At 60.5% G+C, this 109020-nt stretch carries 122 protein-coding genes, 5 tRNA genes and 1 pseudogene (1 of these 128 only partly in view); 90 read left to right on the forward strand and 38 right to left on the reverse strand.

The features are described 5' to 3' along the window. Positions 1–708: the 3' portion of a DUF502 domain-containing protein gene (locus C8J33_RS04125; protein WP_132447292.1), read on the forward strand. It extends 3 nt beyond the left edge of the window; only the last 708 of its 711 coding nucleotides appear in the window; the start codon falls outside the window, past its left edge; its stop codon occupies positions 706–708. Positions 709–711: 3 nt separating this feature from the next. Here C8J33_RS04125 and recG read toward each other — a convergent pair whose 3' ends face one another. Beyond that, positions 712–2817, reverse strand: a complete 2106-nt coding sequence (gene recG / locus C8J33_RS04130) for an ATP-dependent DNA helicase RecG (RefSeq protein WP_132663225.1) — start codon at positions 2815–2817, stop codon at positions 712–714. Between the two features lie 155 nt (positions 2818–2972). Between recG and C8J33_RS04135 the strand changes: the two genes are divergently transcribed. From C8J33_RS04135 to C8J33_RS04145, 3 genes are all read left to right on the forward strand, one after another. Next, on the forward strand, positions 2973–3293 hold the full coding sequence (locus tag C8J33_RS04135) for a succinate dehydrogenase assembly factor 2 (protein WP_110798914.1): 321 nt from the start codon (positions 2973–2975) through the stop codon (positions 3291–3293). Then, positions 3290–6793 (forward strand): transcription-repair coupling factor, encoded by a 3504-nt coding sequence (gene mfd / locus C8J33_RS04140; RefSeq protein ID WP_132663226.1) that lies wholly within the window; start codon positions 3290–3292, stop codon positions 6791–6793. The genes C8J33_RS04135 and mfd overlap by 4 nt, the downstream gene beginning before the upstream one ends. Before the next feature lie 89 nt (positions 6794–6882). Further along, on the forward strand, positions 6883–7518 hold the full coding sequence (locus tag C8J33_RS04145; RefSeq protein ID WP_132663227.1) for a hypothetical protein: 636 nt from the start codon (positions 6883–6885) through the stop codon (positions 7516–7518). 15 nt (positions 7519–7533) lie between these two features. On the opposite strand, the gene C8J33_RS04150 is transcribed toward C8J33_RS04145, so the two are convergent. Both C8J33_RS04150 and C8J33_RS04155 read right to left on the reverse strand, forming a co-directional pair. After that, on the reverse strand, positions 7534–8199 hold the full coding sequence (locus C8J33_RS04150; RefSeq protein WP_132663228.1) for a DsbA family oxidoreductase: 666 nt from the start codon (positions 8197–8199) through the stop codon (positions 7534–7536). Between the two features lie 74 nt (positions 8200–8273). Next, a pseudogene (locus tag C8J33_RS04155) lies at positions 8274–10073 on the reverse strand (extracellular solute-binding protein); the annotation flags it as partial. A gap of 448 nt (positions 10074–10521) precedes the next feature. Between C8J33_RS04155 and C8J33_RS04160 the strand changes: the two are divergent. Then, positions 10522–11151 carry an invasion associated locus B family protein gene (locus tag C8J33_RS04160; protein ID WP_092933764.1) on the forward strand — a complete coding sequence of 210 codons (630 nt, stop codon included), beginning with the start codon at positions 10522–10524 and terminating at the stop codon, positions 11149–11151. A gap of 84 nt (positions 11152–11235) precedes the next feature. Here C8J33_RS04160 and hspQ read toward each other — a convergent pair whose 3' ends face one another. The 3 genes from hspQ to C8J33_RS04175 all read right to left on the reverse strand — a co-directional run bounded on the left by hspQ (position 11236) and on the right by C8J33_RS04175 (position 13568). After that, positions 11236–11565 (reverse strand): heat shock protein HspQ, encoded by a 330-nt coding sequence (gene hspQ, locus C8J33_RS04165; RefSeq protein WP_062474500.1) that lies wholly within the window; start codon positions 11563–11565, stop codon positions 11236–11238. 196 nt (positions 11566–11761) lie between these two features. After that, positions 11762–13171 carry a type I glutamate--ammonia ligase gene (gene glnA / locus C8J33_RS04170; RefSeq protein ID WP_092983739.1) on the reverse strand — a complete coding sequence of 470 codons (1410 nt, stop codon included), beginning with the start codon at positions 13169–13171 and terminating at the stop codon, positions 11762–11764. A 58-nt stretch (positions 13172–13229) separates the two neighbouring features. Beyond that, a complete protein-coding gene (locus tag C8J33_RS04175; RefSeq protein ID WP_092933760.1) occupies positions 13230–13568 on the reverse strand; it encodes a P-II family nitrogen regulator in 339 nt (112 codons plus the stop codon). 367 nt (positions 13569–13935) lie between these two features. On the opposite strand from C8J33_RS04175, the gene C8J33_RS04180 reads away from it, so the two are divergent. Beyond that, positions 13936–15441 (forward strand): NAD(P)H-hydrate dehydratase, encoded by a 1506-nt coding sequence (locus C8J33_RS04180; RefSeq protein WP_245507050.1) that lies wholly within the window; start codon positions 13936–13938, stop codon positions 15439–15441. Between the two features lie 163 nt (positions 15442–15604). Here the strand turns inward: C8J33_RS04180 and C8J33_RS04185 are convergent, their stop codons facing one another. Together C8J33_RS04185 and uvrA are read right to left on the reverse strand one after the other, a co-directional pair. Further along, positions 15605–16402, reverse strand: a complete 798-nt coding sequence (locus C8J33_RS04185) for a DUF72 domain-containing protein (protein ID WP_132663230.1) — start codon at positions 16400–16402, stop codon at positions 15605–15607. Between the two features lie 38 nt (positions 16403–16440). Beyond that, positions 16441–19362, reverse strand: coding sequence for an excinuclease ABC subunit UvrA (gene uvrA, locus C8J33_RS04190; protein ID WP_132663231.1), 2922 nt, complete (start codon positions 19360–19362; stop codon positions 16441–16443). Positions 19363–19645: 283 nt separating this feature from the next. On the opposite strand from uvrA, the gene C8J33_RS04195 reads away from it, so the two are divergent. Together C8J33_RS04195 and lexA are read left to right on the forward strand one after the other, a co-directional pair. Next, positions 19646–20179, forward strand: coding sequence for a single-stranded DNA-binding protein (locus tag C8J33_RS04195; RefSeq protein WP_132663232.1), 534 nt, complete (start codon positions 19646–19648; stop codon positions 20177–20179). A 274-nt stretch (positions 20180–20453) separates the two neighbouring features. After that, the gene (gene lexA, locus C8J33_RS04200) at positions 20454–21170 is read left to right on the forward strand and encodes a transcriptional repressor LexA (protein WP_110798906.1); all 717 of its coding nucleotides are present in this window, start codon (positions 20454–20456) and stop codon (positions 21168–21170) included. Positions 21171–22209: 1039 nt separating this feature from the next. Here the strand turns inward: lexA and C8J33_RS04205 are convergent. From C8J33_RS04205 to C8J33_RS04215, 3 genes are all read right to left on the reverse strand, one after another. Then, positions 22210–22542, reverse strand: a complete 333-nt coding sequence (locus C8J33_RS04205) for a hypothetical protein (RefSeq protein ID WP_110798905.1) — start codon at positions 22540–22542, stop codon at positions 22210–22212. Between the two features lie 854 nt (positions 22543–23396). Beyond that, positions 23397–24560, reverse strand: a complete 1164-nt coding sequence (locus C8J33_RS04210) for a tyrosine-type recombinase/integrase (protein WP_132663233.1) — start codon at positions 24558–24560, stop codon at positions 23397–23399. A gap of 3 nt (positions 24561–24563) precedes the next feature. Beyond that, a complete protein-coding gene (locus C8J33_RS04215; RefSeq protein ID WP_132663234.1) occupies positions 24564–25370 on the reverse strand; it encodes an Arc family DNA-binding protein in 807 nt (268 codons plus the stop codon). 102 nt (positions 25371–25472) lie between these two features. Between C8J33_RS04215 and C8J33_RS04220 the strand changes: the two genes are divergently transcribed. The 15 genes from C8J33_RS04220 (at position 25473) to C8J33_RS26920 (ending at position 34923) form a co-directional block, all read left to right on the forward strand. Next, on the forward strand, positions 25473–25661 hold the full coding sequence (locus C8J33_RS04220; protein WP_132663235.1) for a DNA-binding protein: 189 nt from the start codon (positions 25473–25475) through the stop codon (positions 25659–25661). Beyond that, positions 25658–26326 carry a hypothetical protein gene (locus C8J33_RS04225; RefSeq protein ID WP_132663236.1) on the forward strand — a complete coding sequence of 223 codons (669 nt, stop codon included), beginning with the start codon at positions 25658–25660 and terminating at the stop codon, positions 26324–26326. The genes C8J33_RS04220 and C8J33_RS04225 overlap by 4 nt, the downstream gene beginning before the upstream one ends. Next, positions 26323–26532: a hypothetical protein gene (locus tag C8J33_RS04230; RefSeq protein WP_132663237.1), complete on the forward strand. Its 210-nt coding sequence runs from the start codon at positions 26323–26325 to the stop codon at positions 26530–26532. Before C8J33_RS04225 ends, C8J33_RS04230 begins: the two co-directional genes overlap by 4 nt. After that, on the forward strand, positions 26529–26738 hold the full coding sequence (locus C8J33_RS04235; RefSeq protein WP_132663238.1) for a hypothetical protein: 210 nt from the start codon (positions 26529–26531) through the stop codon (positions 26736–26738). Before C8J33_RS04230 ends, C8J33_RS04235 begins: the two co-directional genes overlap by 4 nt. Next, positions 26735–27007, forward strand: a complete 273-nt coding sequence (locus tag C8J33_RS04240; protein ID WP_132663239.1) for a hypothetical protein — start codon at positions 26735–26737, stop codon at positions 27005–27007. Before C8J33_RS04235 ends, C8J33_RS04240 begins: the two co-directional genes overlap by 4 nt. Beyond that, positions 27004–28614: a DEAD/DEAH box helicase gene (locus tag C8J33_RS04245; protein WP_132663240.1), complete on the forward strand. Its 1611-nt coding sequence runs from the start codon at positions 27004–27006 to the stop codon at positions 28612–28614. The genes C8J33_RS04240 and C8J33_RS04245 overlap by 4 nt, the downstream gene beginning before the upstream one ends. Further along, positions 28611–29930 carry an AAA family ATPase gene (locus tag C8J33_RS04250; RefSeq protein ID WP_132663241.1) on the forward strand — a complete coding sequence of 440 codons (1320 nt, stop codon included), beginning with the start codon at positions 28611–28613 and terminating at the stop codon, positions 29928–29930. Before C8J33_RS04245 ends, C8J33_RS04250 begins: the two co-directional genes overlap by 4 nt. Further along, positions 29927–30658, forward strand: coding sequence for a hypothetical protein (locus tag C8J33_RS04255; protein ID WP_132663242.1), 732 nt, complete (start codon positions 29927–29929; stop codon positions 30656–30658). Before C8J33_RS04250 ends, C8J33_RS04255 begins: the two co-directional genes overlap by 4 nt. 132 nt (positions 30659–30790) lie before the next feature. After that, positions 30791–31027: a helix-turn-helix domain-containing protein gene (locus C8J33_RS27875; RefSeq protein WP_132663243.1), complete on the forward strand. Its 237-nt coding sequence runs from the start codon at positions 30791–30793 to the stop codon at positions 31025–31027. After that, on the forward strand, positions 31024–31620 hold the full coding sequence (locus C8J33_RS04265) for a hypothetical protein (protein WP_132663244.1): 597 nt from the start codon (positions 31024–31026) through the stop codon (positions 31618–31620). Before C8J33_RS27875 ends, C8J33_RS04265 begins: the two co-directional genes overlap by 4 nt. Next, positions 31617–32657, forward strand: a complete 1041-nt coding sequence (locus C8J33_RS04270) for a hypothetical protein (RefSeq protein ID WP_132663245.1) — start codon at positions 31617–31619, stop codon at positions 32655–32657. The genes C8J33_RS04265 and C8J33_RS04270 overlap by 4 nt, the downstream gene beginning before the upstream one ends. A gap of 61 nt (positions 32658–32718) precedes the next feature. Beyond that, positions 32719–33609 carry a ribonuclease H family protein gene (locus tag C8J33_RS27480; protein ID WP_245507051.1) on the forward strand — a complete coding sequence of 297 codons (891 nt, stop codon included), beginning with the start codon at positions 32719–32721 and terminating at the stop codon, positions 33607–33609. Continuing rightward, positions 33606–34049 (forward strand): hypothetical protein, encoded by a 444-nt coding sequence (locus C8J33_RS04280; RefSeq protein WP_132663246.1) that lies wholly within the window; start codon positions 33606–33608, stop codon positions 34047–34049. Before C8J33_RS27480 ends, C8J33_RS04280 begins: the two co-directional genes overlap by 4 nt. Further along, the gene (locus C8J33_RS04285) at positions 34046–34627 is read left to right on the forward strand and encodes a DUF6362 family protein (protein ID WP_132663247.1); all 582 of its coding nucleotides are present in this window, start codon (positions 34046–34048) and stop codon (positions 34625–34627) included. The genes C8J33_RS04280 and C8J33_RS04285 overlap by 4 nt, the downstream gene beginning before the upstream one ends. Positions 34628–34868: 241 nt before the next feature. After that, positions 34869–34923: transfer RNA gene (locus tag C8J33_RS26920), tRNA-OTHER, on the forward strand. A gap of 172 nt (positions 34924–35095) precedes the next feature. Here the strand turns inward: C8J33_RS26920 and C8J33_RS04290 are convergent. Both C8J33_RS04290 and C8J33_RS04295 read right to left on the reverse strand, forming a co-directional pair. Next, positions 35096–35386 (reverse strand): helix-turn-helix domain-containing protein, encoded by a 291-nt coding sequence (locus tag C8J33_RS04290; protein ID WP_132663248.1) that lies wholly within the window; start codon positions 35384–35386, stop codon positions 35096–35098. Positions 35387–35694: 308 nt separating this feature from the next. Continuing rightward, on the reverse strand, positions 35695–35898 hold the full coding sequence (locus C8J33_RS04295) for a hypothetical protein (protein WP_132663249.1): 204 nt from the start codon (positions 35896–35898) through the stop codon (positions 35695–35697). A 264-nt stretch (positions 35899–36162) separates the two neighbouring features. Between C8J33_RS04295 and C8J33_RS27485 the strand changes: the two genes are divergently transcribed. From C8J33_RS27485 to C8J33_RS04410, 24 genes are all read left to right on the forward strand, one after another. After that, positions 36163–36531 (forward strand): HNH endonuclease, encoded by a 369-nt coding sequence (locus tag C8J33_RS27485; RefSeq protein ID WP_132663250.1) that lies wholly within the window; start codon positions 36163–36165, stop codon positions 36529–36531. A gap of 155 nt (positions 36532–36686) precedes the next feature. Then, a complete protein-coding gene (locus tag C8J33_RS04305; RefSeq protein WP_132663251.1) occupies positions 36687–36923 on the forward strand; it encodes a hypothetical protein in 237 nt (78 codons plus the stop codon). Between the two features lie 212 nt (positions 36924–37135). After that, positions 37136–37540: a hypothetical protein gene (locus C8J33_RS27300; RefSeq protein ID WP_207904005.1), complete on the forward strand. Its 405-nt coding sequence runs from the start codon at positions 37136–37138 to the stop codon at positions 37538–37540. A 41-nt stretch (positions 37541–37581) separates the two neighbouring features. Continuing rightward, positions 37582–39261 (forward strand): terminase large subunit, encoded by a 1680-nt coding sequence (locus C8J33_RS04315; protein ID WP_422037467.1) that lies wholly within the window; start codon positions 37582–37584, stop codon positions 39259–39261. Next, positions 39258–40577 carry a phage portal protein gene (locus tag C8J33_RS04320; protein ID WP_165929724.1) on the forward strand — a complete coding sequence of 440 codons (1320 nt, stop codon included), beginning with the start codon at positions 39258–39260 and terminating at the stop codon, positions 40575–40577. The genes C8J33_RS04315 and C8J33_RS04320 overlap by 4 nt, the downstream gene beginning before the upstream one ends. Next, entirely contained in the window at positions 40574–41419 is an 846-nt protein-coding gene (locus C8J33_RS04325; RefSeq protein WP_132663253.1) for a head maturation protease, ClpP-related, read from the forward strand. The genes C8J33_RS04320 and C8J33_RS04325 overlap by 4 nt, the downstream gene beginning before the upstream one ends. 15 nt (positions 41420–41434) lie before the next feature. Further along, positions 41435–42745: a phage major capsid protein gene (locus tag C8J33_RS04330; RefSeq protein ID WP_132663254.1), complete on the forward strand. Its 1311-nt coding sequence runs from the start codon at positions 41435–41437 to the stop codon at positions 42743–42745. A 51-nt stretch (positions 42746–42796) separates the two neighbouring features. After that, positions 42797–43009 (forward strand): hypothetical protein, encoded by a 213-nt coding sequence (locus C8J33_RS04335; RefSeq protein WP_132442984.1) that lies wholly within the window; start codon positions 42797–42799, stop codon positions 43007–43009. A gap of 11 nt (positions 43010–43020) precedes the next feature. Further along, on the forward strand, positions 43021–43392 hold the full coding sequence (locus C8J33_RS04340; protein ID WP_132663255.1) for a hypothetical protein: 372 nt from the start codon (positions 43021–43023) through the stop codon (positions 43390–43392). A 2-nt stretch (positions 43393–43394) separates the two neighbouring features. Beyond that, positions 43395–43925, forward strand: a complete 531-nt coding sequence (locus tag C8J33_RS04345; RefSeq protein ID WP_132663256.1) for a head-tail connector protein — start codon at positions 43395–43397, stop codon at positions 43923–43925. Beyond that, on the forward strand, positions 43922–44275 hold the full coding sequence (locus C8J33_RS04350) for a head-tail adaptor protein (RefSeq protein WP_132663257.1): 354 nt from the start codon (positions 43922–43924) through the stop codon (positions 44273–44275). Before C8J33_RS04345 ends, C8J33_RS04350 begins: the two co-directional genes overlap by 4 nt. After that, positions 44268–44720, forward strand: a complete 453-nt coding sequence (locus tag C8J33_RS04355) for an HK97 gp10 family phage protein (protein WP_132663258.1) — start codon at positions 44268–44270, stop codon at positions 44718–44720. Before C8J33_RS04350 ends, C8J33_RS04355 begins: the two co-directional genes overlap by 8 nt. Beyond that, positions 44720–45109 carry a tail completion protein gp17 gene (gene gp17, locus C8J33_RS04360; protein ID WP_132663259.1) on the forward strand — a complete coding sequence of 130 codons (390 nt, stop codon included), beginning with the start codon at positions 44720–44722 and terminating at the stop codon, positions 45107–45109. The genes C8J33_RS04355 and gp17 overlap by 1 nt, the downstream gene beginning before the upstream one ends. Beyond that, positions 45106–45534 (forward strand): phage tail tube protein, encoded by a 429-nt coding sequence (locus C8J33_RS04365; RefSeq protein ID WP_132663260.1) that lies wholly within the window; start codon positions 45106–45108, stop codon positions 45532–45534. The genes gp17 and C8J33_RS04365 overlap by 4 nt, the downstream gene beginning before the upstream one ends. Then, positions 45534–45881, forward strand: a complete 348-nt coding sequence (locus C8J33_RS04370; RefSeq protein ID WP_132663261.1) for a hypothetical protein — start codon at positions 45534–45536, stop codon at positions 45879–45881. The genes C8J33_RS04365 and C8J33_RS04370 overlap by 1 nt, the downstream gene beginning before the upstream one ends. Before the next feature lie 113 nt (positions 45882–45994). Next, entirely contained in the window at positions 45995–46213 is a 219-nt protein-coding gene (locus tag C8J33_RS04375; RefSeq protein ID WP_245507052.1) for a hypothetical protein, read from the forward strand. Positions 46214–46225: 12 nt separating this feature from the next. Further along, positions 46226–48775 (forward strand): phage tail tape measure protein, encoded by a 2550-nt coding sequence (locus C8J33_RS04380; RefSeq protein WP_132663263.1) that lies wholly within the window; start codon positions 46226–46228, stop codon positions 48773–48775. Beyond that, entirely contained in the window at positions 48775–49350 is a 576-nt protein-coding gene (locus tag C8J33_RS04385) for a hypothetical protein (protein WP_132663264.1), read from the forward strand. Before C8J33_RS04380 ends, C8J33_RS04385 begins: the two co-directional genes overlap by 1 nt. Before the next feature lie 32 nt (positions 49351–49382). Then, positions 49383–49742: a DUF6950 family protein gene (locus C8J33_RS27880; protein ID WP_422038047.1), complete on the forward strand. Its 360-nt coding sequence runs from the start codon at positions 49383–49385 to the stop codon at positions 49740–49742. Further along, positions 49691–51838 (forward strand): hypothetical protein, encoded by a 2148-nt coding sequence (locus C8J33_RS04390; protein WP_132663265.1) that lies wholly within the window; start codon positions 49691–49693, stop codon positions 51836–51838. The genes C8J33_RS27880 and C8J33_RS04390 overlap by 52 nt, the downstream gene beginning before the upstream one ends. After that, positions 51838–52296, forward strand: coding sequence for a hypothetical protein (locus tag C8J33_RS04395; RefSeq protein ID WP_132663266.1), 459 nt, complete (start codon positions 51838–51840; stop codon positions 52294–52296). The genes C8J33_RS04390 and C8J33_RS04395 overlap by 1 nt, the downstream gene beginning before the upstream one ends. Next, on the forward strand, positions 52293–52949 hold the full coding sequence (locus C8J33_RS04400; RefSeq protein ID WP_132663267.1) for a hypothetical protein: 657 nt from the start codon (positions 52293–52295) through the stop codon (positions 52947–52949). The genes C8J33_RS04395 and C8J33_RS04400 overlap by 4 nt, the downstream gene beginning before the upstream one ends. A 17-nt stretch (positions 52950–52966) precedes the next feature. Then, positions 52967–55783: an SGNH/GDSL hydrolase family protein gene (locus tag C8J33_RS04405; protein WP_132663268.1), complete on the forward strand. Its 2817-nt coding sequence runs from the start codon at positions 52967–52969 to the stop codon at positions 55781–55783. A 9-nt stretch (positions 55784–55792) separates the two neighbouring features. Continuing rightward, positions 55793–56500 carry a hypothetical protein gene (locus C8J33_RS04410; RefSeq protein WP_132663269.1) on the forward strand — a complete coding sequence of 236 codons (708 nt, stop codon included), beginning with the start codon at positions 55793–55795 and terminating at the stop codon, positions 56498–56500. 34 nt (positions 56501–56534) lie between these two features. On the opposite strand, the gene C8J33_RS04415 is transcribed toward C8J33_RS04410, so the two are convergent. Further along, positions 56535–57017, reverse strand: a complete 483-nt coding sequence (locus C8J33_RS04415; protein WP_132663270.1) for a hypothetical protein — start codon at positions 57015–57017, stop codon at positions 56535–56537. 381 nt (positions 57018–57398) lie between these two features. Between C8J33_RS04415 and C8J33_RS04420 the strand changes: the two genes are divergently transcribed. From C8J33_RS04420 to C8J33_RS04425, 3 genes are all read left to right on the forward strand, one after another. After that, on the forward strand, positions 57399–58055 hold the full coding sequence (locus C8J33_RS04420) for a glycoside hydrolase family protein (RefSeq protein ID WP_132663271.1): 657 nt from the start codon (positions 57399–57401) through the stop codon (positions 58053–58055). 12 nt (positions 58056–58067) lie between these two features. Further along, entirely contained in the window at positions 58068–58241 is a 174-nt protein-coding gene (locus C8J33_RS26925) for a hypothetical protein (protein WP_165929726.1), read from the forward strand. 71 nt (positions 58242–58312) lie between these two features. Continuing rightward, on the forward strand, positions 58313–58687 hold the full coding sequence (locus C8J33_RS04425; protein ID WP_132663272.1) for a hypothetical protein: 375 nt from the start codon (positions 58313–58315) through the stop codon (positions 58685–58687). 151 nt (positions 58688–58838) lie between these two features. Here C8J33_RS04425 and C8J33_RS04430 read toward each other — a convergent pair whose 3' ends face one another. After that, positions 58839–59510: a class I SAM-dependent methyltransferase gene (locus C8J33_RS04430; RefSeq protein WP_132663273.1), complete on the reverse strand. Its 672-nt coding sequence runs from the start codon at positions 59508–59510 to the stop codon at positions 58839–58841. A 786-nt stretch (positions 59511–60296) separates the two neighbouring features. Between C8J33_RS04430 and C8J33_RS04435 the strand changes: the two genes are divergently transcribed. Then, a complete protein-coding gene (locus tag C8J33_RS04435) occupies positions 60297–60572 on the forward strand; it encodes a hypothetical protein (RefSeq protein ID WP_132663274.1) in 276 nt (91 codons plus the stop codon). A gap of 58 nt (positions 60573–60630) precedes the next feature. Here the strand turns inward: C8J33_RS04435 and C8J33_RS26930 are convergent, their stop codons facing one another. The 5 genes from C8J33_RS26930 to C8J33_RS04450 form a co-directional block, all read right to left on the reverse strand. Continuing rightward, positions 60631–60777, reverse strand: coding sequence for a hypothetical protein (locus C8J33_RS26930; RefSeq protein WP_165929727.1), 147 nt, complete (start codon positions 60775–60777; stop codon positions 60631–60633). 209 nt (positions 60778–60986) lie between these two features. Beyond that, positions 60987–61109, reverse strand: coding sequence for a hypothetical protein (locus C8J33_RS27785; protein ID WP_281024594.1), 123 nt, complete (start codon positions 61107–61109; stop codon positions 60987–60989). 32 nt (positions 61110–61141) lie between these two features. Further along, positions 61142–61726: a hypothetical protein gene (locus C8J33_RS04440; protein WP_132663275.1), complete on the reverse strand. Its 585-nt coding sequence runs from the start codon at positions 61724–61726 to the stop codon at positions 61142–61144. Between the two features lie 218 nt (positions 61727–61944). Next, positions 61945–62202, reverse strand: coding sequence for a DUF6953 family protein (locus C8J33_RS27885; RefSeq protein WP_132663276.1), 258 nt, complete (start codon positions 62200–62202; stop codon positions 61945–61947). Next, complete coding sequence (locus C8J33_RS04450; protein ID WP_422037476.1) at positions 62195–62419, reverse strand: YodC family protein; 225 nt, start codon at positions 62417–62419, stop codon at positions 62195–62197. The genes C8J33_RS27885 and C8J33_RS04450 overlap by 8 nt, the downstream gene beginning before the upstream one ends. A gap of 513 nt (positions 62420–62932) precedes the next feature. Here C8J33_RS04450 and C8J33_RS04455 point away from each other — a divergent pair. Beyond that, on the forward strand, positions 62933–63952 hold the full coding sequence (locus C8J33_RS04455; RefSeq protein ID WP_132663278.1) for a P63C domain-containing protein: 1020 nt from the start codon (positions 62933–62935) through the stop codon (positions 63950–63952). A gap of 31 nt (positions 63953–63983) precedes the next feature. Here C8J33_RS04455 and C8J33_RS04460 read toward each other — a convergent pair whose 3' ends face one another. From C8J33_RS04460 to C8J33_RS04470, 3 genes are all read right to left on the reverse strand, one after another. After that, positions 63984–64181 (reverse strand): hypothetical protein, encoded by a 198-nt coding sequence (locus C8J33_RS04460; protein WP_165929728.1) that lies wholly within the window; start codon positions 64179–64181, stop codon positions 63984–63986. A 338-nt stretch (positions 64182–64519) separates the two neighbouring features. Further along, a tRNA-Cys gene (locus tag C8J33_RS04465) sits at positions 64520–64593 on the reverse strand. A 126-nt stretch (positions 64594–64719) separates the two neighbouring features. Continuing rightward, positions 64720–64809 (reverse strand) — tRNA-Ser (locus C8J33_RS04470). A 203-nt stretch (positions 64810–65012) separates the two neighbouring features. On the opposite strand from C8J33_RS04470, the gene C8J33_RS04475 reads away from it, so the two are divergent. The 9 genes from C8J33_RS04475 to C8J33_RS04515 all read left to right on the forward strand — a co-directional run bounded on the left by C8J33_RS04475 (position 65013) and on the right by C8J33_RS04515 (position 73342). Then, a complete protein-coding gene (locus tag C8J33_RS04475) occupies positions 65013–65282 on the forward strand; it encodes a hypothetical protein (protein ID WP_132663280.1) in 270 nt (89 codons plus the stop codon). A 199-nt stretch (positions 65283–65481) separates the two neighbouring features. After that, a complete protein-coding gene (locus C8J33_RS04480; protein ID WP_132663281.1) occupies positions 65482–66579 on the forward strand; it encodes a septal ring lytic transglycosylase RlpA family protein in 1098 nt (365 codons plus the stop codon). Between the two features lie 36 nt (positions 66580–66615). Further along, complete coding sequence (locus tag C8J33_RS04485; RefSeq protein ID WP_245507054.1) at positions 66616–67773, forward strand: D-alanyl-D-alanine carboxypeptidase family protein; 1158 nt, start codon at positions 66616–66618, stop codon at positions 67771–67773. A gap of 194 nt (positions 67774–67967) precedes the next feature. Then, positions 67968–68654, forward strand: a complete 687-nt coding sequence (gene tmk, locus C8J33_RS04490) for a dTMP kinase (protein WP_245507055.1) — start codon at positions 67968–67970, stop codon at positions 68652–68654. Continuing rightward, positions 68651–69691 carry a DNA polymerase III subunit delta' gene (locus C8J33_RS04495; protein WP_132663283.1) on the forward strand — a complete coding sequence of 347 codons (1041 nt, stop codon included), beginning with the start codon at positions 68651–68653 and terminating at the stop codon, positions 69689–69691. The genes tmk and C8J33_RS04495 overlap by 4 nt, the downstream gene beginning before the upstream one ends. 39 nt (positions 69692–69730) lie before the next feature. Continuing rightward, positions 69731–70054, forward strand: a complete 324-nt coding sequence (locus C8J33_RS27890) for a hypothetical protein (RefSeq protein ID WP_207904006.1) — start codon at positions 69731–69733, stop codon at positions 70052–70054. Between the two features lie 117 nt (positions 70055–70171). Continuing rightward, positions 70172–71722: a methionine--tRNA ligase gene (gene metG, locus C8J33_RS04505; RefSeq protein ID WP_132663284.1), complete on the forward strand. Its 1551-nt coding sequence runs from the start codon at positions 70172–70174 to the stop codon at positions 71720–71722. Between the two features lie 14 nt (positions 71723–71736). Continuing rightward, positions 71737–72516: a TatD family hydrolase gene (locus tag C8J33_RS04510; protein ID WP_132664449.1), complete on the forward strand. Its 780-nt coding sequence runs from the start codon at positions 71737–71739 to the stop codon at positions 72514–72516. A gap of 13 nt (positions 72517–72529) precedes the next feature. Next, positions 72530–73342: an MBL fold metallo-hydrolase gene (locus C8J33_RS04515; protein ID WP_132663285.1), complete on the forward strand. Its 813-nt coding sequence runs from the start codon at positions 72530–72532 to the stop codon at positions 73340–73342. A gap of 7 nt (positions 73343–73349) precedes the next feature. Here C8J33_RS04515 and C8J33_RS04520 read toward each other — a convergent pair whose 3' ends face one another. Then, positions 73350–74309 carry a phosphoribosylaminoimidazolesuccinocarboxamide synthase gene (locus C8J33_RS04520; RefSeq protein WP_422037481.1) on the reverse strand — a complete coding sequence of 320 codons (960 nt, stop codon included), beginning with the start codon at positions 74307–74309 and terminating at the stop codon, positions 73350–73352. Between the two features lie 267 nt (positions 74310–74576). Between C8J33_RS04520 and C8J33_RS04525 the strand changes: the two genes are divergently transcribed. From C8J33_RS04525 to C8J33_RS04535, 3 genes are all read left to right on the forward strand, one after another. Further along, entirely contained in the window at positions 74577–75950 is a 1374-nt protein-coding gene (locus tag C8J33_RS04525) for an ISNCY family transposase (RefSeq protein WP_132663287.1), read from the forward strand. A 384-nt stretch (positions 75951–76334) separates the two neighbouring features. Then, positions 76335–76754, forward strand: a complete 420-nt coding sequence (locus tag C8J33_RS04530) for a DUF4864 domain-containing protein (RefSeq protein WP_422038049.1) — start codon at positions 76335–76337, stop codon at positions 76752–76754. 66 nt (positions 76755–76820) lie between these two features. Further along, a complete protein-coding gene (locus tag C8J33_RS04535; protein ID WP_132663288.1) occupies positions 76821–78011 on the forward strand; it encodes a class I SAM-dependent methyltransferase in 1191 nt (396 codons plus the stop codon). A 97-nt stretch (positions 78012–78108) separates the two neighbouring features. Here C8J33_RS04535 and tgt read toward each other — a convergent pair whose 3' ends face one another. From tgt to coaD, 5 genes are all read right to left on the reverse strand, one after another. Beyond that, a complete protein-coding gene (gene tgt, locus C8J33_RS04540; protein WP_132663289.1) occupies positions 78109–79239 on the reverse strand; it encodes a tRNA guanosine(34) transglycosylase Tgt in 1131 nt (376 codons plus the stop codon). Beyond that, on the reverse strand, positions 79236–80315 hold the full coding sequence (queA, locus tag C8J33_RS04545) for a tRNA preQ1(34) S-adenosylmethionine ribosyltransferase-isomerase QueA (RefSeq protein ID WP_132663290.1): 1080 nt from the start codon (positions 80313–80315) through the stop codon (positions 79236–79238). Before queA ends, tgt begins: the two co-directional genes overlap by 4 nt. Positions 80316–80393: 78 nt before the next feature. Further along, a complete protein-coding gene (locus C8J33_RS04550; RefSeq protein ID WP_110730971.1) occupies positions 80394–80903 on the reverse strand; it encodes a peptidylprolyl isomerase in 510 nt (169 codons plus the stop codon). Between the two features lie 27 nt (positions 80904–80930). Continuing rightward, entirely contained in the window at positions 80931–81497 is a 567-nt protein-coding gene (locus tag C8J33_RS04555) for a peptidylprolyl isomerase (RefSeq protein ID WP_110730970.1), read from the reverse strand. A gap of 67 nt (positions 81498–81564) precedes the next feature. Then, positions 81565–82062, reverse strand: a complete 498-nt coding sequence (gene coaD / locus C8J33_RS04560) for a pantetheine-phosphate adenylyltransferase (RefSeq protein ID WP_110798892.1) — start codon at positions 82060–82062, stop codon at positions 81565–81567. Between the two features lie 314 nt (positions 82063–82376). Here coaD and C8J33_RS26935 point away from each other — a divergent pair, with 314 nt between their 5' ends. Continuing rightward, positions 82377–82517 (forward strand): hypothetical protein, encoded by a 141-nt coding sequence (locus C8J33_RS26935; protein ID WP_162743107.1) that lies wholly within the window; start codon positions 82377–82379, stop codon positions 82515–82517. A gap of 124 nt (positions 82518–82641) precedes the next feature. Here the strand turns inward: C8J33_RS26935 and gyrA are convergent, their stop codons facing one another. Continuing rightward, positions 82642–85467, reverse strand: coding sequence for a DNA gyrase subunit A (gene gyrA / locus C8J33_RS04565; protein WP_165929729.1), 2826 nt, complete (start codon positions 85465–85467; stop codon positions 82642–82644). A gap of 220 nt (positions 85468–85687) precedes the next feature. Between gyrA and C8J33_RS04570 the strand changes: the two genes are divergently transcribed. After that, complete coding sequence (locus C8J33_RS04570) at positions 85688–86323, forward strand: MarC family protein (protein WP_110798890.1); 636 nt, start codon at positions 85688–85690, stop codon at positions 86321–86323. Positions 86324–86359: 36 nt separating this feature from the next. Here the strand turns inward: C8J33_RS04570 and C8J33_RS04575 are convergent, their stop codons facing one another. Continuing rightward, the gene (locus tag C8J33_RS04575) at positions 86360–86578 is read right to left on the reverse strand and encodes a hypothetical protein (protein ID WP_110730967.1); all 219 of its coding nucleotides are present in this window, start codon (positions 86576–86578) and stop codon (positions 86360–86362) included. A 189-nt stretch (positions 86579–86767) separates the two neighbouring features. Between C8J33_RS04575 and C8J33_RS04580 the strand changes: the two genes are divergently transcribed. Further along, the gene (locus C8J33_RS04580; protein ID WP_132663291.1) at positions 86768–87121 is read left to right on the forward strand and encodes a hypothetical protein; all 354 of its coding nucleotides are present in this window, start codon (positions 86768–86770) and stop codon (positions 87119–87121) included. 54 nt (positions 87122–87175) lie between these two features. On the opposite strand, the gene C8J33_RS04585 is transcribed toward C8J33_RS04580, so the two are convergent. Beyond that, positions 87176–87526 (reverse strand): hypothetical protein, encoded by a 351-nt coding sequence (locus C8J33_RS04585; protein WP_245507056.1) that lies wholly within the window; start codon positions 87524–87526, stop codon positions 87176–87178. Positions 87527–87694: 168 nt separating this feature from the next. Between C8J33_RS04585 and C8J33_RS04590 the strand changes: the two genes are divergently transcribed. The 10 genes from C8J33_RS04590 (at position 87695) to C8J33_RS04635 (ending at position 95559) form a co-directional block, all read left to right on the forward strand. Continuing rightward, a tRNA-Asn gene (locus C8J33_RS04590) sits at positions 87695–87769 on the forward strand. 136 nt (positions 87770–87905) lie between these two features. Further along, entirely contained in the window at positions 87906–88088 is a 183-nt protein-coding gene (locus C8J33_RS04595) for a hypothetical protein (protein ID WP_132663292.1), read from the forward strand. A gap of 11 nt (positions 88089–88099) precedes the next feature. Continuing rightward, on the forward strand, positions 88100–88378 hold the full coding sequence (locus tag C8J33_RS04600) for a hypothetical protein (RefSeq protein WP_132663293.1): 279 nt from the start codon (positions 88100–88102) through the stop codon (positions 88376–88378). A 122-nt stretch (positions 88379–88500) separates the two neighbouring features. Then, entirely contained in the window at positions 88501–89952 is a 1452-nt protein-coding gene (locus C8J33_RS04605) for a cryptochrome/photolyase family protein (RefSeq protein ID WP_132663294.1), read from the forward strand. Further along, complete coding sequence (locus C8J33_RS04610; protein WP_132663295.1) at positions 89949–91289, forward strand: NAD(P)/FAD-dependent oxidoreductase; 1341 nt, start codon at positions 89949–89951, stop codon at positions 91287–91289. The genes C8J33_RS04605 and C8J33_RS04610 overlap by 4 nt, the downstream gene beginning before the upstream one ends. Further along, positions 91286–92185 carry a DUF1365 domain-containing protein gene (locus C8J33_RS04615; RefSeq protein ID WP_132663296.1) on the forward strand — a complete coding sequence of 300 codons (900 nt, stop codon included), beginning with the start codon at positions 91286–91288 and terminating at the stop codon, positions 92183–92185. The genes C8J33_RS04610 and C8J33_RS04615 overlap by 4 nt, the downstream gene beginning before the upstream one ends. A gap of 42 nt (positions 92186–92227) precedes the next feature. Continuing rightward, positions 92228–93481 carry an SAM-dependent methyltransferase gene (locus C8J33_RS04620; protein ID WP_132663297.1) on the forward strand — a complete coding sequence of 418 codons (1254 nt, stop codon included), beginning with the start codon at positions 92228–92230 and terminating at the stop codon, positions 93479–93481. Next, positions 93474–94835, forward strand: coding sequence for an MFS transporter (locus C8J33_RS04625; protein WP_132663298.1), 1362 nt, complete (start codon positions 93474–93476; stop codon positions 94833–94835). Before C8J33_RS04620 ends, C8J33_RS04625 begins: the two co-directional genes overlap by 8 nt. Before the next feature lie 6 nt (positions 94836–94841). Beyond that, positions 94842–95246, forward strand: coding sequence for an SMR family transporter (locus tag C8J33_RS04630; RefSeq protein ID WP_132663299.1), 405 nt, complete (start codon positions 94842–94844; stop codon positions 95244–95246). Next, on the forward strand, positions 95233–95559 hold the full coding sequence (locus C8J33_RS04635) for a DMT family transporter (protein ID WP_132663300.1): 327 nt from the start codon (positions 95233–95235) through the stop codon (positions 95557–95559). Before C8J33_RS04630 ends, C8J33_RS04635 begins: the two co-directional genes overlap by 14 nt. Here C8J33_RS04635 and C8J33_RS04640 read toward each other — a convergent pair. Both C8J33_RS04640 and C8J33_RS04645 read right to left on the reverse strand, forming a co-directional pair. Next, positions 95547–96386, reverse strand: coding sequence for an SDR family NAD(P)-dependent oxidoreductase (locus tag C8J33_RS04640; RefSeq protein WP_132663301.1), 840 nt, complete (start codon positions 96384–96386; stop codon positions 95547–95549). The two genes, C8J33_RS04635 and C8J33_RS04640, sit on opposite strands and share 13 nt — an antisense overlap. 99 nt (positions 96387–96485) lie before the next feature. Next, positions 96486–97136, reverse strand: a complete 651-nt coding sequence (locus C8J33_RS04645; RefSeq protein WP_132663302.1) for a ChrR family anti-sigma-E factor — start codon at positions 97134–97136, stop codon at positions 96486–96488. A 305-nt stretch (positions 97137–97441) separates the two neighbouring features. Here C8J33_RS04645 and C8J33_RS04650 point away from each other — a divergent pair, with 305 nt between their 5' ends. From C8J33_RS04650 to C8J33_RS04670, 5 genes are all read left to right on the forward strand, one after another. Beyond that, positions 97442–98485, forward strand: a complete 1044-nt coding sequence (locus C8J33_RS04650; RefSeq protein ID WP_132663303.1) for a cysteine synthase A — start codon at positions 97442–97444, stop codon at positions 98483–98485. 4 nt (positions 98486–98489) lie between these two features. Further along, complete coding sequence (locus C8J33_RS04655; protein WP_132663304.1) at positions 98490–99245, forward strand: alanyl-tRNA editing protein; 756 nt, start codon at positions 98490–98492, stop codon at positions 99243–99245. A 37-nt stretch (positions 99246–99282) separates the two neighbouring features. After that, entirely contained in the window at positions 99283–100137 is an 855-nt protein-coding gene (gene sseA, locus C8J33_RS04660) for a 3-mercaptopyruvate sulfurtransferase (protein WP_132663305.1), read from the forward strand. A gap of 134 nt (positions 100138–100271) precedes the next feature. Further along, entirely contained in the window at positions 100272–100784 is a 513-nt protein-coding gene (locus C8J33_RS04665; RefSeq protein ID WP_092936201.1) for a GNAT family N-acetyltransferase, read from the forward strand. Positions 100785–100860: 76 nt separating this feature from the next. Continuing rightward, on the forward strand, positions 100861–101334 hold the full coding sequence (locus tag C8J33_RS04670) for a DUF1203 domain-containing protein (RefSeq protein WP_132663306.1): 474 nt from the start codon (positions 100861–100863) through the stop codon (positions 101332–101334). A 4-nt stretch (positions 101335–101338) separates the two neighbouring features. Here the strand turns inward: C8J33_RS04670 and C8J33_RS04675 are convergent, their stop codons facing one another. Next, complete coding sequence (locus C8J33_RS04675) at positions 101339–101653, reverse strand: HlyU family transcriptional regulator (RefSeq protein WP_132663307.1); 315 nt, start codon at positions 101651–101653, stop codon at positions 101339–101341. Between the two features lie 48 nt (positions 101654–101701). Next, the gene (gene ilvA, locus C8J33_RS04680) at positions 101702–102955 is read right to left on the reverse strand and encodes a threonine ammonia-lyase (RefSeq protein ID WP_132447258.1); all 1254 of its coding nucleotides are present in this window, start codon (positions 102953–102955) and stop codon (positions 101702–101704) included. A 231-nt stretch (positions 102956–103186) separates the two neighbouring features. Between ilvA and C8J33_RS04685 the strand changes: the two genes are divergently transcribed. Beyond that, the gene (locus C8J33_RS04685; RefSeq protein ID WP_132663308.1) at positions 103187–103789 is read left to right on the forward strand and encodes a hypothetical protein; all 603 of its coding nucleotides are present in this window, start codon (positions 103187–103189) and stop codon (positions 103787–103789) included. Further along, a complete protein-coding gene (locus tag C8J33_RS04690; protein WP_245507057.1) occupies positions 103786–104514 on the forward strand; it encodes an HAD family hydrolase in 729 nt (242 codons plus the stop codon). The genes C8J33_RS04685 and C8J33_RS04690 overlap by 4 nt, the downstream gene beginning before the upstream one ends. Before the next feature lie 60 nt (positions 104515–104574). Here the strand turns inward: C8J33_RS04690 and C8J33_RS04695 are convergent, their stop codons facing one another. Continuing rightward, positions 104575–105327: a competence/damage-inducible protein A gene (locus tag C8J33_RS04695; protein ID WP_110730949.1), complete on the reverse strand. Its 753-nt coding sequence runs from the start codon at positions 105325–105327 to the stop codon at positions 104575–104577. Between the two features lie 153 nt (positions 105328–105480). On the opposite strand from C8J33_RS04695, the gene wrbA reads away from it, so the two are divergent. The 3 genes from wrbA (at position 105481) to C8J33_RS04710 (ending at position 107151) form a co-directional block, all read left to right on the forward strand. Further along, on the forward strand, positions 105481–106080 hold the full coding sequence (gene wrbA, locus C8J33_RS04700; RefSeq protein ID WP_062467978.1) for an NAD(P)H:quinone oxidoreductase: 600 nt from the start codon (positions 105481–105483) through the stop codon (positions 106078–106080). Between the two features lie 160 nt (positions 106081–106240). Beyond that, a complete protein-coding gene (locus C8J33_RS04705; protein WP_132664452.1) occupies positions 106241–106726 on the forward strand; it encodes a DMT family transporter in 486 nt (161 codons plus the stop codon). Beyond that, positions 106723–107151, forward strand: coding sequence for a DMT family transporter (locus C8J33_RS04710; protein WP_132663309.1), 429 nt, complete (start codon positions 106723–106725; stop codon positions 107149–107151). Before C8J33_RS04705 ends, C8J33_RS04710 begins: the two co-directional genes overlap by 4 nt. Positions 107152–107163: 12 nt before the next feature. On the opposite strand, the gene C8J33_RS04715 is transcribed toward C8J33_RS04710, so the two are convergent. Then, the gene (locus C8J33_RS04715; protein WP_245507132.1) at positions 107164–108219 is read right to left on the reverse strand and encodes a metallophosphoesterase; all 1056 of its coding nucleotides are present in this window, start codon (positions 108217–108219) and stop codon (positions 107164–107166) included. A gap of 228 nt (positions 108220–108447) precedes the next feature. Between C8J33_RS04715 and C8J33_RS04720 the strand changes: the two genes are divergently transcribed. From C8J33_RS04720 to C8J33_RS04725, 3 genes are all read left to right on the forward strand, one after another. Further along, positions 108448–108693: a DUF2188 domain-containing protein gene (locus C8J33_RS04720; RefSeq protein WP_132663311.1), complete on the forward strand. Its 246-nt coding sequence runs from the start codon at positions 108448–108450 to the stop codon at positions 108691–108693. Positions 108694–108748: 55 nt separating this feature from the next. Further along, on the forward strand, positions 108749–108898 hold the full coding sequence (locus C8J33_RS26940) for a hypothetical protein (protein WP_165929730.1): 150 nt from the start codon (positions 108749–108751) through the stop codon (positions 108896–108898). 5 nt (positions 108899–108903) lie between these two features. Continuing rightward, a tRNA-Leu gene (locus C8J33_RS04725) sits at positions 108904–108988 on the forward strand. The last annotated feature ends 32 nt before the right edge of the window (positions 108989–109020 follow it).

A 109020-nucleotide genomic window follows, 5' to 3' on the forward strand; every position in this document is an offset into this window, starting at 1 on the left:
ACCGAAGCTCCGACGCGCATCTCCCTTGCCACCCGTCTGCGAAACAACTTTCTCGCGGGGCTGGTGATTTGCGCGCCGATCGCCATTACGCTCTGGCTGACCTGGAGCTTCGTGCGCTGGGCCGACAGCTGGGTGAAACCCTATATTCCCGCGCGCTACAACCCGGACAGCTATTTGAATTTCGCCGTGCCGGGTTTCGGCCTCCTGATCGCGCTGATCGTCATCACCATCATCGGCTTTCTCGGCAAAAACCTCATCGGGCGATCCGTCGTCAACCTCGGCGAACAGGTGCTGAACCGCACGCCGCTCGTGCGCGGTCTCTACAAAAGCCTGAAGCAGATTTTCGAGACGGTGCTGAAAGAGCAGGGCACGCCGTTCAACAAGGCGGCGCTGATCGAGTATCCAAGTGTTGGGCTCTGGTCGCTGGTGTTCATTGCCACGGATGCCAAGGGCGAGATCGCCTCAAAGTTCGACGCGATGGGGCGCGACATGGTGGCCTGCTTCATGCCGCCGACGCCGGTGCCGACGGCGGGGTTCCTCGTCTTCGTCCAGCGCGAGAAGATCGTACCGCTCGACATGAGCGCCGAGGATGCCGCCAAGATCGTCATCTCGGTCGGGCTGGTCACGCCGCCCGAAGGCGGACCGGTGGCGACGACGCGCAAGGGCCGCAAGGCTGCCGAGCCCGTGCCGGTCGTCATCGAATCCTGACGCTCATCCGGCTCGCAGGAAGCGGATCGCTTCGTCGCGCCGATGAAGATAGAGCAGTGTTCTCAAGGCTTCGCCGCGCGGCGTCGTGAGATCGGGATCGCGCTCGATCACATAGGCTGCATCCTTGCGTGCAATCTCCAGAAGGTCGGCATGGGCCTCCAGGCTCGCGATGCGGAAGCCCGGCGTGCCGGACTGCCGCGTGCCCAGCAGCTCGCCTTCTCCCCGAAGCTTCAGGTCTTCCTCGGCGATCACGAAGCCGTCTTCCGTGTCCCGCAGGATGGACAGGCGGGCGTGGGCCGTCTGGCTGAGCGGCCCTTTGTAGAGCAGGATGCAGCTCGACGCCTGATCACCACGGCCGACGCGGCCGCGCAACTGGTGGAGTTGGGCGAGGCCGAATCGCTCGGCATGTTCGATGACCATGATCGTCGCATCCGGCACGTCCACGCCGACTTCCACGACGGTGGTGGCAACGAGAAGACGCGTTTCGCCATTCTTGAAGGCGAGCATAGCGGCGTCCTTATCCGGGCCGGCCATTCGCCCGTGAATGAGACCGGCGACGGGCCCGAGACGGGCGACGAGAATCTGGAAGCGTTCGTCGGCCGACATGAGGTCGGAGAGTTCCGACTCTTCCACCAGCGGGCAGATCCAGTAGATCTTCTTGCCTTCCTCGATCGCCCCGCGCAGCCGCTCAACGATGTCGTCCAGCCGCTCTGTCGGCAGCGTCACCGTCTGGATCGGCTTTCGGCCGGCGGGCTTTTCCGTGAGCTTGGAGACGTCCATGTCGCCGAAAGCGGCGAGCACGAGGGTGCGCGGGATCGGCGTTGCGGTCATCACCAGCATGTGCGGCGACACGCCCTTGGCCGTCAGCCGGAGGCGCTGGTGGACGCCGAAGCGGTGCTGCTCATCCACCACGGCCAGAAGCAGGCGATGGTAGGAGACCGTGTCCTGGAAAAGCGCGTGAGTGCCGATGACGATATCGGTTTCGCCCGAGGCCAGACGCTCGAGCACAGCGTCGCGCGCTCGGCTTTTCGTGCGACCGGTTAGCACGTCGATCTTCACGCCTGCGGGGCCGGCGAGCCGGCTGAGCGTCGTAAAGTGCTGGCGGGCAAGAATTTCCGTTGGCGCCATGAGCGCGGCTTGGCCGCCGGCCTCGACGGCGGCCAGCATCGCCATCAGCGCGACGGCCGTCTTGCCCGAGCCGACGTCACCCTGGAGAAGCCGAAGCATGCGCTCCTCGCGCGCCATGTCGGCGAGGATATCCGCGACCGCCACGGTCTGGCTTCCGGTCAGGGAGAAGGGCAGGGCGGAGATGACGGGGCCGCTCAGCGCGCCCGTCGCCTTGACCGGGGTTCCCGGCAGGATGCGCAGACGCTGGCGGACGAGCGAGAGGGACAGCTGCCCGGCCAGAAACTCGTCATAGGCAAGCCGCCGACGTGCCGGTGCGCGCGGATCGATATCCGCGGCGTCGCGCGGCTCGTGGAGGGCGATGAAGGCGTCGCGGACGGTGAGGAAATCCTGTTTCTCCAGAAGCGCCTCGTCCAGCCATTCCGGGAAGTTCGGTATCCGCGTCAGCGCCGCCTCGATCGTGCGACGCAGTGTCTTTGGCGAAAGGCCGGCCGTCAGACCGTAGACCGGCTCGACGAGGGCCATGGTCTCCGTATCCTCCTCGCGGACCATCAGGTCGGGATGCACCATCGACGCGCGGCCGTTGAACCAGTCGATTTTTCCCGAGACGATGACGATGTCGTCGATCGGCAGCTGCTTCTCCAGCCAGTTGCCTTTGACCTTGAAGAAGGTCAGCGCGAGCTCGCCGGTGTCGTCCTGCAGGAAGACGCGGTAGGGCATGGAGGAGCGGCCGGGCGGTGGCGGCTGGTGGCGGTCGATCCGGCCCTTGATGGTGACGATGGCGCCGGCAAGCGCGTTCATCACGCCCGGCTGGTGGCGGCGGTCCACGATGGAGTGCGGCGCGTGGAAGAGGAGGTCCACCACGCGGCAGTCCTCGATGCTCTCTCGACCGAACAGCCGGGCGAGAAACTCGCCGACTTTGGGGCCGACGCCGGGCAGCGTATCGAGCGAGGCAAAAAGCGGGTCGAGAAGGGCAGGGCGCATCGGGGAACTTCACTTGACGAAACGGACTTTGGCAAGGCTGACAAGTCGGTGTGCAGCGTTTATAGGAGCGGCGGGACCGTGGCAGCAAGGCTCAATTTCGGCTCGTCCCGAACGACGGTCACGGCACCGGTCATACGCCGCAAGAGGGACAGTCCATGACAGGCATCACCCGCACCAGTGCCGATCTCGATCTGCGCCGCCGCAAGATCCTCTTCCGGGCGTGGCATCGGGGCTTGCGCGAGATGGATCTCGTCTTCGGGCAATTCGCCGATAACGAGCTTGCCGACCTGCCGGATGCCGATCTCGACGAGCTCGAACGCATCATGAATGAGGAAGACAACGATCTGGTGAAGTGGATCCTGGGCGAACGCGATCTGCCCGATCATTTCCGCACGCCGCTCTTCGCACGCATTTCCGCCTACCGTCCGGATTTCGAACCGCAGTCGGGACCGGCGGCCACAGGACCTTCTGAATGATTGCCGGGTTTGACAAGAAGAAGATCGCGGGCGTTGCGCGCGAGATCACCATCGGACCCGTGCCGGCCGGCGTCGAGCCGTTGCTGCTGGCCGAGATCGCGCGTGCGGAAGGTCCCGTTGCCTACATCCTGTCAGACGGACAGCGGCTTGCCGACATCGAGCAGATGCTCGGCTTTGCCGCACCCGATATTCCCGTGCTCACGCTGCCGGGCTGGGACTGTCTGCCATACGACCGCGTTTCCCCGAGCGCCGATGTTTCCGCCCGGCGGCTGTCGGCGCTGAGCGCGCTGATTGCGCATGCCCGCAAGCCGCATCCGGCCATCGTGCTGGTGACCGTCAACGCGGCGCTGCAGAAGATGGCGCCGAAGGACGTGATCGAGGGCCTCGCCTTCTCCGCCCGGCCGGGCGCGAACATCCGCATGGACGACGTGGCGGCCCTTCTGTCGCGCAACGGGTTCGAGCGCGTGGCGACGGTGCGCGAGGTCGGCGAATTTGCCGTGCGCGGGGGCATTCTCGATGTCTTCGTTCCCGGCAGCGCGGAGCCCGTGCGGCTGGACTTCTTTGGTGACACGCTGGAGACCATCCGGTCCTTCGACCCCGCAAGCCAGCGGACGACGGGGCAGGCGCGGTCGCTCGACCTCAATCCGATGAGCGAGGTTTCTCTGACGCCGGAAACGATCAGCCATTTTCGGACGCGCTATCTGTCGCTGTTTGGCGCGACGACGCGTGATGATGCGCTGTATCAAGCCGTCTCCGAAGGCCGGCGCTATGCTGGCATGGAGCACTGGCTGCCGCTGTTCTACGACACGCTCGATAGCGTGTTCGACTATCTCCCGGGCTTCCGGATCGTGACGGACCATGTCGTGCGGGAGGCTGCGGCCGAGCGCTCCAAGCTCGTCTACGACTATTACGATGCGCGGCGCGAATCGGGGGTGGGCAAGCATCAGGCATCGCAGGGCACGCCCTACAAGCCGGTGCCGCCGGAGCAGCTTTATCTGACGGCAGACCAGTTTTCCGCAGCCCTTGCCGGCGGCAACGCCATTCGCCTATCGCCCTTCTCCGAGCCGGAAGGCGAGGGCCGCAAGGTCGTGACCATCGATGCCCGTCTCGGTGTGCGCTGGGCGAAGAATGCAAACGAAAGTGCGCCGGAGGGCGAGCGCGTCAACGTGTTCGACCAGGCCGTCAAATACATTGCCGACAAGCGCGCCAAGGGTGCCAAGGTGCTTGTCACCGGCTGGTCCGAGGGATCGCTCGACCGGCTGCTTCAGGTACTGGCGGAGCACGGGCTCGGCAACATCAAGCCGGTCGCGTCGTTCGGCGAGGTCGGCAAACTCAAAGCCGGCGAAGCTGCCGCCGCCGTCCTCAGCCTCGAAAGCGGTTTCGAGAGCGGCGACCTCGTCGTCATCGGCGAGCAGGATATTCTTGGCGACCGGATGGTGCGCCGCTCCAAGCGCCGCAAGCGCGGGGCGGACTTCATCGCCGAGGTGGCCGGGCTGGACGAGGGCTCGATCGTCGTTCACGCCGAGCACGGCATCGGGCGGTTCGTCGGGCTGCGCACCATCGAGGCCGCAGGCGCGCCGCATGCGTGTCTGGAACTCGTCTATGCCGACGATGCCAAGCTCTATCTGCCGGTCGAAAACATCGATCTCCTCTCCCGCTACGGTTCGGAAGGCAGCGATGCCATTCTTGACAAGCTGGGCGGTGTCGCGTGGCAGGCGCGCAAGGCCAAGCTGAAGAAGCGGCTGCTGGACATGGCCGGTGGCCTTATCCGCATCGCGGCCGAGCGACTGACGCGGCGCGCACCGGTGCTGACGACGCCCGAAGGGATCTACGACGAATTTGCCGCGCGCTTCCCCTATGACGAGACCGAGGACCAGATGACCTCGATCGAGGCCGTGCGGGACGATCTCGGCGCCGGCCGGCCGATGGACCGGCTGGTGTGCGGCGATGTCGGCTTTGGCAAAACCGAGGTTGCGCTACGTGCCGCCTTCATCGCGGCGATGAATGGCGTGCAGGTCGCGGTCGTCGTTCCCACGACGCTTCTCGCCCGCCAGCACTTCAAATCTTTCACGGAGCGCTTCCGCGGCCTGCCGATCCGGCTGGCGCAGGCCTCACGCCTCGTCGGCTCCAAGGAGCTGGCGCTGACGAAGAAGGAGGTTGCCGAGGGCAAGACGGATATCGTGGTGGGCACCCACGCCCTCCTCGGCACGGCCATCAACTTCGCCAATCTCGGCCTTCTCATCATCGATGAGGAGCAGCATTTCGGTGTCAAGCACAAGGAGCGGCTGAAGGAGCTGAAGTCGGACGTTCACGTGCTGACGCTTTCGGCGACGCCGATCCCGCGGACGCTGCAGCTTGCCCTCACCGGCGTGCGGGAGCTGTCCTTGATCACGACACCGCCCGTCGACCGCATGGCCGTGCGTACGTTCATCTCGCCGTTCGACGCGCTGGTGATCCGCGAGACGCTAATGCGTGAGCATTATCGTGGCGGACAGAGCTTCTATGTCTGCCCGCGGCTGGCCGATCTCAACGACGTTCATGCCTTCCTGCAGTCAGATGTGCCGGAACTCAAGATCGCTATCGCCCACGGACAGATGCCGGCAACCGAACTCGAGGACATCATGAACGCCTTCTACGAAGGGCGGTACGATGTGCTTCTGTCTACCACGATCGTGGAGTCCGGGCTCGACGTGCCCCGCGCCAACACGCTGATCGTCCACCGGGCGGATATGTTCGGGCTGGCGCAGCTCTACCAGCTGCGCGGCCGCGTCGGCCGGTCTAAGGTGCGGGCGTTCGCGCTGTTCACGCTGCCGGTCAACAAGACGCTGACGGGACCTGCCGAACGGCGGCTGAAGGTGCTGCAATCGCTCGACACGCTTGGCGCCGGCTTCCAGCTTGCAAGCCACGACCTCGACATTCGCGGCGCCGGGAACCTGCTCGGCGACGAACAGTCCGGTCATATCAAGGAAGTCGGTTTCGAACTCTACCAGCAGATGCTGGAGGAAGCGGTTGCCGAACTGAAGGGCGATGACGAAGTGACCGACAGCGGCTGGTCGCCGCAGATTTCGGTCGGCACGCCGGTAATGATCCCAGATGAATACGTCCCGGATCTCCATCTCCGTCTGATGCTCTACCGCCGACTCGGCGAAATCACCGAGCTTGCCGATATCGACGCCTTCGGCGCCGAACTGATCGACCGGTTCGGGCCTTTGCCGATCGAGGTTCAGCACCTGCTGAAGATCGTCTACGTCAAGTCGCTCTGCCGGACAGCCAATGTCGAGAAGCTGGATGCCGGGCCGAAGGGCGTCGTCGTTCATTTCCGCAATCGCGATTTCCCGAATCCGGCGGGCCTTGTCGGCTACATCGCCAAGCAGGGAACGCTCGCCAAGGTGCGACAGGACCAAAGCATCTTCTTCCAACGGGATTACCCGACGCCGGAGAAGCGGCTTGCCGGTGCTGCCATGCTGATGACGCAACTCGCAGCGATCGCGAAGGGATGATCCCAACTCCGTGAGAAATATCTGATGTACAGGATTGACACGCTATTGGTGTCGCGCAACATTGTCACTCGTTAGGCGGGAGAACGACAATGGATGAGTGGCTTGTGCTTGCAAAGACAATCGTGCCGGGCCTTGAGAAGGCGTTGGCGAAGGATGGGTCCGGAACACTCGCGGCGGATGTCGTTGTGGCTCTGAAGGCTGTGCCGGGCGTGATAGCGCCGGCAGACGCCGCCGTCGTTCTCGACAGCGATCCTGCGCTCAGGGAGCGTTTCGTCACGCAGATATCGTCGTTGACCGAAAAGAGCAGTGGGATAGCGACCGCTCCCGTGAGCCCGGTCCCGCCGGCTGTTCCTGACGAGATTGCGGAAAAGCTGCGTCGTCTGGACGAGGAGTTCGACAAGCTGGAGCGGGCGCGCTGGTTCTACCTCGAATTGCAGGCGCGAAATGCCAAGCATGTCTGGGTGAACCCGGCTCTCTCCGTCGGCATCACCGGCGGATTTATCCTCCTCGTCTACATCGTGGCCTTTTGGAAAGTCGAACCAGAAAACTCGGCCGTCTTCAACATCATCCTCGGTGCGTTCGCCACAGCATTCGCGACCGTCATCAGCTTTCATTTCGGATCGTCCATCGGCTCGAAAGACAAGGATCAGGACAAGCGCAGAGAGGCAATGGAGCAGGCGTCGGCAGGGGATGCTGCGGCGATCGCACGGATTGCGGTGACCTAAGTCAGGCAGAACCTGTCAGTTGATATTCGCCTGGTTCTTCATCTGGGCGATGTCGCGGAGCGCGTTGGTGAGCGCCTCGACGGATTGCGCACCCATCACAGCATATTTGCTGTCGATGATGAAGCAGGGAACGCCGGTGACGCCCATGTCGCGTGCCATGTCGATCTCCGTCTTGACGTCGGCGGTGTCGGCGTCGGAGGCAAGCAGAGTGGTGACGACGGCGCGGTCGAGGCCGCCGGCTTGGGCGATGTCGATAAGGGTCTCCCGGTCGCCGACGTTGCGACCTTCCTCGAAGTTGGCGCGGAACAGGCCCGTCACGACGTTTGCCTGAATGTCTGCGCCTTCCGCCTGGGCCCAGCGGATGAGCCTGTGCGCGTCGAGCGTGTTCGGTGAGATCTTCACGGCGTCGAAATCGAAGGCAACGCCATCGGCGAGCCCGAGTGCCGTGAGGGTTTCGTGCGCCCGGGCAACGGCGGCGTCTCCGCCGAGCTTTGCGGCCAAGTGTGCCTTGTGATCGACGCCTTCCGGCGGCAGGTCGGGGTTAAGCTGGTAGGGGCGCCAGCTGACCGTGACGAGGATCTCGCTGGCCAGCTCGGCGATGGCCTTGTCCAGTCGCGCCTTGCCGAGATAGCACCAGGGGCAGACGACGTCCGAGACGACGTCGATGGTGACGTGTTCCATGGTTGTTACTTCCCTTTCTGGCTTTGCTGGCCTTGCGGTACCGCAGGCGGCTGTGGCGCCGGTGAAGCGCCTGTCTGTGCATCGGCATCCCACCAGGTCGGCAGGCTGTAGCCGTAGAGCGGAACGGTGTTCGGCCGACCGATGCGCTTGTGCCGGCCGACCCACTGCGAGGCCACGTGATAAAGGGGCACCGCGTAGAAGTTGGAGACGAGCATCCTGTCATGGGCGCGAACGGCGGCGGTAAAATCTTCCTGCGAGCGCGCCTGCAGAATGTTGTTGATCAGCGTGTCGATATCCTTGTCGGCAACGCCGGCAAAATTTTCGCTGCCCTGCCGGTCGCGCGATTGCGATGACCACCGGCCAAGCTGCTCGATGCCGGGCGAGAGGGAGGACGGGAAGGACTTGACGATGATGTCGTAGTCGAAGGACTGGCTGCGTTGCTGGTACTGCGAATCATCGACGGTACGCACGCCTGCGCGAATGCCGAGCGCCGCCAGGAAGCGCTGGTAGGCGAGCGCCATCTTTTCCTGACCCTCGTTCTGCGTCATGATCTCGAATGCGAGCTGCTGCCCGTCGGCGTTCTTCATCTGGCCGTCGCGGATCGTATAGCCGGCTTCGCGCAGCAGCGTCACCGCTTCGCGCAACACGTTGCGATCCCGCCCGGAGGCGTCGGTAACGGGCAGGCGATAGGTTCCATCCAGCACGCCGGGGAGGATGCGGTTGCGGATATCGCCGAGCAGGCTGAGTTCCCGGTCTTCGGCCGGCTGGCCGAGGTAGGAGAGGCCGGAATTCTGCCAGTAGCTCTGCGTGCGCGTGTAGGCGCCGTCATAGAGGTTCTTGTTGACCCATTCGAAATCGAAGACGAGAGCAAGACCCTGCCGCAGTTTCGGGTTGTCGAACATCGCCCGACGGGTATTGAAGACGAAGCCGAGCATGCCCGAGGGGGTCTTCGGCGAGAACGTATCCTTGATGACCTCGCCGGATTGTACCGCCGGAAAATTATAGCTGCGCGCCCAGCGATTGGGGCTACCTTCCGGGTAGATGTCGATCTCGCCCTTCTTGAAGGCTTCGAACAGCGAATTGTCCTGCAGGAAATATTCGACGGAAACGCGGTCGTAATTGTCCTGGCCGATCTTGGACGGCAGGTCCTTTGCCCAATAGGCCGGGTCGCGCTCATAAACGATCCGCTCGCCCGGCGTGACAGAGGCGACCTTGTAGGGGCCGGACCCGATCGGGAATTTCAACGTCGTCTGGTCGAAGGTCTCGACCGGCGTCGCGTGCTTCGGCAGAATCGGCGTCATCGCGATGAGGAGCGGGAATTCGCGGTCGCTCTTCTCATTGAAGGTGAAGCGAACACTGCGGTCGCCGACCTTTTCCATCTCGGCAACCTTGTCGAGCCTTGACGCGAAGGGCACGCGGCCCTTGTCGCGGAAGATTTCGAAGGTGAAGATGACATCCTCCGGCGTCACCGGCTGGCCATCGGACCAGCGTGCCTTTGGGTTGAGATTGAACTGGATGAAGGTTCGGTCTTCATCCCACTCCACCGTTTCCGCCAAGAGCCCGTAGAGCGAGAACGCCTCGTCGCGCGAGCGCGTCATGAGCGAATCGTAGATGAGGTTGCCGTATTCCGGATCGAGCATGCCGCGCGCTGTCGTGCGCATGCTTTTCAGGATGAAGGGATTAAGGTTGTCGAACGAACCCACGACTCCATAGGAGATGTGGCCGCCCTTCTTCACCTGCGGATCGACATAGGGAAAATTCTTGAAGTCGGCGGGCAGGGCCGGCGTTCCGTGCATGGCAATGCCGTGAACGGGCTCGGCGATAGCCGCGCCGGCGGCCGATAGGGACGTGAACAGGGCGAGGCCCAGAAACAATGCGCGCACACGGTTCTCCGATGCGGACGGGCCCGGCAAGAGTTCGAGCGGATCCAGAAACGATTCCTGTCGACCCTATCATGTCGAGCCGATTTTTGAACCTTGCCGTCCGCGAAATGGCGGTCGCATGATGTTGCCGTCGTGAAATGTCATGCCTGAAGCTGCTATTTTCAGTCGGCATGACTGGATTAGGCAGGCGTGACGCTGTAGGAGAGGGAACCGCCACTTGACGGGTCATGTAAATGCCTCAATTGACCAACAGAGGAGCGGGCGGCCGAGCACTCGACATTGGGATGAGCGGATTGCTTGGGTGGTTCTCGGGATCGTACATGGTCCTGTGCAGAACGATCGCAACCGATCCTGTAGTGAACGTGATGTTGCGCGTCTCTTTCAAGGAGCGCTGCACCCGAGCCGCAGAAACGATGGAATTCAGGAGACGGATATCGTTATGACCTTCAAGCCCACACTTACCAAGAAAGTCGCCATTTCGGCTTTCGCCGGCGCCGTAGCGGCCGCTGCAATGCCGTCGGCCTCTTTCGCGCAGCAGGCATCCCAGCGCCCGCCGCAGGGCTGGTTCAAAGTCTGCACCAAGCAGGAAGACAACGACGTTTGCATCGTGCAGAACCTGCTTTCCGCCAACAACGGCCAGCTCATCACCGCTGCCGGCCTCATCAGCGTTCAGGGCAAGGTCAACCGGAAGATCCTTCAGGTCTCCGTTCCCTCCGCGCGCCTGCTGCCGCCCGGCGTCCAGGTCCAGATCGATGGCGGCAAGCCGATCAAACTCGACTACGCTATCTGCATGCCGGACAAGTGCGTGGCCGAAGCGCCTCTGTCGGACGCCGTCATCGCCAGCCTGAAGAAGGGCAGCGAAGTGGTCTTCACGTCGATCAACTTCCAGCGCGCACCGAACCCGATCAAGATGTCTCTCGAAGGCTTCACCGGCGTTTTCGATGGTGAGCCGATCGAGCAGTCGAAGCTTCAGGAGCGCCAGCGCCTGCTGCAGGAAGAAATGCAGAAGAAGGCTGAAGACGCCCGCAAGAAGCTTGAAGAAGCCCAGAAGGCTGCCAAGCAGAACTGATCAGGGCGATCGCCCAAGAGAAAAGCCCGGATCTCGCGATCCGGGCTTTTTGTTTTTCAGATCCAGGCAGGACATGCCGGCTGATCAGTGCGTGACGACGGCCTTCGGCTTGTACTGGCCAATGGTCTCCGGATCGAAAAACGTCTCGACCTGGGAGTGGCGAACCGGTGTTCCCGTCTCGTCTGACATCAGGTTCTGCTCGGAGACATAGGCGACATATTCGCTCTCGTCGTTTTCTGCCAGAAGGTGGTAGAAGGGCTGATCGCGATCGGGCCGAACTTCGGCCGGAATGGCGTTCCACCATTCTTCCGTGTTCGCGTACTCCGCATCGACATCGAAGATCACGCCGCGGAACGGGAAGAGCCGGTGGCGAACCACTTGTCCGATCTGGAACTTTGCATCTCTCTGTTTCATCATGACCGTATTCCTTTCCTTCAATATGTGGGAGGAAACGGCGCGAGATCAAGGGACGGACGGAGACCGCGCAGGGGTTATGCCCCGAAAAACACATTGCCTTCTCAGGAGGCAATGCTCTTCATAATGCTAAACCTCGAGCAACGAAAAAGGCCGGCGCTGGTGGCGCCGGCCTTTTTTGTTTCTCCGCGGCAGATCAGGCCGAGTAGTACATGTCGAACTCGACCGGATGCGGTGTCATGTCGTAGCGCATGACTTCGGCCATCTTCAGCTCGATATAGGCATCGATCTGGTCGTCATCGAACACGCCGCCAGCGGTCAGGAACTTGCGGTCCCGATCGAGATTTTCGAGCGCTTCGCGCAACGAACCGCAAACCGTCGGGATCTTCTTCAGCTCCTTGGCGGGCAGGTCGTAGAGGTCCTTATCCATCGCCTTGCCGGGATGGATCTTGTTACGGATACCATCGAGACCGGCCATCAGCATGGAGGCAAACGCCAGATAGGGGTTTGCCAGCGGATCGGGGAAGCGGACCTCCACGCGCTTGGACTTGGCGCCCGAACCGAACGGAATGCGGCAGGAGGCCGAGCGGTTGCGGGCGGAATAGGCCAGCAGAACCGGCGCCTCGTAGCCCGGGACCAGGCGCTTGTAGGAGTTGGTCGTCGGGTTGGTGAAGGCGTTGATCGCCTTGGCGTGGCGAATGATGCCGCCGATGTAGAACAGGCAGTTCTCCGAGAGACCCGCATATTCGTCGCCGGCGAAGGTCGGCTTGCCGTCCTTCCAGATCGACTGGTGCACGTGCATGCCCGAGCCGTTGTCGCCGAAGATCGGCTTCGGCATGAAGGTCGCCGTCTTGCCATAGGCGTTGGCCACCTGATGCACGACGTATTTGTAGATCTGGATCTGATCGGCGCTGCGCACCAGCGTGTCGAACTTGACGCCAAGCTCGTGCTGGGCGGCCGCCACCTCGTGGTGCTGCTTCTCGACCGTCACACCCATCTCGGAGAGGACTGTGAGCATTTCAGACCGCATGTCCTGGCAGCTGTCGATCGGCGGGACGGGGAAATAGCCCCCCTTGACGCGCGGACGGTGGCCGAGGTTGCCGGTGTCGTAAGCCGTGTCGTCGTTCGACGGCAGTTCCGACGAATCGAGCTTGAAGCCCGTGTTGTAAGGATCAGCCTTGTAACGCACGTCGTCGAAGATGAAGAATTCCGGCTCGGGGCCGACGAAGACGGTGTCGCCGATTCCGGAGGACTTCAGGTAGGCTTCCGCCTTCTTCGCCGTGCCGCGCGGGTCGCGATTGTAGGCTTCGCCCGAGATTGGGTCGAGAATGTCGCAGACCACGACCATGGTCGACTGTGCGAAGAACGGGTCCATATGCACCGTGGCCGCATCCGGCATCAGCACCATGTCGGACTCGTTGATCGCCTTCCAGCCGCCGATGGACGAGCCATCGAACATCACGCCATCGACGAACATGTCTTCATCGACGCAGGACACATCCATGGTCACGTGCTGAAGCTTGCCCTTGGGATCGGTGAACCGAAGATCAACGAACTTGACGTCGTTTTCCTTGATCTGTTTGAGGATGTCGCTCGCAGTCGTCATATCGGAGATGTCCTTCCCTGACGGTTATGGGCCGCCGCGCGAATGCGGCGGCATGAAATCAGATGGCGTCGACGCCGGTTTCGCCCGTGCGGATTCGGATGACCTCTTCCACATTCGACACGAAGATCTTGCCGTCACCGATCCGCCCGGTCTGGGCGGCGTTGCGTATCGCCTCGATGACCGCATCGGCGTTCTCGTCCGCGAGAACCACCTCGACCTTCACCTTCGGCAAAAAGTCCACGACGTATTCCGCGCCGCGGTACAGTTCGGTATGGCCCTTCTGCCGTCCGAAACCCTTGGCTTCCGTCACCGTAATGCCCTGGAGCCCGACTTCCTGAAGGGCCTCCTTCACTTCATCCAGCTTGAATGGCTTGATGATCGCTTCGACCTTTTTCATGAGAAAATGTCTCTCCGCTTCTCCCGTTGGAACAGGGGAATCCCCGCTCGCCCCACCATATGCATTTAGCATGCCATGTCTTCAAAATCTCAACGCATTTACCTTGAGGATGCGTGGATCGGACGTTGTTTTCATCAATCCGATCCATCATTGCAGGAGAATGCCTATTTCTTGTGAAATGCGAGCGGTTTACGGCAATTTGATGCACTGCGGAAGGAATTTGGACAATTTTAGCATGATATTTAAGCGCCAAATATATGCAGATGCTCAGTTATTGGTCAATACGCATTCCCGTGAGACGCTTGATTTCTGACCTTGGCCTCTGCACTGTAAGACGAGGATCACGTATTTGCATGAGGGTGGCAAGATGGGCGTCGAGACAGATATGGCCGGCTGGATCCTGACGCCGGCGGCCATGGCGAAGGTGGATCGCGATGCCGCCGCTTCCGGCATCTCCTCCTTCGGGCTGATGCGCGCTGCGGGCCATGCCGTCGCAGCCTCGGCGCTGCGTCATTATCCCGAGGCGACCCGCTTCGTCTGCCTCTGCGGCCTCGGCAACAATGGCGGCGATGCGCTGATCGCTGCAGCGGCGCTGGCCGACAGCGGAGCACATGTTGCGGTTTACCTCATGGGCGATCCGGCGCGCTTCACGGGAGATGCCGCCCGCGCATTCGCGGCGGTCTCCATCACCCACCAACCGCTCGACACCTATGTTCCCACGATCGGTGACGTCGTCATCGACGGTCTGTTCGGTGCCGGGCTTTCGCGCGCGGTTTCCAGCGATGTAGCGGCCCTGATGAGGACGGTCACGGATCTGGCTCTGCCTGTCATCGCGATCGATCTGCCGTCGGGGGTCGACGGCAGATCCGGGCAGGTGCTTGGGGAAAGTTTTCAGGCGGCGCAGACGGTGACGTTCATGACGCGCAAGCCTGGGCATCTCCTGCTGCCGGGTCGGACCTTGTGCGGGGTGCTGCAGGTCATCAACATCGGTATTCCCGCCCGCATCGTGACGTCACACCGGGCATCTCTCGTCGAGAACACGGCCGCGCTCTGGCACAAGGCCGTTCAGGTGCTCGATCCTGCCGCCCATAAATACCGCCGTGGGCATCTCATCGTCTTTTCCGGCGCAGCGCCGAGCAGTGGCGCAGCCCGCATGAGTGCGACCGCCGGGCTTTCCGCCGGTGCCGGCCTGGTCACCATGGTGGCGCCGACGGAGGCCTTGCCAACCCTTGCCGCGCATCTGACAGCAATCATGCTGAGGCCGGTCGATACCGATGAGATGCTGTCCGACCTCGTCAAGGACACACGCCTGAACGCCTTCGTGCTCGGCCCCGGATTTGGCGCACCAGACCGTGCCCGGCGTTACGTTGCAGCCTTATCCGATCGCTCGCTGGTCCTCGACGCGGACGGCATCACGGCCTTTCGCGATGATCCGCAATTCCTGTTCGATGCATTCCGCGGCCCGGTTCGCCTCGTCCTGACGCCGCATGATGGAGAATTTTCCCGGCTCTTTCCGGATCTCGCCGCGGACACTGCCCTTTCCAAGATCGACCGCGCGACCATAGCGGCCGAGCGGAGCAATGCGGTCATTATCCTCAAGGGCTCGGACACCGTCATCTCGGAACCGAACGGGCGTGTCGCGATCAACGCCAATGCCCCGCCATGGCTTGCGACGGCCGGCTCCGGCGATGTGCTTGCGGGAATCGTCGGTGCCCATCTCGCGCAGGGCATGCCACCCTTCGAGGCAGCGACGAGCGCCGTCTGGCGCCACGGAGTGGCGGGGAATAAGGCCGGAGAGGGTATGACGGCCGAAAATCTGCTGCGTGCCATCCGGCCGTTGCCGCGAATGCCTTCGAGTCTAGCGCGTCCATGATGATGCGCCGAGGATAGGCGCGCACTTCACACGTGCCTGTATCGTGGGCCCTGCAGACGGCCACATCTCATAAACATTATAACTTTAGCAAATCCGTGACTTCCAAGATCATCTTAACGTAATGGATGATAGTTAGATCAATATCTCCGTGGGTTTACACTCGCTATTCGAACCGCTTTTGAAGCGCTATCGCGCCATTCGGGGCATTGACCTTCCCCTCATGAATGAAAAAGGCGAAGACGTCGCGAGGCTGTTTCGGCAGCAGATCCGCCAGCAAGGGAAGCCCGTCAGCTACGCCTCCGGATCTCCAGGCATCGAGGCGTGTTTCCCAGTCTGCCAGGCGCTTCTCGTCATAACAGGTTTCAACATCATCGCTGCCAGTCTGCAAACGGGCGTAGACGAAGTCGGCCGTCACGTCGGCGATCAGCGGATACTCTGCGTGATCCGCACAGACGATGGCGACGTTATGCCGACGGGCCATCTCGACGAACTCCGAGACCTGGAAGGAGCTGTGGCGAACCTCCACGGCATGGCGCAGCACCAAGCCATCCTGCGTTTCCGGAAGCAGGCTTAGAAACGCCTCGAAATCCACCGCATCGAATTTTTTCGTCGGCATGAACTGCCAGAGGATCGGTCCGAGCTTGGCACCCAACTCCGATAGCCCCTGGCTCAGGAACCGCGTGATCGACTCCCCGGCCTCCGCCAGAACTTTCTTATTCGTGGCATAACGGCTTGCCTTCAGCGTGAAGACGAAATCGTCCGGAACTTCCGATGCCCATTTCGCGAATGTCTCTGGCTTCTGCGAGCCGTAATACGTCCCGTTCACTTCGATAACCTTCAGCACGTTGCCGGCGAACTCGAGTTGCCGCTTCTTCGCAAGGCCCTCTGGGTAGAAGGTTCCCTCCCAAGGGTCGAACGTCCAGCCGCCGATGCCGACGCGAATCGTACCCGCCTTACCCATGCCGCCCGTTCCTTTCACTCGTTCTTTGCAAGCCCGCGTTATTCCGCAGCCACGGCCTTGCGGACCGGGCGGCGCTCAAGCAGTTCCTTCAGGAAGTGGCCGGTGTGCGAGCGTTTTTCCCGAACGATCTGCTCCGGTGTCCCCTCCGCCACGACCTGACCGCCGCCATCCCCGCCTTCCGGACCAAAGTCGAGGATCCAGTCCGCCGTTTTGATGACCTCCAGATTGTGCTCGATCACGACAACGGAATTGCCCTGGTTGACGAGTTCGTGCAGCAATTCCAGCAGTTTCGCCACATCGTGGAAATGCAGGCCGGTGGTCGGCTCATCCAGAATATAGAGCGTCCGTCCGGTCGATCGCTTGGAGAGTTCCTTGGCCAGCTTCACGCGTTGCGCTTCGCCGCCCGACAGGGTGTTCGCCTGCTGCCCGACCTTGATATAGCCAAGCCCAACCTCGTTGAGCGTCACCAGCTTGTCGCGCACGGCGGGGACCGCCGCGAAGAACTCGACGCCTTCCTCGACGGTCATGTCCAGCACGTCGGCGATCGACTTGCCCTTGAAGGTGACGTCGAGGGTTTCGCGATTGTAGCGTTTGCCGTGGCAAACGTCGCAGGTCACATAGACGTCCGGCAGGAAGTGCATCTCGATCTTGATGACGCCATCGCCCTGGCACGCCTCGCAACGCCCGCCCTTCACATTGAAGGAGAATCGCCCTGGCTGATAGCCGCGGGCCTTCGCCTCCGGCAGGCCGGAAAACCAGTCGCGGATGGGGGTGAACGCGCCGGTATAGGTGGCGGGGTTCGAGCGCGGCGTGCGGCCGATCGGCGACTGGTCGATGTCGATGACCTTGTCGATATGCTCGAATCCGTCGATGCGGTCGTGATCGGCCGGGATCTCGCGCGCGCCCATCACGCGACGGGCCGCCGCCTTGTAGAGCGTTTCGATGAGGAAGGTGGACTTGCCGCCGCCGGAGACGCCGGTGACCGCCGTAAAGACGCCAAGCGGAATAGAGGCGGTAACATTCTTCAGGTTGTTGCCGCGCGCGCCGACGACCGTCAGCTCCTTCTTTTTCTTCAGCTTCCGCCGCTCCGCCGGCACCAAAACCGAGAGATCGCCCGAAAGATACTTGCCGGTCAGCGACGTCGGATGATCGATGATCTCCTGCGGTGTGCCGGAGGCCACGACCTGTCCGCCATGGATGCCGGCCGCGGGACCGATATCAACGACATAATCCGCCGTCAGGATCGCGTCCTCGTCATGCTCGACCACGATAACCGTATTGCCGATATCGCGCAGATGCCGCAGCGTATCGAGCAGGCGGGCATTATCGCGCTGATGCAGTCCGATCGACGGTTCGTCCAGCACATAGAGCACGCCTGTCAGGCCGGAGCCGATCTGCGAGGCCAGCCGAATGCGCTGGCTCTCGCCACCCGACAGCGTACCGGAGTTTCGCGAGAGGCTGAGATAATCCAGCCCGACATCGTTCAGGAAGCGCAGCCGATCGCGGATCTCCTTCAGGATACGGACGGCGATCTCATTCTGCTTGTCCGTCAGCCGCGCAGGCAGATCCTCGAACCAGTCGCGCGCGACACGGATCGACATGTTCGTGACCTCGCCGATATGAAGGCGATCGATCTTGACGGCCAACGCTTCTGGCTTCAGCCGGAAGCCCTTGCAGGCGGGGCAGGGGGCCGCCGACATGTAGCGCTCGATCTCCTCACGCGCCCAGGCCGACTCGGTTTCCTTCCAGCGCCGCTCGAGGTTTGGAACGATGCCCTCGAATGTCTTCGTGGTGTTGTAGGAGCGCGCGCCGTCCGCATACTGGAAGACGATCTTGTCGTCCGTGCCGCGTAGGATCGCCTTCTTCGCAGCGTCCGAGAGTTCAGCCCAGGTGTTGCTCAGCTTGAACCCAAAGGTTTTGCCGAGCGCTTCCAGAGTTTGATTGTAATAGGGGGACGACGATTTGGCCCAAGGCGCGATCGCCCCGTTCTTCAGCGTCCGATCATGCTCCGGCACGATCAACGCCTCATCAATCTTCTGCTGGCTGCCGAGACCATCGCAGGTCGGGCAGGCCCCGAAAGGGTTGTTGAACGAAAACAGGCGGGGTTCGATCTCCGAAATCGTAAAGCCGGAGACGGGGCAGGCGAACTTTTCCGAAAACAGCACGCGCTCATGCGTCTCGTTCAGCGACTTGTTGGCCGAACCGCCGGCGGATGTCTCCTTCTCCGGTAGCGGCTTGTCAGCAAATTCCGCAATCGCCAAGCCATCCGCAAGCCGCAGCGAGGTCTCCAGACTGTCCGCAAGCCTTGCCGCGATATCGCCGCGCACGACCAGACGGTCGACGACCACGTCGATGTCATGCTTGTACTTCTTATCGAGCGCGGGAACATCGGCGATCTCGTAAAACTGGCCGTCCACCTTTACGCGCTGAAAGCCCTTCTTCATGAGCTCCGCGAGTTCCTTCTTGTACTCTCCTTTTCGCCCCCGGATCATCGGCGCGAGAATGTACAGGCGAGCACCTTCTTCCATCGCAAGAACCCGATCGACCATTTGGCTGACAGTCTGGCTTTCGATCGGCAGACCTGTCGCTGGCGAATAGGGCACGCCGACGCGCGCGAACAGAAGGCGCATATAGTCGTAGATCTCGGTGACCGTTCCCACGGTCGAGCGCGGATTTTTCGACGTCGTCTTCTGTTCGATGGAAATAGCAGGCGATAGGCCCTCGATCAGATCGACGTCGGGCTTCTGCATCATCTCAAGGAACTGACGCGCATAGGCCGAAAGGCTCTCGACATAGCGCCGCTGCCCTTCGGCATAGATGGTATCAAAGGCCAGCGACGACTTTCCCGACCCGGACAACCCCGTCATCACGATCAGCTTGTTGCGCGGGAGGTCGAGATCGACGCCCTTCAGATTGTGCTCCCGCGCACCGCGGATCGAAATGGTCTTGAATTCGCTCATGGTCGGACGCTCTGCATGGGGACGAAGCCCTTACTTAAGATCATTACTTCATATGTCGAGGCGCGTTTTCGGGAAACCACTATTCCTTCGTCACAGTGATCCGGTCTGCGGCCCGTGACGGCCTCGCTTGACAGGATCATACCCAAGACATAGAACAAATAAAGAACAAATTTGCAAACTGTTGTGGATTGCTGGCGGCCGAGGGCGAAATGCCGCGCTCAACAGCGTAGGCTCGCGGCACGATGCGGATCGTTGAGCCGCTTTCAGGAGACAGGACAAAGAGATGGCTGGTAGCGTAAACAAGGTGATCCTCATCGGCAACGTCGGGGCGGACCCCGAGATTCGGCGGACGCAGGATGGCAAGCCGATCGCAAACCTGCGCATCGCGACCTCCGAAAGCTGGCGCGACCGAAACTCCGGTGAGCGGCGCGAGAAAACAGAGTGGCACACCGTCGTGGTCTTTAACGAAGGCCTGTGCAAGGTCGTAGAGCAATATGTGAAAAAGGGCGCCAAGCTCTATCTCGAGGGCGCGCTGCAGACCCGCAAGTGGCAGGACAAGGACGGAAACGACCGTTACTCCACGGAGGTGGTGCTTCAGGGCTTCAACTCGACGCTGACCATGCTCGACGGTCGCGATGGTGGAGGCAGCGGTGGCGGAAGCCGTGGCAGCTCGGAATATGGTGGCGGAAGCGGTGGGTCGAATTACGGCGACGATTACGATCGCCCGGCCCAGTCCTCGGGCGCCCGATCGGGCGGTAGCACCGGCGGATCAAGCGGCGGCTTCTCTCGTGACCTGGATGACGATATCCCATTTTGATTCGCGCAAACCTGCTGCAGGTTGATACATAAATTCGACGCCTCTTTTGCGCCGTCATGGGTAAGTTCATGGCGGCGTTGCTATTGTGAAGCTGAGAGAGGCTGTGCGTTGACAACAATTCTCGTTTTTAAGGGAATGCGGAAAGCAACGCTTCGGATGGGCGCCCCTTGTTGATCATTCCCGATGTGGTTTAACCAGAATGCCACTTGCAGAACACATGAGGAACATATAACACTGTTCTTGCTTTGTTTCGTGACTCTGGAGTCGATTGATCATGCTGACCCGCAAGCAACAGGAACTGTTGATTTTCATTCATGAGCGCATGAAGGAATCGGGTATTCCCCCCTCATTCGACGAAATGAAGGATGCACTGGAGCTCGCGTCCAAATCCGGCATTCACCGGCTGATCACGGCTCTTGAGGAGCGCGGGTTCATCCGGCGCCTACCCAACCGGGCACGGGCGCTTGAGGTCATCAAGCTGCCGGAGGCGTATCTGGCCGCTGTCCCGCCGAAGCGCGGTTTTTCGCCGAGCGTGATTCAAGGAAGCCGGGGAAGCTCTGCACCTGAAAACGCGCCGAAGACGACGGCTGGGGTGGGCAACGATAATAGCGTGTCGGTTCCGGTGATGGGGCGCATCGCCGCAGGCGTTCCGATTTCCGCCATCCAGAACAATACCCACGATATCTCCGTTCCCGCCTTTATGATCGGCAATGGCGAGCACTACGCCTTGGAAGTCCGGGGCGACTCGATGATCGAAGCCGGTATTCTGGACGGTGATACCGTGATCATCCGCAATGCCAACAGTGCCAGCCCCGGCGAGATCGTCGTGGCTCTCGTGGATGACGAAGAAGCAACCCTCAAGCGCTTCCGCCGCAAGGGTGCCTCCGTTGCCCTCGAAGCAGCCAATCCAGCCTATGAGACAAGAATTTTTGGCCCGGAACGCGTGAAGGTCCAAGGAAAGCTCGTCGGGTTGATTCGCCGTTATCAGTGAAGGGAAGGGCTTTGCTATTGTGAGGTTGATGAGATCTTGTCGTCATCAGGTTCCAGCACATGGAGCCTTTTCAGCATGTTTTTTGAGGTTTACGTTTTAGACGGTCCTAGTTGACTACTGTACCGGCGAGGACAGACGGAAATCGCAACCTTCACGTTCTGCAGAGATGCGATTTTGAGGGTCGAGCCATCCACCTCCTTGTCAGTCCGACCTTGAGTCGTAGCTTGGCTGTTTAACGTCTACGAGATGAGTAGACACTTTTGAGCGCTTGGACGTCAGGTCGCCGGATGCCGCATCCAGTACGGGATGATGAAGGGGTAATTGGTGGCCCCTGAATCTCGTGGCGTGAGATGTAGGTAAGCTTCGTTATCCGTTAAGTTACCAACCGGCCAGAAATTTGCGCCATCTGTCGTTCTATTCGTAAGCTATCAAGCGGAACACGTTCAGTTCTGAGGCCTGCTAGCTTTAACGATACCTACAAGTGAAAGTCTATGGAACCGCATGGGCAGGTCGGCGTTTACCGGGCGAACACAGCGGAGGTGAACATGCCCGGAACATCGAGAAACTTTCGGGCTGTCCTCTTTGGCTGTAATAAAGCTGACTTTGTGGGAAGCACGATGTTGTGAGTATGTACAACCCCGACGAAGTTCAGGATTTGGCAAACGACTGTTTGTAGCCCACACAGAGACCATGGCACTTTCCAGGCAGGGTGAAAAGCCAGTACGTAAAAGCAATCAAATCTCTGTCTAGCCGAATTACAATCGTGTTGGCGATTTTAGTTCATTTTTTTGGTATTGCTCACAGCACCATTTACAAAAAAAACGCGCATTTTTCATGCGCTAAGGAATTCATCATGAGAATGATCTTTGTCGGGATGCTTGCATCCGTCCTCAGTATACTTGTGATCAAATATGCAAACAATGATCTGGGGAACAGTGTCCCATTGACGACTGTCGGAGCAGCTAGCTCGCTGTGATACCCGGGCATCTCGGCCAGCTGCTCCGATATATTTAGAGACTTTATCCGAAGATCAGGCTCATCATTCGTGGATCGTGTAAGATCCCATTTCGCACAAATTTTGCTTGTCTTCCGTCGTTGCGAGATCTGAACCCTCTTCGAATTCGAAACGCATGTCATAATTACAAACGTCTCGACCATCTGCAATCGTAAGCTCGATTGTCTCACCGGGATTGAGGACCTGTTCGCCGAACACGTCTCCCTCCCAATCACTGACACCGACAGGTGACGTGTAGAAGCGCGTGAGAACGGATTTCGTGCCGTTCTTCAGTGTGAACACCAGATCCTCGGCCTGTGCTGCCCCGGACACAAAAATGGCGCTGATGATAATCGCGCCTGTCGTAATGATTTTCATTGTTCCCCCCGTGAATCTAATATGTCGCCAATGGGTTGACGATAAAGGGATATTACCGAGTCTCTTGTCGTATTCAACTGGATTGTGGACGTTTGATAAACAGACGAATGCGGTTTCAGACGCGCTGCAAATTCTGAATGCGCGTTCTCACCATCATTTACCCAGCAGCTCGGCTGTTATCCTCGCACGGCGAAGAGATGTGAAGATTGCGCGGCGGATTCGTTTGGAAATCTGCGGCGTTCCACTGGCTGGCAGCGCTCGCCTACATTCGGAGAATGTAAACTGGACGGCCGCCGTGATCTCGTGGCAACGACGTGACGTCAATCTGTCGCCCGACCCCGTTCTTGAATTAACGGCAGTCGCGTCCGAGCCCCTTTTGCCAGAACAAAAACCCTACGTCCACCGTGCGTGTCGTTGATGGGCCCCATATAGGGCATAGTTCACATCGAAGACTTTGAAGAATGGCGGAGTATGTCCCTGTTCGCCAAACGAACACCGCGTATGGTCGAACGTCCGCCTGCATTGAGGCAGGCCGGAGAGCGTCCACACCATGAATAGGGGATAGAGCTATCTGGGTTCTAAGATGGCTGTTCTCAGAACGTTCTGGTTCATGAAGGAGACGAGGAGGGAGCAGAAAGCAATGGATCGCCACACCAAAATTTAATGTTGCAGAACATTAGAGGCCCAAACTGCCACACCACAAAAATAGATGAGGAATTTCTATGCCTTGAAATGGTGGTAAAATGGCGTTGGAGGCCTCGCCCGGAATTGAACCGGGGTGCAAGGATTTGCAGGCTTCCCTCTATCATTGATATAGCTTCACAATCAGACGACATGTCGCGGCCATGTTGCAGTCATGTGAGCAGCGCTGTGGCTGCATCGGCCAGTTCCGTGCCGTCATCCATGCGCGGGAACAGGTGTCCGTAAACGTCCATCGTCATCACGATCGATGCGTGGCCAAGCCGCTCCTGCACCATCTTCGGGGGCAAGCCGAGACCGCCGTCCTCTTTCCGATTGATGAGCCAGCTCGCATAAAAGTGCCTTAGCGCATGCATGCCGGAGTATTTCGCTTTGCCATCCGCATCGACGACACCGGCGCGCACCATCGCTGGCACCAGCCCCTTGTTAATGATGTTCGTATGGGACCGCGGCTCGCCGGCAGGATTGGCAAACACCAGCGCCGTTCCGGGCTCCTGGCGGAGCATGTGCTCCTTCAGCGCGTTGACGACGAGGGGCGGGACGGGGATCGTGCGGACACCGGCCTCCGACTTCGGCGGCCCGATCTCTCCGAACTCATCCGCGCGCTGATTGACGCTGATCTGGTTGCGCTTCAAGTCCACGTCCTGCCAGCGCAGGCCACGCAGTTCAGACGAGCGCATGCCGGTGAAGATCGCCGTCAGGAGTAGGGGTCTCCAGTTCGTATCCAGAGCGTCCACGAGAGCCTTAATCTCCTCGCGGGTGGGAATGTCTACCCCAACCTCGACACGGCCCTTCTGGCGCCTCTCTGTTCGATGGTCGCGGCCTTTCCTCCTGCCTCGGATATCACGGACGGGGTTGCGCATCGCGAGGCCGCGTTCGCTCGCGTCACTGAGTATTGAGCCGAGTGAGGTCAAGACCTTCTTGATCATTGCCGGCGATCGACCTTCCTTGCGAAGACGGTCCTCAAAGTCCCGGACAGTCGGTACCGTCAGCTTGGAAAGAAGCACCTCACCGATCAGCGGCTTGATGTGGTGCTCGAGGTGGCTCTTACGCTGGTTGACCGTCGATCGCTCCAGCCCGGCATTTTCTCCTGAGGAGATCCACAGCGCGCCCGCTTTGCTGACGGTCACGCTAGCGCTGTCGGCGACATGAACGCCCTCCCTAACCTCGACGGAGGCCGTAGCGGCAAACTGGTCGGCTTGCTTCTTCAGCTTGAAGGTCTTCAGGTGGCGCTTGCCGTTGCTGCCGACATAGTCAACCACCCAAGCCGATTTCGCCTCGCCCTTTGGCGTCGTCCATTCGCGTTTACGAACGCTCATCGGTCACTCCGTGAAACCGAACGGGTCGTCGCCATTTGAGGGACCTACCTCCCGGCGAAGCCTGTACTTTGATTCCTCTGGCAAAGCCTCGAAGCGGACGCGTTTAGCGATGGCATCCATTGGCAAGTTGCGGACGATTTCCGCACCAGCTTCCACGTCTCCTGAGCGAATGCTTTCCGCGAGCGCGGATAGATCCCTTGGCGAAAGCACATGAGAAAGGAAAATTGAGTCGCTCATCGGGTTCGGTTCTGAAGGCCTTGGTTCTGCAAGCTTCTCAGTCCTGTCGATCAAGCGACGCATCTTTTCCTCTTCTTCATCCAGTTCGAATTGTTGCTGATCGCTATCGTACTGGAGTTCATTCAGGCGGGCTTTATAGCTGGACCAAAGCGCTCCTACTTCATCGCGAACATCTTCGTTTACGCCTTTCACCCGGCCGCTCACGATGCCCTCCAGTGTCTCCTGCATCTCCGTTACGAAAGCATCAATAGCCGCGTCTCCCGTCCCGGCGGCGAGCGCGGCCAGTAAGTTGGCCATGTGCTCCATTCGGTCGATAACCTCCCACTGAGCAGGGTATTCACGCTCCAATAGACGGACGACCTCCTCAACAAGAGTTCGACCCTGCCGACCCGCGTAGACCTCAATCCGCTCAGCAAGCCCGGGCGGCAGGGGAACAGCCACATCGAAGGATTTTTCCAGTCGATCAATGATCTCTGCCGTCATGCTGACGTCGTGGCTGTCAGCAGCGCTCTCGACCTTCGCTTTCAGGTCGCCCGGGATCCGCAGTCGGAAATGTAGATCTTCTCTGGCCATGCCTCACCTCTGCCACACACATGGGTTGACAGCAATGCCACACACATGACACACATGTCGTGCGGCACTGATGACACACCGCCCATTAACAGAGGATTACCAATGGAGACGATGACTGAAAAAATCGAACTGATCTGGGGCGCTGATGACATAGCCAAAATCATCGGCCGGTCTCCCAGGGTGACATTCCACCTGCTGACGACAGGCTCTATCCCCGCCAAGAAAGTCGGCGGTCGTTGGGTGGCCGAACGCGGCGCGCTGATCCGGTTCTTTATGGAGCCGGCGGCGTGATCAGCGTTCTAATCGACGCTCACCGCGCATCTGTCCTCGACGACGAAGCCAACTTCGACGCTGCGGGCAATCCTCTCGACGCTCTGGCGGTGAGGGCATCCGAAGCAGCCGAGCAGCGAGCCTTTATCGCGCTCGCGACGGCCCAGTGCACCAACGGCGAAGAGGTGGAGGACAAGGTTCATTACTTCGCCACGGGAACAGTAGGCGAGCGCTCGACGCTGGCAGCCTACCTCCTCGAACACAGCGACGGCGACTTCGTGCTGCTCCAGCAGTTCGTCGCCTCTCTCAGTCTCCAAAACGGAAAAGGCTCGGCGACCGCGCCAACGGTCCCGAGCCATGGTTCCACCATCCCTGCAAAGGAAAGCAATATGAACACGATGACGGATACCACCGCTCCCGCGGAAAAGAAAGCCTCAGACCGTGACGTAGCGAAGGCCATGCGCTCGCTTGAAGATCTGATCCACGACACGCGGATGACCGCCGTTATCTTGGACGACATGCTGGAGTACGAGTTCAACTCCGCGAAGAGCACGATTTCCAGTCGGATCGAATTCACCGCTGACCAGCGTGACAACCTTTTCTTCCTCTCCAATCAGGTTCGTGGGCTGACTTTCAGCCTCAAGGAGGCCTTCGAAGCTGCTTGGCACGGGGAGGAGCGAGCATGAGAACCCCGACATCACGCAAGATCGGCGACATCGTCGATCGCCTCGCTGTGGCCCGCTACCTCAACGAAGCCGTTCACATGGCCTGCAGTCATGAGGGCCTGACGATCAAGGCCCAGGGCGCTTTGCAGGCGCTGGTGGCAGAAGTCGAAATTCGCATGGAGGCGATCGAGCAGGACCTTCAGATCATCATGGAGGACTTGGCATGACCAGCGCAATCTCCCCCGGCGAGGACACAAATCCCATCGATGACATCGGCCGTGCGAAGTCGATCATCCTGACCGTGTGGATGGCCCTCCTCTCTCCGGACTTCACGGACAACGGCGGTGCAGACGCAGGCGACATCGCCGACACGCTTTATGAGGCGTTCGAGCGCATCGGCCGTGCAAAGCGCAACATGGAGGCCGCACGATGACCCGGCCCGTAGTGACCCAAGAACACGTTGACGTGACGCAGGATGCCTTGGTGCTCATGCGGTTCCTCAGCCAGCGCTTGAGCGTTGGCGAGGTGACGGACGACGAGGCTTCCGAGATGTCATGGCTGCTCGGGACGGCGAAGAGGCGTCTTGAGCCTGTGATCGAGCTTCTCGAAAACTTCGAGTGGCACCAGGTTCACGGCGACGCCGAATCCCTCACCAACAAGACGAACCGCCCGCGTGATGCGCGGCAGGAGGTGAAGCCGTGACGGTTCAACTTCGCGATTATCAGGCTGCCGCCGTCGATGCTGTCGTTGGGGCTGTCCAATCTGGGCGGAACCCCGTGGCCAGCCTGCCGACTGGCGCAGGCAAAAGCATGGTCGTTGCCGGCGTCGCTGACCGCCTGTCCGTTCGTGGTGATGAGCGTATAGTCGTCACGGTGCCATCCAGAGAATTGGCCGAACAGAACGAAAAGGCGCTCCGGCGCCTTCTCCCCTCGGCCGACATCGGCGTTGTCTGCGCAGCTCTTAATCGTCGTGAGATCGACAGCAGGATCGTCGTGGGCACGCCCCAAAGCCTGGCCGGGCTTATCAACTTCGATCCCGACCATGTCATTGTCGACGAAGCTCACCAGATGCCTTTGCACAAGGGGTCATGGTTCGCGCGCCTTTTCGCAGGGCTTCCGCGTGGTCGAGACACTTCCCGCGTTGGTCTCAGCGCCACGACGTTTCGGACCGCCGATGGCGCAATCTACGGCAAGAAGGCGTGGTTCGATTGTCAGCCTTTCGAAATCGGCGTGCCGGATCTCGTCGCTCGAGGCTTTCTCGCGCCGGTGCGATATGTCTCACCAGCAGCCCGGATGACGACAAAGGGCGTGTCGAAGAGCGCAGGCGACTACAACCAGAGCCAGTTGGTGCGAGCGAACCTTGACCAAGTCGAGGCACAGATCGCGATCTTCAACGAGGCGATGCAGGACCGGAAGAAGGGTCTGATCTTTGCCGTCACGGTGGAACACGCCGAGGCCTATGTCAGGGCGCTTCACAAGAGAGGCGTCCGCGCATCGCTGATCATCGGCGCGATGTCACCAACGGACCGCGAGGCATCTGTCGCTGCATTCAAGCAGGATCGCACGAAAGTTGCGGTCACTGTGCAGGCGGCACTGACAGGTTTTGACGTCCCCGACATTGACCTGATCGCATCCTGCCGCCCCACGATGTCGCCCATCATCCACACGCAGTCAGTTGGGCGAGGAACTAGGCCATCTGACGGCAAAGCGGACTGCCTCGTGCTCGATTTTGCCGGCAACGTGAAGGCTTTCGGGCCGGTCCATGCCCCGCACTTCGACAAGTCCGGCCAGCCGCTGGGAGGCATCGCACCGTGGCTGCCGTGCCCAGGCTGCGGGACATACAACCACCTGCAGTCTCACTCCTGCTTCCACTGCGATCGAGTCCTACGGGCACGTCAGGCCGTCACGGCCGAACAACTCGAATATGGTTCGATCCATTGGGGTCCGGAGCAGGCGGCAGTGAACGCGCTGACCGAGGCCAAGGGCTTCCGCGGGCTTCCGGTGGAAAGCATTGCGCTGCATGCCTACCGCAAGCCCAACACGGACAGCCAGTCGTGCATGATCTCGATCGGCCTCGGCGGCGATGCCATCGTGCGCGTCTGGCACAAGCACCTGAACACAAGGTGGTGGCGCGACATCTGGGCCATGCTTCTCGGCGACCAGCCTGCACCGCAGACGCTGAAGGAAGCCTACGGTCGTCGTGAAGAACTGGTTCGCCCGGCGTCTGTCGACATTGAGCGCGATGGCCACTTCTGGCGGATCGTTGGCGTGTCCTACGACGATGACGTCGAGGAAAGGGCCGCTGCATGACTGGCTACATCACTGCCGCTCAAATCCGCAAGAACCTGTTGGCGGGCAAGCCCCGCCAGCGGTTCATCATCCCGAGCGTTCTGCCGGCAGGACCTTGCCTGCTGTTCGGTTCCTCAGGATCGGGGAAAACAGGCGTTTCAGTTCGCACCGCTGTTGCTGTTGCGGCCGGTCTCGAATGGGCGGGCAGGGCAGTGGTGAGGGGCAGCGTCCTTTATGTAGCGGGTGAAGATTTCAACGGTGTGCAGGACCGTATTGCGGCGGCCTGCCAGCAGCTTGGCGTATCCGATGAAGGCCTTCCCCTCGGGGTGATGGAGAGCAACCCTGAAGGGTTTGTTTCAGACAGCTTTCGGAATGAGGTGGAGATCCAAGCAGGCAAATTGCATCGCGAGTTTGATCTGCCTGTCGCGTTAGTCGTCATCGACACGCTGGCCGCCTGCTTTGGGCCGAAGAGCCAGGACGATGCCACAGCAGCATCTGAATACATGAACAACGCCGATAAGCTGTCCCGACGGCTCAGCTGCTCGGTGCTGTCCATCCACCACACAGGGAAGAACGAGAATAGCGGGATGCGTGGATCGCGCGTGTTCTTCGATCGGGCAGACTCCGTGATCGAGGTCAAGAAAGGCAAGGGCAAGGGCTTTATGCAGGTGGAAAAACTCAGGAACGAGCCATCAGGAGCGCGGTTCACATTCGAAATTGCTGGCGCCGATGTTATGGTCGCCGGTGGCCCGATCTCGGTTCAGGTCATCAAGGCGCTGGTGTCGTCGTCGGCATCCGAGAAACCCTCCAAAGAGGAGCAGAAGGCAAGCCGGGATCTGACGGATGCCGCAGTGGCCATGATGCTGCTCTCCGATCTGTCGATCAGCGGTGATGTCTCCCTCAAGCAATGGCAGGATGCATGCGCATCTCAGTGGCAACACAAGCCGACCGATGGAGCAAGACGGACCGCCTTCAGCACCGTCCGCAAGAAACTCGTCTCCGATGGAAAGATCACCATCAACGGCGATACTGTTAGCGTTAGCGTTAGCGGAAAACATGCTGACACATCAGCTAACAACAGTTCGCCTGACGCTGTTAGCGTTAGCGTTAGCACCACCCCCTTTATAAGGGGTGTGCACACACGCACTGACAGTCCTGATCCTCAAGAGCAAGAAAGTGCTGAGAGTTCGGCAAGCTCTATGGGTGAGGGGACGATTGCAAAGGCGAATGCCTTTGCTCGGGGGCATGGGGGTGAAACCCCCGGGGAAGACAGTTGCGCCGCCGCTGACGCTGATGCTGACGCCCGCCCTGATTATCTGGCGCGGGGTGCAGCATGAACGCGCACGCTACCGCCACGCCGTTCAACATGGATAAGTTCCGGAAGCTGCATGCGCATGTGACCCAGAACGATAACCAAGGTGAGAGGGAGAACGCTCGCCGGATGGCGGATGCCATGGCCGCAAAAGCCGGGATGACGTTTGATGAGGCCGTGTCAAAAATGGACGCGACCGGCGCCGGGCACAATTCAGGTCCCGCGTCTGCTGATGCAGCAAGTGCGGGGGCCGATAGCTGCGAGAGGGAGCGCCGCCAGCAAGAGCAGCAACAGGCGAATGCTTTCTGGGAGAGGCACAAGAGCGAACGCGAGAAGCGCTACCAGGCGAACGCGGCAAGGCGAGCCGAAGTCCTGACCCGTTACAAGAACATCTTCGCGGTTTTCGAGCAGACCGAACGGGAGCACGCGTTGAGAAGCGCTGTTTCGTGGGTCTCGATGTTTCAGACCTTCAAGGACCCAACAGGCAAAGATCGGCGCTTCACGTACAAGTTGGGCCGACAAACCGGCGGCGTCTACTTGGACAAGCTGCCGAAGAAAATTCGGAAGGCTATCCAAAATGCGTACGCATGGCCGAGCACTTTAGCCGAGGCGCTCGACGAGGTTAAATCGTGGAATCAGATTCGGCGCGACCGAGACGTCTTCGATAGGGACGACTGGAAACACGATATGGAAGTGGAAGCTCGGATCCTTCTGTTGGAGGAAATGCTTCAAAAAGCGCCAGTGCAGACCTAGGCAGACCTCGAAACGCGCTTTGACTGGGACGACTACAACTGGTCTGAGCAGTGGCTCAACCCGGAAGACCATACACGGGATGAAGACGATTTTCTCAAGCGGCTTCGCGCCGATTTCGATCTTCTCCGCAAGATGGCAACTAACCCACAGAACGTGGGTCAGTGCCCGACTGCGCAAAATGGACAGCAGCCGTTCGACCGTCGGTCCAACGCAGACAAGGCCAACGCGGTCAAGGATCTGCTGCGGTCAAACCCTGACCTCTCAAACCGTGAGATTGGCCGACGCATCGGCGTGAGCCCGCAGACCGTCTCCAACTGGCGCGACCGTCTCGCACAGGCCGATATGTTCTCGGAAGGCGGTGCTGAATGAGCCGGGGAGCAGGAAAGATCCAAGCGACGATCCTGTCACTGATCGAAAACGATGAGGACGGGGCCTGGACGACAACCGACATATGCGAGGCGGTCTATCGAGGGGCTAACCGGGTCGAGAAGAAACACCGCGTCGCCGTCTCCCGCGCCATACGCACAATGAAGCTGCCGGAGACATGGGCCATCGCAAGGCTCGAGCGCGCGGGGAGCGCGTACATGATCTTCAACCGGCTAAGCTTGGAGAGCACGGCCAAGAAGCGGTGGCAGTCTCTGTTCCAGTGGTGCCCGTCGCTCGACTACTTCAAGGAAAGATACAGCCACCAAATCGACAAGGCAGCAGACGAGGTCCGGTCATACCGGGAATACTTCGAGGCCGATGAACTTGGTCGGATCAACATCGAAATCCGCGAGGATCAAACGGCTCTCGGCTACATGCGGTTTTCCGGCGCTGCCGAGTTTGCCCGCCCCATCATCGAACGCATCCAGCGACTAACCGAGCGCAAGAACGAGATCGAGGCGAAGTTAAATGTTTCCCCTTCGCCGATGTTGCCGAGCGGAAACACTTACTCGACCCCAAAAGGAGCAACAGCATGAACGCCATCGAAATCGCTAAGTTCTTGCTCGACGACGCTGCGAAGCAGACGGGAAAGAAATGCACCGGTGCCGATATGATCGACGCCGTCGCCAAGACCTGCGCGCGGGAGTTTCCCGACACCAACCGTGAACTGTTGCGCGAGGCTATCACAATCGCCAACCGAGTCCTGAAGGTCGACCAGAACTTCGCGTTGCGTCATATCCAGCCCGTCAGCCTGACAGGACTCGACATAGCGACGCCGGAGAACGGCCAACCGATCTGCGAAGTCGTCCGGCCGGAATCCCTCATGGTGGATCCGAGCTATCAGCGCAGCATCGGCGCCCGCGGGCTTTCCCAGATCCGCAAGATCATTGAGGCTTTCGACTGGAATAAATTCAAGCCGCCGATCTGCGCTTATGCTGAGCACGATGGGCAGACGGTTCTGAAGGTGCTGGACGGCCAGCACACTGCCATCGCCGCCGCGAGCCATCCCGCAATCGACTTCATCCCCGTGATGATCGTTGATGCCTCTGCGACCTCGTCACAGGCTGCAGCCTTCGTCGGGCAGAACACGGAACGGCTGGGCGTCACGCCCTTGCAGCTTCACCAGTCCGGCCTGGTGGCGCACGATCTCGACGCCATCACGATCGACATCATCTGCAAGCAGGCCGGCGTGAACATCCTCCGGCACCCGGGCCCAGGCGGCAAATCGCGGCCGGGAGACACGGTCTCGATCAACTCGATCAGCGAACTGATCAACAAGCGCGGTAACGAGACCTCGCGCATCATTCTCACCGTTCTCGCGCAGGGAGGATTCGCGCCAATTCTGAAGCCTCAGATCAAGGCGGTCGAGCTGTTGCTGACCCACGACGAGTACCGGGACAGCATCACGCCGGATGCTCTGACAGCCGCCATACAGGGCACATGGGCGACCGACCTCGATGAGGCCAAGCAGCTTTCGGTCACGCACAAGTGGCCGCTGTGGCGGGCGCTGGCGATCCACTGGTTCCGCAAGACGAAGAAGGTCCGCGGTGCCGCAGTAGGAAAGGCCGCGTGATGATCATCCTCGACATCATCAAACTGAAGATCCGGCTTTGGTCCCGCAGGAGGGCGCGTCGATGAGCTACGCTCTTCCAAAACCCTTCGCGCCGCTGCGCGAGTACCTGCGTGGGCTTGGCGCCGACGTGAACCACCTCGCCAGCGCCAGGCAGGCGGCGTTCATGGCCCAACAGTTGCTCGGCACGCGCATCAAGTTCCCGCCTCAGGGCGCGGACATGACCTCGACGCTGTTTCTGATCCAAGCGGAGTTGGAGTCCGGCCGGACTTCTGCGAAAAAAGAACCGCAACCGCCTGCAAAGAAGGGCCGGAAGGGTGGCCGGTCTTTGGCTGTAAAAGGAGGGAAAATCCCTCCATATGCCAAAAAGACCAATCACATCAGCACCTTCACTCCGGAGATGTTTTCCACCGGGATCCACATCTTCTGCGATGGCGCCGCGATCCCGAACCCCGGCGCCGGCGGCTGGGGCTTTGTCGTCTACGAGGATGGCATCGAAACCGCCGATGCATGCGGCGGCGATCCCGCGACCACAAACAACCAGATGGAACTGACAGGCCTGCTCAACGCGATCGAGGAGGCTTGGAAGCTGGTCAGCGAGTACGGCTCGATCACCATCTGGTGCGACAGCGAGTATTGCGTGAAAGGCGTCAATGAGTGGATGCCGACATGGAAGGCGAGGGGTTGGAGCAAACGCAAGATCAACAGTCCGAAGCGCGAGGAAGGCGAGATCAAGAACTTGGAGCTTTGGCAGTCGATCGACGCCGCGCTGGCAGATGTCCCCAAGTTCGGGGAGATCAAAATCCGGTGGGTGAAGGGGCACATTGGCGTGGCTGGTAACGAGCGTGCCGACGAACTGGCGGAGCAGGGCCGGCAGAGTGTGCATGATGTGTATCATGCACATGATGACGACCTCGACCAGCGCTACCGCCAGATCATGATGGGGGCGGCGTGAAGCGACACAGCGTCGACATCTACAAGGTTGCCCGGGAGTGCGGCGTGCGTCTCAAGGATGCCCGCCTGCACAGCCCGACCAGCCGTCGGCCGTGCGAGTGCTATTGCAAACCAACGGTCCGCGAGATCGGCGCCAGGCACGGCGAGGAGCATTTGCGCCTCGTTCTACGGCTCATGACCGGCACGCAGGGAAACTCCCGCGAGCTCTATGCCGACATGCTGAAGGCCGTTTCCCGGCTCATGGTCATCAATCCCGACCTTGTGAAGCGGCGCACCCTGATCGCCGACTTCGATTCTATCAATCTCGGAAGCCTCCGCCGGAAGGCGATGGCGATGCAGTGTGGTGTGCCGGCAAGCGACGTGCTGCTCGTCCTGATATCAGTGAAATTCTACGCGCCTCTGCAAGGCGACCTGTTGGAAATGTTTGGAGACGTCGCATGACCTTTCACGATTGGAACGCAAAGACGGTCGAGGACCGGATACTGGAGATGGCCGAGGCGCTTCGCCTGTCGCCGAGCGTCAAAGGTCCGCAGCAGTTTGGCAACGCCATGCCGGCGCCCGTGAGGGCCGCAGACGAGGGATATGGGTACTCGCCCGCCTATTACCGCAAAAACGCGTCAGCGGGCGCGTTGAGCCGAATGAGCGAGGTCTGGGACTGGATCAATGCCCTCCCGGAGATGGCCGACCGCAAGCTGCTCTACGCCTGGAGCTACATCAAAGTCCGCAAAGGCATGAAGATCGCCGCCTTCGCAGCAGAAAACGACCTGAACGACCGAACTTTGCGACGGTCAATCACTAAGCTTTGTCAACAGATTGCGAACGACCTAAACCGAAAGGCTTCAATTCGGTTGACAGTGACGGATTTACAGGTGTCCGAAAATGGGGCACATCTCGCATCACAAACGGTAACATCCGAAAGTCGCGTCAATCACTGGCGAGACAAGGATGCGAAGCCGCAAATCGACCCTTCCCTCCGCTCGCGCAGGGTACTCGATCACCGGGAAAGCCGGGAGCGGTGAATATTCGAAGTTGGCCCTGAGATGGGTACAGGGTGCGGAGCCCCGGTCCATAGACCATTCCTCCGAAGTCGTCGGGTCGACACGGCGCTCATGGGTACAGTGCCGGGGCCGAGGCCCACGAGAATCCCCCGGCCGTGGCTGCAGAGTGGAAGTGCCGGCAGCGGTAGAGACGCCTAGATGCAGACGGGGACGCGAAACTGGTTACTACTGGGCGGCAGCCTTGGGAATACCAGCCCCACAAATGGACGTAGCTCAGCGGTCAGAGCCTCGGTGCGCGAGTTCGAGTCTCGTCGTCCAACAAGCCGGAGCCACTGCCAAGAGTAGTGTTGCACGGCGCTCCCTGCCGGGGGAGTAATGGGCAAGGGATGCCGAGCCTACCGGCCCTTACGATCGGGAGCACGTTGATTGTGCGATGGGCTTCGGCCCGCCCGACGACGTTGTGGATCGCAAAGCTTTGAGCAGTGCGGTTCAACCAAAGACGCTGTTCATCATGAAGTGTGCTCGCTCGACAATGCGGCGGACTCCGGCGTCTTCAGGCACATGACCTTGAGCCATGCGCTCAATCAGGACGAACATAGCGGCCTTGCCATGCAAGGGCTTCATCGGGCTCTCGCCGCTTTCGAGTTTCTGATACCCGCGCAAGGTGAGGCCGAGCTCGTTGGCCATCATGGACTGGGTCATGTCGGCGCTCTTGCGGAGGGCATAAAGCTCGCGGGCGGAGATGACATTCGAGAGGTCAACGACGTCTTCGGTTTCCATTGCCTTAACTCCTAAGAACTATTATCTTGGGAACCGGAGGGGCTGCTACCCCTCCGGCCCCCAGTTACCGGCTAATGGTGAGTGTCAGTCGCCATTTGCCGAACCGGACTTGGAAGCTGAGCTTGATGCTCATGGTGTGCTCCTTAGTCCCCGAAGCTTGATTGCTTCGGTAATTATTTATACGAACACAGTTCGTGTTAGTCAAGATGAAATGTGAACTCAGTTCGTATTTTTGAGAGCCGTCCGACTAGTCATCGGGCGGCTTTCGTCGTTGGTGGCTGGGTGCCAGAAAAAACGTCAGACTTGCCTCAGCGGGGTCGCAAGCTGTTCGCTTTGGCAGTGGCAGCATCATCGCTCTCGGCCGCGAACATACGAACGAAGTAGTTGTCGCGTGGAAAATTCGCGTCTTGCATTCTTCGCTCTTCGGCAGAGGCTGCCTGAAAACTATCAAAGCTGTCTAGTAGACGGTTTCGGGAACCATCGGTGTGGATGGCGTAGACGTAGTACTTCATTTCCCCTCCGTCTCGACTATGCGTGTTCTACAGCGAACGACCATCCAACGACCATGCCCGGGTTTTGCAAGCGAAAGAGGTGTGTTGCGTCGTAAACGCCACGCTCTAAGTCGCCAGGGTTGGCGACCGTAAACTTGTGAACCAGAAGAACTGCGTTCTGATTGTTCCTAATGGTGACTTTTAACTCCAAACTCATACATGCCTCCAGAAAGTTAGCCGACGCTCTCTATGAGCGGTCGGTAGTAGAGAGTTGGCGATAGACCGATGGAAAGCAAGGTCAAGCTCTCGCAGCTGCGCCCAACGATCGGCCGTCTGCCTCCCCTGTTCGGCCCGCTGCCGGGAGATGAGAGGGAGAGGGCGCGCTACCGCCGCGACAGCGCTGAGCCATGGCAGAAGTGGTACTACACGGCGCGGTGGAAGCGCTTGCGGATGTCCATCCTAGTCCGTGATCTCTTCACCTGTGCCGAGTGCGGCAAGATCGAGGGCAACAGCGCCAACCTCGTCGCCCACCACAAGACACCGCATAAGGGCGACGAGGCCCTTTTCTGGGACGATGGCAACCTGACCTGCGTCTGCCGGACTTGCCACGACGGACCCATCCAGAAGCGAGAGCGAGCCAATGCCGACAGGTGAACGCAAGACCGTAGAGTACCACGAGGACCGCGGCATGTACCTCGCACGCATCGTGCGCGGGAGCCAAGTTTGGTTGTGCTGGTTCGGCGACGAAGAAAGAGCCAAGGCTTTCACAGTTCCAACAGCACAGGAGCGGGCTTAGCCCCGGAATGCAGATGGCCAAGCCAAGCCCCGACACCACGCCTCTCGTCTTCCGCCAGCGCCAAGACGGCAGCATGCGCGCCTACTTCGACGGCGTGCTAGTCCCCGGCGTCAGCGACATCATGATCAACCAGAGGGGCGATGACCGCTTCGCCCGCGCGACCATCGAGATCGTCGGCCTCGGCTTTCGGGTGGAGCTTGAGCCAGAGGGTGCGACGCATCACGTGATCGAAGAGGTCATTGCCGAGTAGAAAAGTTATTCGGGGTTTCCCCCTCTGTAGGTCGGAAAAATCGGGATTTACACCCTCGAAAGGGCACATATCAGCCTCCCCTCACATGCAGATGGCCTTATGTAAGGCGTCCCTCATGGGGAGGGGGGTCAAAAAGTCGGGAAAGGCCCTCTGGCCCGCATCCGCGTCCCCCTCATGTACGCAATTTTTTTTCAAACCGGTGATTTCAGACCATGGCAGGAAACAAAAACTCCGGCAGGAAGGCCTATGCGCCGACCGATGAGGAGCGCGAGAAAGTGCGCGTTCTCAAGGCCGGAGGCATGTCGAACGAGGCTATCGCCGAAGCGATCGGCATTTCCGAGCCGACGCTGTCAAAGCATTTTCTTTCCGACCTCGAAGTCGGCGCTGCGAAGGTGAGGGCGGATATCCTGATGGCCCGGTATCGCTCGGCGCTGGGCGGCAATGTCTCGGCTCAGAACAAGATGCTTGAAACAGCTGGCGCCGCTCAGGCACGTGACAAGCGTGCACCGGCACCGCCCAAGCTCGGCAAGAAAGAGCAGCAGGCCCTGGCGGCAAAGAACGTCGGCAGCAAGTTCTCACCGCCGGCACCGCCTAAGCTGGTTGTGAGCAACACCTGATGGAGTGGACGACGGCCTGCCCAGACTGGGAGGAGCGGATCTTGTCGCGCCGCTCGCTGGTCCCGTGCGACCCGCTGTTTCCTGATGAAGCCGAAGCGGCGCTGGAGGTGTTCAAGTCCTTGCGCATCGTCGACGTGGCCGGGCAGCCCACGTTCGGGGAAGCGTGTGACGAGTGGGTGTTCGACTTCGTTCGTGCGATCTTCGGGGCCTACGACCACACGACGGCGAAGCGGCATATCCGCGAGTTCTTCATGCTGATCTCGAAGAAGAACGGCAAGTCGACGATCGCCGCGGCCATCATGCTCACGGCGCTGATCAGGAACTGGCGCATGTCTGCGGAGCTTCTGATCCTGGCGCCGACGCTGGAGATTGCGAAGAACGCGTTCAAGCCGGCGAGCGACATGGTGAAAGCGGATTCGGAGCTGCAGGACCTCCTGCAAGTTCAGGAAAACTTCCGCCAGATTACAAATCGCCTCACCGGTGCCGTGCTCAAAGTGGTCGCCGCCGACAACAACATCGTGGGCGGCAAGAAGGCGGCTTTCGTCCTCGTGGACGAGCTCTGGCTGTTCGGCAAGATGGTGAACGCGGATGGCATGCTCAGCGAGGCCACAGGAGGCCTTGTGGCGCGTCCTGAGGGTTTCGTCATCTATCTGTCCACGCAATCAGAGGAGCCGCCAGCGGGCGTCTTCAAGGAGAAGCTCGACTACTTCCGGAATGTCCGGGACGGCGTGATCGTCGACAACAAAAGTCTGGGCGTGATCTACGAATTTCCGCAGGCGATGATCGATGCGGAAGAGTACCTGAACCCGGCGAACTTCTGGATCACGAACCCGAATATGGGGCGGTCTGTCAGCCTCGAATGGATCGAGGACACGTTCAAGTCAAAGAAGGAAGCAGGCCCGGGGCCGTTCCGCACCTTCCTTGCGAAGCACGGCAATGTCGAGATCGGCATGAAGCTGCGCAGCGACAACTGGCCGGGCGCAAAATACTGGCTTGATGCCGCCGACGAGTCGATCACGCTCGAATCGCTTCTGGAGCGATCGGAGGTTGCGACCGTTGGCATTGACGGCGGCGGTTTGGACGACCTTTGCGGACTGGCTGTTCTCGGTCGTTGCAAGACGACACGCGACTGGCTGCTGTGGAGCAAGGCCTGGGCTCACAACGATGTTCTCGAACTGCGCAAGGACATCGCATCGCGCCTGATGGACTTCACCAAGGACCGCAGCGGCACCTATTCGGACATGACGATCTGCGAAGAGCCGACACAAGACCTCATGGAGGTCGCGGACATCTGCGTGCAGGTCAGAGATGCTGGATTGCTCCCAGAGAAGGGCGGCATCGGCGTCGACCGCATGGGCCTGCCGGGCATTCTCGAGGAGCTGCTGTCTCGCGGCTTTGACGTTGATGTCAACGGCGGCACGATCACCGGCATCCCACAGGGCGGCCACTTGAACCCCGCTATTCTCGGCTCCGAACGGCGCCTGAAGGACGGCACAATGTGGCACGCCGGGCAGCCGATCATGGCTTGGTGCGTCGGCAACGCAAAGGTCGAGATGAAAACGAACGCGCGCTCGATCACGAAGCAGCTATCGGGGTCGGGCAAGATCGATCCTCTGATGGCCATGTTCAACGCGGTGATGCTGATGAGCCGGAACCCGGAGGCGAAGGCTTTGGACCTCAGAGAATTTCTCGCTAAGCCGATCATGGTCGGTGTCCGATGACGAAGCGCGCGAACGCTCGGCGTCGGGCTATCAAACTGGCGAACATGAAAAACCAGCAGGAGATCGACAAGCATCGCCGCCTAACGCTTCAGGATGGGAAGGCATGGGCGGGAGCTTTCGGCACCTCCAACCACGCTGGCAAGAGCGTGACGCTGAACACGGCGCTGCAGCTTTCCACGGTGTGGGCCTGCATTCGCCTCACGGCGCAGGCCGTTTCGTGTCTCCCGCTCGCCGTGTTCGAGAAGCAGGCAAACGATGACCGCGTAAAGGTCAGCAACGACGAGAACATCGCCGAAGTCATCTGCGATAGCCCGAACCAAGACCAGACGCCGCTGGAATTCTGGGAAACAAAAGTTGCCTGGATGCTGGCGACCGGCAACGCCTATTCCGAGAAGGTGGAAACAGGACGCCGACTTTCAGCCCTACAACCGATCGGCAGCCACGACTGCCAGCCTGTTCGGAACAACGATGGCGAGCTGGTCTACAGGGTTCACGACCGCGGCAAGACGGAAGATCTGCCGCGGGACAAGGTCTTTCATCTGAAGGGCTTTGGCTTCGGTGGCGACGTCGGACTCTCTCCGATCCGCTTCGGCGCACAAACGTTCGGCTCGGCTATCGCCATTGAGGAGGCGTCGGGCCGACTGTTCGGTGCCGGTCTGCAGGCAAGCGGCGTGATTTCCGCCACCCAGCGCCTCGACAAGGAACAGCGCGAGGGCATCCAGGAGATCATGGAGACATTTGTCGGCTCATCCAACGCCGGCAAGCTTATGGTCTTGGAAGCGGGGCTTGAATACCACCGTCTGGCGCTGTCCCCTGTGGATGCGCAGATGCTCGAAAACCACCGCTTCAGCATTGAAGAGATGTGCCGCTGGTTCGGGGTGCCGCCGATCATTATCGGCCATGCTGCGCAAGGCCAGACTATGTGGGGCTCCGGCGTCGAGCAGATACTACTGGCATGGCTCACGCTCGGGATTGACCCGATTTGCGACCGCATCGAGGCGCGAATCCAGAAGCAGCTTATCCGGCCTACCGGCAATCGGCGCCGCTATGCTGAGTTCAATCGCGAGGCGCTGCTCCAGATGGACAGCAAGTCGAAGGCGGCTTTCTTGTCGACGATGACGCAGAACGGCTTGATGACCCGCAACGAAGGCCGGGCCAAGCTGAACCTCCGTCGCGTTGACGGCGGGGACGAACTCACAGCCCAGACGAACCTTGCGCCGCTCGACAAGCTCGGCGCATCGACAGATGGAAACTCCGCTCGCGCTGCCTTGCGCGCCTGGCTCTCCGATCAGCAAGAAGAAAGGACGTCCGCATGACGATCCGTGACCTTCCCGCAGCCCGCGTCACAGTCCGGCCGGGCCTTCGCTCCGAACTTCAGCCGTCGGCGCTCGATCGGTGGAACGCTGATGTTCATGCGGCAACGAAGGAAGAGCCAGCAGATACGATCTCGATCCTTGAGCCGATCGGCGCTGACTGGTTCGGCGACGGCGTGACCGCGAAGCGCGTGTCCGGCGCTCTCCGAACCATTGGTAAGAAGGACGTCGTCGTGACGATCAACTCGCCGGGCGGTGACTATTTCGAGGGTCTGGCGATCTACAATATGTTGCGCGACCATCCCGCCAAGGTGACGGTCAAGATCCTCGGCATTGCCGCATCTGCCGCTTCGGTGATCGCAATGGCGGGCGACGAGATCCAGATCGCAAGGGCTGGTTTTGTGATGATCCACAACACGTGGGTCGTTGCCGGCGGTGATCGCAACGCGCTGCGTGACGTGGCCGACTGGCTGGAGCCCTTCGACGCGGCCGCAACGGACATTTACGCAGCCCGGACCGGCATTGATCCGAAAGAGATCGCCAAGATGCTCGACAAGGAGACATGGCTCGGAGGGTCCGATGCCATTGCCAAAGGATTCGTTGATGCCCTTGTGCCTGTCGATGAAATCGACACGAAGGCTCAAAACACCAGCCAGCGCCGGCCTGAAGCTGCAGCGCACAAACTGGACACTCTTCTCGCCCGACTGAACGTGCCGCGATCCGAGCGGCGCGAACTCATCCAGGCGGTGAAAGGCGGTACGCGCGACGCTACCGCATCCGGCATGCACGACGCTGCCGTCATGTCGGAGGTCTCAGACCTCCTCGAAAGCCTCAAAAACATCTAGGTCAAGGAGACCGTCATGAATAAGCATATGATGCCGCGCGTTTCGCTCGCGGCCCTTCTCGCTGCGCGCCCTCTCGCCGTCATCGGCGCAGTTCGCAACGACATCGACGCCGGAAAGCTCGAGCAGCTTCTGAAGGACGTCAAGTCCGAGGTCGGCCGCGTTGGCGATGAGGTCAAGCGGACCGCCGAGGACGCCCTGAAGCAGTCCAAGGACGCCGGCAAGACCTCCGACGAGGTGAAGGCCAAGGCCGACGAACTGCTGACCATGCAGGCCAAGCTGAACGACGCGCAGAACAAGCTGGAAGGCAAGATCGAAGCGCTCGAAACCCGCAACACGGACCTCGAGCAGAAGCTCGCCAGCAACCGTCGCGGCGGCGGTGGCGGTGACGACGTCAAGTCGTTCGGTCAGCAGGTTGCTGGCTCCGACAAGCTGAAGCAGTTCGTCGCACAGGGCGCCAAGGGCACGATCAAGATCGATGTCCAGAACGCGATTACCACGGCGGGCGGCTCGGCCGGCACCCTCATCGTACCGGCACGCGACACGGAGGTCGTCGAGATCCCGCGACGGCAGATGACGATCCTGAACCTGCTGAACTCGGTGCCGATCACGGTCAATTCCGTCGAGTACGCTCGTATGGTCCAGCGCATCAACGCCGCGGCCGCCGTTGCTGAAGGGGATCTCAAGCCCGAGTCCAACTACGTCTGGGAGCTCGATGATGCGCCGGTCCGCACGATTGCTCACTGGGTTCCGGTGTCGCGCCAGGCCATGGACGACATTCCCCAGCTGCAGGGCGAAATCGACGGCGAGCTGCGCTACGGCCTGGAGCTCGTGAAGGAAAACGAGATCCTGAAGGGCGATGGCACGGGTCAGCACCTGCACGGTCTCGTGCCGCAGGCAACCGAGTACAATCCGGCGTTCGCGCCGGCCGACGAGACCGATATCGACACGCTGCGCCTCGCACTCTTGCAGGCATCGCTTGCCGAATACCCGGCCGACGGCATCGTTCTGCATCCGACCCGCTGGGCGAAGATCGAACTGACCAAGGACGGCCAGCTCCGCTACATCTTCGCCAACGTCGTGCAGATGGCTGGCCCGCAGCTCTGGGGCCGCCCGGTCATCGCCACGCAGGCCATGGCCGAGCCGGAGTTCCTGACCGGCGCCTTCCGCGTCGCCGCCAAGGTCTACAAGCGCATGGATGTTGAGGTGCTGATCTCCAGCGAAGACCGCGACAACTTCGTCAAGAACATGCTGACCGTCCGCGCTGAAGAGCGCCTGGCCCTCGCGGTCAAGCGTCCGGCCGCCCTCGTCACTGGCGAGTTCCAGTAATCGACACGGGGCGGTGACCAGTTCGCCGCCCCGCCAACCGGAGACGACAGCATGAAGTATTTCAAGGCATCCCGATCGTTCTACGGCTCCCTCGGCAGCGTGCGCCGCAACGATAAGATCCTGCTCACCGACCCCCGCCTCGCCGACAAGGACAAGGTCGTCAAGGAACTCGTCAAGAGCGGTCTCCTCGTGCCTGCCAGCAGCGACGGCGAGCCAGCATCTCCCGCAACTCCCCGGGCAGCCAAGACCAAGCCCCAGGCATAAGGATTACGACCATGAAACGTCTGAAAATGACAGTGAAGACGGCCGCGGACGGTACCGCGACTGCGTTTTCTCCGCGCGCAACCGGCAAGCTGCACAGCATCCACTACGTCAAGGACGGTGCCACTGCTTTCGCTGACGGCGTCGATTTCACCGTGACGGCCGAGACCACGGGCGAAGCCATCTGGAACGAGCAGAACGTCAACGCTTCGGCAGCCCGGTATCCGCGCGCGCCGACGCAGTCTGCCGCTGGCGCTGCCGCTCTCTATGCCGCTGGCGGCACGGCAGTGCAGGACAAGATCGGTCTCGCAAACGATCGCATCAAGATCGTCGTGGCGCAGGGCGGCAACGCCAAGGTCGGCCACTTCATTGCGCTGGTCGATTGATCATGACGGTACGCGTCATCGAGCCTCCTCCCGCGCTGGTGACGCTAGAGGAGGTGAAAACCTTCCTCCGCATTTCCGATCCAGATGCGGACAGCGTTATCGCGTCGCTCATCGTTGCCGCTCAGGCTGAGTTCGATGGCCCGAGCGGATGGGTCGGCAGATGCTTCGGTGCGCAAAAGCTCGAATGGTCGACCGGGCCGTTGGGTGACGAGGTCTGGGTGCCGTATCCGGAACTGACGTCGGTCTCATCGATCCAGTTTTACCGCGACGGCCAATGGCTGACCATTGACGACGCAACCTACGAAAAGGATGCCACTGGGTTTCTTCGTCCGATTTCAGGAACCGCATGGCCCCCGATGACGGCAGCCCGCGTCGTCTACGTCGCCGGGATGCCCCCCGGCGATCCCCGCCGAGAGCAGGTCAAAACTGCGATCTTCTTCCACGTCAAAATCCATTTCGATGACGGAGACCATAACGACCGGTTGCGCGATGTCATCGCGACGCTGCTTGCTCCCTTGAGGGTGTTCTCATGACCGTAAATGTCTCTGAGCTGGATCGCCGTATCACGCTGCAGCGTGCCTCGAAGGTCGCGAATGCATTTAACGAGGAAACCAGCACTTGGCTGGATCTCGCCAAGGAATGGGCGCGTCGCCGCGACGCGTCGGACAGCCAGAAAGTCGAGTTGCTAGCTGCCGGCCAAGTCGGCTCGTTCCGGGTCAGTCGCTTCACGGTTCGTTCCTCAAACATCACTCGATCTATCACTCCTGTCGATCGCCTCCTGCACGAGGGAGTGATCTGGCAGATCAACGGCGTGAAAGAACTGGATGAGGGTCGTCATCGCTTCATCGAAATCACTGCCTCAAGGGATGCTGACAATGGCTAAGGTTACGGTCAAAATCGAAGGTCTGAAGGAACTGGATCGGGCGCTAGGCCAGTTGCCGAAATCAACAGGCAAGGCTGTTCTGCGCAAGGTTCTGAAAGATGCAGGCGAGCCAGTCGCCCAAGCCGCGCGCGCAAATGCGCCGAAGCTGACGCTCCATCTGACGGAGACGACGGATGTTGGCACGAAGCTGACCCGGCGCCAGGCCTCGTTGCATAAGAAGCAGGCGAAAGATGATCGCGCCTTCTCGGAAGTCTTTATCGGCACGAGCGATCCTGCCGGCATGCAGGATGAGTTCGGCAATGAACATCAGGCGGCCGAACCTTGGTTGCGTCCAGCATGGGACGGAAAGAAAGACGCCACGCTTGATCACATCAAAAACGCCCTTTGGGGTGAGATCGAGCGAGCCGCAGAACGTCTGGCGCGCAGAGCCGGCAGGAGGCGTTGATGGAGGAGGCCCTTATTGCGCTGCTCCTATCGGATACAGGCCTGATGGAGATCGTTGGCGGCAAGGTTCGTCCTGGCCGCGCAAGCCAGACTGATCTTGCGCCGTTCGTCGTCGTGCAAGTGATCGACAAGAACCGCTCCTACACAATGAAGGGCCATTCGGGCCTTGTCCGGAGCCGTGTGCAGATCGACGCGTATGCGGACACCTATGCTCAGGCGAAAGAGGTCTCTCGCATCATCGAGGCGCGGCTCAACGGTTACAAAGATGCGGCCTTCAAGGCGATCTTTCTGGAAGACCATCGAGACTTACCCGCAGCGGACGCGGGCACGGTGACGACGAAGTTCCGCTCATCCCTCGACATCACAGCTCACTATGGAGAACCGCAATGACCGACGCCATTCTCGGCTACGACACCGGATATGAGATATGGGACAGCACGCTGTCCGTGCCGGCCTATGTTCCTGTCGCCGAAGTCACGATGGTAACACCCGGTTCGGCGACTGCCGACCGGGTGGAAGCCACGCACATGAAGAGCCCCGGTCGTCGTCGCGAATACATTGCCGGTCTGATCGACAGCGGCGAAGCCTCGATCGAGATCAACTGGGTTCCGGGCAGCGCGACCGATGAACTGATCCGTCGTGTTTTCGAGTCCGGCGAGACGGTCCTTCACCGGATCACCTTCCCCAACAAGGCGCGCGTCGCGTTTGAGGCTCAGATCACGGGCTACGAAAAGGACGTCCCAGTCGACGATCGCATGACGGCAACGATCACCGTTTCGGTCTCCGGCGCGGAAACGTGGGACGAGGCTGCCTGATGGCCAACCAAGAACGCGGTGAGGTCGCCTTCCAGGCGCTCGGCAAGTCGTGGACGATGAAGATCGGCACGGGCGCCATGTGTGAAATGGAGGATGCCCTGGGCAAGGGCATCTCCGAAATCAGCCAGGAGCTGTCAGGTAAATCCGTAAAGCTGTCGCTTCTCCGGACGATCTTCTGGGCTTCTCTGCAGCGGCATCACTCCGGCACGACGCTGCAGGAGTGCGAGGACATCATCGACGAGATCGGCGTGGCTGAAGCCGGCCCGCTTATCGGCAAGGCGTTTCAGGCTGCTTTCCCCAAGAAAGAGCCGGGCACGCGCCCTCGGAAGGCGGCGGCAGTAGCTTAAGCTGGCCGTCGCGGGTATCCGAATGGGTCGCAATCGGTCAGCCCTACGAGCTGTTCTGGCAGCTCACGCTTCGCGAAATCAGCGTCATTCTCGCGGGCGAACAAGAGCGCCAGATGCGCGAGCGCAACGAGCGGATGAGCCTCGCTTGGCACATCGCCAAGCTCGATCGTGTGAAGAAAATGCCCGCCTTGAAAGACATGCTGACCGTGAAGAAAACGCGGGTGAGGCAGACGCCTGAAGAGATCGAGGCCGTTACGCGGTCATGGCTGGGGAGCCGATCAAAAAAAGAGAAGCGCGGTATCAGCGCTTCTGACGCTTTCAACAGTAATTGATCGGGCCTGGGTATGGGATTATCTGCAGTGATCGGCGCACTCCGCGTCAACCTTGGCATCGATACCGCTGAGTTCTGGGACGGTCTCGACAAGGCCCAGCGCGCGCTGGGCAAGGTCGGAAACTCTTTGAAGTCGGCGGGCAAGGATCTGTCGACCTATGTGTCTGCGCCACTCGCAGCGATGGGTGCTTTGACTTTGAAGACGGCCGGCGACTTCGAGGCGTCCATGAACCGGGTGCAGGCCGCAACCAACGCGTCGACATCCGAGTTTGCCGCCATGCAGAAGATGGCGCTGGATCTCGGTGCGAACACGTCGAAGTCGGCATCCGAGTCCGCGGACATGATGGAGATGCTGGCAAAGAACGGCTTAACGGCCACGCAAATCCTAGAAGGCGCTGCGGCGGCTTCCATCAAGTTGTCCGAGGCCACTGGTGGCGACCTGTCCACATCGGCAGACGTCGCAACCAACGTCATGGCGCAGTTTAAGATCGAGGCGAAAGACCTTGGTCGGGTCGTGGACGGCATCACGAATGTGACACTTGCCTCGCAGTTCGGGTTCAACGATTACAAGGATGCCATCGCGCAAGCCGGTGGCGTCGCCGGTGCCCTCGGTGTCTCCTTTGAAGATTTTAACGCCGCAATCGCCGGCACATCGTCAGTCTTCAATAGTGGATCGGACGCCGGCACCTCATTCAAGACCTTCCTAACCACGCTGTCACCGAAGAGCAAAGCTGCAGCGGCGGCAATGAAGGATCTTGGCCTCGAGTTCTTCAACGCCGATGGCTCCATGAAATCCATGGCGGCCGTTGCCGAAGAGCTGAAAACCAGTTTGTCCGGCCTGAGCGACGAGGCAAAGACTGATGCCGTGACGACAATCTTTGGCTCAGATGCCATGCGAACGGCGCTGGCGCTTGCCGACCAAGGTGCGGCAGGTATCGACAAGCTGGCAGTCGCGATCGAGCGCAAGGGATCGGCCGACGCTCAGGCTGCGGCCCGGATGAAAGGCTTCAACGGTGAACTGGAGAAGCTTGGCGGCGCGCTCGAAACGCTGGCCATCAACATTGCCAACAGCGGATTGCTGGCTTTCGTTACGAGCCTCATCTCCAAGCTTGCAGACTTCGTCTCCAGTCTTTCGGAAACAAACCCTCAACTGCTCAACTGGGGCGTGGTCGTCGCCAGCGTCGCGGCGGCTCTCGGGCCGCTTCTGATCACTCTTGGGTTCGTCGCGACAGGCATTGCGGCTGTCGGCGCGCCTGTCGCCGCAGCGATTGCGGCTTTTGCGGCGCTGGCGGCCGGAGGCGTGGCGCTCTACCAGAACTGGGAACAGATCAAGACGTCGTTCCCGGCGACGGCCGCCATCGTCGAAGGATCTATCTCCGTCATTCAGGCGACGGCTGTCGGGTTGGCGACGCAGCTCGGCCTCGTCGGGCAGTACCTCAGCCAGTTCCTGACGGGCGACTTGAAGGGTGCCGGTGATACAGCGCGACTGATCTTCGAAAACCTCGGCACGATGTTCACCAACATTGCGAACGTCGTGTTCCCGGGCGCGCTCGATGCGATCAAAGCCAAGATCGCAGAGCTTGTTTCAAGTCTGAGTAGTTTTGCCGGATCTATGCTGACGACGTTTCAGGCAATCCCTGAGCAGATGAGGGATATCGGGGAACAAATCGTCGCCGTGTTCTCCGCTCTGCCTAGCAGGATGCTGGAGATCGGCGGGCAGATCATTGCCGGCCTTGCGGACGGTATCGCTGCTGGCGCCAGCCGTGTGGTCGATGCAGCGTCCAACGTCGCGACGCAGGCCTACAACAAGATCACTGGCATCTTCGATATTCATTCCCCTTCTCGCGTCATGCATCAGGTCGGCGAGTTCGTGACGCAAGGCCTGGCGAACGGTATAGCCGCTGGTACGCCAAAGGCGACAGCTGCAGCTTCTCGGGCTGCGATCGAGGTGGAAGCTACGCTCGGCGAGATCGGTAAGGGTCCAAAAGGCGACCCATGGGCGGGCATGCGAGAAGTGTCGCCGGGGGTCACTGAAGAGCTGACGTCCATGCAGAAAGCTGGACAGGACCTTGCGAGCACTCTCGGAAGTGCGTTCTCCGGGCTTATCGATGGGTCGAAAAAGCTGAAGGATGTGCTGAAGGACGCTCTATCCAGTATCGCAAACTCTCTTCTGAATAGCGGCATTCAAACCCTCTTCGGCGGCGGTTCCGGCACGGGAGGTGGGTCTGCGGCAGGCGGCTTGTTCGGCAAGTTTTTCTCATCGATGTTTTCGGGATTGCCGGGTTTCGCAACCGGCGGAACGTTCGATGTCGGCGGCGCTGGCGGCATAGATAGCCAGTTGGTGGCATTCAAGGCGAGCCCGAACGAGAAGGTTTCCATAACGAAGCCGGGCCAAGAGCGTAGCGGTGGATTCGCGCCGACATACAATATCGATGCGCGTGGATCCTCGATGAGCAAGGCCGAGTTCAAAGCCATACTTGAACAGAACAACAAGCGGCAGATGGGCGAAGTTCGGGGCAGTGTCAGCAGCTGGGTGAGTGATGATGAGATGAGGCGCCTGTAATGGACTTCTCGGCTGCCATCGCCGCGCAGATCGCGGGCAACCGCGTGTATTGCGACGTCCTTGTCGAGATGGATTTCGCGGACGGGATGCGCCGGCTTTACAACGGGTTCGGTCCTCTCACGACGAATGACGGCAAGACGTGGGAGGGCATCGGCGGCCTTGGAAGCGTCAACGGCTTGCGCCAGTCGATCGACGGCAAGGCCGAGCCCGTCGATCTGACGGTGTCCGGTGTCGATCGCCACTTCGCCGCTCAAGCCAAAGGAAGCCGCGCGAACTGGTATATGCGATCCGTGGTCGTCTACCTCCAGTTCTTCGGGGATGACTGGCAGCCGCTGGACATGCCCCTCGCCGTCGTCCTGGCTGACATGCGAACCCTTGAGATCAAGCGAGTCTCGACGCAAGACGGCATGCTCTACACGGTATCTATCCGGAGCGAGGGCAAGTTCATCACCCGCAAGCGTCCCCGCTACGGCTACTATTCTGACACAGATCAGCAGAAGCGCTCTCCCGGCGACAAGGGTTGTGAGCGCACGCGCGGTATCGAAAACCACATCATTCCATTTCCGGATAACTGATGAACGCAGATCTTGGCGCGTTTCTACGCGCGATGGCTGCCTCCGAGTTCGCTTGGGGGACGAAGGACTGTGCGCTGGTCATAGCCGACTGGTGGGCCGTCAATCACGGTGCCGATCCGGCATCCCATCTGCGCGAAACATACGGTTCCCGCGATGAGTGCCATGCTGTCCTCAATCGCGAGGGTGGTCTCTGCCGATTGGTTTCCCGACTGGCCCGATCCGTCGGCGCCGTTCGATCTTCAGGCGACAGTGCTGGAGACTTCGGCGTCATTCGACATGGCGACCGGCACCTTGCAGCCATCCGGACACAGTCCGGGAGGTGGGCTGTCAAAGGTGAAAAATGCGTGACGGCTCTGAAAAATCCAAAGGTTGTTGCTGCATGGCACGTTTGAAATCCCTGCTGATGGCGGGTGTCTTCTTGGGATGCCTGACCTCTTCCGCTATGGCCGATCCCGGCACGTTGATCGTCAGTTCTATTCTGGGCTCAGCAGCTGCGGCGGGAGCTATCGGCACTGCGTTGGCTGGCGTCATCAATATTGGCCTCGCCTTTGGTCTCAGCCTGCTGGCACCGAAACCAGAGGCGCCTAAGCCTCAGGACGTGCAGAACGTCATTCGACAGTCCATGCCACCGCGCACGCGGCACTATGGCCTGAAGCAGCTCGGTGGCTCGCAGCTGTTCATCGAGGCACGAGACGGTAACGTCTGGCAAATTGTTGCTTTTGCAAGTCAGCGTTTCGATAGCGTCGTCGAATGGCTCGTCGATAGCCGGCATGTTGAGCTTGGAACCGGCGGCGTCGTTACGACAGATCCTTACTATGAGCAGAAGGTGCGCATCACGTACCGGCCGGGTAATGTTCTTCAGACGGCATATGACGCGCTCATTGAGAAGTTCCCGACGATCTGGACGGAGGCTCATAGAGCTAACGGTATCGCGCACGCCCTGCTGGAAACGCGTGGCGTGCCGGACGAAAAGTTCTCGAAGATCTACCCGAACCGCATCGCTAAGCTGAACGGCGTGTTTCGCACGGCTCGCGTTTATGATCCGCGATCGGCGGCAACCGCCTATAGCGCGAACCTGTCGCTCCACCTTCGCGACTACCTTTGGCACGAAGACGGCTTGCAGATCGAGCCTGAATATATCGACGATGCAGACTTCATCAAAGCTGCCAATGACAGCGACGTTTTGCTGCCGACAAAGTCGGGAGGAACGGTTCGGCGCTACCACGGCGCCCTCAGCTACAGTTTCGAGGCAGACCCTCAGTCTGTTCTCAACCGGTTCCTCACGGCGACGGACGGTCGCCTCTGCCTGAAATCGAATGGCAAGATAGGTTTCTCCGTTGGGGTATGGGTCGAGCCAACGGTCATCATCACTGATGATCACATCATCGATTTTTCCTTGTCAGATGGGGCCGGCCCTCTTCGTGAGAGCAACGAAATTCTCGTCAAGTATGAAGAGCCCTTGGCCGATTTCACAGCCTCGGATGCGCAGCCTTGGCGGCAAGATGATGAGATCGCCGAGTATGGTGAGGTTCGATCCAAGACCATCGATGCCTACGAAATCCAAAACCACAACCACGCACGCCGGATTGCGAAGCTGGCTGCCCATAGGGCTGCGCCTCGCTGGCAGGGGAAGATCACGACGACGCTGTTCGGAATGCAGGCGTGGGATCAGCGCTGGGTCCGCGTCCAGATCCCTGACCTCGATACCGAAACAGAGGTGTTCGATGAGACGATGGAGGTGCTGGACATCTCTCTCGACCACGAAAGCATGATCGTGACCCTGCAGCTCGCAAGCTTTGGGCCGGAAGCCTATGCATTCGACCCCGCAACTGAGGAAGGCACCGCACCGGCTCTTGCGGATCGTCTTGAGGAAGGCTCGCTGCCCTCTATCGAAATGGCCACAGCCATTGGCACGCAGCGTCAAATATCTGGAGGTGTGAAAGTGGCATTGATCAAGGCGTCGGTTGCCGCACCCGATGATCGTGACGACCTCCAGCTCGAGGTTGAATACACTCTGGCAGATCAAGAAAACTGGCAGGCTGCCTCAGTCGGGAAGGGCGCTTACGCCGTCGATATCGTCGGGCTGGAGGACAGCAGTCTGTACGACATCCGTTTCCGTTGGCGAGGCGGGTCAGGAAGCGTCGGCCCTTATGCGCTGATTGAGAACATTCCGGCTGTGGCTGATCCGACGCCGCCGGGTCCGGTGTCGAACTTCGATGCTCTGCCCGGCCCGACAGCCGGAACGGTTGCTGTTGCTTGGACGAATCCCAACAGCGAAAACTTCAAGGCTGCGCGCGTCTATCGCAACAGCACGACGAGCTTTGCGACAGCGACAGACTTGGAAGGGCCTATCTACGGTTCGCCGGGCACGGGCATGGTCTACGAAGACACCCCGCCATCTGCTGGGGCCTGGTACTATTGGGTGCTCGCCGAAAATGGCAGCGGCAAGCGGTCTGCCGCCGTTGGCCCTGCGTCGGAAGTCGTGTGATGCTGAACTCAACACGGCTCAGTGATGCCCGTCTGTTTCAGCGCGCACTGCAGAGCGTGAATAAATCGCTCGATGCCCGCTTTGAAGCGTTCAAGGCGGAGCAGACGGCGGCGATGGCTGCGGCGACAGCGCAGCTTCAAGCGCTGATCAACGAGGTAAAGGCGCGCCCGTACGCCGTCGTCATCGGGGAGCGTAGCATCACTGTCGGCGCCTTGTTGTCCGTGACGCTTGCTGGAGTGAAGAAGACAACGATCGGCGCGGCCGGTGTGCGCCCGACAGACCACGCAATTTACTTGCAGCCGAAAGATCCACCTCCCGATGGCTTTGGCTTTCCGGGCGCCATCTGCAAGACGCCTGGCTTTATCGAGGTACGAATAACCGCGCCGCAAATCGCCCTTGGTGTTCAACAGGTCATCACGTTCACCGTTGTTGCCTTTCGCACGGAGACCACGCCATGACGATCACGCAGTCTGCATCCTTGACGCTGGTGTTTTGCAATCCGGAACTGCGCAATTTTGTTGCCTCGGGCGGACGTACCGGGACAGGGCGTCAGCAGAATGTCTTCCGGGATGCGGGGTTCTGGGAAATTGGTGTAGCGTTTCGCACGAACAACAAAACGTCGGTTCTTGCTTATAGGGCGATGATCGCGCGCCTCCGACAAGGCGAGGATATTCTCGTCAGCCTGGTTGACCTTTACTGCCTCGAAGGCGAGGCGCCGAGCAAGATTGTGGCGCCCGCTGCCCGTCGTGCCACCACTGTGCAGGTCGAGGGCGTCGCCGCTGACTTGGAGCCGGGGCATCATATTACAATTCAGAACCGTCTGCATCGCGTGACAGAAGTTCTAGCGCAGACGGAAACCATCATTGGTACAGTCCTTGGTTCTCACGACGGTAGCGTTTGGACCGATGGATCGACATGGGTGGATGAAGGTGACTTTACGTCATCCATCAAATTCCTTCCGCCTTTGCGCGCGGCTATTGCCGCCAACACACTCGTCGAGTTCGACGACTTGAAATGCCTTTGTGTCCTCAAAGACATGGGCGATGGCGACCTTGATCTGGATCTCGGCCGCTTTGGATCGCCTTCCCTGACCTTCATCGAGACCATCTAACACTCACGAGGCCAACGATGCCCATTGGAACCATCGCCAACGGCGAAGGCGGCGCAAGTGTGCGCGCAAAACTGAATGCCGCTGTAGATCGAGGCAACGAAGTCGAGAATGCTCGCTCTGGCTCAGCGAGTCTTGCGGATCGTCTCGGGGTTATTTTGGATGCAGCAATCGATCAGAGTGATGCCGTCTTGACTTACTTGGGCGGGGTCGTCGGCGCGCAAGCCACCGCCAGCCAGCAGCGAGATACGGCCCTCGGGCAGCGCATTGACGCTATCCTACAGACGATCGCCACGGATGCTGAGGTAGCGGCAGCTATCAGTACTGCGCTTGCGCCTTACGCAACCGATGCAGATCTGTCGGCCGCTGTCGCGGCTATTCAGGACGCGGTATCAACCGCGGCATCGAAGGCAAATGTGGCATTGGCTGCTTCGAATAATCTGCTCGGCCAAGCATTCGCCCGTCCGGGTGATGCTCGCGCGCTGTTCTCCTCGGCGCTGACCGGCTCGGCTCTGTCGCGCGCGCCAATCACTGCCGGCATCGTCGCGCCGTCTGCCGATCTCGGTTCAGTTCTGCGTATCCGCGGCGTCGATACCGACGACGTGTCGGGCTATGTGGATGTTGCGCGCCGGATTGACTTTGCCCTTGATCCTGGCCGAACCTATCTCGTCACGGCAACCGTCGATCGCAACGTCGACCCGAGCGACCCGGCGAACAACGCAGTCGAGATCCGCTGGCAGAACCTGAATGCGAACAAGGCGGGCGTCAGCAACGTTCGTCTTGGCGGCGCCCTTTTGCCAACCGTTGCCGGCGGTCCGCTGCGCGTGTCTTTCATGATCGGCAAGGCCGGGGCGCCTGGCGAGCTCGTCTACATCATCCCGCCGTCTGCGGTGTATGGCCTACCGCTTGTTCGCATTTACGGGAATGGCGCCGAGACAGACATTGCCTCGATCGACGTGCGCGACGTCACGGACGACGTTGCAGGCGGGACCGAGCTGTCCGAACTCACCGCCCGGATCTCTGCAGAGGAGGAGGCACGCGAGCAGCTCGCAGAGGTCGTTTCCGACCTTGGCCTTGCCGTCGACAATCGGGTTCGATTTGACGTCTCTCAAGCTCTGAGCGCCGAGGAAGAGCAGCGAGTTCGTGAAACGATCGGTCTGGGTGACATCGACAACACGCCTGACAGCGGGAAGCCCGTATCCGAGGCGCAGCTTGCGGAGTTCAACGATCGTACCCCGAAAATCGAACACGTTGGCCCGGCTCGTCCAGTCATCGTCACTGACGATGTGGCTGTGATGTACATCAACCAAGCGGGGGAGGTTGGCCTTCCATCGCTATCCCCTGAGACCAGGCGGGAAGCTGTCAAGGACGTGTCGGTTCCGCTGAGCCCCACCTTGCGGGTGCCCTTTATCTACTCGGACCAAGGCGGCGTGGTCGCGTGGTTGACCCATGACGGTATCGATCTTGCGCTTATCAGCGACGCGCTCAGAATGAAAATTGTCGGGGCGCAGTTTCCGAAGGTCGAAGCGACCGGTCAAGCCCAGCCGCTGATCGTCAGCGACGAGGTTGCCATCATGTATCTCGACGAAGAAGGTCGCGTCGGGTTGCCGGTCCTTGCACCGGAGACAAAACGCGAGGCAACCAGCGATCTCGCGCCGGCAATCTCCGTTCACTCCGTACGGCAGCCGCTTCTCTATTCAGACAAAGGTGGCGTCGCCGCTTTCCTTGATGAAGACGGTATCGACTTCCCGAAAGTCAGCAAGGCGCTGAAAGCGAAGCTGTTGCCGCGACAGGCGATGTCATCGGGGCAATCCCTCCACCGTGTGCGCAGCAAGATCGCTCGCATGAAGTTCGGCATCTCGCCAGAGAAGATCAAAGTCCTTGTGATCGGCGACAGCTGGGTTCAGGGCGACCCGATTTCACGCGGCCTGATGACGGAGATGACCAGGGATTTTCCGATTTCCGATACTGGCTTCATGTCGTCGCGCGGCACAGCTTTTGCCGTCGCCCTTACGAGCGCAACGCTGGTGACGTCGGGCGGGTGGACGATCACCAATGCCACCGATGGGACGACGTATCCCTTTGGCACAGGTCCAGATGGACAGGTGCTCTATACGACGGCAACCAACCAGACCATTTCGGTTGCCGGGTTGAAGGCGACATCGATCAAGATCCTTAGAAACCAGTTTGGAGGCAAGTGGCGGTATCGTGTTGATGGCGGAAGCTACACTGTTGTCACGGACGCAACGGGTGGCGCCCAGGCGGCAATCACAATTTCCGGTCTCGCTGACGTCGATCACACGCTGGATATCGATACGGTCGGAAATACGGGCACCGTTTCATTCGCAGGCCTTTATGCCGAAAGAAACGTCAGCGGGATTGAAATTAACCGCTTCGGCGCTGGGGGCATGGATGCCGCCAGAATGCAATTTTATATCCCGAATATGCAGTTGGCCATCTCGCTGATCCAGCCTGATCTGGTCATCACCGTGCTTGGCACCAACGACGCAGGTAGCCCGGTGAGCACACCGGATGTCTATGCTGATGTGCTGGGTGATCTCACAACCCTTGTGAAAAGCATCGTTCCTGACTGCGGAGTTCTTCACGTTATTCCTCCGGTAAACGCAGGGGCGGTTCTTAACCCGCTATCGGCTTACCGCGACGCCATTATTGACCTCTGCGAAACAAATGGCTCGGAATATCTCAGCCTCGTAGACACGTTCGGCTCATATGACCAGGGCAACGCGCTGTTCCTTTGGAGCGATACACTGCACCTGAACGCCATCGGCGGGCTCGTCGTCGGCAAGACGATCAACGACAACTTCATCAAGCTCTAGGAGACAGAAATGGCTACTGTAAACGCTCTGCGCATCGGCGGCGATGCGTTCCCGAGTAAGGGATACCCTCCTCTTTCCGTGTTCAAGGTTCCAGTCGTGAGCGGCCTAACTGGCTGCTTCGTATTCAGTGGTGGCCCCAAGATCGCGCTCACCAACTGGGCGGGCGGGCCCGATGCCACGCTTTACGGCGCACTCGAAGATCATGACGGTTACTGCACGGTCGTAGACGTGATCGATACGCATATCCCCGAAACGCCTGCAATGACATTTTTCGCGCTCTTCAGGACCATTGTCGGCCCTGGAAACAGCGGCGTCATGGGCACTTTCGCTGGTGGCGAAAATGAAGGCATTTCATTGTTTGCCTATTCCGGAAGCCCGCTGCTTAACGCCCTTGTCGAGAAAGCCGGCGGCGCGGACACGATCAATGTCAACATGGAACACGGGGTGTGGACGATAGCCTCGCTGACGTCTCCAGCGACAGGCGCGACCGTCGAGCGGAACCATACACTTGGGACGCAAGCAACATCGACCAACACCGGCGCCAGCAAGACGACGGGTTCTGAAAAAGTTCACATCGGCGGACTTCCTGTGGTTTTTCGCGCGCCGATCGATCTCGCTCTAGCGGTAATTTTCAACCGCGCGCTCACGACAGGCGAGACCACTGCGATGGAGGCATGGGCGCGTGAACATGCAGAAGCATTCGGGCTTGAGGCTTAAACGCGCAGAAAGTAGGTGCTTAATGCCGGAAGCGTCAGAGGCACGCGTTTATGCAGAGAATTACAATGATCGGAGCGTAAGGAATGTAAACGAATGGCTCCTTCATTTCCTTGAAGCAGCGTTTCCAATTGAATTGTTCTCCGCCGTTTTCCCCAATCCATCTACTGTATAGCTGATGTATCTGAGGCGTTTCCATATACGAGCCGCTGAAGTAAGCTTCGATCTTCCAGATCGTAGGAAACTGGGCATGTTGCCACGATTTCCAAAGCGCTTCCAAGAACCAGACAATTACTGTGATCGCCGCAAGGGCAATGGAGAGCCATTGCCTTTGCTCGTTCAAGGAGCTTTGTGCAAGCGTCAAGAGCGTCGCGGCGGACCCCGCCACCAGCCACCCTTTGATCGTGAGGGCCGTTTTGGCTGCGTCATCCCAGCGTGCGAGTGCAATCTTATAGTCTTCGAGCAAAGCTTTTCTGGTCTCGGCCATGTGCTTTGTTTCGCTCTCAGAAACGTCGTTCATTGCGATTTACCCCGCGATCCATATGCCGAACCGATTAGCAGAAGCAGCATTCTTGAGGCTTGCGCGTAACTTTGCGATTAGCTTATCGCGACTCATGAATGTGCGCCGTGGACAGCTCAGGGCAAGGAGATGTCGTTCATCCAAACAGAGCGAACGGAAGATCTGAGCCCAGCGCCAACAAGGCGGCAAAGGCTGCACAGACCGCTACGACGGTCATGCCGACGGCTACACCCTGAATGATCTTGAGCTATCGCGTCCGCTTTCCATCCCAGTCATAAGCCATCTGATCCTCGTGATCTTTAGCAGCGGGGACACCCGCCAAAGGCGGCAGTAGGCCGCGAGGCTTGCGCCAAGCTTGCCGTTTTCAACAAGGAAATCGTTATGAAGACCACCTTGGATATCCAATCCGAGCTGAAACGCCGTGGCTATTACAAAGGCGCTCTTAATGGAAAGCACAGTCCGGAATTGGATTATTCGATCCGGCAGTTCCAGTCGGCCAACGGTCTGGCGCGGGATGGCGACGTAGGGCCGAAGACGCTGGCGAAGCTGTTCCCGGTCAAGAGCGCGCCCCAGGTGCGGCGGATGGTGACGAGCGCCGCCGGCCGGGCTGCCATCACGCAGCGCGAGGGCAACGTCTTGACGGCCTACCGTGACAGCGTCGGCATCCTTACGATCGGCGTGGGGCACACGACGGCGGCTGGAGCCCCGACCGTAGCGCCCGGCATGAAGATCACCGCGGCGCAGTCTGACAAGATCCTGTCTCGCGATCTGGCGACGTTCGAGAAAGCCGTGCTCGATGCCGTGAAGGTGCCGCTGGCGCAGCACGAATTCGACGCGCTGGTCTCGCTCGCGTTCAATATAGGCCCGACCGCATTCGCCGGATCCACTCTGGTGGAGAAGCTGAATGCGGAAGACCGCGCCGGCGCAGCGGACGCCTTCCTTCCTTGGAACAAGGGCACGGTCGGCAAAAAGAAGGTCTTCATCAAGGGCCTTGCTGATCGGCGCGCAGCAGAACGCAAGCAATTCCTCAACCTCTGAAAGGACTTCACTATGGAAAAGTACACGAAAGCAATTGCCGCTGCCGCTGGCGGCGTCGTCACCGGGACGGTCGGTATCCCGTTCATGCCCGACGATACGCCCTGGTACGGCTACCTGGCGCTCTACGCGCTGACGATCGGGCTGCCAGCCGTCCTCACATACTTCGCGCCGAAGAACGCCGCCTGATCAGCCGCGGCCCGTCATTTAGAGAGACCGATATGCAGATGCCAACACGCGCTCCCCGGCTGGAATGGAACTTGAACACGATCATCAGTCTGGTGACGCTGGTCGGCATGTGCGTCGGTCTCATCACGATCTGGGTCGAGAAGACTCGAGACATTGAGGATCTGCAAGCATGGCGGATCGGCCACGAGGAGCTCCACAAGGAGCGCCTAGCCGAAGTCACGGGACTTGCCGGACGAAACGAAGAACGATTTCGCGCGATCGAGCGCGATATCCAGAAGATCGACCGCATCGAATATCGGCTGACAAACACCGAGCAGACGACCAGTTCGACTGCGGCGTCGATCAAGGATCTCCAAGGCCTCGTCAGCCAGCAGGCAGGCGACATCAAAGTCGTGCGCGAGATCCTGCAGCGCCTTGAAGCGTCGGAACAACGCCGGACCCGCTGATTTTACAACCCATCACAGGAGGCCTGATATGGCCATTTCGAACAATCGAATGGGACCAAACATTTTTTATCCGATCTCAGACTCGGAAAAGCCCGCTTCAGGCGGGCTTTTCCATATTCTTATATGATCTGTTATCGCCAGTTTCTGCTACCTACCTCGAAAAAACCTCGATCACTTTTTGCCAAAATGTCTTTTTTACTGATCGTTTCAGTTTAGCCTCGCAGAACGTCCGGCCTCCATCGTCGATATTATAGATAGCCGTGAGCCCGGCTGTCTCTAGCCAAGCCTCTAGCTCCGCTGGTGGAACACCACGGACATGCGTATTGTTTCCCCAGAGAGTGCTTGGGCTGCTGATGTATATGGTTCCAGTCTTAGACACACACTCGGCAGCCTTTTGTATGATCTGCAGAGGGTCGGCCACGTGTTCTAATACTTCGGTCAGGAGAACGTAGTCATATTTGCGTTTTGGCTGGAACTCTTCTATCCACCCACTTAGCATTCTCATTCTTTTGCGCACTATCTCGGGTTCTCTAAGTGAAAACCGTTCAAACGTGGCTTTTAGAGTGTCCGATATTTCCACTCCGGTAATGTCGTGACCTAATCTTGCATAGTGGATTAGATTAGGGCCGTTGTGGGCTCCAAGTTCAAGGATGGTCGATGATGGATCGGGCTTGAAGCGAAACATCCACTCTTCGCGCCATTTCACTTCTAGGTTTGCTTCAACCGTGCCGACTTCATCATACATTGCCTTGAAGCGCTCACGATCGTGCAAATGTCGATAGTCTGGATCATTGGATATATATTGGAATTCTTTTTCTGACACGCGCAGTTTCCTAAATTGTTATCGCCGCCCCTACGGCTGTGTGGGAACTTTAATAGTTGTGCACGTTCAAGGTCAACGTTACCTCGGCAGCTTTGCGACACCAAAGCAGCTGTCTTCCTTTAAGCCGCATCTTTGACATCGTAGCATTGGCACCAAATGACCGATGTAATTTAGGACGGCACTCCGGCGCTTTATTTCGGAATGAACAACGTGCTCGTGCCGATGGCAGCGGGTGCAGACGCCGACATGATGATACCAAGACGGCAGCGCTACTGGCGGCAGCCAAGAGCACCTTGGTCACATCTGGTGGAATTCACCTCTGGTAAGCGCTGTGCTACTGGTTCCGCGCGGCACGAGCCTAGCCACCTAGCGCGTCTTGTCCTGTGGCCACACTCTATCCCCGGTACTTCACCCGCCAAAAATTGCCCAGTATGACATCAGTCCAAGAAAGCCGATCCAGCCAAGATTGATCGCTCCGACGGCGACGATAATCGCGATACCCATGCATGCCTCCAATTCAGAAACCGGTACAGATCACATTCTCGAATGCGAGCATAACGTATCGTTAAAACAAGCTTAGCGAAAATGGTTAACGGAACGGCAGCCTCGCTCAAGCTTCGCATGCATACTGGTGGTTCGGAGCCTGGCTGCACCGTTGCCCGGTTACAGTCTCCGCGGTCCTCCCAAGACCTGAATTGCCAGCCCCCTTGCCCTAACGGGCGGGGGGCTTTTTCATTTCATCTCGCAGGGTAGCCCACGTCGCCTTGCTGTCCTAATTCTAGGGGTATGAATTCCTACGCAAGCCAATTCCGCGCAATAGTCGGTGAAGACTTCGACCCATCACGGGATCTCGGGGCGGAACAGACCCGCGCGCTCTCTGCTCTCATATTCGGCATGCCGGAAATGCAAATCACCCGGGATGGATTCTTTATCCAGTACGAGGGCTGGAGCTACGATCAGGACATCTACCTGTCAGTGACGGTCACAGACGATCATAAGAGCGGGGCGCGGGCTCTATGCGAGCCGAATTTTGCTCTCGACCAAGATATCGCAGCGTCCTGAGAGACCCTACACGGCGACACTTGACCCACCCCGCGCCTTTTGTTCGTGGGGCGGCTTTCTAGCCAAGCTGTGGATTAACCGTCGAAACCTGCAATCTGTAGGAACCAAATGCAGTTCTAAAACTTGCCGTGCCGATGACGGAGGCACGCATGCGGTATGAAACCGGAATGGCGATCTTCTTCGATGTCTTTTCGAAGTCGGTCATGATCTCGCTTAGGGGCAAGGAATATACCTTGCCTGGGCCATACCCTACCCAGCGGGCAGCTTTTCGATCCGCCGAACAGTTCTGTCGCGATAATGGGTGGATCGATCCGCAAGCTAAACAGGATCCCTGAAAACGGCCACATGTGGTGATGATTCACGGACAGAGAAAAGCCCGCTCGATGGCGGGCCTTTCCTCTCGATTGGCCGCGACTAAATCTCGCCGCGGTACTGCTGACCGTTGAACCGGTCGGCCACCATCCTGCCGGCGTTCACTCTCGGGTGCACGTAGCGTTCGAGGAAGATGCTCAACACCTGCCAGTCGCCGGCCAGCATCGAGCTTCGGATATCAGGACCGGCAGTGTCGACTAATCGTTCCATACTACGACCAGCTTGCCATCAAGAGCCCGAACGGCCTTGTCGACCTTTCTCATATCTGGTCGAAGGAAAAACGATGCGCCGTTTTTGAAGTAGTCGCGTGTTCCGGCGAGCTCATCAAGGTCAATCATTGTGTAACCTAGTTCTTCGCATCGAGCTCGAATGACGTTCATCTGTTCGCTAGGGACCACGACGTATCGTCTTCGAGGACGTCTCAAGCCGTGTCGATAGGCGGTTTTAACTATGTTCCTCCAAGTCCTATCAGGCAGCGACTGTTCTAGCTCGGCCCGAGATGCCCGTCCGAAGAGCCGCCGCAGCTTCGATACGTCGGCCGCTGTCCAAACATTTAGCTTTCGGCCTATGTTGAGTTTGTCAATTTTCCGCCAGATGCCCTTGGCCGAACGTCCTGGAAGAAGGCGGCGCATTGTCGGATAGTCGGGATAATTGCTGCGAAGGATTGCAATCTCGTCGTCTGTCCAAAGCTCCCGACCTTGCATTGTTAGCCCTGAAGCCTGCATGCGAGCCTTTAGTTTCTCCCCACGGCGGACGCCTTCATTGGCTGAATGCAGGTTCATTGCAGGCCACTCCCGGCTATGGATCTATCTGAGCAGACTGCGCCGAAGAGATCGGTCGGGCTCCCTTACTGCATGACAATCCACACAATCCACAGGCATTATCCCCGGTCTTCGCTGCTGCAATGCCCAGACCTTAGATACACACCCCCTGCCTTAACCGGCGAGGGTGCTTTTTTGCGTTTGTCACGGCTTCGGCTGGCCGGTAACCACCACCAATTCTACTGCTGCCGCCCTGGTTGGTCAGTGTCTAATCTAAACCGCCAAAACTTCCCGCTTCGCTCGTAGACCGCATTTGGCGTTAGCCTATTGAACTCAGCTAAGACGCGCTTACCGACACAGAGATTTGAGGCCTTATCGAAGTAAGCCAGTTTTGGATCGTTCAGGTGGAATAGGTGGCTTGCGGCAAGTTCCTGATAGAGAAAACCACACTGCCTAAATTCTCGCAGCATCCACCGGGCCGCCTGCAACTCAGTCATTCACCACCGGAGGTACGTAGGTCTTCAAAGTGTTTTCCTTGAATACACCAAGCTCCCGGGATGCGCCCTTAAACCAAACACACCGGTACTTCCCGTCATCAAGCGTTTCTTCAACCGTCATTGACGGCCCGCCTGATTTCAGCTGGACTATATCACCCTCGTTATAAGCGTCTGGCATGCATTTCCCTTTCGCGTTCTCATGACCGGAGGTCAACATCGCAGTAAGTGACGAGAAAGCAATCCAGAACGATGCATGAACGCGTTGCTACGCTTTTTGCAACGCAACTGCGTAGCACGCCCCAAATAAACGTAGGTGATGAGCAGCGGCTCTATTTCGTCCGACGGCACCCTATCATCGCTGCCTCAGCTGAAAACACGATGAATAGATGTTGGGAGAGATACCCGGTCCGATGACTGACGATACCCGGTATTGTACCCGGTCGATAACGTTCGGGTCCAGTAGCGGGGCAGGGGCTGACCACCTCCCGCAAGGGGAACGGTACTCTGGCTATACCGTGATTGAAAATGTCCTGCCCGGTTCGCAGCCCAGAGATGGGGGCAGTAAGCGAAGGGGGGACCTGTATCCAGCCTACTCGCATTATTCGAAGCTCGCGTTGTTAGGCGCAGGCCAGCGAGGCTCAGCAAGCACTACATTACTTCTCCGCAAGTGTGCTTGCTAATTGTTAGCAAGCATGGCAGTTTCCATCTAAGCAAGCATCGGAGGTTGAGCATGGTGGACGAGGTCGAGAAATCCCCGCAATCAAAAGGTGGGAGTGCTCGCGCAAAGGCGCTCACAAAGGACGAAAGGTCTGCAATCGCAAAAAAGAGTGCAGAGGCACGGTGGGCCATAGCCAAAGAGTTGCCCATGGCAACTCACGGGTCTGCGGACCGCCCGCTGAAAATCGGAGATATTCAAATTCCGTGTTTTGTTCTTGAGGACGGAAGGCGTGTTCTCGCGCAGACTGGCGTAATCAATGCACTTGGTATGTCGCATGGCGGATCATATTCTAAGGGCGGGGACCGCCTTGCTAAATTTGCGCAGCAAGGGCGACTTTCGACCTTTGTTTCCAGTGACTTAGTTGACCGGACCGCAAACCCTATCCGGTTCAGAACGGCTAAAGGAGGGTTGGCCTATGGGTACGAGGCTACAATTCTTCACGACCTTTGCGAGGTAGTGCTCGATGCAAGGGATGCAGGGGTGCTTCAGAAGCAGCAGGCACACATTGCACGGCAGTGCGAGACCCTAGTGCGTGGCTTTGCACGAGTCGGTATCATTGCGCTGGTCGATGAAGCTACAGGATATCAATCATCTCGTGATCGAGACGAGCTCCACCGTATTCTTGAGGCCTACCTCTCGGAGGAGAGATTAGCGTGGGCCAAGCGGTTCCCAGATGAGTTTTACAAGCAGATATACCGGCTAAAGAATTGGAAATGGCCTCCGGCTGGTCGGGCAAAGCCGCCGCTTCTGGGGCACATTACAAACGAGATTGTCTACGACCGCCTGCCGCCGGGCGTAATCACGGAGCTTCGTAAACGGAACCCGACGCAAGAAGCCACAAAGCGGCGTAAGTTCAAGCATCATCAGTTTCTCAGTGAGGATTTAGGCCAGCCGGACCTGCGCGATCACCTCCTGCAGGTAATTGCTGTTATGCGCGTCTCAAAAGGTTGGGATGTGTTCAAGAGAAACTTTGATGAGGCGTTTCCCAAACCAGGCACACAGATCGAGCTGAGTTTGGTCGAGGACGAATAATCTTCGCCGGCAAGCTGCAAAGGGCGCAGCGTCAATGCGTCGTCCCCTTGCGCCGGTTAATGTATTCGAGGTTCAAGAGGTCGACGAGGTCGTCGGCAATCTCCATGTCGAGCCCTTCTTGCGGCACATCATTCACCTCGGCCGTTTGGCCAGTGAAGATGTCCTCGATTGCCCAGGTGTCGTCCGGATCGTGCCGCAGCGCGTACCGGTTTTGGGGTAGGTCGATCATCATCGACTCGGTGGATTACGGCTAGGGAGGGTATCCGCATGCTCCGCGGCCTCATCGAACGAATCGAAGTCCGGACCGTATTGCTGATCACTGTCGTAGACCTTGAACACCCCTTCGGTAGGGATGATGTCGTATCCGTTTACTTCTTGGATCCGGGGAGGTTCCGGGGCCATGTTGCGCACCTCTTAGTGTCGCGTCGCATGTCGCGTGGAGTAGCCGAGTGTCGCAGGAAATCGTTGTAAATCAAGGGGAGAAGGGCGCAACAACAATGCGACACGGAGCCGAGGAAATCAAGCCCAACACACCATCTAACTTGCTGTTTTCATTGATGAAAGTCTTGGAGGCCTCGCCCGGAATTGAACCGGGGTGCAAGGATTTGCAGTCCTCTGCGTCACCACTCCGCCACGAGGCCTCATCGGGTCGAATAAACGAACCGTGGCCAGCGTTTAGAATCATCCTAGAAGAAGCGCAAGAGGTCCGGTCCGATTTCGGCACTTTTCTTGGATCCGACCCGTTTTACAATTGAAGTTTCGCGCACTGGCGGAAGAGGTGGGATTCGAACCCACGGTACGGTCTCCCGCACGCCGGTTTTCAAGACCGGTTCCTTAAACCACTCGGACACTCTTCCTGAGGCTTTTCGCCTTGCGAGGGTTTGGTTGAATTAGCGGTTGGAGGGCGGGTCGTCAACTCGGGGTTTACGTCGAGGTTCAGCATTGGCCTCAGGGGAGTCGTTGCACAATCGACCCAGACGCCGTTGGGGTTAAGGTTTGGAACAAAGGCAGATTGGCGGTGTTCAGAGAGCAGATAACCCGCGGTAACGGAGATCGAGCGATGCGGAAGGTTTATATGTGTGCGGCTCTTGGCTTTGGCGTTGCCGTTTCTCAACCGGCTGTTGCCGCCCTTGGCGATCCAGCGTCTTATTCGAGTGAGGGTATCGTTGTGGCTGGCCTCGACTCTTCGACGCCGATGGGCAGCAGTGCCAACGACAAGACGGCTGACATCTGTGTTCCGCCGGAGGAGCAATATATTCCTTCCTTCGTGCGAGATATGCGAGGCCGGATCGTCGGCGTGAACTACACCATCATCGAATATGTCTGCTGAGGTCGGCTGACCTCCTGGTCGGCTGATCGTAACCATGCATTAACCATAAAAACCAATTCCATGACGTGTGCTGACCCTGCGTTCGCATTTATGCCACGTTGCTGTCATTTTTGACGACTGTATCCTTTTGGTACGATCGGCGCGCCTGCGAGGGGCTCAGGCGTTCCGGTTTCGTCAGACAAGCGGCAATGTGGGACAGATGACTTTCAGACAATACGCACGTTTCCTCGCGAGAGGCGCAGGTTTTGTGGCCGTTCCGGCGATCTGCCTGGCGCTGACGTCCTGTGGAACCACGGCGCAGGTCGAGGCTCCGAAGAAGCGGAGCAAAGAGTATTTTCCGGAGTCGGTCTATGGCGTCAAGGCGAGCCCCCGCGTCGCCGACGGCAAGAACATTCCGAAGGGTGGCGGGCGTTATCAGGTCGGCAAGCCCTACAAGGTCAAGGACAAGTGGTACACGCCGAAGGAAGACTTCGGCTATAACAAGGTCGGCGTTTCCTCCTGGTACGGATCCGCATTCCATGGCCGTCTGACCGCCAATGGCGAAGTCTATGACACGGCGCATCTTTCGGCGGCCCATCCCACCTTTCCGCTTCCCAGCTATGCCCGCGTCACGAATGTCGAGAACGGTTCTTCGGTCATCGTTCGCGTGAATGATCGTGGCCCATACGAGTACGGTCGCATCATCGACGTCTCCTCCAAGACGGCCGATCTTCTCGACATCAAGCGCAAGGGCAGTGCGCAGGTGCGGGTGCAATATGTGGGCCGTGCGCCGCTCGAAGGCAACGACATGCCTTACCTGATGGCGTCCTATGCGGCCAAGGGTAGCCGCGTACCGGGTATCGCGCCGGAAGGGCAGATCGCGTCCGGCGTCATGGTCGCTTCGAACGAACCTCTGTCGCGACAGATGAAGAACCTCGGGTCTTCGGATCTCGGAACGGTTTCGATTGCAGCCAAGGCGCCCGTGCCGCAAGCGGCGCGCAATCAGGCGGCGCCGTCTGCAAACCCTTCGCTCGACAACGCCTCCTCGATGACGGCCCTTGCCGAGACGCAACATGTCCTGCGCGCGCCGGGCGCCATGGAGGCCCTGGAGGCTTTCGTGACGTTGCCGGACATCGGCCCCATTCCCGCAGAACGACCAGGCAGCTTCGGCAAGCCGGGTAACGGCATTCTTTATGCGGCGGCCTATGTAGAAGCGCGCGTCAGCACCTCGGAAACCGCGTTCGATGCCATCATGGTCGATCCGCAGGCTTTGACCTTATCCGCCATCATCGCGCATGCCAAACGCAACGCTCGTTGAGACCGGCTGGATGGGGGCGGCCCCTTGGGAGGCTTTGTGAGGCGGCGCACGCTCGGCAAGACATTGGCGCTGACGATAGCGCTTGCGCTCTGCAGCACCGCCTCCGGCGCGCAGGAATTCGACACCAAGGCACGCCAGGCGCTGGTCATCGATGCGCTGACGGAAACCGTTCTCCTTGAGAAAGCGGCCGATGAGGCCGTGCCGCCGGCTTCCATGGCCAAGATGATGACGGTCGAGCTGGTGCTCGCGGCCCTGAAGGACGGGAGCCTGTCGCGCGATACGCTTTTCCCGGTCAGCGAGCATGCCTGGCGGACGGGCGGGGCGCCATCCGGCACATCGGCGATGTTTGCCGCGTTGAATTCCAGAGTCTCGGTCGGCGATCTGCTTCAGGGTGTCATCGTTCAATATGCCAATGATGCCTGTATCGTCCTGGCGGAGGGTATGGTCGGCAGTGAGGCGGCATTCGCAGAGCGCATGACGACGCGGGCGCGGGCGATCGGGCTGAAGGCCTCGACATTCGCCAATCCCACCGGCTTGCCGGCGGAGGGCAATCTGACGACGATGCGGGACCTCGTGACGCTCGCGCGTCATCTCCGCGCGTCCTATCCCGATGATATCCCGCTCTTTCGGCAAGCCGAGTTCGAGTGGAACAAGATCCGCCAGCGCAACCGGAACCCGCTGATATCCGCGAATATCGGCGTTGACGGCTACGTCACGGGTTTTGCCGAAGGGTACGGCTACGGCATCGTCGCGTCCATGGAGCGGGATGGGCGTCGCGTCGATCTGGCGCTGAACGGGCTCGCCACGGACAAAGATCGTGTGGCCGAGGCAAGGCGTGTGTTCGACTGGGCCATGACGAGTTTCTCGGAAAAGCGGCTGTTCGCCGAGGGCGAGACGGTCGCGGAGGCGAGCGTCTACGGTGGCGACCGACCCGCCGTCGGGCTGGTGACCGCGGGTCCTGTCGATATCCTCCTGCCGGTGAAGACGCCGGCGAAGCTCACCGCCCGCGTCGTCTATCGTTGGCCGTTGACCGTGCCTGTGCGGGCAGGGGAGGTCGCGGGTACGCTGCGCATCTGGAACGGAGAGCAGCTGTTGCGGGAGGTGCCGCTGAAGACGGCCGCGTCCGTCGAAGCCGGCTCGCTGACGAGCCGCGCTGCGGATGCCTTGCAGGAACTGCTGTTCTTCTGGCTTTGACTGTTCCTGTCGATGGTACTGCGGCGTGTCGTCCAGCGGCTCTGCGTCCTTTTCCCGCGCGCGTGTTTTCAGACGCAGAGCAATAGGCTACTGGGTCTTATCCGCTGGGAATGCTCTCCGCGTCTGTGCGATGGCGGGTGGCATGGTGACTGGCGTTTGCGGCGTCAGGGCTGGAAATCGCGACTATAGAGGCAATGGAATTGACGGCAGGTGCGATGTTCGTGACATTCGAAGGCGGCGAGGGGGTCGGCAAGTCGACTCAGATCCGTCTTCTGGCCGGCGCGCTGGAAGCGCAGGGCCATGCCGTGCGCATCACCCGCGAACCCGGTGGCTCCGCCGGAGCCGAGGCCGTGCGGCATGTGATCCTGTCGGGGGCCGCTGAATCCCACGGCGTTCGCATGGAGGCACTGCTTTTTGCCGCCGCGCGGAGCGATCATGTGGAAACATTGATCCGTCCGGCGCTTGACGGTGGCAGCATGGTCCTTTGCGACCGCTTCATGGACTCGTCCCGTGTCTACCAGGGCATCACCGGAAATCTTCCCGAACCCCTTATCGATGGCCTTGAACGACTGGCCATCAACGGTCTGCGCCCTGACATCACCATTATCCTCGACATGCCTGCGGCCGAAGGGCTCGAGCGGGCACGAGCTCGTGCTTCCAAGGCCGCCGAGGTAGCGAATGCCGTACCCGATCGCTTCGAGAAGGAAGAGCTGGAAACACACGAGAAGCGCCGCGAGGCCTTTCTGGACATTGCTGCGCGCGATCCCGTGCGGTGTCGCGTCGTTGATGCTTCTCGTTCGGTCGAGGCCATCGCGCGCGATGTGCTGGCAGCCGTGGAAGCGCGCATTGCCGAGCGGCAGGATGCAGGGGTAGAGGCATGAGCGAAGGTCGATCCGATGTCCTCGACGGGGCTATCGCGCCATCCGACAACAGCGCACTGTTCGGGCACGAAGAGGCACAGGCTTTTCTCGCGGCGGGCTATCGCTCCGGCAAGGGGCATCACGCCATCCTCATCGAGGGGCCGGAGGGCATCGGCAAAGCGACGCTCGCCTTCCGCTTTGCTAACCACATCCTCAACCATCCCGAGCCGGCCGACGCGCCGGCTGAGATGGCGGATCCCGATCCGGGTTCCGTCGTCAGCCGGCAGATCGCGGCGGGGTCGTCCCACAATGTCCTGCACCTCACGCGTCCGGTGGACGAAAAGACGGGCAAGGTAAAAAGTGCGATCACCGTGGACGAAGTGCGGCGGGCAGGGCGGTTTTTCGCGCAGACTTCGGGCACCGGCAACTGGCGCATCGTCATCATCGACCCGGCCGACGATCTCAACCGCAACGCGGCGAATGCGATCCTCAAGATTCTCGAAGAGCCGCCGAAGCGGTCGATGTTCCTCGTCCTCACGCACACACCCGGCCGCCTGCTGCCGACCATCCGCTCGCGCTGCCTGCCTTTGGCGCTGAGGCCCCTTGCCGACGCCGATATGGCCCGGGCGCTGGCGCATCTCGACATCCGGCTGGAGGGGGAGAGAGGCGCGCGTGTGCTTGCAGCGGCAAAGGGCAGCGTCTCGGAGGCGTTGAAGCTCGTCAATTATGGTGGCCTCGACATCATCGACGCGTTCGACCACATGCTCGGCCATCCCGACGACGCGCCGGCGCGGCGCGAGATGCACAAGCTCGGCGATATCCTTGCCGCCAAGGACAGCGATACGATCTTCGACTTCTTCGCGACGCTCGTCGCGCGCCATGTGAACGCACAGGCCAAGGCGGCCGGCCTTGGCGGCGATCTGGCCGCGGCCGAACGTTTCGCACGGCTTTCGTCGGAGCTGTCCGAGCGGCTGACGGTTGCAGATGCCTACAATCTCGACCGCAAGCAGACTGTCCTCTCCATTCTCGACGACCTCCGGACGGCTGGCAGGTTTTAACGCTTAGGGAGCAGAACACTCTGCTCCTGAAGGCGAAAAATGCCATTTCCGCTCGATGGCGGCATCGAGATCGAGGCGGTGGCGATGGGCAAAGAGCAGGACGTGGCCGAAAAGGTCTGCGGTCTCGTCTTCCAGCGCGATCTTCAGGGCTTGCTCGTCGAGCTCCTTTCGACGGGCGCGGCCGCTCAACCTGTTCCAGGCCTGCGTGAGTTCGCCCATTTCTTCAACAAGCTTGAGGACGAACCAGTCGTCGTCCCGCAGGATGCCGTACATCTCGGCGTAGTGATGAGACGCTTGCTCGAAGTCATTCTGAAGTTTGTCCAGCATGCGCGCACTCCTTTCGTTCTATTTTTGTTCCAATGAAGAGAATGCGTCAATAACCCTGGTCGCTTTTTGCAGTGTTTCCATTCCCACCGCTCGTGGGATGGTTTAAGAGCGGGGAAGGCCAGAAAAGCTCACAGCCAGAAGTTCGAAATCGCCATGACAGACACATCTCCCTTCTACATCACCACCGCCATCGCCTATCCCAACGGGCGGCCGCATATCGGTCATGCCTATGAGCTGATCGCCACCGATGTCGTGGCGCGGTTCGAGCGGCTGGATGGACGCGATGTCTTCTTTCTGACGGGGACGGACGAGCATGGCCAGAAGATGCAGCAGACGGCGCGCCGGGAAGGCCTGACGCCGCAAGAACTGGCGGATCGCAACGCGGCCGAATTCCAGAAGATGGTGAAGCTGCTCGAAGGGTCGAACGACGATTACATTCGAACGACGGAAGCACGCCACCATGAGGCGGTGAAAGTTATCTGGAACAGGATGGCTGAGGCCGGCGACCTCTATAAGGACGCCTATTCCGGCTGGTACTCCGTGCGCGACGAAGCCTACTATCAGGAAAGCGAGACCGAAGTCCGCGCAGATGGCGTGCGCTATGGACCGCAGGGAACGCCAGTCGAATGGGTGGAGGAGGCGAGCTACTTCTTCCGTCTCTCCGCCTATCAGGACCGGCTGCTCCAGCACTACGAAGACAATCCGGATTTCATCGGTCCCACTGAGCGCCGCAACGAGGTCATCTCCTTCGTGAAGTCCGGCCTGAAGGACCTCTCCATGTCGCGCACGACGTTCGACTGGGGTATTCCCGTGCCCGGCGATCCGGCCCATGTCATGTATGTCTGGGTCGATGCCCTGACCAATTACATCACGGCCACCGGCGCCCTGACGGACCCGGACGGCCCGCGCGCCAAGTACTGGCCGGCGAGCATCCACATGATCGGCAAGGACATCATCCGGTTCCATGCCGTTTACTGGCCCGCCTTCCTGATGTCGGCCGGCCTGCCGCTGCCGAAGAAGGTGTTCGCCCACGGCTTCCTGCTCAACAAGGGCGAGAAGATGTCGAAATCTCTCGGCAACGTGGTCGATCCCGTCAATCTGGTGGAGCATTTCGGGCTCGACCAGATCCGCTATTTCTTCATGCGCGAAGTCTCCTTCGGGCAGGACGGAAGCTATAGCGAGGAGGCGATCGCCACCCGGATCAACTCGGATCTCGCCAACGGCATCGGTAACCTCGCGAGCCGCTCCCTGTCGATGATCGTCAAGAACTGCGACGGTGCTATTCCGGTCTGTGGTCCTTTGAACGAAGCCGATGAGGCCATGCTCGCCTCTGCGGATGCCCTGCACGCCTCCACACGCACCGATATGGACGCGCTTGCCATCCACAAGGTCCTCGCCTCCATCATCGCGGTGGTCTCGGAAGCCGACCGCTACTTTGCGGGGCAGGAGCCTTGGGCGCTGAAGAAGACGGATCCCGCGCGCATGGCAACCGTGCTCTATGTGACGGCGGATGTGGTGCGCCAGGTGGCGATCCTGCTTCAGCCGTTCATGCCCGGCTCTGCGGCCAAGCTGCTCGATCTCGTGGCCGTGCCCGAGAACCAGCGCAGTTTCGCCTTCCTTGGGGAGGCCGGCCGGCTTGCCTCGGGAACGCCGCTCGAAGCGCCGAAGCCGGTCTTCCCGCGCTACGTCGCGCCCGAGGTCTGATCGTGGCTCGTCCCTTGCTGATCGACACGCACTGCCACCTCGATTTTCCGGATTTCGAAGCCGAGCGGGATGACATCGTTGCCCGGGCGGCCGAGATCGGCGTCCACAAGCTGGTCACGATCTGCACCCGCGTCAAACGGTTCGACACAATCCTCGCGGTTGCCGAGCGATACGACAACGTATTCTGCTCGGTCGGGACCCATCCAAACAATGCGGATGAGGAACTGGACGTGACGACGGAGGATCTTGTGAGGCTGTCGGCGCATCCGAAAGTGGTTGCGATCGGCGAGGCGGGTCTCGACTATTTCTACGATACGCAGAAGCCGGAGGACCAGAAGACCAGCCTGCTTCGGCATATCGCGGCTGCCCGGGAAACCGGCCTGCCGCTGGTCATCCACAGCCGCTCGGCCGACGACGACATGGCGGAGATCCTGGCGCGCGAGACAGGGAAGGGGGCGTTCCCCTTCATCCTGCATTGCTTTTCCTCGGGGCCCGATCTTGCCCGGGTCGGCGTGGAGCTTGGCGGGTACATCTCGTTCTCCGGCATCCTTACCTTCCCGAAATCCGAAGAGCTCCGCGCGATCGCCCTCACTGTGCCGCATGACCGGCTGCTGGTGGAGACCGATGCACCCTACCTTGCGCCAAAACCGTTTCGCGGTAAGCGCAACGAGCCGGCCTATGTCGCGCATACCGCGCAGGTTCTGGGCGAGACGCTCGGGCTTTCCATCGACGACATCGCGGCCGTGACCACCGAAAACGCGTTGCGCATCTTCTCCAAGATGCCGCGATCCTGAACCGGTGACATCGATGGCGGCACGGCGGATTTTCACCATTCTCGGCTGCGGATCGTCTCCCGGCGTGCCGCGCATCACCGGAGACTGGGGTGCCTGCGACCCGCATAATCCGAAAAACCGCAGGCTGCGGACAGCCTTGCTGGTCGAGCAGGTGGCGGAGGATGGCGGCCGGACGACGGTGCTGATCGATACCGGGCCGGACCTGCGCGAGCAGCTTCTATCGGCCGGGGTGAGGGACCTCGACGCCGTGGTCTACACGCACGCGCATGCCGATCACCTCCACGGCATCGACGATCTTCGGGGCTTCGTCATCCACAACCGGCGTCAGACGCCGATCTGGGCCGACGCTTTCACGCTCTCTCGGATCCGCGACGGGTTCGGCTATTGTCTGGAATCGCCGCCGGGAAGCAACTACCCGCCGATCATCCGCGCCTGCCTGATCGAGCCATCGCTGGAGCCATTCCGGGTCAAAGGCGCAGGCGGCACGATCGCGTTCCAGCCGCTGCTGCAAATGCACGGTTCGATACATTCGCTCGGCTTTCGCGTCGGCGATGTCGCCTATTGTACCGATGTCAGCGATTTTCCGCCGGAGACGGTCGATAAGCTCGGTGGATTGCAGACGCTCGTCATCGATACGCTGCAATATCAATACCATCCGAGTCATCTCTCGCTCGAACAATCGCTCGCCTGGATCGAGACGATCGCGCCGCAACGCGCCATCCTGACCCATATGCATGTGCCGCTCGACTACGACACGGTCATGCGTGAAACGCCGGCCCATGTGGAGCCGGCCTATGATGGCCTGCAGATCGTGGTCGAAGCCTGAACCGACTTTAAGCGAAGTAGGGCTTGAGATTGTCCCGGACGCGGTCGAGAACGGTGGCGCCGCGCAGATCGGGCTCGAAACGTTCACCGGTGATCGTCTCATAGGCCTCGATATAGACCTTCGACGTCTGCTCGATCAGCGCATCCGGGATCGTGGGGATCGGATCCTTGTAGGGATCGCAACGCTCGGTCACCCAGGCGCGCACAAAATCCTTGTCAAAACTCTTCGGCCGTCCGCCGGTCGCGAAACTCTCCGGATAGCTTTCCGCGATCCAGTAGCGGCTGCTATCGGGCGTATGGATCTCGTCGGCCAGCACGATGCGCCCGGACGCGTCGGTGCCGAACTCGTACTTGGTATCGACGAGAATCAGGCCACGCTTTGCCGCCATTTCCTGTCCGCGCTGGAAGAGCGTCAGCGCGTAGGATGACACCGTATCCCATTGCTCCGGCGTCAGGAGCTTCTGCGCAACGATTTCCTCGGCCGAAAGCGGCTCGTCATGGCCGCCGTCGAAAGCCTTGCTCGTCGGTGTGATGATAGCGGTCGGGAGCTTCTCGTTGTCCTTCATTCCGTCTGGAAGGCGCGTCCCGTACATGGATCGCTCGCCATTGCGATACTTCGTCAGGATCGACGTGCTGGTCGTTCCCGCAAGATAGCCGCGCACGACGATTTCCACAGGCAGAATGTCGAGCCGCGTTCCCACGACGACATTCGGATCGGGATATTCGAGCACATGGTTCGGGCAGATATCCGCCGTTTGCTCGAACCAGTACCGCGCCGTCTGCGTCAGCACCTGACCCTTGAACGGGATCGCGGTCAGCACGACGTCGAACGCGCTCAGCCGGTCCGTCGCGATAATGATCCGTCGCCCGTCCGCCAGATCGTAGTTCTCCCGGACCTTGCCGTTGTAGCGCCCGGGAAGCTCGGGAATGAAGGCATCGGACAGGATACGCTGGTTGGTGTCGGTCACGGGCAATCTCATCGCTTTGGGAAGAATAATCTCTCAGTGGATTAGACGTGCTGCTGCCATTGCGTCAATAGAATGGGAATCGGTCGGCAGAGGTATCGTCCTCGAACTAGGTGCAGCAGCAGCGCATGCTGGGCCACTTGAACTTGAATATGTTCCATAATCTATATTATGTGATTTATTGATGTAGCCGCAAAGTTAAAGTGTCCTGTTTCTGCAAAGTTGGAATGTCACACTCCCTGGGTCTGAAGGACGTCTGGGAGATTGCAGATGGGATTGATAGCGATGAGCGAACGCGATCTGCAGCGGATCGAGGTTTTATCGAAGGTGGTTGCCGGCCGGATGACCGTGGTGTCAGCAGCGCATGTGCTTGATCTGAGCGAGCGCCAGATCCGCCGGTTGCTGGAGCGGATACGCACGGGTGGTGCGGCGTCGATCCGGCACAAGGCGATCGGTCGTCCATCGAACAACCGGATCGGCGATGGTGTTCGGGATTATGCGATGACGCTGGTCCGCGAACGCTATGCGGATTTTGGGCCAACCTTGGCGACGGAGAAGCTGGCCGAGCGGGATGGCTTGCGGGTTTCGCGCGAGACGGTTCGCGGCTGGATGGTCGATGCCGGACTCTGGCTGTCGCGCAAGCAGCGCCGGACGTTTCATCGGCCGCGGTTGCGACGTGAGGCCTATGGCGAACTGGTGCAGATCGACGGGTCGGAACATCGCTGGTTCGAGGATCGCGGACCGCCATGTTCGCTGCTGGTGTTCGTCGATGATGCGACGGGCAAGTTGATGCAACTGCGTTTCGTGCGGTCCGAAAGTGCCTTCACCTACTTCGAGGCGCTGGCGCTCTATCTCCAGCGTCACGGCGCGCCAATTGCCTTTTATTCGGACAAGCATTCGGTGTTCCGGGTGGCGAGACAAGATGCCAAGGGTGGCCAGGGCATGACCCAGTTCGGGCGTGCGCTTTGCGAGCTAAACATCGAGATTCTCTGTGCAAATTCAAGCCAGGCCAAGGGTCGGGTCGAGCGGATGAACCGAACGCTGCAGGACCGGCTGGTCAAGGATTTGCGGCTTTCCGGCATTGACAGCATGGAGGCCGGCAATGCGTTCCTGCCGGATTTCATGGAGTCATACAATACACGATTTGCGGTTACCCCTGCCCGTTCGGAGGATCTGCATCGGCCGCTGAACCTGGCGCCGGATCGGCTGACGGAGATCCTATGCAAGCGCGAGCAGCGCTATGTCGGATCGCAGCTGACGTTTTCGTTCGAGCGCAAGCGGATCATGCTGGAAGAGACCGAGGTGACGCGTGGTCTGGTTGGTCGCTATGTCGAGACCTATGCCTATGCGGACGGCCGGCTGGATGTGCGTTGGAAAGGCTATTGCCTGCCCTACACGGTGTTCGACAAGGACCAGCGGGTGACGCATGCGGCGATCACCGAGAACAAGCGGCTTGGCGATGTTCTGGCCTATATCAAGGAGCGCCAGGAGCAGCCGTCGAAACCAGACGTGAAGACAAACAGCGACAAGAACGGTTACGTGCGACGCGCTCGCGGCCCGGGACGTCGGAAGGATTTCATGGACGATCCGGCGGTGATTGCGCGGCGTGGGAAGGCGCTGTCGCGGCAGCAAACTGCCGAGTGAAGAGGCGATTGGATCGTCTCAAAGCTAAAGCCGAAGGGTGTATCTATCACCCGCCCCGATCTGATCTTGCAGTTGCGATCAGCCGCTCAGATCGGGGCTGACCGGTGTGCCGTGTGGCGACCTCTCGGACATTTCTGCTTTGCAAACAGGCGGACATTCCAACTCCGACGCCACAATTGATGTGCTGGGGGTACATTCGATTTCCAAGTGCTACATTCCAATCTCCAACTCGTGCATCTCCAGCCTCAACTCATACATCTATAGCTCCTTACCTCTTTACCTCCCAGCGCAGCACTGATTGCCGCGGCGTCCTCGCTCTTCCCATCAAGCATATTCGGCGTAAGCTCAGGTCTACGGCTTCGGTTGATGGAGATGGTGATGGTGATGGCGCGTGTGATGTTGGGCGTTGGATTCATGATGGCCTTGGTGCTGTCGTCACCGGGACATGCTGCCGAACCGGTGGATACCGCGCGGTCCATTATCGGGCAGCAGATCGAGGCGTTCCTGAATGATGATGCGACGGCGGCGTATTCGTTTGCGTCACCTCAGATCAAAGGGCTGTTTCCGAGCCAAGACCTGTTTTTCGAGATGGTGAAGCGCGGATATGGGCCTGTGTATCGGCCCGGGAATTTCGCCTTTGGCCGGAGCAAGATCGATGGCTCGACGGTCGTGCAGGAAGTCCTGATCTCCGGGCCGGATGGCAAGGACTGGACGGCGCTTTACTCCCTGACGCTGCAGCCTGACGGGACATACAAGATCAATGGCGTGCAGATGCTGCAACAGGCGCCGGGACCTGAAATCTAAGAATCTTGAAGGCATTGACCACCAGCGCGTGTATTAGCTAGGTTCGCTTTCCAAAGGGGACCAACGATGCCATTATCCTTGCAGAAAGTCTGCGATATCCATGACTTCTTCGAGCCGGAGATCGACGCCATCATTCGGCGCGATCTCCGGTCGGTGCCGTTCGGCTCGCGTCGGGCGTGGGAATTCGCCATGATCTTCCGGGCTCTTGCGGCCAAGGGCAAGCTGCAGGGCAGCGCGCACGGGCTCGCGATGGGTGCCGGAACGGAAAAGCTGATCTATGCGATCGTTCCCCGCGTCGCCAAGACGGTCGTCACCGATCTCTATCTGCCCGATTCCGGCTGGATCGGCGTTCGCACGGAGAGCCCACGCGACCTCATCCGCAAGAAGGCGCCCTGGCCCGTCGATTTCGACAAGGTCGATGCGATGGCGATGGATATGCGCGACCTCAAATTTCCTGACGAGAGTTTCGATTTCTGCTGGTCGACGGGGTCTTTCGAACATATCGGGCATGACGAGGATTTCCTGCAGCACTTCCGGGAGGTCGAGCGCGTGCTGAAGCCCGGCGGCGTCTATGCCTTCACAACGGCTGTGACGTTCGGTGGTGTCACCGAGCGCATTCCGCACAACTACTACTTCGACCCCAACCATCTGGTCGATCTGATCCACGCCTCCCCGCTTCATGCCGAACCGGTCTTCGACTGCTACGTTCAGGATCACCTGCTCAATCGCCCTCACCCCGAGCGCTACCAGAGCTATGGCTTTGCCGCCGGCAACCAGATCTCCAAGCCGATCGTGTCTTTCCGCCGCGGCGTGACGCTGACGGCGAATGTGATGGTGCTGACAAAGGCTCCCGAGAGAGCCAAGATGCGGCCCCGCGTCGAGGGCCTCGAGCGATCGCGTGCACGCCTGACGGATCAGGCCAACCACCTCATTCGGGAAACATGGGCCCGCCCGCAGTATCTGGAGACCACGATCACGGGGCGAACGCTCAAGGTTCAGCCCCAGGTTTTCGCCGATGGCCACGCCGAGTTCGACGTGATCGCACCGCAAGGGGCGCCAGCCAAGTACAAATGGGTCGTCAAGCGCAGACCCGTTACCTCGGTCTACACTTGGGAAACGCATGGAAAAGGCGACGTGACCGCACAGACGGGCACGTTCCGCTTCCCGACGCGTCGTGATTCTCTCTATTCCGTGAAGTTGGAGGCTGTCGGGGAAGGCAGTCTCGACCGCGTGGTCATCCGCGCTAAGGCTGCGTAGGTCTCGGAGCAACGGGAGGCTACCGCCAAGCGGTTCACCCAACAGCCTGACCGCTCAACGACAAGCGGTCAGATCTCGTTGCGTGAGAGAACCTTGTTCACACCGGAGCGAGGTCACCCCTCGCCCATTCTTCCTGCGTCTCCGCCATGAAGTCGGCGTAGCGACCTTCCTCGATCGCCTTGCGGATACCAGCCATGAGGTCCTGGTAGTAGGAGAGGTTGTTCCACGTCAGAAGCATGCCGCCGAGCGACTCGTTTGCCCGGACGAGATGGTGGAGATAGGCGCGGGAATAGTCACGCGCGGCGGGACACGTGGATTGTTCGTCCAGCGGGCGCATGTCCTCGGCGTGACGGGCGTTGCGCAGGTTGACGCGTCCGCGGCGTGTGAAGGCCAAGCCGTGGCGGCCCGAGCGGGTCGGCATGACGCAGTCGAACATGTCAATACCGCGGGCGACCGATTTCAGGATGTCGTCCGGCGTTCCCACGCCCATCAGGTAGCGCGGTTTTTCGAAAGGCAGTTCCGGGCAGGTCGTGTCCAGCATATCGAGCATCACGGCCTGCGGCTCGCCGACGGCAAGGCCGCCGACCGCGTAGCCCTTGAGATCGAGGCCCGCCAGCGCCTGAGCGGATTTGACACGCAGTGCTGGATTGTCGCCACCCTGCACGATGCCGAACATGGCCTTCCCCGGCTGGTCGCCGAACGCGGTCTTGCAGCGCTCCGCCCAACGCAGCGACATCTCCATCGCACGCTCGATTTCGCGCGGCTCTGCGGGCAGGCGAATGCATTCGTCGAGCTGCATCTGGATGTCGCTGTCGAGCATGCCCTGGATCTCGATGGAACGCTCCGGCGACATGTGGTGCAGAGCGCCATCGACGTGGCTCTTAAAGGTCACACCCTGCTCGTCCAGCTTGCGCAGGCCGGAGAGCGACATGACCTGAAAGCCGCCGCTATCGGTGAGAATCGGCCCCTGCCAGCGGATGAGGTCGTGCAGGCCGCCAAGGCGCGCGACGCGTTCCGGGCCGGGGCGCAGCATCAGATGGTAGGTGTTGCCGAGGATGATATCGGCGCCAAGGTCCTTCACCTGGTCGAGATACATCGCCTTGACGGTACCGACCGTTCCCACGGGCATGAAGGCCGGCGTGCGGATCGTGCCGCGCGGCATTGAAACGGCGCCGCGCCGGGCTTTGCCGTCGGTGGCGGTCAGGTTGAACTGGAAAGTCTCTGTCATGGTTCGTTCCGGAAGAGCAGGCTGGCATCGCCATAGGAGTAGAAGCGGTAACCGTCCGCAATGGCACTGGTGTAGGCGTCGCGCATGGTGTCGAGGCCTGAAAAGGCGGAGACGAGCATGAAAAGCGTCGATTTCGGCAGATGGAAATTGGTCATCAGAATATCGACTGCGCGGAACCGGTAGCCGGGCGTGATGAAGATGCCGGTCGGTCCCGACCAGGACTCTATGCGCCCGTCGTCCCTCGCGGCGCTTTCGATCAGGCGCAGCGAGGTAGTGCCGACGCAGACGATGCGGCCGCCCCTCGCCCGCACGGCATTCAGCCGCTCGGCAACCTCGGCCGAGACATGACCGATCTCCTGGTGCATCTTGTGGTCGTCGGTATCATCCGCCTTCACAGGCAGAAATGTCCCGGCACCCACATGCAGCGTCACGAAATGCCGCTCGACGCCACGGGCATCCAGGGCGGCAAAGAGGCGATCGGTAAAATGCAGGCCGGCGGTGGGCGCGGCAACAGCACCTTCCTCCCGCGCATAGAGCGTCTGGTAATCCTGCCGGTCCTGGGCGTCTTCCGGTCGCTTGGAGGCGATATAGGGTGGGAGCGGGATGTGTCCGACGGCGGCAATGGCTTCATCGAGCGCGGGGCCGGAGAGATCGAACACCAGCGTGACCTCGCCGCCTTCCGTCTTCGCCTCGACGGTCGCATCCAGCGTGCCTAGAAGACAAGCCTCGCCGCCATCGCCGAAACGAATGCGATCGCCGGGCTTGATGCGCTTGCCGGGCCTCGCAAAGGCCTTCCAGCGATCGGGCGCGATGCGCATATGGAGCGTGGTCGAAACGGCTTGTTCGGTCGCGCCTTCTCTCAGACGAACGCCTTCGAGTTGCGCGGGAATGACCTTGGTGTCGTTGAAGACAAGCGCATCGCCCGGCTGCAGGAGAGACGGAAGATCGCTGACGCTGCGGTGTTCGAGCGGGCTGCCCGGGCGCACGATGAGCATGCGGGCGCTATCGCGCGGGCTGGCGGGCCGCAGGGCAATGTTGTCGTCGGGGAGATCGAAGTCGAAGAGATCGACGCGCATGAATGAGCATTTCTAAAAACGGATAAGGCCCGCCCGATGGCCTGAGCGGCGATCGGGCGGGCCTTGCCATAGCCTGAATCAGGCGTTGGCGGCAATCTTCATCGAAACGATGCTGTCGGGATCCTTGACCGGCTCGCCGCGCTTGATGTTGTCGATGTTGTCCATGCCTTCGATGACCTGGCCCCAGACCGTGTACTGCTTGTTCAGCCACGGGCTGTCGGTGAAGCAGATGAAGAACTGCGAGTTGGCCGAGTTCGGCATCTGGCTGCGGGCCATGGAGCACGTGCCACGCACATGGCTGGTGGCCGAGAATTCGGCCTTGAGGTCGGGCTTGGACGAGCCACCCATGCCGGCACGGGCCGGGTTGAAGTCCTTGCCGCCCTGCTTGCCGAACTGCACGTCGCCGGTCTGCGCCATGAAGTCGTCGATGACGCGGTGGAACACGACGCCGTCATAGGCGCCTTCCGCAACCAGCTCCTTGATGCGGGCGACGTGGCCCGGCGCCAGATCGGGCTTCAGCTCGATCACGACCTGACCCTTGGTCGTTTCCATGATGATCGTGTTTTCCGGATCCTTGATCTCGGCCATGCTCTTCTCCTTCAAAGAAGTGTGGTGTTATTTGCCGACCTTGACGCTGATCATGCGGTCGGGATTGGTGACGGAGCCGCTGTCGCCCTCGCCTTTCTTGATCTTGTCGACATTCTCCATGCCGGACACGACCTGGCCGACGACGGTATATTGGCCGTTGAGGAACGAGCCTTCGTCGAACATGATGAAGAACTGCGAATTTGCCGAGTCAGGGCTCTGCGAGCGGGCCATGCCGACGGTGCCGCGCTTGAACGGGGTCTTGGAGAACTCGGCCGGCAGATCCGCCTTTGAGGAGCCGCCCATGCCGGCACGACCGGCCTCGAAGTTCTTTTCGAGGTTGCCGTACTGAACGTCGCCCGTCTGGGCCATGAAGCCGGGGATGACGCGGTGGAAAGCGACGTTGTCGTAGGCGCCCTCTGCGGCCAGTTCCTTGATCCGCGCGACATGCTTCGGCGCGATCTCGGGAAGCAGTTCGATGACGACGGGGCCGCTTTTCAGCGTGATCGTCAGAAGGTCCTTGGCCTGGGCGACGGCTGCGCCGGTGAGCACCGCCAGGGATACTGCGCCTGCTAGGGCAAGCTTGAAGAATGTCATGATGGCTCCGTGTTTCGTCTGCGGATTTGCATGTGGCCGTGTCGATATAGCGCCCGAAGTGCCGACGTCAGCGCTGCGCCTTGCGAATTGCAAGCGCCTGGACCACCACCTTCGGCACGAACGGGCCGACATCGCCGCCCATGGCGGCGATCTGACGGACCAATGTGGCCGTTATGGGCCGCGAGGCCGTTGCGGCGGGAATGAAAAGGGTCTGGATGTCGGGCGCCATTTCGCGGTTCATACCGGCCATCTGCATCTCATAGTCGAGATCCGTGCCGTCGCGCAGCCCGCGAATGAGGAGCGAGGCGCCATGACGCCGGGCCGCGTTCACGACGAGATCATCGAAGGACACCACCGAGACATCGGCGCTCCGCTCAGGCAACGCCTCGCCGATCGCGTGGCGGATCAGGGTGGCGCGCTCGTCGAAGGAGAAGAGCGGCGTCTTGCCGGGATGGACGCCGATGGCGACGATCAAGCTCTGCGCCACGTTGAGCGACTGGGCAAGGATGTCGAGATGCCCGTTCGTGATCGGATCGAAGGAGCCGGGATAGAAAGCTGTCGTCATCGCACCGTGTTCCGTTTGGGCAGTCTTGTGTCACGCCCGGCAGAGCGGCGCAAGATGCGCGGCTTGTTCCCCGGAAGCCATTCCGCTCGATCAAAGACAGTACACACAAGAATAGTCTCGCAACGTCTCTGGAACTTTTTTCCGGGATGCCTCGTTGAAGGTGCAGAAAGGATGACTGCCATGGGATTGATGCTGTTCTCGATGCTGATGTTTTTCACGATGATCTTTGCGACTGTGCATGCACTTCGCTCGGAAGTCGTTTCGAAGCCAAAGCCTGCCCGTCGGTTTGTCGTCACCAGATAAGGAAACGCGACATGGCCGTTATCATGATGATCGTGTCGGCAGTGATTAGTATCGTGTTCCTGTTCGACTTCACGAAGACCATTCTTCAGCTCAAGCGAGATCGCGAGGCCATCCGTGCCTCTCGCCGCCACAGCGAAGGGTTTTCGATCTAACATCCCCATCTATCCCAATGCGACCTCCAGCGCTGCGGGATACAAAAAAGCCGGACGGTCCCCTGCCCGTCCGGCTTTTCCTATTCTTGCTCTTAGAGTTTCAGCGTCTGTCTCACAGCCGAAATTATTCGGAGGCCGTATCCGGATCCTCAGTCGTCTCACGGGTTGCCGCTGTGCCCTCCTGAGCAAGCTGCTCATCGAGGATTGCAACGGCTGCCTCATCATCGTCAGGCTCGCTGATACGCTCGACGGACACGACTTTTTCGTCCTTCGCCGTCGAGAAGATCGTGACACCCTTCGTCGCACGGCTGGCGAGGCGAATGCCGCCGACAGGAACGCGGATCAGCTGTCCGCCGTCGGAGACGAGCATGATCTGGTCTGCATCTTCCACTGGGAAGGCCGCGACGAGAACGCCGATCTCGTTGGTCTTCGACGTATCGGTGGCACGAATGCCCTTGCCGCCACGACCAGACGTCCGGAAATCGTAGGTCGAAGAGCGTTTCCCATAGCCCTTTTCGGAAACCGTCAGCACGAATTGCTCCTGTGCCTTCAGCTCGTCATAGCGCTCCTGCGAGAGTTCGCCGACGACGTCAGCACCCTCTTCACCAACCAGCGTGATCTCATCGTCTTCGCCTGCGACAGCTTCACCAGCAACAAGACGCCGTTCGACGGCAGCACGCTTAAGATAGGCGGCGCGTTCCCACGGCTCGGCATCCACATGGCTGACGATGGTCATGGAGATGATGCGATCGTCCTTGCCGAGCGAAATGCCCCGGACGCCGATCGAATTGCGGCCGGCAAACACGCGGACGTCGTCCACGGGGAAGCGGATGCACTGGCCGAGCGCCGTAGTGAGGAGAACGTCGTCGCGATCCGTGCAGGTTTCCACCGACAGGATCTCGTCGCCGTCTTCCTCCAGCTTCATCGCGATCTTGCCGTTGCGATTGACCTGGATGAAATCCGACAGCTTGTTGCGGCGAACGGTGCCGCGCGTCGTGGAGAACATGACATCGAGATTGGCCCAGCTGGCTTCATCCTCGGGCAGCGGCATGATCGTGGTGATGCGTTCGCCCGCTTCGAGCGGCAGCATGTTGATCAGGGCCTTGCCGCGCGATGTAGGGGTTCCGATCGGCAGGCGCCAGACCTTTTCCTTGTACACGATACCGCGCGAGGAGAAGAACAGAACAGGCGTGTGCGTATTGGCGACGAACAGGCGCGTGACGAAATCCTCGTCGCGGGTCGACATGCCGGAGCGGCCCTTGCCGCCGCGGCGCTGCGCCCGATAGGTCGTCAGCGGTACGCGCTTGATGTAGCCGAGATGCGACACGGTGACGACCATGTCCTCGCGGGAGATCAGGTCCTCATCGTCCATGTCGGGACCGCCCTCGACGATCTCCGTGCGGCGCGGGGTGCCGAATTCGTCGCGGATGGCCGACAATTCGTCCTTGACGATCGTCATGATCCGCAGGCGCGAGCCAAGGATTTCAAGGTAATCGCTGATCTCGCCGCCGATCTTGTTCAGCTCGTCGCCGATTTCGTCACGGCCGAGTGCCGTGAGGCGGGCAAGACGCAGTTCGAGGATGGCGCGGGCCTGTTCCTCGGAAAGATTGTAGGTACCGTCATCGTTGATCTTGTGGCGGGGATCGTCGATCAGGCGGATGAGCGAGTCGACGTCATGGGCCGGCCAGCGGCGTGTCATCAACTGCTCGCGCGCGGTCGCCGGATCCGGCGCTTCGCGGATCAGCTTGATGATCTCATCGATGTTGGCAACCGCGATGGCGAGACCGACGAGCACGTGGGCCCGCTCGCGCACCTTGCGCAGCAGATACTTGGTGCGGCGGCTGACGACGTCCTCGCGGAAGGCGACGAAGGCGCGCAGCATGTCGAGCAGGGTCATCTGCTCGGGCTTGCCGCCGTTCAGCGCCACCATGTTGCAGCCGAAAGAGGTCTGCAGCGGCGTATAGCGATAAAGCTGGTTGAGAATAACCTCGGCATTGGCATCGCGCTTCAGCTCGATGACCACGCGGTAGCCCTGCCGGTCGCTCTCGTCGCGCAGGTCGGAGATGCCTTCGATACGCTTGTCGCGTACCAGCTCGGCCATCTTCTCGATCATCGTCGCCTTGTTCACCTGGAAGGGAACTTCGGTCACGATGATCATTTCGCGATCGTTGCGCATCGGCTCGATATGCGCCTTGCCGCGCATGATGACCGAACCGCGGCCGGTCTCGTAGGCAGAACGAATGCCGGAGCGGCCCATGATCATGGCGCCGGTCGGGAAGTCCGGACCCGGGATGATCTCCATCAGCTGCGGCAGTTCGAGCGCAGGATCTTCGATCAACGCGATGCAGCCCGTGATGACTTCGGACAGGTTGTGCGGCGGAATGTTCGTCGCCATGCCCACCGCGATGCCGCCCGCGCCGTTGACGAGCAGGTTCGGAAACTTCGCCGGCATGACGACAGGTTCAGACAGCGTGCCGTCATAGTTGTCGCGGAAATCGACCGTTTCCTTGTCGAGGTCGTCGAGAAGGGCGTGCGCCGACTTTTGCAGGCGGCATTCGGTGTAACGTTCGGCTGCCGGCGGGTCGCCGTCGATGGAACCGAAGTTGCCCTGCCCGTCGATCAGCGGCAGCCGCAGCGACCAGGGCTGCGCCATGCGCGCCAGCGCGTCGTAGATCGCGAGATTGCCGTGCGGGTGATACTTACCCATCACGTCCCCGGTCACGCGGGCACATTTGACGTATTTCTTGTTCCAGTCGATCCCGAGCTCGCTCATGCCGAACAGGATGCGCCGGTGCACCGGCTTCAATCCGTCGCGAACATCGGGGAGCGCACGGCTGACGATGACGCTCATCGCGTAATCGAGGTAGGAGCGCTGCATTTCCTCGATGATGGAAATGGGCTCGATGCCTGGTGGGTTCTTGCCGCCGCCGGGAGGTGTTTGCTCAGTCAATTTGGGTCACGATCGTTGGTCAGAATCAGAGGGCTACATATAATCGATACAGCGCCCTTGCGCTAATTTGCGCAGGGAGTTGTGAACAGTCTTATGCCTTTCTGGCAGCAAAAGGGCGGCTTTCCAAGGTAAACTTGCAGCCTGTGCCCCCTGCCCCTTTACCCAAAACGTCGCTTGAGCCTAACTGGCCGCTCGCGCGAAACGCGCCCTGGAGAGCGGCATGACCGATACCGACCTTCTCATCAACGCGTTGACCACGATCCTCGTGACCATCGACCCGCCGGGCCTCGCGCCGATCTTTCTCAGCCTGACCGCCGGAATGAGCAGGAGCGAACGCAAGCAGGTCGCCTGGCGCGGCAGCCTCATCGCGTTCTGCATCCTCTCGGTGTTTGCACTCTTCGGCGACAGCATTCTCGGGCTGCTCGGCATTTCCATGGGTGCGTTCCGCATCGCCGGTGGGCTTCTGTTGTTCTGGATCGCCTTCGAGATGATCTTCGAGAAGCGCAACGAGCGGAAGGAGAAGACCGGGGAAACAGCAACCCTGAGGGATCACATCGAGAATATCGCGGTCTTTCCGCTCGCCTTGCCCCTTATCGCGGGACCGGGCGCGATTTCGGCCACAATCCTGCTCGCCGGCTCCTATCCCGGCACCGTCGGGCGTCTCCAGCTGATCCTCGTCATCGCGGCGTGTGTGGCGATCCTGTTTGCAGCGCTCGTCATCGCCGAGCGCATTGATCGATTTCTCGGGCAAACCGGGCGCGCGATTCTCACGCGCCTTCTCGGCGTCATCCTCGCCGCGCTGGCCGTCCAGTTCGTCGTGGATGGCGTGACCTCGGCATTCGCGCTGAAGGTTTGACATCTCCGCTAGGCAGCGTCCCGGCAGTCGGCAACGCTACTGGTAGAAGAAGCAGACGCAGTCGGCCTTCGCCGCATCCTCGGCAGCCCAGACGCGGGCTGCAAGGCGGCTCGCCTCGCCGCTATCGCCCAAGCGCAGACCCAGAAGCGACGTTGCCGCCAGCTTGGCGTTGACGGCATCGATCTCGACCATCTTCCCGACCTGATGGACGCCATCGCGTGGTGTCCAGGTGAAAAATTGAACATTGTAATGCATGGCGTTCCTCCCGCTCATACCGACGCGGTCGCTCCTCAACGGACCGCTAGAAGACCATACCATAAAATTGTGCAAATCCATATGGTCTAGGCGCTCGCGTGCCCTTGACGGAACTTACGGGTCTGCTGCCCGTTGCTCCTGTCAAGAATACGAGGGGCGCATCGTTGCTCTGGACCCGAGGAGATGGATATGGCGAAAATACTGGACGAACGCGGCGACGTGCGCTCGACGCAGGAACTGAACAAAAAGGTTACCGTCAGCCCGACGGAAGCGCGCCAGGGTGGCGCTGGCCGCCCGGTCTTGATGGTCCTGATTGGCGGCCTTTTTCTGGCACTGATCGCGTGGGGTGCGGCAGAAATGTTCGGCGAGAGCACGGACAATGATGCGGCGACCGATCGTCAGCAAACGGAGCCCGCCCAGAACGGTCAGGCGACACCGGCCAATCAGGGCACGATCGACAACACGCCGGCGAATGGCGAGCAGATGCAGCCGGTGCCTGCCGACCGCGATCCTACCCCGCAGACGGGTACGACGAACGGGTAAACTGCTTTCGAAGAATGAGAAAAGGCCGAGTCAAACCGGCCTTTTTCATATGCGCTAAACGCGAGCGGCCTTCGCGGCGGCTTTTGCCTGCTTCCGGCGGCCCCACCAGACGGCCATGCGGCGGCGCTTGCGGCGGATGTAGGCAGAATCATGCGACAGCACGACGAGACCGAGGGGCACCATCCAGAATCCGAGAATCGGCAGGAACCCGAGAAGGCCGCAGACCACCAGCAAACAGCCGATGAGGACGCGAAGCCACTTCTGGCGGGGCAGCGGCATATGCCACGAACCGATCGACAGCTGCGGGCCATGCGGGCGCGGCGGAGCCGTCTTCGTGTTCGCACCAGCACCCTTCTCGCGGGTGTTGCCCGACGGGCGTGCGCCTGCGTCAACCTCGTTCATCATCGTCCAATCCGGCCTCATCCACTCCGAACGACCCCTGTCGCCCATGTTGGCCCTGAGGTGTGCTTCGCATCCGAGTTTGTCCACAGCGAGACGCGTTTTTTTGAAAAAAGCGCTTGGCAAATCGAAAAAGCACCCGTATTAGCAGCCTCACTTCTGCAGCGCAGATGTTCCCTGGTAGCTCAGCGGTAGAGCATTCGACTGTTAATCGACAGGTCGCCGGTTCGAATCCGGCCCGGGGAGCCATTTTCTTACACGAGATCATGGCACGTGGCTTAGGTCACACGACTACCGCACCCTCCTTCATACTGTTGTGTTCCTCCGTAAAGGCTGGAACATTTGTCTTTACCCTGTGTTTTCCGGTCATCACGGAGAGTAAATCATGGGTAACAGCGACCATAACAGCACGTCCGAGCAGAAACGTCCGACCGATGTCAATCCGACGGCGGATGATGCCGCCGCGAATGAAAAAGTTTCTATCGCTCCGACATTCGTTAAACCTGCAGACGAGAAAGACGCCAGCGAACGGCCCGTGGTCAATCCCGTGACGGGCGGAGCGTTTTAGGGATGCGGCCGATGGTGAAATTCGCTGCGGTGGTGATCAGCGGTGTTTTGGCCCTCGCGGCATGCACGCCCTACGACGTTCAACCGATTCCCGGCAGCATCACCTACGGGGGACATCAGCCGCGAACGAAGCTGACGAAGTCTCCGATCGGCAGTACGTTCACCAACCAGATTACCGATGAATACGGCTGTATGGCGATGGAGACTTATCGCATCGAACCCGACAGATCATTGAAACTCCTTCGCCGTTCGCGCTCGGCCTCCTCTGGCGGATTTGGCTTCTCCTGCTGAGCGTTGAGAGTGCCTACCGGGTCCGTGACGACTCGGTCGTAGCATTCATATGTTTTTGAAACCTTCTTGATCCACACCCCGTCCTTGATCGTAAGACCGGCAAAGAAAACAGACGGATCAAGATGGACGACGTGCATCAACGGGACCAGAGCCCGATCATTGTATGGTTTCGCAAGGACCTTCGCACTGACGATAACCGTGCGCTGGCATCTGCCGTCGAAACCGGTCGTCCGGTCATTCCGCTCTATATTCGCGAAGACAATTCCGAGACAGGTCCCCTCGGCGAAGCGCAGGCCTGGTGGCTGCACCATTCGCTGACCGCGTTTTCAGCGCAGATCGAGACCTGCGGCTCACGTCTCATTCTGCTGAGTGGTGAAGCAGAGACGGTTCTTCGGCAAATCATAAAGGACACCGGCGCGTCTGCTGTCTTCTGGAACCGGCGATACGATCCTACCGGCATCAAGATCGATACCAAGCTGAAAGATGTGCTTTCCAAAGACGAGCTGGAGACGGTGAGCTTTGCCGGGGCGCTCATGCATGAGCCGTCTCGCGTGAAGACAAAGACCGGCGGTCCGTACCGGGTCTACACACCGTTCTGGCGTGCGATAGAGGCCGGTGGCGAGCCACCCGAGCCCGTGGACGCTCCGGAAAAGTTGCCAGCGCCAAAGACGTTTCCGCGGTCGGAGACGCTTAAGGACTGGGGCCTGTTGCCGAAGCTCGAATGGGCCGTGGATTTTTCGCGGCGCTGGGAGCCGGGCGAAGCCTCCGCACGGGAAAAGCTCGAGGATTTCACGGACGGCACGATCGACGGATATCGCGAGTCGCGCGAGCGGACCTGGGAAGCGGGAACGTCGCGGCTCTCTCCGCATCTGGCGATGGGCGAGATTTCTCCGGCCCGTATCTGGCACGCGACGCGCGGCCTGTCGAAGGCCGATTCGGCCGACGTTATCACCTTCCGCAAGGAGCTGGTTTGGCGGGAGTTCGCCTATCATCTCCTGTTCCACAATCCCGACATGCCGACCGAGAGCCTGAACCGGAAATACGACAAGCTCGGCTGGACGAATGGCGACGACGATTTCGATCGTTGGAGGACGGGCATGACGGGTTTTCCGATCGTGGATGCCGGCATGCGCGAACTCTGGCGGTTCGGGACGATGCACAATCGCGTCCGCATGATCGTCGGGTCATTTCTGGTGAAAGATCTGCTGATCGACTGGCGGCGCGGCGAGCGCTGGTTCCGCGATACGCTTGTGGATGCCGATCCTGCGAGCAATGCCATGAACTGGCAGTGGGTCGCCGGTTGCGGTGCCGATGCCTCGCCCTTCTTCCGTGTCTTCAACCCGATCACGCAGGGCGAAAAGTTCGATACCGACGGCCTGTACGTTCGTGAGCACGTGCCGGAACTTGCCGACATGCCGAGCGACTGGATCCATCATCCGTTCGAAGCGCCGTCCGCCGTTCTCGCCAAGGCCGGGGTAACGCTAGGCGAAACCTACCCCAAACCGATCGTCGACCACGCCAAGGCGCGGGATCGCGCGCTTGCTGCCTACCGCAACATCAAGGATGCCGCATGACCTCCCCTGTTTCCACCGGCATCTCTTCCGCGCATGGCCGACTCTCGATCGCCGTTGTCGGCTCGGGCATTTCCGGCAGCTCGGCGGCCTGGGCGCTGCGCGACGTTCACGACGTGACACTGTATGAGAAGGCCGAGAGGCCTGGCGGGCATACGGCCACGGTCGAGGTCGATTACGACGGGCAGCGGATTTCGGTCGATACGGGTTTCATCGTCTATAACGAGCCGAACTATCCGAACCTGAAAGCGCTTTTTGCCGAACTCGACGTCGAGACGCTGCCGAGCAGCATGAGCTTTGCCCTGTCGCTCGACCACGGCGCCCTCGAATGGCGCGGCGGGCCGTTCACAGGCCTCTTCGCGCAGAAGCGGAACATGCTGCGTCCGTCCTTCCTCCTCATGTTGCGCGAGATCCTGCGCTTCAACAAGATCTGCCTCGTCGATCGCGATGCGGGCCGGCTTTCGGAAATGTCGATCGGGGACTATCTCGACTGGCGCCGTTTCTCGCCCGGCTTCACCAACAACTACCTGCTGCCGATGGCAGCTGCGATCTGGTCGGCACCTGCCGCCAAGATGCTGGAGTTTCCGGCTGATCACTTCATCCAGTTCTTCGACAATCACCGCCTCGTTTACGCGACGCCCCATCCGTGGCGCACGGTGGCAGGGGGTAGCCGGGTCTATCTCGACAAGCTGCTGGCCCCCCTCGGCAACCGGCTGAAGCTGAACTGTGGCATCCGCTCTATTCGTCGCGACGGGCGAAAGGTGCACGTTACGGAAGACGATGGCACCGTGCGGGTCTACGACAAGATCATCATCGCATCCCATTCGGACCAGGCTCTTGCCATGCTCGCGGACGCGACGCCGCAGGAGCGCGCCGTGCTGGAAGCCGTGCCCTACAAGCCGAATCGCGTCGTGCTGCACCGGGATGTGGCCCTGATGCCGAAGCGGGAGAAAGTCTGGGCCTCGTGGAACTACCTTCGCTCGACACGCCCGGGTTCCGACAGCCAGGTGGCGGTGACATACTGGATGAACAGTCTGCAAGCGATCGACCCTGCCTGCCCGCTCTTCGTCACGCTGAACCCCGAACGCGAGCCCGATCTGCGTCTGGTCTTTGCCGAGTACACCTACGACCATCCGCAGTTCGATGCCCGCTCGATCGATGCGCAGAGGCAACTGAAGACCATCCAAGGTGACAACGGCACGTTCTTTGCCGGCGCCTGGACAGGTTACGGCTTCCATGAAGACGGCTTGTCGTCTGGCTTGGCAGCGGCGGAAACGCTCGGCGGCATCATACCGTGGCGGCTTGCTCCGGCGCCCGTCTTCGCCGAAGCTGCGGAATGACCGATACGCCTCCCGATGTCGGACGCCTGCATGCACCGCCAACGGAGCCGGCGCTGCTTTATGCCGGCGACGTCATGCACCAGCGCATGAAGCCGCTCGGGCACAGGTTTTCCTACAGCGTCTTTTCGCTGATGGTGGATCTCGACCAGCTTGATGCAGCAGACACGCAAAGCCGTGTGTTTTCCGTCGATCGCTTCAATGTCCTGTCGTTTCACCAGAGCGATCATTCCGGACGCACGGACATTTCGCTGCGCGCCTATGTCGATGGCCTGCTTGCCGATGCCGGTGTTTCCGCGCCTGCGGCTCGGGTTCTCCTCGTCTGCTATCCGCGCATTCTCGGTTGGGTCTTCAATCCCCTTGCCGTCTACTACGCCTATGACGCTTCCGATGCGCTGGTGGCGCTGGTTTACGAGGTGCGCAACACCTTCGGCGAGCGGCATAGCTATGTCTGCCCGATTTCATCCGGGCAGGTGAGCGATGCCGGCGTTCGGCAGGAATGCGACAAGATCTTTCATGTGTCGCCCTTCATGCCCATGGCCATGCGCTACCGGTTTCGCATGGTGCCGCCGGGCAAGGATATCCGCTGGCGAATTCTGGAGACGGATGCCGAGGGGCCTGTGCTTTCGGCGACCTTCTCCGGCCATGCGCAACCGCTGACGACGGGCAATATCCTGCGCCTCGTCGGCCGTATTCCCCACCTTACTTTGAAGATCGTGGCTGGCATTCACTGGGAGGCGGCGAAGCTCTGGTGGAAGGGAGCACGATATATTTCCCGACCCACACCGCCCGCCCCGACCAGCGTCTGGACCGACGACCGCCGCCACGACGAGCCGGCACCGCGCCGACTGTCACCACAACCCACCTCCCACCGAGAGACTTGCAGCCCGGCCGAATAAGGCTATTTTGTGTAGGTCCGATGTTTGCCGAAAGGTTGTGCGATGCGTTCAGCTGAAACATGGCGCGATGAAAAGTCGCCCGCAGAGCGTCTGTCCAAGGACAATATTTCTCGTTTCATCAAAGGCTTGCCAGCGAAATCTCAGATGGTGCTTCGCGGCCTTGTCAATATGGAGGCAGGCTGCCTGCAACTGACGCTGCCCGATGGCCGGACCTTCGTCATCAAGGGGCGGGCACAGGGCCCCGAGGCAGCCGTCACGCTGCACAACTGGAACCTGCCCCAGCGTGCGCTGACCAACGGAACCATCGGCGTGGCCGAAAGCTACATGGATGGCGACTGGGACAGCCCTGATGTCGGGGCATTCCTCGAGCTCTTCCTCGTCAATGCGGAGATGGGTCGCCACTTCCCGAACGGCGCTCGCGGCATTTTGCGCTTCGTCGAGAAAATGCGTCACTGGATGAACGCCAACACGAAGGCAGGCTCCAAGCGCAACATCTCCGCCCATTACGACCTTGGCAATGCGTTCTATGCGCAATGGCTCGATCCGTCGATGACCTACTCCTCGGCGCTCTACGCGACGGGCGCGGACGACCTCCAGTCTGCCCAGCGGGCGAAGTACAAGGCGTTGGCCGATGCTGCGGGTATCGGGCCGGGCGACCATGTGCTTGAAATCGGCTGCGGCTGGGGTGGCTTCGCGGAATATGCGGCCGGCGAAATCGGCTGCCGTGTAACGGGCCTCACGATCAGCCGCGAGCAGCTCGATTTCGCCCGCGCCCGGATGGAAAAGGCCGGTCTTTCCGACAAGGTCGACATCAAGTTTCAGGACTATCGCGACGAGGCGGGAACCTATGACAAGGTTGTCTCCATCGAGATGTTCGAGGCCGTCGGCGAGAAGTATTGGCCGACCTACTTCTCGCAGGTCCGTCGCTGCCTGAGGCCGGGCGGTCGTGCTGGCCTGCAGATCATCACCATCAAGCCGGAATCCTATCGCGAATATCGCGCCAATCCCGACTTCATCCAGAAATATGTCTTCCCCGGCGGCATGCTACCGACACGCGAGCATCTGGTTTCGCTCGGCTCCAAGGTTGGGCTGAACATGGTCGGGGATCTCGGCTTCGGACTCGACTATGCCCGAACGCTTGCCGAATGGCGGGAGCGGTTCTGGTCGGTCTGGCCGAAGATCGAGCCGCTGGGTTTCGATATCCGCTTCAAGAGGCTCTGGGAGTTCTACCTGTTCTATTGCGAGGCCGGGTTCCGCGCGAAGAATATCGACGTCCGACAGGTCGTCTATGAGTGATCTTCCAGACGGGCGGAGCGCATCCGCCCGTCTTTCGGACGCAAAGCTCCCGGTGCGCGTTCTCCTCGCTTACGCCCTCCCCGCCGCACCGCTCGCAGCGCTCGGGCTTCCCCTCTACTCGCTCGTGCCGACCTACTACACCGAGACGCTTGGCGTTCCGATTGCGACGGCTGGTTGGGTGATCCTGTTGATCCGGCTGTTCGACGCGATCTCGGACCCGCTGGTGGGGTACGCTGCTGACCGCATGGACCCCGCCTTCGGCCGCCGCCGGCTGCTGTTCCTGATGTCGCTTCCGGTCGCGGCCCTTGCCGCCGTCATGCTCTACTGGCCGGCAGAGACGGCGGGTGCCGGATGGCTCGGGTTCTGGGGATGCGTCGTGTCGCTCGGCTTCACCATGGTCATGGTGCCCTACTCCGCCTGGGGCGCGGAGCTCGTCGGCGACTATCATGGGCGCACCCGGCTCTCCGCCTTCCGCGAGACCTTTACGCTGATCGGCACGCTGATCGCCATCGTCTTGCCTTTTGCCATCGGCTTCGAGCAGAAGGGGCTTTCCGGTCTGGCGGTGCTTGGCATTGTCGTCGGCCTCGGCCTACTCATCCTCGGCGGCCTGACCGTCCGTATGGTGCCGGAGCCCGAGAACCGCACGCAGGAGCGGCTGTCACTGCCGGATGCACTGCGCTTTCTCGCGAGCAACAAACCGTTTCTGCGGCTGGTCCTTGCCTATTTTCTCAACGGGCTTGCAAACGGCATTCCGGCGACGCTGTTTCTCTACTTCGTCTCCGCGCGGCTTGGCCTGCCGGAGATGCGAGGGCCGCTGTTGTTTCTCTACTTCCTCTGCGCCATCGGCGGTGTGCCACTTGCCAGCGCCTGTGCGACCCGCTTCGGCAAGCACCGTACCTGGTCGGTCGCCATGCTCGTCGCCTGTGCCGTCTTCCTGCTGGCGCCGCTCTTGCCGCCGGGTAGCCTCTACGGATTCGGCACCATCTGCGTCGTCACGGGCATTCTCCTGGGGTTCGATCTGGCGCTCCCGCCATCTATTCAGGCCGATGTTATCGACGCGGATACGGCCGTTTCCGGCGAACAGCGGGGCGGCTTCTACTTCGCGGCCTGGGGGCTGGCGACGAAGCTGTCGCTGGCGATCGGCGCCGGGCTGGTCTTTCCGATCCTGTCTGCGGCCGGGTTCGACCCCGCGGCAGGCGCCGATAACAGCGCCGATGCGCTGTTCGCGCTCGCGGCGCTCTATGCCTGGGTGCCGGTCGCGTTGAAACTCTGCGCCATCGCGCTGATGTGGACATTTCCGCTGGACGAACGCATGCAGCGTCAGCTACGCGAGGCGATCGTACCGACCGCCTGAGAGATCATGACACACGAACCGTCCCTGCCCGCCGGTCCGCGCCAAGACCGCCGGCTTGCCTGGCTCTACCTTGCGCTCGCCATCGTCATCGAGGTGATCGGCCTCACCGTCATGAAAGCCGCCAGCGTTTCCGGCGGAATGGGCGGTTACATCGTGATGTATGTGGCGATCGCGCTTTCCTATGTCTGTCTGGCGAAGGCCGTGCGAACCCTGCCGGTCGGCGTGGCCTATGCCATCTGGGAAGGGTCAGGCATTGCGCTGATCACACTCGTATCGATGTTCTTCTTCCACCACGATCTCAGCCTTCGGGAGTTCATCGGGCTCGCCATGGCGGTTCTCGGCATCATCCTCGTCAATGCGGGCGAGGACCATGGAACTGCACCTGCGGAGGCCACCGATGAGCCTGCCTGAGCTGCCCTTCGTCCTCGCGGTACTGGCGGGCCTGTTCGATGTTGCCGCAAACCTAGCCTCCAGCAAATCCGAAGGCTTCTCCCGCAAGGGCTGGGGGTTTCTGTCGATCCTGCTGGTGCTCGTGGCTTTCGCGCTTCTGGCGGAAGCCGTGCGCGGCATGGACCTTGCCGTCGCCTACGGTATTCTCGGCGCGACCGGAATTTTCGGAACCGCTATCAGCGCGCGGTTGCTGTTCAAGCAGCAATTGAAGCCGATCGGCTGGGTCGGGCTGGCGCTCGTGTTCGGCGCCGTGCTCGTGCTTCACACGGCCTGAGGCTCTTCCGGCTTACCGCCCGGCAGCCGCGCCTTGACGGACGGGCGCTTTTTCCAGCCCGTTGCAGCATTGACGAGCGGGAAATACAGCCAATAGGGCAGGATGTTGATGAACTTAAGGGCATAGGTGAAGCGCTTCGGAAAGGTGATCTCGAAGCCCGAGCCCTGAAGTCCGGCAACGATCGCGCCCGCCGCCTCTTCCGGCGAGACCAGTGCCGGCATGGGGAAGGCGTTTTCCTTGGTTGCCGGCGTATCTACGAAGCCAGGATTGACCACCTGAATGCGTATGCCCTGCTTGTCGAGATCGAACTTGAGACTCTCCGCCATATTGATCAGGGCGGCTTTCGTCGCACCATAAGCGCCGCTCGTCGGCAGACCGCCATAGCCGGTGACGGAGGAGACGATGGCGATCTGCCCCTGCCCGCGCACCTTCATGTGGCGGATCGCGGGCAGCAGGCAATTCACCACGCCGTTCAGGTTGACCGAGAAGGTCTCCTGAAAGTCTTCGAGATGCAGATCCTCGCCATGAACAGGCTTGAAGACGCCGGCATTGAGCGCCACCAGCGCCAGCGTGCCGTGATCATATTCGATCGAGGCGATCACCCGTTCCATATCTTCAGGATCGGTCACGTCGCCATCGAGCACGATGATGCGACCGGGACCCGTCGCCTCGCGCTGCAGGGCCACCAGCTTGTCATGGCTGCGCGCGGTGACCACCACGCCGAAGCCTTCGGCCACCAGCTTCAGGGCCAGCGCCCGACCGATGCCCGAGCTGGCGCCCGTGACCCAGGCAAGACCATGTTCCGGGCGTGCGATGAAAGACGACATGTTCCGTTTCTCCCAGGCGCGCGATATGCCTGTTTCCATTGATCTGGTGATGAAGTAGAGCGGTGGCGATATCCGGAAAGACGCGTTCCGTGCGGCGTTTCAGCCGATCAGGTCGCCAAGGCGGCGGCTGAGAGAGCCACGCAATTTGACCGGTGCATCGGTCACCGCGAAAACGATACAGTGTTCGCCGCTCTCGGCGATCGGACGATGGTCCAGACTGTCGTCAGCAACAGAGATATCACCCCGACCAAAACGGCCCCTGACATCGCTGAACGCGCCGTGCAGCACCAGCGATAGCTCGAAACCCTCATGCGTATGCTCTGGAATGGCCCGGCCGGGCCGGATGCGGTAAAACGAGACATCGCAGCCGTCGATTTTGCCCAGCGCATATTCTTTCAACCCGGGAAGCTTCCAGCGCCAAGGCATATCGTGCCTGTCGAAGCCGGCAAACGCGCGCAACACTGCTGGCCATTCCTCGTTATCAGGATGGTGGGGGCTCGGCGCTGTGGCGAGCGATAGAGGAGGACTTGAAAGGATAGCAGCGATGCTGCTTTCGGGATCGGACAGCGGTGACGGTTCGAGCGTCTCAACAAGATCTCCGGCCACTGCCTCGAATGCCGCGACCGTTTGCCGATTTACAGACTGCAGTTCGAGATGCGCGGCAACGAGAACGCGAGCAGGCTCTGGCAGAATACCAGCCGCATAATGCGCCATCAGCGCATCTACCGTATCGAGTTCACTCGTCGTCATCACACTCTGTCCACCGCCCCCTCGCGAAGGCCTCCCTTAGACGATAATGATTTCTTACGATCCTGTCTTCGCCATGGATCACCGAATTGTGCTTTGTGCGCTTCGAGACAAATATTGCGCCGGAGCGCCGCCTTGCAAAACCGTTTTCCTTGCAGCCTGCTCTTTGCAACGGCAAAAGAAGCCAACACCATCCGCGGAATTCCGCCGCGTTTCTCTGCCGACCTTGCCGCCGCCTCGCGTCCGGCTATGTTGCGCTGAAGCCCGCCAACGCTTCCATTGCGATTCTCCTTCAAGAGGTCCCACACATGCCCGCACTGAATTCCGTTCTCGACGCCATCGGCAACACGCCTCTCATCCGCTTGAAGGCGGCATCGGATGCGACCGGCTGCACGATTCTTGGAAAGGCCGAGTTTCTCAATCCCGGGCAGTCGGTAAAGGACCGCGCGGCGCTCTTCATCATTCGCGAAGCGGAACGTCAGGGCACGTTGCGCCCGGGCGGCGTCATCGTCGAGGGAACGGCCGGCAATACGGGGATCGGTCTTGCGCTGGTCGCGCAGGCGCTCGGCTATCGCACCGTCATCGTCATCCCGGAAACGCAGAGCCAGGAAAAGAAGGACGCGCTGAAGCTGCTGGGGGCCGAGCTTGTCGAGGTTCCCGCCGTTCCCTACCGCAATCCGAACAATTACGTAAAACTCTCCGGCCGCCTTGCCGAGCAGCTGGCGCGGACCGAGCCGAACGGCGCGATCTGGGCCAACCAGTTCGACAACACGGCCAACCGGGCGGCGCATGTCGAGACGACGGCGCCGGAAATCTGGCGCGACACCGACGGCAAGGTCGATGGTTTTATCTGCGCGGTCGGGTCCGGCGGAACGCTTGCCGGTGTCGCAGAGGGCCTGCGCGGGTTCAATCCGGATATCAAGATCGGACTGGCAGACCCCGAAGGGGCCGCCCTTTTCAGCTACTATACCGAGGGCGAGTTTTCGGCGCCGGGCAGTTCGATCACCGAAGGCATTGGTCAGGGCCGTATTACGGCGAACCTCGAAGGGTTCACGCCGGACTATTCCTACCGCATCCCCGACGCCGAAGCGGTTCCGCTGGTGTTCGACCTGATCGAAAAGGAAGGTCTCTGCCTCGGCGGCTCCTCCGGCATCAACATCGCCGGTGCGATCCAGATGGCGCGGGATCTGGGGCCGGGACATACGATCGTGACGATCCTCTGCGATTATGGCAATCGCTACCAGTCGAAGCTCTTCAATCCGGATTTCCTGAAATCCAAGGGCCTGCCGGTTCCAGACTTCCTGACCCGGCACAGCAAGATCGATGTCCCCTACGAAGCGGCAAGTGCCTGACGTCATGACAGTGTCCCCCACGCAAAAAACCGAAGCCCTGTTTCGCGACGACTTCTATCTCTCGACCTGCGAGGGACGGGTGATCGACGTTCTCGAAGACGGTGGGATCGTGCTCGATCGCACCTGCTTCTATGCGACATCCGGCGGACAGCCCGGCGATTTGGGTTTTCTGGAACGTTCCGACGGCAGCCGGATCGAGATCGCCACCACACGGACGGGTGCAACCAAGGACGTGATCGTGCATGTGCCCGGCGAAGACCAGGCGCGGCCGGAGGTCGGCGAAGACATCGTGGCGCATATTGACTGGCCGCGACGCTACAAGCTGATGCGGATGCATACGGCCTGCCATCTCCTTTCGCTCGTCTGCCCCTACCCGATCACGGGTGCAGCGGTGGGCGAGGACGAGAGCCGGGTCGATTTCGACATGAGCGAGACGATCGACAAGGACGCGGTGACCGCGAAGATGATGGCGCTCGTTCGCGAAAATCATCCGATCACGTTGCGATGGATTACGGATGACGAGCTTCTTGCCAATCCCGACATCGTCAAGTCGAAGAATGTCCGCCCGCCCGTCGGTCTCGGCCGCGTAAGCCTCGTCTGCATCGGCGAGGACGCCGCCATCGACAGCCAGCCCTGCGGTGGCACGCATGTGTCCGAGACGCAGGAGATCGGCGACATCCACATCGCGAAGATCGAGAAGAAGGGCAAGGAGAACCGGCGCTTCCGCATCCGCTTCGGCCCTCCAGAGACCGCCGCCTGACCCCTTCCATCCCTGAACTGAGAACGGATTTGCCAGTATGCGTGAAGACAAAAGCCCCTTCGTCGTCAGCGGCGACTGGCTGCAGGAACGCCTCGGCGGTGCCACCCTTCGGATCGTCGATGCCTCCTGGTACCTGCCGGCGCACAAGCGCGATCCGAAAGCGGAATACGCAGCCGGTCATATTCCCGGGGCGATCTTCTTCGACCACGATGCACTGTCAGATGCGACGAGCGGACTGCCGCACACCCTGCCGGCGCCGGCATCTTTCGCCGCGTCCGTCGGGGCCTTGGGCATCTCCGATACGGACACGATCGTCGTCTATGACGGCCCCGGATTCTTCTCCGCACCCCGCGCCTGGTGGATGTTCCGCGTGATGGGCGCAAAAGACGTGTACGTGCTCGATGGCGGGCTCGACGGCTGGAAAAACGAAGGCCGGCCGGAAACGACCGACACATCGCCCGTCTCTCCGGCCGTGTTCACCCCGACCTTCGACGAGCGCGCGGTGACGTCCTTTACCGAGATGACGCAGATCGTCGGCGAGGGTCGCCGACAGATCGCGGATGCCCGCAGCCTTGGCCGGTTTACAGGCGAGGAAGCCGAGCCCCGCGCCGGCATGCGCTCTGGCCATATGCCGGGCGCCCGCAGTCTTCCGGCCGGTGGTTTTGCAGCCAATGGCCGCTTCAAGTCCCTGCCGGAGTTGCAGAAACTCGTTGCTGACGCCGGAATCGATCTCGACAAGCCCGTGGTGACCAGCTGCGGCTCCGGCATCACGGCGGCGATCATCACGCTGGCGCTGCAATCTCTTGGACATACCGATAATACGCTCTACGATGGTTCCTGGTCGGAATGGGGGAGTCGCGCTGATACCGCGATTGCAACCGGTAACCCTTAGACGGGAAGAGTGGAACACGCATGGAATTGGTAGACGCAGTCGCAGCAAATGGAACGGAAACCAACGCACCGGTGGATGCCGGGATTACGCTCGTGCCGGGACAGCCGGCCACGATTCACATCACCGAACTGGAGATGACGGCAGCGCCGAAGCAGAGCCTGCCGTTTCCGGTCAATATCCAGACGGCGCTGATGCGTGTGGTTGATATCCCGCCCGCCTATTACCGGTTCCTCTATCTGCAGGTCGGCCGCCGCTGGCATTGGGTCGATCGCCTGCGTCTCGACGACGAGGCCCTGACTGCGGTTCTGCACGACAAACGCAATTGCGTAACCGTGCTCTACGTCAACGGCGCCCCGGCCGGCTTCTTCGAAGTCCTGCATGTGGATGACGACACTGTCGAATTGACGCATTTCGGTCTCTTCGAGCGTGCTCTCGGCCTCGGCCTTGGCAAGTGGTTCCTGTTGCAGGCGCTCTATGGCTGTTGGAGCTATGGCCCGAAGGTGGTCAAGGTCCAGACGAACAATCTCGACCACCCTCGCGCCATTCAGCTCTACCAGCGATTCGGCTTCTCCCCCGTCGCGACGCGAGAAGGCGAGCTCGTGCCGCTGACCGAAGACGAAATGCTCGACCTCGTTCGGAAGCTCTGACGGCAAACCGTCCGGAAACGGGTGTCGGCAGCGCGTCTGTCTCGTCATGATCCTTGCAATCAGCAAGGAGACCATCATGACGAAGATCCGCTTTACCGCCATGCCGACCGACGATGCGATGCATATCTGGAACGGTGGTGCCGACGCTTACGGCCTCACGCCGGAACGCTTCGTATCGGATGGCGACGGCAACCCGTGCCGGCATTGCCTTGAACATATCGCAGGCGACGAGCCTGCCCTGCTCTTTGCCTACCGTGCGTTTCCAACGCCGCAGGCCTTTGCGGAGACAGGGCCGATCTTCCTGCATGCCGCGCCCTGCACGCGCTATGCCGCGGAGGAATGCCTGCCGCCGATCCTGAGTAGTCCGGATTACATCGTCAGGGGCTATGATCACGCGGATCGGATCGTCTACGGGTCAGGCGCGGTCACGCCGACGACCGACATCATCAACCGAGCATCTGATATTCTGGAGCGGCTGGACATCGCCTATGTGCATGTGCGCTCGTCGCGCAACAATTGCTATCACTGCCGGATAGACCGCGCGGCCTGACGGGTCAGACCTGCCGGGCGGCAGCGCCGTCCGAGAACAGCGAGGGGCCGTTTTCGTCGATGATCTGATGCGCTTTGCGCATGGCCGCAGACGAGGCTTCGTCCGTTGACGAGAACATGTCGGCACGGATGAAGCTGCGCGACAGTTTCTGACCGCCGACCTCTTTCTCGATGACGCCGGACAGCCTGTACTGGCTGCCCTCCTTCATCGGCGTCGCCCGGATCAGGCAATCGCCATAGGCTTCGGTTGAGCCGGAGGCGGCTTCAGGAGCGGTGTCGGACGAGGAGCGGCCGAAAAGACGGGAGAAAAACGATGCCATGGAAAAGATTTAGCCTCCTCTCCCGTCGTTGTCAAAGTCCGTAAACGATCAGATGACGAGGTTCGACAGGATATCGTTGTCGGTGATGTCCTGATATTTCAGGCCTGCTGCATCGAAGGCCATCATCAGCCTGGGGAAGTTTTCAGGTCGCTTGGTTTCGATGCCGATGAGGATCGAGCCGAAGTTGCGCGCGGACTTCTTCAAATATTCGAAGCGGGCGATATCGTCTTCCTCACCGAGCAGGCCGAGAAAATCTTTCAGCGCGCCGGGCCGCTGCGCCATGCGCAGAATGTAGTACTTCTTCAGCCCGAGATGCCGCATCGCGCGTTCCTTGACGTCGGGCAGGCGCTCGAAGTCGAAATTGCCGCCGGAGACGACGGCCACGATGGTCTTTCCGGCAAGCTGCGCCGCGTCCAGTTCGGCAAGCGCGGTGATAGCAAGGGCGCCTGCCGGCTCCAGCACGACACCCTCGAGGTTGAGCATCTCGGTGATGGTTACGCAGATCGCGTTTTCGGGCAGAAGAAGCGTTTGGCTTGCCGAAAAGTGCTTCAGGCGCTCGAAGTTCAAGTCGCCGATGCGGCCGACGGCGGCGCCGTCCACAAAATTATCGACCTGCTCCAGCGTCACCACGGCGCCCGTTTCCAGGCTGCGCTTGAGGCTCGGAGCACCTTCCGGCTCGCAGAAGACGAAGCCGTTCGGATCGACTTGATCTGCGAAATAGCCGGTCATGCCGGCGGAAAGGCCGCCACCGCCGACCGGCATGATCACCATGTCGGGCACGACGCCTTCGGGCAATTGAGTCGCGACCTCCGCGGCGACGGTCGCCTGCCCCTCGATGATATCGGCATGGTCGAAGGGCGGCACCATCATGCCGCCGGTCGCCTCCACATGATCTCGCGCGGCCTTGTAGCACTGGTCGAAAATGTCGCCGACGAGCTTGATGGTGATGAACGGACCGCCGAACATGCGCGTCTTGTCGATCTTCTGCTGCGGCGTCGTCACCGGCATGAACACGATGCCTTCGACGCCGAAATGGCGGCAGACGAACGCGAAGCCCTGGGCGTGATTGCCGGCGGATGCGCAGACGAAGATCCGGTCCCGCACACCGGCCGCAATGGCCTTGCGGAAGAAGTTGAACGCGCCACGGATCTTGTAGGAGCGAACGGGCGAGAGATCCTCGCGCTTGAGGTAGATCTTCGCGCCGTATCGGGCGCTCAGGTGATCGTTGAACTGCAAGGGCGTTTCGGGAAAGAGATCGCGCAGCGCCAGCGCTGCCGTGTCCACATCCTGCGTGAAGCTCATCGTTCTGTCCTTGCTGTTCCCGGCGCATTCGCGATGGAATCCCGCCCGACGACACCCGTCTCTGTGCAGGATGCTATGCCACAGACCGCTCGCGGATGCCATGCGGCGGAAAGGTCGCTCGACGAGGCTTGACTCGCTCCCGCAAATTGCGAAACTTCGTGCGAGGTCAGGCAGTTATGCCGGGTGGCGTCGGTTGGATGATGCCGCTGAAGCTTTGGGAGAGTGGGGGAAATGCAGTCGATTTTCAAAACGGCGCGAGCGTTCGGTCTTGCGACACTGGTTCTGGGCATCCTGCCTGTCGGCGGCGCTCTCGCCGGCCCGTTGGTGGATGCCGCCACCCGTGCCGAGCAGATGGCCACCGCCGGCGATGTTGCGGGTGCCCGCACGGCCATCCGGAATGCCGTCAGCGACTTCTCGGCCGGCCTGCCTTTCGCCGTGGGCACGGCAACCTTCGTGGCGAGCGACCCATCCGGCTTCGGCATGTTCGAGCCGCGCCCCAACAGCATCTTCAAGCCGGGCGAAAAGATCGTAGCCTATTTAGAACCCATGGGGCTGACCTGGAAGCCGGCGCAAGTGCCTGACAAGATGGAGACACGATTCACGGTCGATTTCGACCTGCTGGATGCCGGCGGCACCGTTCTCGGCAGCCAGAAGGCCTTCGGAAACTTTACCTTCACCGGCGTCAGCAAGAACGCGGAAATCTTCGCGACCCTGACGCTGGATGTCAGCGAAGCGCCCGTCGGCAGCTACGTGCTGCGCTATCACCTCGATGACACGAATTCCGGAAGGACGGCGGCGGTCGATCTGCCCTTCTCGATCGCGGCCGCGCCTTGACGATCGTTGCAAGCTCGTCGCTTTCGGATACCGGCCCGCTGCTGGTCGGGTTCGATGCGGACGATACCCTGTGGCAGAACGAGCAGTTCTACCGCCTGACAGAGGAGGCTTTCGCCGCGCTTCTTGCGGATCACTGCGAGGCCGCTGTTCTTTCGGAACGCCTGCTGGCGGCAGAGCGGCGCAATCTCGCGCTCTACGGCTTCGGCATCAAGGGCTTCACCCTGTCGATGATCGAGACGGCGCTGGAACTGACAGACAGCGAACTGCCCGGACATGTCGTCGGCCGCATTCTGGAGATCGGCCGCGAGATGCTGCGCCACCCGGTGGACCTGCTGCCGTCGGCGCGCGAGACACTGGACGCGCTCGCCGGCCGGTACAGGCTGGTCCTGATCACGAAGGGCGACCTGTTCGATCATGAACGCAAGCTCGCAGCATCCGGCCTCGGGCCGTTCTTCGACGGCATCGAGATCGTGAGCGACAAGACGGAAGGCATCTACAGAGGCATCTTCGCCCGGCACGGCATGGAGCCGGGCCGCTGCGCCATGATCGGAAACTCGCTGAAATCCGATATCCTGCCGGTTCTTGGCGCTGGCGCATCCGCCATCTTCATTCCGCACGACCTGACATGGATTCACGAACATGCGGAGACGCCCGACGACAATCCGCGGTTTTTCCAGGCGGCGGATCTCTCCGCCGTGCCCGGGATTCTCGCGACGATGGGCTAGGCATGTCCAGGCGAAGCGTCTTCGCTTCGCCTTCGGGACAATGCTGTCGAAAGAAGAGGTCTACGTCCGCCGGCTCGCCGCGATGCCGTCCAGCATCGCCCTCACATCGGCTTCCGCTGCGACCAAAATAGCCGCGTCTCGGGCGCGGATGACGAGTTCCGTCGAGAAGGACGTTCCGTCGAACTTCGGATAGGAGCCGATACTCGTCTCCGGATGCGCCTTCTGGACCTCGCCCAGGGGGCCGCCGATATCACCTTCGCCGAACGGCGACTGGACGGAGCGGGAGAGCACTGTGGCCCCGGTCTTCAGGGTTGGCAGGACGGCTTCGAGCATCGCCTGGAACACCTGCGGTACGCCGGCCATGACATGGACATTGCCGATGACGAAGCCCGGAGCCGTGGAGACGGCATTCGGGATATGGGTCGAGCCGTTCGGCATGCGCGCCATGCGACGGCGCGCTTCGGTGAACTCCATGTTGCGGCGGGCATACATGTCGCCCAGCAGCGTCATGGCTTCGGGGTCGTGGATGCACTCGACGCCAAAGGCGCGAGACACGGCATCGGCCGTGATATCGTCGTGGGTCGGGCCGATGCCGCCGGATGTGAAGACGTAGTCGTAATGGCCGCGAAGGCCGTTCAGCGCGGCAACGATCGCCTCCTCGTCATCGGCGACGATTCGCACCTCCTTCAGATCGATGCCGGAGATCGTCAGGAGATCGGCGAGATGGCCGATGTTCTTGTCCTTGGTCCGGCCGGAAAGAAGCTCGTCGCCGATGGCCAGCATGGCGGCCGTTACGATCGTGTCCGTGGTCATCGTGCATGTCCTTGTCAAAACGCGCATCGTTCATCCCGAACGGTGCATTGTCAATATTAGTGAACAGTCTGTTATCCCAAGCGTTTCTGACAGCGCCCGCTCGACGTGGTAAAGCGGCGCTAAGCAATGACGCCCATCCTTGAGGAGATCACGATGGCAAAAGTTCTGGTTCTCTACTACTCGGCCTATGGTCACATCGAAGCCATGGCCTATGCGGTCGCGGAAGGTGCGAAGGCAGAAGGTGCCGACGTCGTCGTGAAGCGCGTGCCGGAACTCGTTCCCGATGATGTCGCCAAGGCATCGCATTACAAGATGGATCAGGCCGCACCGATTGCAACGGCGGCGGAACTGGCCGATTATGACGCGATCATCTTCGGCTGCGGAACCCGTTACGGCGGATTCGCATCGCAGATGCGCAACTTCATCGATCAGACCGGCGGCCTGTGGTTCTCCGGCGCGCTGGTCGGCAAGGTCGGCTCGGCCTTCACCTCCTCCGCCACCCAGCATGGCGGCCAGGAATCGACGCTTCTCTCCTTCATCCCCACCCTTCTGCATCATGGCATGGTCGTCGTCGGCCTGCCCTATGCCTTCCAAGGCCAGATGGGCCTTGAGGAAATCAAGGGCGGCACGCCTTACGGCGCGTCCACGATCACCGGCGGCGACGGCTCGCGTATGCCCTCCGAGGTCGAACTCGAAGGTGCGCGCTTCCAGGGCGCTCACGTCGCCAAGATCGCGGCCAAGCTGACCGCCTGATCGAACAGCCTCCCAAGGCGTTGCGAAGGCCGTCCGCAGTGTCCTGCGGACGGCCTTTTGTGTTTTCGTCCGAAACCGGAATAGCGATGATCGGGCTTGCGCGACTCTGAGGGATCGCAGACGTATGGCGCATCCGCATCGCCTTTCCGGGACCGTCATGATATCCACCTCACCCAGCGACAACCCGCGTCCTCTCGTCTTCCTCGCCGCCTTTGCGACCGGCGGATTGCTGACGCTGATGGTGCATTTCAACGGCGAGCTCGCCCGCTACGGCAACCCGCTCTTTTCCTCCTGGACGGCGCATGGCACCGGCACGATCGCCGCCCTCGTCTTTCTCGGCCTTCTCTACCGGCGCGGCCGCGTGAAACCGGTAGGGCAGCCTCCGGCGCCGCTCTGGGCCTATCTCGGCGGTATCTCCGGCGCTGCGACGGTCATGCTGACCTCCACCGCCGTGAACTCGCCGCTGGCCCTTGCCGGTACGCTGGCGCTCGGCCTGTCGGGACAGGCGATTTTCAGCCTCGCAGCGGATCACTGGGGTCTGTTCGGGCTGGCAAAGCGGCGGTTGACGATCCGCAATCTTGGCGCCCTTGCGCTTATTCTGGCCGGAAGCGCTCTCATCATCCTCGAAGGACGGAGTGCCGCATGATCGTGGCGATTCTTCTTGCCTGCTCGGCCGGCGTTCTCATCGGCATCAGCCGCCAGATCAACGGACGGCTGAGCCTGTCGACTTCTCCGCTGATCGCTTCCTTCTGGAACCACATCGTCGGCTTCGCCTTCCTGACGGTTCTCGGCCTCATCCTCGGCGACCTGCTGCCGGCCGGTGCCGCACAGGTGCCGTGGTACGACTATCTCGGCGGGCCGATCGGCGTCGTCTTCGTCGCTGCAGGGAGCTGGGTCATCGCGCGGATCGGCGCTGTCAACACCGCCCTGATGATGATCGGCGGGCAGATGGTGTCGGGCGTCGTCCTCGACCTCGCTCTGTCGGTCCCGACGGCTCTCGGGCCGACGGCGCTCGGCGTCGTCCTGGTGCTGGCCGGTATCGCGCTGTCGCAGGGCAAGCGACGGGCGTGAGAGGTGCGCCTGCTACTTATCCGCAAGGCTTTTCGAGAAGGCGGTCGTGAACGTTACCCCGCCCTGATCGTCTGAAGCTTCCCCGAGGACCACATCCATGGCCGTATCGGTCACTCGGACGACTGCGAAGCCGCCCTTGAAGGCTGCTTTCGGCTTGAAAACGTCGATGCCGCCAGCCTTGTAGGCCATCGGCGTATCGTGCTCGTGGCCGTGGAAGATACCGATGACGTTGTACCCCTTGAGCGTGTCCAGAAGTGCGGCACGTTCGGCCTCGCTCCACCAGTGCGGGTCGCCCGTTCCCTGATCGTCGAAGGTCTCGTGACCGGCATCCCAGCGCTCGATCGAAAACGTGTCCCATCCGTAATGCTGGAACAGCACCACGGGCCGGCCGTCCGCCGCTGCGGTGGCCAGATCCTTCTTCAGCCAGTCCAGCCCGCTGACGGCACCCTTCCGGTCGTCGCCGCCGAAGCGCTGGAGCTGCACGAGATGCAACCGGCCCCAGTTCCAGGAGTAGTTGTCCGAATCGACATCGTAGTTGTCGGCGGGAATGGACGGCGTGAAGAAGACGCTCGGGCGATGGTTGACCTCGACGTAGTCGCGAAGCTCCCGCCGGTACCAGTCCGGATGGCTCGGCGGGCCATCCTGATCGAGATCGTGATTTCCGAGCCCCACATAGACCGGCATATGCACATGCTGCGCGTCCGTGCCTTGCGCATAGCGCTGGCTGAACTGGCGCAGCTGCCACCCCTCGCCCGGCACCGCGACCTGCCCGCCGCCATCATCGGTAATGTCCCCGCCCATGACGAGACCGGCGGGTTCGCCGAGCAGCCGGCCAGCGCCGACAAGCCCGCTCGACGTTCCCGCGACCGTCGCAGGCCAGACCTGCATGGGAAGAGCGTTCAACGCCCGGATATGCCGCAGCAGAGCCGCATCCGTCTTGCCCTCTTGCTCGCAATCCGGCGACAGGCCTTCCGCCATGCGGCAAGCATGGACATCGGTGGCGAAGACGAAGGTCACATCCGTGGGTGCCTGCTGCGCCAGCGCCGGAGAGGAAACCAGCAGGATCATCACCAAGGTGATACAAGGCAAACCAACTTGCCCGCCAAAACCATCTCCGCCGGAATACCGCATCGTCATCCCCTCCCCAGCCTTTCGCCACGCGCTGTGGAGCCACTGCTAGCACGAACCTTTGCCGGCGCAAAAGCTGGAGGTCTTGCCTCACGGGAACGATCGCCGCCCGTTGCCCGTTACCCCGGCAGGCAAGAACCGCCTCAACAGCAAGTTAGGGAGACAAGCATGGTCAAGGTCGTTTACGAGATCGTCGAACACGACGGCGGGTGGGCCTACAAGGTCGGAGACGTCTTCTCGGAAAGCTTTCCGACGCATGAGCATGCTTTACGCGCTGCAAAGGCTGCGGCCGCCGAGCAACAGGTCGGCGGATCGGACGAAGAGATCAGCTTTCAGGACGCCTCCGGCCAGTGGCATGATGAACATGCCAGTGGAGGAGATCGCCCGCAAGCCGTCGTCGAGGACAAAGGATAAAGGTCGAAGGAATGGCGCCTCTCTCTTTAAGGGAGAGAGGCTAAAGGACTGGGTCATGAAAATCGTCGATATGCGGATCGACAGTCTCTCTATCGCCCACGGGTTGCGTGCCTGCAACGAGAAGCTGTTATTAAGCTTTACGGGAACGGTTAATCCCGAGGCGCTCCGGCTTGACGAACTCTTCCGGTTATCGGAAAGACTGTAGCCATTGCGGACGTGGCGAAATTGGTAGACGCAAGAGACTTAAAATCTCTCGGGTAATTCCGTACGGGTTCGACCCCCGTCGTCCGCACCAGTCTTTGCCGTGGGTGAACGTCATCCCCTTCT

It is taken from the genome of Rhizobium sp. PP-CC-3G-465, assembly GCF_004343445.1.
Lineage (GTDB): Bacteria > Pseudomonadota > Alphaproteobacteria > Rhizobiales > Rhizobiaceae > Ferranicluibacter > Ferranicluibacter rubi.

Bases quoted from the DNA above. Each gene is read 5' to 3' on its own strand.
- C8J33_RS04550 (WP_110730971.1), bottom strand. From the start codon at position 80,903: ATGGCCGAGATCAAGGATCCGGAAAACACGATCATCATGGAAACGACC.
- C8J33_RS04150 (WP_132663228.1), bottom strand. From the start codon at position 8,199: ATGGAACACGTCACCATCGACGTCGTCTCGGACGTCGTCTGCCCCTGG.
- C8J33_RS04570 (WP_110798890.1), top strand. From the start codon at position 85,688: ATGACCGATACCGACCTTCTCATCAACGCGTTGACCACGATCCTCGTG.
- hspQ (WP_062474500.1), bottom strand. From the start codon at position 11,565: ATGAAACAGAGAGATGCAAAGTTCCAGATCGGACAAGTGGTTCGCCAC.
- C8J33_RS04640 (WP_132663301.1), bottom strand. From the start codon at position 96,386: ATGTCGTCTTTCATCGCACGCCCGGAACATGGTCTTGCCTGGGTCACG.
- C8J33_RS04235 (WP_132663238.1), top strand. From the start codon at position 26,529: ATGACCAGCGCAATCTCCCCCGGCGAGGACACAAATCCCATCGATGAC.
- C8J33_RS04620 (WP_132663297.1), top strand. From the start codon at position 92,228: ATGCGTTCAGCTGAAACATGGCGCGATGAAAAGTCGCCCGCAGAGCGT.
- C8J33_RS04320 (WP_165929724.1), top strand. From the start codon at position 39,258: ATGACGAAGCGCGCGAACGCTCGGCGTCGGGCTATCAAACTGGCGAAC.
- C8J33_RS27885 (WP_132663276.1), bottom strand. From the start codon at position 62,202: ATGACTGAGTTGCAGGCGGCCCGGTGGATGCTGCGAGAATTTAGGCAG.
- C8J33_RS04145 (WP_132663227.1), top strand. From the start codon at position 6,883: ATGGATGAGTGGCTTGTGCTTGCAAAGACAATCGTGCCGGGCCTTGAG.
- C8J33_RS04460 (WP_165929728.1), bottom strand. From the start codon at position 64,181: ATGATCGACCTACCCCAAAACCGGTACGCGCTGCGGCACGATCCGGAC.
- C8J33_RS04365 (WP_132663260.1), top strand. From the start codon at position 45,106: ATGACCGACGCCATTCTCGGCTACGACACCGGATATGAGATATGGGAC.
- C8J33_RS04480 (WP_132663281.1), top strand. From the start codon at position 65,482: ATGACTTTCAGACAATACGCACGTTTCCTCGCGAGAGGCGCAGGTTTT.
- C8J33_RS04720 (WP_132663311.1), top strand. From the start codon at position 108,448: ATGGTCAAGGTCGTTTACGAGATCGTCGAACACGACGGCGGGTGGGCC.
- C8J33_RS04635 (WP_132663300.1), top strand. From the start codon at position 95,233: ATGAGCCTGCCTGAGCTGCCCTTCGTCCTCGCGGTACTGGCGGGCCTG.
- C8J33_RS04615 (WP_132663296.1), top strand. From the start codon at position 91,286: ATGACCGATACGCCTCCCGATGTCGGACGCCTGCATGCACCGCCAACG.
- C8J33_RS04410 (WP_132663269.1), top strand. From the start codon at position 55,793: ATGGCTACTGTAAACGCTCTGCGCATCGGCGGCGATGCGTTCCCGAGT.
- C8J33_RS26925 (WP_165929726.1), top strand. From the start codon at position 58,068: ATGGAAAAGTACACGAAAGCAATTGCCGCTGCCGCTGGCGGCGTCGTC.
- C8J33_RS04335 (WP_132442984.1), top strand. From the start codon at position 42,797: ATGAAGTATTTCAAGGCATCCCGATCGTTCTACGGCTCCCTCGGCAGC.
- C8J33_RS04585 (WP_245507056.1), bottom strand. From the start codon at position 87,526: ATGATGAACGAGGTTGACGCAGGCGCACGCCCGTCGGGCAACACCCGC.
- tmk (WP_245507055.1), top strand. From the start codon at position 67,968: ATGGAATTGACGGCAGGTGCGATGTTCGTGACATTCGAAGGCGGCGAG.
- C8J33_RS04395 (WP_132663266.1), top strand. From the start codon at position 51,838: ATGCTGAACTCAACACGGCTCAGTGATGCCCGTCTGTTTCAGCGCGCA.
- C8J33_RS26930 (WP_165929727.1), bottom strand. From the start codon at position 60,777: ATGACCGACTTCGAAAAGACATCGAAGAAGATCGCCATTCCGGTTTCA.
- C8J33_RS04215 (WP_132663234.1), bottom strand. From the start codon at position 25,370: ATGGCCAGAGAAGATCTACATTTCCGACTGCGGATCCCGGGCGACCTG.
- C8J33_RS04350 (WP_132663257.1), top strand. From the start codon at position 43,922: ATGACCGTAAATGTCTCTGAGCTGGATCGCCGTATCACGCTGCAGCGT.
- C8J33_RS04240 (WP_132663239.1), top strand. From the start codon at position 26,735: ATGACCCGGCCCGTAGTGACCCAAGAACACGTTGACGTGACGCAGGAT.
- C8J33_RS04195 (WP_132663232.1), top strand. From the start codon at position 19,646: ATGGCTGGTAGCGTAAACAAGGTGATCCTCATCGGCAACGTCGGGGCG.
- C8J33_RS04175 (WP_092933760.1), bottom strand. From the start codon at position 13,568: ATGAAAAAGGTCGAAGCGATCATCAAGCCATTCAAGCTGGATGAAGTG.
- C8J33_RS04330 (WP_132663254.1), top strand. From the start codon at position 41,435: ATGAATAAGCATATGATGCCGCGCGTTTCGCTCGCGGCCCTTCTCGCT.
- C8J33_RS04665 (WP_092936201.1), top strand. From the start codon at position 100,272: ATGACGGCAGCGCCGAAGCAGAGCCTGCCGTTTCCGGTCAATATCCAG.
- C8J33_RS27875 (WP_132663243.1), top strand. From the start codon at position 30,791: ATGGCAACTAACCCACAGAACGTGGGTCAGTGCCCGACTGCGCAAAAT.
- C8J33_RS04475 (WP_132663280.1), top strand. From the start codon at position 65,013: ATGCGGAAGGTTTATATGTGTGCGGCTCTTGGCTTTGGCGTTGCCGTT.
- C8J33_RS04345 (WP_132663256.1), top strand. From the start codon at position 43,395: ATGACGGTACGCGTCATCGAGCCTCCTCCCGCGCTGGTGACGCTAGAG.
- C8J33_RS04515 (WP_132663285.1), top strand. From the start codon at position 72,530: ATGGCGGCACGGCGGATTTTCACCATTCTCGGCTGCGGATCGTCTCCC.
- C8J33_RS04455 (WP_132663278.1), top strand. From the start codon at position 62,933: ATGGTGGACGAGGTCGAGAAATCCCCGCAATCAAAAGGTGGGAGTGCT.
- C8J33_RS04575 (WP_110730967.1), bottom strand. From the start codon at position 86,578: ATGCATTACAATGTTCAATTTTTCACCTGGACACCACGCGATGGCGTC.
- C8J33_RS04295 (WP_132663249.1), bottom strand. From the start codon at position 35,898: ATGAAGTACTACGTCTACGCCATCCACACCGATGGTTCCCGAAACCGT.
- C8J33_RS27480 (WP_245507051.1), top strand. From the start codon at position 32,719: ATGAGCTACGCTCTTCCAAAACCCTTCGCGCCGCTGCGCGAGTACCTG.
- C8J33_RS04220 (WP_132663235.1), top strand. From the start codon at position 25,473: ATGGAGACGATGACTGAAAAAATCGAACTGATCTGGGGCGCTGATGAC.
- C8J33_RS04715 (WP_245507132.1), bottom strand. From the start codon at position 108,219: ATGATCCTGCTGGTTTCCTCTCCGGCGCTGGCGCAGCAGGCACCCACG.
- C8J33_RS04205 (WP_110798905.1), bottom strand. From the start codon at position 22,542: ATGAAAATCATTACGACAGGCGCGATTATCATCAGCGCCATTTTTGTG.
- C8J33_RS27785 (WP_281024594.1), bottom strand. From the start codon at position 61,109: ATGCTGGCCGGCGACTGGCAGGTGTTGAGCATCTTCCTCGAACGCTAC.
- C8J33_RS04670 (WP_132663306.1), top strand. From the start codon at position 100,861: ATGACGAAGATCCGCTTTACCGCCATGCCGACCGACGATGCGATGCAT.
- C8J33_RS04625 (WP_132663298.1), top strand. From the start codon at position 93,474: ATGAGTGATCTTCCAGACGGGCGGAGCGCATCCGCCCGTCTTTCGGAC.
- C8J33_RS04645 (WP_132663302.1), bottom strand. From the start codon at position 97,136: ATGACGACGAGTGAACTCGATACGGTAGATGCGCTGATGGCGCATTAT.
- C8J33_RS04160 (WP_092933764.1), top strand. From the start codon at position 10,522: ATGACCTTCAAGCCCACACTTACCAAGAAAGTCGCCATTTCGGCTTTC.
- gp17 (WP_132663259.1), top strand. From the start codon at position 44,720: ATGGAGGAGGCCCTTATTGCGCTGCTCCTATCGGATACAGGCCTGATG.
- C8J33_RS04385 (WP_132663264.1), top strand. From the start codon at position 48,775: ATGGACTTCTCGGCTGCCATCGCCGCGCAGATCGCGGGCAACCGCGTG.
- C8J33_RS04630 (WP_132663299.1), top strand. From the start codon at position 94,842: ATGACACACGAACCGTCCCTGCCCGCCGGTCCGCGCCAAGACCGCCGG.
- C8J33_RS27485 (WP_132663250.1), top strand. From the start codon at position 36,163: ATGGAAAGCAAGGTCAAGCTCTCGCAGCTGCGCCCAACGATCGGCCGT.
- recG (WP_132663225.1), bottom strand. From the start codon at position 2,817: ATGCGCCCTGCCCTTCTCGACCCGCTTTTTGCCTCGCTCGATACGCTG.
- C8J33_RS04375 (WP_245507052.1), top strand. From the start codon at position 45,995: ATGCGCGAGCGCAACGAGCGGATGAGCCTCGCTTGGCACATCGCCAAG.
- C8J33_RS04405 (WP_132663268.1), top strand. From the start codon at position 52,967: ATGCCCATTGGAACCATCGCCAACGGCGAAGGCGGCGCAAGTGTGCGC.
- C8J33_RS26935 (WP_162743107.1), top strand. From the start codon at position 82,377: ATGGCCGTTATCATGATGATCGTGTCGGCAGTGATTAGTATCGTGTTC.
- C8J33_RS04290 (WP_132663248.1), bottom strand. From the start codon at position 35,386: ATGGAAACCGAAGACGTCGTTGACCTCTCGAATGTCATCTCCGCCCGC.
- C8J33_RS04525 (WP_132663287.1), top strand. From the start codon at position 74,577: ATGGGATTGATAGCGATGAGCGAACGCGATCTGCAGCGGATCGAGGTT.
- C8J33_RS04250 (WP_132663241.1), top strand. From the start codon at position 28,611: ATGACTGGCTACATCACTGCCGCTCAAATCCGCAAGAACCTGTTGGCG.
- C8J33_RS04285 (WP_132663247.1), top strand. From the start codon at position 34,046: ATGACCTTTCACGATTGGAACGCAAAGACGGTCGAGGACCGGATACTG.
- C8J33_RS04380 (WP_132663263.1), top strand. From the start codon at position 46,226: ATGGGATTATCTGCAGTGATCGGCGCACTCCGCGTCAACCTTGGCATC.
- C8J33_RS04135 (WP_110798914.1), top strand. From the start codon at position 2,973: ATGACAGGCATCACCCGCACCAGTGCCGATCTCGATCTGCGCCGCCGC.
- mfd (WP_132663226.1), top strand. From the start codon at position 3,290: ATGATTGCCGGGTTTGACAAGAAGAAGATCGCGGGCGTTGCGCGCGAG.
- C8J33_RS04595 (WP_132663292.1), top strand. From the start codon at position 87,906: ATGGGTAACAGCGACCATAACAGCACGTCCGAGCAGAAACGTCCGACC.
- C8J33_RS04340 (WP_132663255.1), top strand. From the start codon at position 43,021: ATGAAACGTCTGAAAATGACAGTGAAGACGGCCGCGGACGGTACCGCG.
- metG (WP_132663284.1), top strand. From the start codon at position 70,172: ATGACAGACACATCTCCCTTCTACATCACCACCGCCATCGCCTATCCC.
- tgt (WP_132663289.1), bottom strand. From the start codon at position 79,239: ATGACAGAGACTTTCCAGTTCAACCTGACCGCCACCGACGGCAAAGCC.
- uvrA (WP_132663231.1), bottom strand. From the start codon at position 19,362: ATGAGCGAATTCAAGACCATTTCGATCCGCGGTGCGCGGGAGCACAAT.
- C8J33_RS04655 (WP_132663304.1), top strand. From the start codon at position 98,490: ATGACAGTGTCCCCCACGCAAAAAACCGAAGCCCTGTTTCGCGACGAC.
- C8J33_RS04610 (WP_132663295.1), top strand. From the start codon at position 89,949: ATGACCTCCCCTGTTTCCACCGGCATCTCTTCCGCGCATGGCCGACTC.
- C8J33_RS04400 (WP_132663267.1), top strand. From the start codon at position 52,293: ATGACGATCACGCAGTCTGCATCCTTGACGCTGGTGTTTTGCAATCCG.
- C8J33_RS04605 (WP_132663294.1), top strand. From the start codon at position 88,501: ATGGACGACGTGCATCAACGGGACCAGAGCCCGATCATTGTATGGTTT.
- wrbA (WP_062467978.1), top strand. From the start codon at position 105,481: ATGGCAAAAGTTCTGGTTCTCTACTACTCGGCCTATGGTCACATCGAA.
- C8J33_RS04650 (WP_132663303.1), top strand. From the start codon at position 97,442: ATGCCCGCACTGAATTCCGTTCTCGACGCCATCGGCAACACGCCTCTC.
- C8J33_RS04710 (WP_132663309.1), top strand. From the start codon at position 106,723: ATGATCGTGGCGATTCTTCTTGCCTGCTCGGCCGGCGTTCTCATCGGC.
- C8J33_RS04535 (WP_132663288.1), top strand. From the start codon at position 76,821: ATGCCATTATCCTTGCAGAAAGTCTGCGATATCCATGACTTCTTCGAG.
- C8J33_RS04180 (WP_245507050.1), top strand. From the start codon at position 13,936: ATGGGCGTCGAGACAGATATGGCCGGCTGGATCCTGACGCCGGCGGCC.
- C8J33_RS04255 (WP_132663242.1), top strand. From the start codon at position 29,927: ATGAACGCGCACGCTACCGCCACGCCGTTCAACATGGATAAGTTCCGG.
- C8J33_RS04675 (WP_132663307.1), bottom strand. From the start codon at position 101,653: ATGGCATCGTTTTTCTCCCGTCTTTTCGGCCGCTCCTCGTCCGACACC.
- C8J33_RS04390 (WP_132663265.1), top strand. From the start codon at position 49,691: ATGCGTGACGGCTCTGAAAAATCCAAAGGTTGTTGCTGCATGGCACGT.
- C8J33_RS04555 (WP_110730970.1), bottom strand. From the start codon at position 81,497: ATGACATTCTTCAAGCTTGCCCTAGCAGGCGCAGTATCCCTGGCGGTG.
- C8J33_RS04210 (WP_132663233.1), bottom strand. From the start codon at position 24,560: ATGAGCGTTCGTAAACGCGAATGGACGACGCCAAAGGGCGAGGCGAAA.
- C8J33_RS04440 (WP_132663275.1), bottom strand. From the start codon at position 61,726: ATGAACCTGCATTCAGCCAATGAAGGCGTCCGCCGTGGGGAGAAACTA.
- sseA (WP_132663305.1), top strand. From the start codon at position 99,283: ATGCGTGAAGACAAAAGCCCCTTCGTCGTCAGCGGCGACTGGCTGCAG.
- C8J33_RS27300 (WP_207904005.1), top strand. From the start codon at position 37,136: ATGGCAGGAAACAAAAACTCCGGCAGGAAGGCCTATGCGCCGACCGAT.
- C8J33_RS04270 (WP_132663245.1), top strand. From the start codon at position 31,617: ATGAACGCCATCGAAATCGCTAAGTTCTTGCTCGACGACGCTGCGAAG.
- C8J33_RS04420 (WP_132663271.1), top strand. From the start codon at position 57,399: ATGAAGACCACCTTGGATATCCAATCCGAGCTGAAACGCCGTGGCTAT.
- C8J33_RS04530 (WP_422038049.1), top strand. From the start codon at position 76,335: ATGGCGCGTGTGATGTTGGGCGTTGGATTCATGATGGCCTTGGTGCTG.
- C8J33_RS04230 (WP_132663237.1), top strand. From the start codon at position 26,323: ATGAGAACCCCGACATCACGCAAGATCGGCGACATCGTCGATCGCCTC.
- glnA (WP_092983739.1), bottom strand. From the start codon at position 13,171: ATGACGACTGCGAGCGACATCCTCAAACAGATCAAGGAAAACGACGTC.
- C8J33_RS04370 (WP_132663261.1), top strand. From the start codon at position 45,534: ATGGCCAACCAAGAACGCGGTGAGGTCGCCTTCCAGGCGCTCGGCAAG.
- C8J33_RS04325 (WP_132663253.1), top strand. From the start codon at position 40,574: ATGACGATCCGTGACCTTCCCGCAGCCCGCGTCACAGTCCGGCCGGGC.
- C8J33_RS04415 (WP_132663270.1), bottom strand. From the start codon at position 57,017: ATGAACGACGTTTCTGAGAGCGAAACAAAGCACATGGCCGAGACCAGA.
- C8J33_RS04435 (WP_132663274.1), top strand. From the start codon at position 60,297: ATGAATTCCTACGCAAGCCAATTCCGCGCAATAGTCGGTGAAGACTTC.
- C8J33_RS27890 (WP_207904006.1), top strand. From the start codon at position 69,731: ATGCCATTTCCGCTCGATGGCGGCATCGAGATCGAGGCGGTGGCGATG.
- C8J33_RS04580 (WP_132663291.1), top strand. From the start codon at position 86,768: ATGGCGAAAATACTGGACGAACGCGGCGACGTGCGCTCGACGCAGGAA.
- ilvA (WP_132447258.1), bottom strand. From the start codon at position 102,955: ATGAGCTTCACGCAGGATGTGGACACGGCAGCGCTGGCGCTGCGCGAT.
- C8J33_RS04185 (WP_132663230.1), bottom strand. From the start codon at position 16,402: ATGGGTAAGGCGGGTACGATTCGCGTCGGCATCGGCGGCTGGACGTTC.
- C8J33_RS04450 (WP_422037476.1), bottom strand. From the start codon at position 62,419: ATGTTGACCTCCGGTCATGAGAACGCGAAAGGGAAATGCATGCCAGAC.
- C8J33_RS04355 (WP_132663258.1), top strand. From the start codon at position 44,268: ATGGCTAAGGTTACGGTCAAAATCGAAGGTCTGAAGGAACTGGATCGG.
- C8J33_RS04495 (WP_132663283.1), top strand. From the start codon at position 68,651: ATGAGCGAAGGTCGATCCGATGTCCTCGACGGGGCTATCGCGCCATCC.
- C8J33_RS04600 (WP_132663293.1), top strand. From the start codon at position 88,100: ATGGTGAAATTCGCTGCGGTGGTGATCAGCGGTGTTTTGGCCCTCGCG.
- coaD (WP_110798892.1), bottom strand. From the start codon at position 82,062: ATGACGACAGCTTTCTATCCCGGCTCCTTCGATCCGATCACGAACGGG.
- C8J33_RS26940 (WP_165929730.1), top strand. From the start codon at position 108,749: ATGAAAATCGTCGATATGCGGATCGACAGTCTCTCTATCGCCCACGGG.
- C8J33_RS27880 (WP_422038047.1), top strand. From the start codon at position 49,383: ATGGCTGCCTCCGAGTTCGCTTGGGGGACGAAGGACTGTGCGCTGGTC.
- C8J33_RS04305 (WP_132663251.1), top strand. From the start codon at position 36,687: ATGGCCAAGCCAAGCCCCGACACCACGCCTCTCGTCTTCCGCCAGCGC.
- C8J33_RS04265 (WP_132663244.1), top strand. From the start codon at position 31,024: ATGAGCCGGGGAGCAGGAAAGATCCAAGCGACGATCCTGTCACTGATC.
- queA (WP_132663290.1), bottom strand. From the start codon at position 80,315: ATGCGCGTCGATCTCTTCGACTTCGATCTCCCCGACGACAACATTGCC.
- C8J33_RS04685 (WP_132663308.1), top strand. From the start codon at position 103,187: ATGCAGTCGATTTTCAAAACGGCGCGAGCGTTCGGTCTTGCGACACTG.
- C8J33_RS04695 (WP_110730949.1), bottom strand. From the start codon at position 105,327: ATGACCACGGACACGATCGTAACGGCCGCCATGCTGGCCATCGGCGAC.
- lexA (WP_110798906.1), top strand. From the start codon at position 20,454: ATGCTGACCCGCAAGCAACAGGAACTGTTGATTTTCATTCATGAGCGC.